The organism is Pseudoalteromonas sp. NZS11_1, from assembly GCF_015864275.1.
GTDB classification, from domain to species: domain Bacteria; phylum Pseudomonadota; class Gammaproteobacteria; order Enterobacterales; family Alteromonadaceae; genus Pseudoalteromonas; species Pseudoalteromonas arctica.
This window is the reverse complement of the sequence record NZ_JADYXK010000002.1, coordinates 1-115,343: the sequence shown is the minus strand read 5'-3', so window position 1 is coordinate 115,343 and position 115,343 is coordinate 1. Positions and strand designations below refer to the sequence as shown.

Genomic DNA, 115,343 nt, shown 5'->3' with positions numbered 1-115,343 from the left:
TGCAGTTTTCTTGAGCGACTGTATTCGCAAAGGGGTATAAGTTAACTACAACTATGTCGATAGCAGAAATGTTGTTATCTGCCATTACGCTTTCATCTTGTCCGCGACGGGCTAATATGCCGCCGTGAATTTTTGGGTGAAGAGTTTTTACGCGACCATCCATGATTTCAGGGTGGCCTGTGTGATCTGATACTTCAGTCACTTTTATGCCGTTATCAGCAAGTAGTTTACATGTACCGCCAGTTGATAATATATCAACGCCTTGCGCTTCTAGTGCGCGGGCAAATTCAACAATACCGGTTTTATCAGACACACTTAATAGTGCGCGACGAATGGGACGATGAGTATCCATTGTAGTTTGATTTCCTCAGTTAATGAGCTAGCTTAGAAGCGGGCATTTTAACTGATTACAACTCAAAAAACGACTTATAAAGCGCCGATGAGGGTGAGCATTTTGCAACACGGCTATTAAACTACGGGCATAAAAAAAGCACCCTAGGGTGCTTTTTTAATAATTAGCTGTGATAAATCACAGCCAGCATATTAGTTCATGCCGTATTTTTTAAGCTTTTTACGTAAAGTACCACGGTTGATACCTAGTAAAATCGCTGCACGAGTTTGGTTACCACGTGTATATGTCATCACTTCTTCAAGTAATGGCGCTTCTAGCTCTGAAAGAACAAGGTCGTAAACGTCTTGCACATCTTGACCGTTAAGCTGCTTTAAATAGTGGTGAACAGCTTTTTTTACTGCATCACGCAATGGCTGCGGTTTCTCGTGTGACTGAACATGAGGGTTAGTGATAAATGGAGAAGTCACGTTTTGTTCGAACATTATTAAGTCTCTTTCTTTCTTAGTTAGCTGCTAGTGTTTTAAAGTATTGCTCTAATGCGACGACCTGTGCTTGTGGGTTGTCGAGCGCATTAAATACTCGCCTAAACTGACCATCACTGTCATGGGTTTGCAAATACCAAGATACATGTTTGCGAGCAATTCGCGCTCCCATTGGCTCACCGTAAAACAGATGGAGGTTTGTTAAATGCTCCATTAAAATACTGCGCACCTCTGCAATAGCAGGCGGCTGTAAGTGTTCCCCAGTTCGCAAATAGTGGTCTATCTCCCTAAATATCCAAGGGCGACCTTGGGCGGCTCGGCCAATCATAATGGCATCTGCACCCGTATAGTCTAAAACCTGTTTTGCTTTTTCTGGTGATGTAATATCACCATTGGCAACAACAGGAATCGACACTGAACGTTTTATATCCCTAATCGTGGCGTACTCAGCATCACCTTTGTACATACATGCGCGCGTACGCCCATGTACAGCAAGTGATGCAATGCCATAACGTTCAGCTATTCTCGCAATCTCTACACCATTACGGTTATCCGGATCCCATCCTGTACGGATTTTAAGTGTCACAGGTATATCAACAGCATTAACGACTGCATCAATAATCTCTTCCACAAGTTCAGGAAACTGTAATAAGGCAGAGCCTGCGAGTTTCTTGTTCACTTTTTTTGCTGGGCACCCCATATTGATATCTATGATCTGTGCACCGTTAGCAACATTGAATTGTGCGGCCTGCGCCATAAGCTCAGGATCTGCTCCTGCAATTTGCACAGCGCGTATACCCGACTCACCGCTGTGATCCATACGATTCATCGACTTTTCCGTTTTCCAAACCTTAGGATTAGACGATAGCATTTCAGAAACAGCTAGCCCTGCGCCTAAACGACGGCAAAGTTGTCTAAATGGTCTGTCTGTAATGCCAGCCATTGGCGCGACAATTACATTATTCTCAAGTTGGTATTTACCGATACGCACTATATTCAATAGGCCTCTTTTCAAGGGGCGCTAAGTTTACGGTTTTTTTCACAAAAATCAAAGGCTATAAATTGAACAAAAGTAACTTTTTTTTGCCCTTTTCGTATTGACATTTGATAACCACATGACAAGTAGGTTAATTTGTTTGAAATTTATACAAGTTTTATTTTTTACACAATAATCAGAAAACTTTTAATATGTAAAAAAATAGTAAAGCCTGTTAAATACAGGCTTTACATGCAGGTTTTGAGTTAATGCTCTAAATTTGGTTATGCAGTTTATTACGCTTTTTTAGTGCCACTTACTCGAGTCCAATCACCTTCAACGGCAATATCATCTAGTTCAATAAACGGTGCATAAATATCAGCAACTGATTGTGCTTGTTCTTCTAAAATACCCGACATTGCAATCTTGCCGCCAGGCTTTAATAAACCTAAAATTACACTGTGCAATTCGCGAAGTGGCTGGGCTAATATATTTGCCACTACTATGTCGGCGGTAAACTCAGGTTGGTTTTCTGGAAGGTATACTTCGAGTTTGTCTGCAACGCCATTACGGTTAGCATTATCGAGGCTTGCCTCAAGCGCTTGAGGATCAATATCAATCCCAATCATGCGCTCTGCGCCTAGTTTTATAGCTGCAATACCTAAAATGCCTGAGCCACAACCAAAATCAACAACCGTTTTACCTGTTAGATCTTGGCTTTCTAACCACTTAAGACATAAGGCCGTTGTTGCATGTGTGCCCGTACCAAAAGCAAGGCCAGGGTCAAGCAGTACATTTACTGCATCAGGATCTGGAATGTCGCGCCAGCTTGGACAAATCCATAGCCTTTCACCAAATTGAATAGGGTGGAAGTTATCCATCCATTCACGTTCCCAGTCTTTATCCTCAAGCTGCTCTATTTTGTATACTAAATTGTCTTTTAGTTCATCATGGCGTTTCAATAACGCAACGACTTCATTCATATCGTGATTAGCTTCAAACAAGCCAATTACTGTTGTATCAGCCCAAAATACAACGGTGCCAATTTTGGGTTCGTAAATAGGGGTGTCTTTTGCGTCAATAAAGGTTACTGAAGCACTACCCGCTTCCATTAATAGGTCACTTACTGCATCTGCTGTTGCAGCATTGGCGTTAATACGAATTTGGATCCAAGCCATGATTATTTCCTTCAAATAGAAAAAAGGCCGCTATAGCGGCCTTTTTAGTTTATATAGTAGCGCTAAATTATTTAGCGTCTAAAAAGCTTTTCAGTAAATCTGAGCGAGAAGGGTGGCGTAATTTACGCAGCGCTTTCGCTTCTATTTGACGAATACGTTCACGTGTTACGTCAAACTGTTTACCTACTTCTTCTAAGGTGTGGTCGGTATTCATATCAATACCAAAACGCATACGTAGTACTTTAGCTTCACGGGCTGTTAGGCCTGCAAGTACATCGTTAGTTGCGCCACGAAGAGACTCCATTGTTGCCGAATCGATTGGCGAATCAATAGTTGTATCTTCGATAAAGTCACCTAAGTGAGAATCTTCATCATCACCGATTGGTGTTTCCATTGAAATTGGCTCTTTAGCAATCTTAAGTACCTTACGGATTTTATCCTCAGGCATCATCATGCGTTCTGCTAATTCTTCTGGATTTGGCTCACGACCCATTTCTTGTAACATTTGACGAGAAATACGGTTAAGTTTATTAATCGTTTCAATCATATGTACTGGAATACGGATTGTTCTTGCTTGGTCAGCAATAGAGCGAGTGATTGCTTGACGTATCCACCACGTAGCATAAGTAGAGAACTTATAACCACGGCGATATTCAAACTTATCAACTGCTTTCATCAGACCAATGTTACCTTCTTGAATTAAATCCAAGAATTGTAAGCCACGGTTTGTATATTTTTTAGCAATTGAGATTACAAGACGTAAGTTAGCTTCAACCATTTCTTTTTTCGCACGGCGTGCTTTCGCTTCACCAATGCTCATTCGACGGTTAATGTCTTTAATACGCTCAATGCTTAAACCTGTTGTTTGTTCAATAACAGATAGTTTATTAATGCTACGAATGATTTCTGGCTTAACTTCTTCAAGTTTAGCTGAATACTTTTCGTTACCTGAAATTTCTAAATCTACCCATGAAGCGTCAGTTTCGTTATTAGCAAAATGCTTAACGAATGTTTTCTTCGGTAATTTAGCAATTTGTACAGCTTGTTTCATGATTAGACGTTCTTGAACGCGAACACGATCCATCATTTCACGCATGTTATTTACCATGCGGTCAAACTGTTTAGGTATTAATTTAAAGGTTCTGAAAAGCTCACCAATTTCAAAAATGGCGGCTTGTGATTCAGGATGCGAACGACCTTTAGCTTCAAACGTATCACGTGCTTTATTGTATAAATCACGTAAATTTTCAAAATGAATGCGCGCTTCTTCAGGATCTGGCCCTGTGTCTACTTCTTCTTCATCTTCGTCATCGCTATCAGCATCATCTTTGTCATCTTTATCGTCATCAAGTTGCTTAGCACTTAATTCTGAACCGATATTAGTTGCTGAAATTGGCGCTGTATCTTCATTAGGATCGATAAATCCAACGATGATATCGCTTAAACGCATTTCTTCAGCTTCAAACTTATCCCACTGCTCTAGCAGGTAAGTGATTGCTTCAGGGTACTCTGCAACAGAAATCTGTACTTGGTTAATGCCTTCTTCGATACGTTTAGCGATTACAATTTCGCCTTCACGTGTAAGAAGTTCAACAGTACCCATTTCACGCATGTACATGCGAACCGGATCCGTTGTACGGCCGATTTCTTTTTCTACAGTCGCAAGGGCTGCAGCGGCAGCTTCAGCTGCGTCTTCGTCTGTCGTTGTTTCTTGCATCATTAATTCATCAGCATCTGGCGCGTTTTCGCTAACCTTGATACCCATATCATTAATCATGCTTATGATATCTTCTACTTGATCTGAGTCTATAATGTCTTGTGGAAGGTGATCATTTACTTCTGCAAAAGTTAAGTAGCCTTGCTCTTTACCTTTTTGAATCAGAAGTTTTAATTGTGACTGAGGAGTTGGATCCATAGAGATTGTTTCTTCCACTCTGATAAGTTGATACAACAGGCGCCATCATGTAGTTTGCATTAAAGCCAACTAGAATAATGTGACGCAGTGAATAGCACAGTATAACAGTTTAAATCAATTTTGACTAGCTGTTAGTGGCTTTTAACGCTGTCATTAACAAATGACACTCAAGTCTTTCGTCGCTACTAAGGCCTTGAGTCTTGTCCTTTATTAATAGGGTCTCGAGTCGATAATTTAAACACTGATCTTCAATAAACTTGAAAGTATTTTTAAAAACCGTCTCTAAACGCTCTTCATTTATGTCGTGTTGCCACGTTGCAAGCTTGATTAAGGGCTCGTAATCTTCAGTTCCTCTAAAAAATTCGAGTAGTTGCGCTGTGGTAATGCTTTCTTTTTCTAAAGCTTGCTCTTGTAAGCGTAATAATAGCCCTATACCAGCAATATTCATTTGTGCGAGTTCAGGCAAATATGGCACATTTTTAGCCAAATTAGGATGTTGAATTAAAATACCAATCGCTTGACGCATTGGTGTTATTTTAAACTTACGTTCAATCGAATGCTGTTGCTTTGGCGTTTTTAAACGGTTATTTAATTGCTCACGTGTTCTTCCGATTAAACGCCCTAACTGTTCAAGAATGTTTTCTTGATAAAATTCACTTGGGATTTTTTCAATGAGTGGAAGTGCTGCACTGAGTAATTTAGCTTTTCCTGAGTCGAGTGTTAAATCAACTTCTTGGCTTAATTTATTAAACAATACTTTGGTAAAGTCATCTGCTTGGCTTAGGCGCAATTCGAATTGCTCCTTACCTTCTTTTTGTACAAGAGAGTCAGGGTCTTCGCCATCGGGTAAAAAAGTAAATTGCAGTGCTTTACCGTCATTTAAATAAGGAAGTGCGTTTTCAAGCGCCCTCCAAGCTGCATCACGGCCAGCTCTGTCGCCATCGTAACAACAGATTACTTTATCTGTTGTTCTAAACAGCGTATGCATGTGCTCGCTTGTTGTTGCGGTACCTAGTGATGCAACGGCATATTCAATCCCTTGCTCGGCTAAGGCAACAACATCCATGTAACCTTCCACAACCATTACATGCTCAAGTTTTTTATGGGCTTGCTTTGCTTCATAAAGTCCGTAAAGCTCAAAGCCTTTATGAAAAATTCGGGTCTCCGGCGAGTTTAAATATTTTGGCCCTTGGTCGGCTTGCATTACACGCCCACCAAATGCAATAACGCGTCCGCGTTTATCGCGAATAGGGAACATTAATCGGTCGCGGAAAAAATCAAATTGTCTGCCTGGTGTTTTTTCTGAAGCTAGCTTTAATTCAACTAATTGCTCTTTTTGTTCTTTATTACGGCCAAGCTGAAGACATAATCCATCCCATTCGCTGGGGGCGTAGCCAATCATAAACTTTTTAACTGTTTCACCACTTAAACCACGGCCTTTTACATATTCAATAACGGCGGCAGAATTACTGTGGTGTTTTAATTGGTGCTGATAAAAGCGCGCAGTATGAAGCATTAAATCGTAATCAGAGCGCTTTTGTGCAGCAGTACGTTCTGGTGCTGAGTTTGTGCCTTGTTCTCGAGGTACTTCTAAGTTAAGCATGCTTGCTATTTCTTCAATAGCATCTACAAACTCAAGCTTTTCATACTCCATTACAAACGAAATTGCATTACCATTAGCGCCACAACCAAAGCAATGATAAAACTGTTTGTCTTGCGATACGGTAAATGAGGGCGATTTTTCGTTATGAAATGGGCAACAAGCTTGATAATCCTTACCTGCTTTTTTTAGACCTACTTTTGAGTCTATCAGGTCGACAATATCGGTTCTGGCAAGTAAATCGTCTATAAAGTTACGTGGGATCTTTCCAGCCATTAGTAAAATACAGTCCTGAAATAATAAGAAGAATAACGAATATGAAATTTACTTTTTTATACTTGCTTGATGCAAAATATAGTGTGCTTTAACTTACCAAAATGACAGCGAAATAAATAGGGAAGCTATAAAAAATTTCATTTTAAAGTAACCTAGTAGGTGTACTTTTTATTAAAGTTAAAAACAAAGAAACCGAGCGCAAGGCTCGGTTCACTTCAATCATACTTTAATGTATGTGGGAGTATTAGGCAGTTAATCGTTGCTTAATTAAACCAGAGATTTTGCCCATATCGGCACGACCTTCGGCTTTGCTTTTGATTATACCCATTACTTTACCCATGTCTTGCATACCTGCTGCGTTAGTATCAGCAATAGCCGCATCAATGAGAGCAATGATTTCTTCTTCACTCAATTTTTGAGGTAAGAAAGTTTCAAGTGCTACTATTTCATTTGCTTCAATATCAGCTAAATCATCACGCCCAGCATCTTTGTACTGAGTGTAAGAGTCACGACGTTGTTTAACAAGCTTCACTATAACGGAGGTAATACCTGCGTCGTCTAGTTCTATGCGCTCGTCAATTTCACGTTGCTTGATTGCAGCAAGTACCATACGAATAGGGTTAAGACGTTGTTTGTCTTTAGCTCTCATCGCATCTTTTTGCGCATCTTTTAGCGTTATTAAAAGGCTCATTTATACAAGACCTAATATATTAGTATAATTTAACGCGACGTGCGTTATCACGAGAAAGTTTTTTCATGTGACGTTTTACTGCAGCAGCTTTTTTACGCTTACGCTCAGCTGTTGGTTTTTCATAGTGCTCGCGACGACGAACTTCTGAAAGGATTCCTGCTTTTTCACATGAACGCTTGAAGCGACGAAGTGCTACGTCAAACGGTTCGTTCTCTCTTACTTTAATTACTGGCATTAAAAATTCACCTACCTAAATTATGAGCGTTGCTCAAGTTGATCAAACATTGATCAAGTGGTTCAAAAATGGTGCGGTATTGTAATCCGAAGCAACACCACATGTAAAGGACAATATTAACAGAAACGCATCATGTAAAACAGTATTAATTTGCTTGGCGCTGGTAGAGTTTGCAAAACACTTGGCCTGCCTTTTTTTCTTTAATTAACAACCAGTTGCTCGGGTTCTTGAAGGTGGTTAACTCTGTTTCTACTTCAACATAAATTAATGCATCATCGCTTAACCATTGGTTTTTTTCTAATAAATCGCAGGTTGTTTGCGCTAAATCTTTACGAAATGGTGGGTCAACAAATACAAGATTAAACGCTTCGTTTGTGTTTTTTTGCTCTAAAAAGGAGAGTGAATTAGTATGTTTAACGTATGCGTTGTCGAGCTTTAAAGTGCTAATGTTTTGTTCTAATTGCTTGGCAGCTGACGAGTCGAGCTCGATAAATGTGGCGTTTTTTGCAAATCGAGATAGCGCTTCAAATCCTAACCCACCAGAACCTGCAAAACAATCAAGTACATTTGTGTCACGCGTATCTTGCATTAGCCAATTAAATACAGTTTCTTTAATTCGATCGGTAGTAGGTCTTAAGCCTTCTACATTTTTAACAGGGAGTTTTCGGCCTCGAAATTGGCCACTAATCACTCTAATAAAGCCATCACTGGGCTTGTTAGTAGCTTTATTTTGCGTTGTTTTTTTTCTCATTTAGCTCACTAAAAAATGGTATATGGTATCTAGCTCAGATAATATTATGGGTGATTACGTGTAGCTTCATTTTTCAACCGTATTAAAAGTGTTACTATTGAACACTTACGTTTTGAATGGTTGTATTTATTAGCAACTATTGCTGGGCATTGCCAAGCTATTTCAAATTTTAGTTTATCAGATTTTTATAAGTGGTTATTAGCAAGTATGACAAAAAAAAGTAAATTCATGTCGTGGCTCGGTTTTGGCAAGTCAGATAAAAAAGAAGCAGAGCAAAAAGCAGCCGCTGATAAACAACAAGCATTAGCGCAAGAAGAAGCGCAGAAGCTAGAGCAAGAAAAGCTTGCGCAGCAGGCTGAAACTGAACGCTTACAAGCAGAAGCCGAAGCAGAGCGCTTAGAGCAGGAGCGTATTGCTGCTGAAAAAATTGAAGCTAAACGTTTAGAGCAAGAAACGCTAGCACAGGAGCAAGCTGAAGCTGAACGTTTAAAAGCAGAGGCCGAAACAGAGCGCTTAGAGCAGGAGCGTATTGCTTCTGAACAAATTGAAGCAAAACGTTTAGAGCAAGATCGTGCTGAAAACGCAGAAAAGATTGCAATTGAGCAGGCCAATGCTGAATTACTTGCAAAACAACAAGCTGATGCAGAAGCGCAAAGACAAGAATATGCACAACGTTTAGCCGATCAAGAAACGCAGATGCTGTTAGAGCAAGAGCGATTGGCTGCAGAAAAAGTAGAGGCTGAGCGACTAGATCAAATACGCCTTGAAAAAAAGGATGAAGCTGTAAAGGCTGAAAAGCTTGCAATAGAGCAAGCGAATGCTGAGTTATTAGCAAAAGAACAAGCAGATGCTGAAGCACAAAGACAAGAGCAAGCAAAACGTTTAGCAGAACAAGAAGCGCAAATGCGTTTAGAACAAGAACGCATTACTGCGGAAAAAGCAGAAAATGAACGTTTAGAGCAAGAGCGCATTGCTTTAGAAAAAGCAGAAAACGAACGTTTAGAGCAAGAGCGCATTACTGCTGAAAAAGTAGAAAATGAGCTTTTAGAGCAAGAACGTATTGCTGCTGAAAAAGCTCAGAACGAGCGCTTAGAGCAAGAACGCATTGCAGCTGAAAAAGCAGAAAATGAACGTTTAGAGCAAGAACGCATTGCGGCTGAAAAAGCAGAAAGCGAGCGTTTAGAGCAAGAGCGCATTGCTTTAGAAAAAGCAGAAAACGAGCGTTTAGAGCAAGAGCGCATTGCAGCGGAAAAAGCAGAAAACGAGCGTTTAGAGCAAGAACGCATTGCTGCTGAAAAAGCAGAAAATGAGCGTTTAGAACAAGAGCGCATTGCAGAAGAACTTGCAATTGAAGAAGCTAAAAAAGCAGAAAAGCCGAAAAAAGAAGGGTTTTTCTCTCGTCTTAAAAAGGGCTTGTTAAAAACTCGCGTTAATATAGGTTCTGGTTTTGCATCTATTTTTAGTGGTAAAACAATAGATGACGAATTATTTGAAGATCTTGAAACACAGCTGCTCACCGCCGATTTAGGCGTTGATACCACCATGAAGTTGATTGATAGCTTAACTGATGCTGCAAACCGTAAGCAGTTAAAAGATGGTGATGCGCTTTATGAGTTAATGAAACAAGAAATGGCGGCGATGCTAAAAACGGCTGAACAGCCTTTAGTAATTACCAAAGATAAAAAGCCATTTGTTATTTTAATGGTGGGCGTAAATGGCGTTGGTAAAACAACGACTATTGGTAAGATGGCTAAGCAATTTCAAAGCGAAGGTAAGTCGGTTATGCTGGCTGCTGGCGATACGTTTAGAGCGGCTGCTGTTGAGCAACTTCAGGTTTGGGGTGAACGTAACAGCATTCCTGTTATTGCACAGCATACGGGTGCAGATAGTGCATCGGTTGTTTTTGATGCATTCCAAGCTGCAAAAGCACGTAATATAGATGTGTTAATTGCAGATACAGCGGGTCGCTTGCAAAATAAAGATAACTTAATGCAGGAGCTTGAAAAAATAGCTCGTGTTATGAAAAAAATTGATCCTGATGCGCCGCACGAAGTGATGCTAACCATTGATGCTGGCACAGGTCAAAATGCAATTAGCCAAGTGAACTTATTTAATCAATGCGTTGGCTTAACTGGTATTACGCTTTCAAAACTTGATGGAACTGCAAAGGGTGGTGTTATTTTTGCGGTTGCAGATAAGTTTAATATTCCAATTCGTTACATTGGTGTTGGTGAAGGTATTGATGATTTACGCGCTTTTAAAAGCGATGACTTTATTGATGCGTTATTTAGCCAAGATGAGGACGACGTTTAATTTACCAAAAGAGGGAGCTTGCTCCCTTTTTAATTGCGAGGAATACCAATTTTATTAGTAAACTAATTGAATTGGCATAATAAAAAGATGATAAATTTTCAGCAAGTAAGTAAGACTTATCCAGGAGGGCACCGCGCCCTCGAAAAAGTTAATTTTCATGTTAAACCGGGTGAACTTGCCTTTTTAACCGGCCACAGTGGTGCGGGTAAAAGTACGTTGCTTAAGTTAATTAGCTTAATGGAACGTCCATCGGCAGGCAGTGTATTTATCAACGGTGTTGATTTAAATAAAGTAAACTCGCGTCAAATTCCTTATGCTCGCCGTGATATAGGTATTATTTTTCAAAACCACCGTTTACTAGAGCGCTATACCATTTTTGATAACGTGGCACTGCCTCTTATTATTGAGGGTACTCACCATAAGCAAATAGCTAAACGTGTTCATGGTGCGCTTGATAAAGTAGGCCTGATAGACAAAATAAAATGTCATCCGTCTATGCTCTCTGGAGGCGAGCAGCAACGTGTTGGTATTGCCAGAGCAATTGTAAACTCTCCGCCAATTCTGTTAGCCGATGAGCCTACAGGTAACCTAGACCCTGAGCTTTCAATGGAAATCCTAAAGCTGTTTGAGGACTTTAATAAACACGGCACCACTGTTCTTATAGCGACGCATGACTTAGGTTTGGTTGCACGTATGAAGTACCGCAGTCTAACCTTAAAAGATGGCCGCATGCTTCAAGATCCGCTCGCTGAGGGAGCACTATGAGTTTACTTTTTAAAAGTCGTCAAAATAGTAACGACAAGCAAAAAAAATCAGTATTAGCTGGCGGTTACTTTTTCATTATTAATATTTTTCGCCAAGGTGTTCATAGCTTAGGTGAAATGTGGCGTACGCCGCTTGCATCTATGATGACTATTGCTGTACTTGGTTTGAGCCTAACGTTACCTGCAACACTTTATCTCGTTGTTAAAAACGTACAGCAAGTAAGTAGTGGTTTTGAAGAAGCGAGTGAAATATCGTTGTTTGTAAAAGAAAGTATGAACGAGCAAGAAACGCAAACATTAGTAAAGCGTTTAGCACTTTATCCAGAAGTGGAAAGCGTTGAATTTATTTCAAAGCAAAAAGCACTAACAGAATTTAAAGACGTATCTGGCTTTGGGCAAGCTTTAGAGTATTTAGATAAAAACCCATTACCTGATGTGGTACTTGTTACTCCTACAAAACGTCATAGACACCCAAATGCCGCTAAAGTACTGCTAACTAAATTAGAAAGTGAACGTGAAGTTGATTTTGGTAAGCTCGATATAGCGTGGCTAGAGCGTTTAAATGCATTACTAGATTTACTGAAAGAAAGTGTAATAACCATCGCATTATTACTGCTTACCTCAGTGACGCTTATTATTGGTAACACCATCCGTTTGTCGATCATGGATAAAAAAGAAGAAATACAAGTAATGAAGCTAGTCGGCGCAACTAACACCTTTATACATGCCCCATTTTTGTGGACCGGTATTTGGTATGGTGTAATAGGTGGTTTATTTGCCTTTATATGCGTAGGACTAATGATGTGGTGGCTTTCAAGCGCTGTGAGCAGTGTCGCGGGGGTGTATCAAACAAGCTTTTCGTTAATTGGATTATCGCTTAATGAGCTCGGCTTTTTAGTGTTACTTGCAACAAGCTTAGGATTTGTAGGCTCGTACCTTTCTGTAAATCGATATATTAAAGAAATAGAACCCGATAAAGTATAAAAAATCCTGCAAACTATAAGTGAACCAACCCAGCTTGATATGCGTATCGTACCGAACTGGGTTGTACCTCCTTTTATTAAAACTGTCATATTTATGTACTATCCTCCCATGAAGTAATGAGTTGTAAATAAGGTGATGCAGCGAGGTTAACCTGCTGCAGCCCCTCAATTCATCACTTATTCAGTCGCTTGTAGTAGACTAAACACATACTAAAAACTGCTTGATTTATACTTTTAAAAAGTTTTAAATTGGGGTTAGCACTCTTAAAGAAAGAGTGCTAAGATAGTTTCAAATGTTTATCACCGAGGTGAAAAATGAGTAAAGATTTATACGCAATGGCACTTACAGTCGGACAACAAAGCGCAAGCATGGACGGTTACCTTCAAGCGGTAAGCACTATTCCTATGCTTAAAGTTGAACAAGAGCAAGAACTTGCTAAAAAACTTCAGGAAGAAGGCGATCTTAGTGCTGCCAAGCAACTCATTATGTCGCATTTACGCTTTGTAGCGCATATTGCTAAAGGCTACTCGGGATACGGCTTACCACAAGCTGACCTTATTCAAGAAGGTAATATAGGCCTGATGAAAGCGGTTAAGCGTTTCGACCCTACTGTGGGTGTGCGTTTAGTATCGTTTGCAGTGCATTGGATTAAAGCCGAAATTCACGAGTTTGTGCTTAAAAATTGGCGCATAGTTAAAGTTGCAACCACTAAAGCGCAACGTAAATTGTTTTTTAATCTTCGTAAAAATAAAAAGCGTTTAGGTTGGTTTAATCAAGCTGAGGTTAGTACCGTTGCTAGCGAGCTAGGTGTGAGTGAAAAAGAAGTACGTGAAATGGAATCGCGCATGAGCGGCCAAGACATGGGCTTTGACCTAACGGGCGACGATAACGACGACGCACCAACAAGTACGTACTCTCCAGTACAATATTTAACAGATGGCGCAGCTGATTTAGCTGACGACGTTGAACAAGAGCAGTGGAAAGAGCAAGCGCATACTCGTTTATTTAGCGCACTTAAAACACTAGACGAACGTTCACAAGATATTGTTAGCGCACGTTGGTTGTCGGATGATAAAGCGACTCTTCAAGAGCTTGCACAAAAGTACAGTGTATCTGCTGAACGTGTTCGCCAGCTTGAAAAAACAGCGATGAAAAAATTACAAAGTGCTATGAGCTAAACACAGTTCAAGCTGCAAAATTTAAAAAGCCCTGCATGAAAATGCGGGGCTTTTTGCTTTCGCGTAGGTTGGCTTGAGAGAAGCGAAACCCAACGATAAAATATCCAATTAAGTAATACCGATGCGCTGCATATTGAATGGTTATACCAATCCGCAATAATACTTAATCATTTTGCGGGGCTAAACGTGTCGCTACCTGCGTTAAAAAATTCTCATTTAGAACAACTAAATAGCGAATTTTTTGCCTAGCTATCAACACGTTTTTCCGCCCTCAAAATAGACCACTTAATTAAGCGAATTGGTATTAGTTTATCATTCGGATATAGCATTATTTAAAGCTTATATCATCTAGCACTAATCCCTTTCCCCTCAGCCTGCGCTAACTGAATGTATTTACGCTCAACCAGCTGCGAAACCGGCACGAGCTCAAAACCTTGCTTAGTTAGCTCGGGTAAGGCATGGCGTAAAAATTCGATTGTTTCTGGGTAGGGATGAGCAATTGCAATAGCGGAATTATGAGTGATGGCTAGTTGTTTTAATTCTTCAAGCCTTAGCTGCAGTTGTTCTGGTGTAGTTATATTGTCTAAGAACACTTGGCGACTAATATTGGCAACACCTAAAAAGTTAGCAGCATTTTGTGCTTGGCTTAAATCGGTTGTGCGGCTATCTAAAAAATATAAATGGCGCTTTTTAAGCACTTCCATTGTCCACTTCATAGCTTGGCTTTGCTGCGTAAGCGCTGAGCCCATGTGGTTATTAACGCCTTTAACTTGCGGTAAACTAGCGAGAGCGGTTCCTAGAGTTTGCTGAAGCTGCTCTTTATTCATATTTAAAGTAAGCGCGCCAGGTCCGAGTTCTTTACCGTTAAGTGCCTGCATAGGTACATGAAGTAATAGTTCTTTATTTGATTGACTAGCAAGCGTTGCAAAAATTTGCGAATAAGGAGTATGGGGCAAAATTGAATACGACAATTGCCCTGGTAAGGAAAGGAACTCTAAGTCCCGTTGATGATAGCCTATATCGTCTATCACTATTGCTATTTGTTTAGCGCTAATTGTTGCTGAGCTAAAACAAATAGCTAATATTAGCCATTTTGTTATTTTCACGTTTATAGTTTTTATTATCTTTTTAGCTTTGTTTAACAGCTTATACGAGCTATTGCATGCTGAGTAATTGTTTTGCTTTAACTAATTGTAAATCTGCTAAGTTACCAGTAAGTAATTGCGCGTTACTGTTAGTGTGTTCATTTTTTATTATAACGGCTTTATTACTTTGTGAAAGGTTTGTTTGATTAACCGCCACATCTGGGGTTATTCCTATTCCATCAATCGATTTACCTAGCGGCGTAAAGTATTTAGCTGTGGTGAGCTTTAATGCAGTGTTGCCATCACCTAGAGGAATGAGCGATTGTACAGAACCCTTCCCAAAAGATTGACTGCCAACAACGGTTGCTCGTTTATTATCTTTAAGTGCTGCTGCAAGTATTTCGGCTGCAGAGGCTGAATTTTCATTTATAAGCACAACAATGGGGGCATTTTTTAGAATGTCTCCACTCTTTGCATAAAATGCTTGGTTGGCATCGTAAAAACGTCCTTTAGTAGTCACTATAGTGCCACTTTGTAAAAATAGGTCTGATACCGCTACTGCGCTTTGTAATGTACCCCCTGGGTTATCTCGTAAATCAATTACTAAGCCTTTAAGTGGGTAACCAAAGTGGCTTTGCAGGGCAGCAACTTGCAGAGCAACCTCATGCAATGTGTGGTTAGAAAAATTATTGATAGCTATATAACCAGTACCAAAATCTAGAAGTTCGCTTGTTACGCTTTCGAGGTTTATTTGGCGGCGTGCTACATGAAACGTGAGTGGGTTTTTATTGTTATCACGACTTATAATTAGCTCTATATTTGAAAATTTACTGTCTCTTATTAGTGTTGCTACTTCATCGATTGTACGGTTTTGGGCTGCTTGGTTGTTTACACTTACAATAATATCGCTTGGCAAAATACCCGCTGCTTTTGCGGGGGAGTTATTAACCACATTAACAATAGTCATATTCTCGTCGATATTTTTAACCTCAATACCAATACCTGTGTAGCGGCCATTTGTGTTATCAAATAGTGAGGTTAGTTCGTGCTCATTTAAGTACTTAGAGTAAGAGTCGAGCTTTGAATATAAACGCTCAAATTGCTGGTTATTATATTTAATGTGGTGGCTATTTTGTAAGGTGAGATCTTCAACGTAGTAGGCATGAATGTTAAAGAGTATTTCGTCTATTTGTTGTCTTTTAAGATCTTTAATCGAGCTTGCTAGTACGTTACTAGAAAAAGCGATTAAGGTTAGTAATACAAGTAAATACAGACTTATATAAAAGCCTGTATTTTTTTGATCAATGGTAATTACTGCAGTTTTTTTAGTTGTCATCAGCTGCTCCAGAGCGGTGCAGCGATTAATTTAATTAAATGCGTTTGCACCATTTTACAGGATTTACTGCGCGTCCTTTGTGGCGTATTTCAAAGTATAGACCAGAACTAGCTTGTCCGCCGCTTTGGCCAACTAAAGCAAGTGTTTCGCCTTCGCGTACCATGTCGCCTACATCTCTTAGCAATGTTTGAGCGTGGCCATATAGGCTCATAAAGCCCTCACCATGATCTACAACAATTACCCAACCATAGCCTTTTAGCCAATCGGCAAATACAACTTGGCCGTTATGTACGCTATTAATATTAGTGCCTTCTTTTGCACCAATTAATACACCCTTCCAATCAATACCACCATGTTTACGTTGGCCAAAAGTGTGCTCTAACTTGCCTTTGCTCGGCCAGTCTAATTTACCTTTATTTTTATTTAGGCCCAGTAATTCAATTTTTTGTGTTTTTTCTTTTTCGAGCTCTTCAATCGTTGCTACCAAAGTTTGTTGGTTTTCTTTTAAATAATTTATTGAGCTTTTAGTGCTGTTGAGCTGAGCTTGTAAGTTTTTAAGATTTGCTTGGCGTTCACTTTGTGCATTAACTAAAGCGGTTTGGCGTCTTTTTTGCTCATCAAATAAAAGTTCTAGTTTTTCTTGTGTTTTAACAAGCTCTTTTTGGTTTTGTACTATTTGCTGTTGAAGGTCTTTTAGATCTTCGATTTGTTCAATACGAGCTTTATTTAAGTAGTTGTAATAACTAAGTGTGCGCTCAAATTTAGCAGTGTCTTCTTGGTTTAACAGCATTTTAGAATAGTCGTCGTCTCCAGCCATGTAGGCGCTTTTGAGCTGCGCGGCTAAAACTTTCTGAAATTGTGCATGCTTTTTATCGAGCTCATCGGCTTTATTTTGTAACTCTTTTTGCTGTGTTTTAGTTTCTTTTACTGATTGCTCAGCCATGTTAAGTGCTTTAGCATTTTTAGCTATATCGAGTTCATGGCTTTTGAGGTTTTTTTGTAGTGACGCTATTTTTTTTCTTTGCGCGTTATATTCAGCTTGGCTTTGCTCAAGTGCATTTTGAACTTCTGATAAGTCTTTTTTAGTACGATCCTCATTAGCAACTGCAGATGCAGTCACTAATGAAGTTAGTATTAAACCGCACTTAATTAACCGGTTAATACGTCTATTCATGTGTCATTTCAACATCATGATAGGCGTACCAGTCATTTCGCTTGGTTGCTCCATGCCCATTAAGTGAAGCATTGTAGGGGCTACATCGCTTAATGCTTTACCTTGCATAGGCTCTGCATCGCGACCAACATATATAAAATGTACCGGTTCACTAGTGTGGGCAGTATGCGCTTGGCCTGTTTTAAGATCAGCCATCTGCTCAGCATTACCATGATCGGCTGTTATTAGTGCTTCACCACCAAACTCTTCAAGTGCATCAACAACACGTCCGATACAGCTATCTACAGCTTCACAAGCTTTAACAGCAGCTTCAAATACACCAGAGTGACCAACCATATCGCCGTTAGGGTAGTTACAAATAATAGCATCGTATTTACCGCTTTTAATTGCTGCTACTAGCTTGTCGGTTAGCATTTCTGAGTTCATTTCAGGTTGTAAGTCGTAGGTTGCAACTTGCGGCGAAGGAATTAGCTCGCGTGTTTCGCCTTTAAATTCACTTTCGCGCCCGCCACTAAAGAAAAACGTAACGTGTGCGTACTTTTCGGTTTCTGAAATGCGAAGCTGTGTTTTGTTATTTTTTTCAAACCACTCACCAAGTACGTTTACTAACGGTGTTGAACCAAAGGCAATAGGTGCATCTATATCGGCTGCATACTCTGTCATCATTACAAATGCACTAAGCTCTGGCGTTCTTTTTCTTGCGAATCCATCAAAATCAGGCTCAACAAAAGCGCGAGTAATTTCGCGGGCTCTATCTGCTCTAAAGTTGGCAAAAATTAGAGTGTCGCCATCGTTTATTGAAGCAGGAGCGGCGCCTGTTGGTGTAATGGTTGTAGCGGCCACAAATTCGTCGTTTTCGTCGCGCTCGTACGCTGCATTAAGTGCCTCTACGCCGTTATCAAAATTAAAGTCACCTTCAGCTAATGCAATTACGTTGTACGCTTTTTCTACGCGGTTCCAACGGTTGTCTCTGTCCATTGCGTAGTAGCGGCCAATAAGTGACGCCAAACGACCGCATTTAAGTTCGCTAAATAACGCTTCAATACGTTCGATTGACGCTTTAGCACTACGTGGAGGTGTATCGCGGCCATCTAAAAAGCCATGAAAGTAAACTTCTTTAGCGCCACGTTTTGCAGCAAGTTTTATGCTAGCAACTATGTGGTCTTCATGGCTATGCACACCACCTGGGCTTAAAAGACCCATTATGTGAACTGCTTTTCCTGCACTTACCGCTTTATCTATGTTTTCAACTAAGGCTGGGGTTGAATCAAATTCGCCATCGTTAATTGCTTTAGTGATACGGGTAAAATCTTGATAAACAATGCGACCAGCACCTAAGTTCACATGGCCAACTTCTGAGTTACCCATTTGACCATCAGGAAGACCAACATCTAAACCCGAAGCTGATATTAATGTGTGTGGCCGTGTGGCCCATAAATTGTCTAATACCGGTGTGTTAGCTGCAAGAATAGCATTACTTTGCGTATCTTCGCGGTATCCCCAACCGTCTAAAATCATCAATACCAGTGGTTTTTTATGCTCTGTCATAATAGCTCCTGAAAATTAGTATCTGTTGATGGATACTGTGCACCTAAAAGGTTTATTAGCGTGGTTTTAGCATACCGTGTTTTTAAGCTAGGATCAGCATTGAAAACAAGATATTAAATTTTTTCACTTACTACTATATATGGGGGGCTTTATCGTTTTTTAAACTTCTCTAAGTGCTCCTAAACTCGCATTTTAGGTTGGTTTGGGTATACTTGCGTGGCTAAAGTACAAAATCCTTAAAATATTAGGGCGTGTTGCACTTTGGTGGTTGAATTTGCAGCAGTATGTTTGGTTTTTAGGCAAGGCAGAGCCTATGAAGTGTGGTTACTCCCCATAAATAGGCGATAACGTAGCATAAATACCAAACATACGCTGCCCGTTGGGTTCTTTCTAGGGACTATTACCTCTTTGTTGCTCGGTTTTTACTTAGCCCACTAGGTTACAAATCTCGCGCCGCGATTTAATCGCCCCTAGATTGAACAAATTTCAATCCACAAAGGCCAACACGCCCTAGGTTTAAAACATAATTTCATAGTGGAAGTAGAATGGATCAATATATTGAATTTATTACAAATCATCCCATTTTAAGCCTTGCTTGGGTTGGTATTGTTTTCCTTATTGTTAGTGGCTGGATAAAGAGTAAGCTTTCAGCTGTTCGTCAAATAAATCCTCAGCAGCTTACGTTACTTATTAACCGTGATGACGGTCAAGTAATCGATATACGTGCGCAAAAAGAGTTTAATGCAGGGCGTATTTCTGGTGCTGAGCACTTAAGCCCAGAGAATGCGAAAAAATCTGACTTTTCAAGCCTTGAAAAGTACAAGACTAAACCCATTATAGTTGTATGTACTACAGGTATGACTGCCCAAGGTACTGCAGCCGCTATGAGTAAAGCTGGTTTTGAACGAGTTTACTTATTAGCAGGTGGCATGGGTGCGTGGCAATCTGCCAGCTTACCAACTACAACAGGTCGCTAATCAGTTTAGCTAGGCCGATAGAGGATTTATTATGAGTAATGTTGTTTTATACACCAAGGCGTATTGTCCATTTTGTCAGCGTGCTCTTTCGCTTTTAAACAGCAAAGGCGTTGAATACACAAATTATGATATTGGTGTACAGCCTGAGTTACGCGATGAAATGATTGCCAAAGCAGGTGGTGCAAGCACAGTACCGCAAATTTTTATTAATGATGAACATATCGGTGGCTGCGACGACATGATGGCTATTGAAGCGCAAGGTAAACTTGACGCTAAGCTAAACGCTTAATTTAATTATAATAACGAACAAGTTAGGAATAACAATGAACGAAGAAAATCAAAACGTAGCAGCTGCACAAGACGGCGCACAATTTACTATTCAACGTATTTACACTAAAGATGTATCGTTTGAAACGCCAAACTCTCCGGCCATTTTTCAAAAAGAATGGACGCCAGAAGTTAAGCTAGACCTAGATACACGCTCTAATAAACTAGACGAAGGTGTATTTGAAGTTGTTTTAGCGCTAACTGTAACCGCTTCTCTTGGTGAAGAAACTGCGTTCTTATGTGAAATTCAACAAGCAGGTATTTTTACTATTGCTGAAGTTGAAGAAGTGCAACTTGCGCACATGCTAGGTGCATTTTGTCCTAACGTGTTGTTCCCATATGCACGTGAAGCTGTTTCAAACCTTGTTAACCGTGGTACTTTCCCACAGCTTAACCTTGCGCCAGTTAATTTTGATGCGTTATTTGCACAATACATGCAACAACGTACTGCGCAAGCTGACCAGGCTTCAGCAGACGCATAACTTATGAGTACAGCAACCACAGCTGTTACTGTATTAGGGGCGGGGTCTTACGGCACCGCCCTTGCTATTTGTTTAGCCCGAAATGGTCACCACGTGACACTTTGGGGAAGAAATAGCGACGACGTTGCCACGCTTGCAGCTGAGCGGAAAAATCAACGTTACTTACCTGATGCTCCTTTTCCAGATACTCTTACTCTTGAAGCTAACTTACAACATGCCGTTGCTAGCAGCGCTATTGTACTTGTTGTTGTGCCAAGCCATGCTTTTGGCGACACACTTGCGCAGATTAAACCTGCATTGCAAGAAGGCGCTAAAGTTGCTTGGGCCACAAAAGGCCTTGAGCCTAATACAGGCCGTTTATTACAAGAAGTTGCTTTGCAAGAATTAGGTGATGACATTCCACTTGCGGTACTTTCTGGTCCTACGTTTGCAAAAGAAATGGCGATGGGTTCACCTACAGCTATTTCTGTGTCTTCTACGTCGCCTGAATTTGCTCAGCAGCTTGCTGATTTACTTCATTGTGGTCGCTCATTCCGTGTGTATAACAATGATGATTTTATTGGTATACAGCTCGGTGGTGCGGTTAAGAATGTAATTGCCATTGGTGCCGGTATTTCGGACGGTGTTGGTTTTGGCGCTAATGCGCGTACCGCACTTATCACCCGAGGCCTTGCAGAGCTTACTCGTTTAGGTTGCGCTCTTGGCGCTAAGCCAGAAACCTTCATGGGGATGGCAGGCCTTGGCGATTTAATACTAACGTGTACAGATAACCAATCACGTAATCGTCGATTTGGTTTAGCGTTAGGTAAAGGCGAAAGCGTGGATGCTGCTATTGAGTCAATTGGTCAAGTAGTGGAAGGCTTTAGAAATACCAAAGAAGTGTATTTATTAGCGCAGCGTAGCGGTGTAGAAATGCCGATTACCGAGCAAATTTATAAAGTGCTTTATGAAAATAAAGATATGAAAGAAGCTGCAATGGCGCTATTAGGCCGAGAGCAACGTTCTGAATAATTTTATAAGCGTTTATAAAACTAAAAAACCGACGTTATGTCGGTTTTTTGTTGTTTAGCTCAAAGCTATTTACTGCGCGTTAGGAAAACCCAACTGGCGCCACGACTCGTAGACAAACACAGCTACTGCGTTTGATAAGTTCATGCTGCGGCTATTGGCTTGCATAGGAATACGTACACGCTGCTCTTTTGGCAGTGCTTGGATCATATCGTCAGGCAGGCCGCGAGTTTCTGGGCCAAATACCAAGCAGTCACCCGCTTCGTAACTTGCTTCATGGTGAAACTGACTACCTTTGGTTGTACATGCATATATTTTTTTTGGTTTACATTTTTCAAGGTAATCTTCAAATGAGGCATGGCGTTGAACATGACTAAATTCATGATAATCAAGTCCTGCACGTTTCACGCGCTTATCGTCCCACTCAAAACCTAGCGGCTCAATTAAATGTAATGCATAGCCGGTATTGGCACATAGGCGAATAATATTACCAGTGTTAGGCGGTATTTCAGGTTGGTATAAAACAATATCCAGCATAATGAGCCTTATAAAATAATCTGTAGTTTGACGAAGGGCAGTATACACGAAACCTTTTAAAAAAATGATATACTCACACTATTGAGTACTCCTAATTATCGGATTAAAACGTGCATAACCGTAGCTACGAATTTTGGGTTAAAACTTCAAGCATTGTTACCATGGTAATGGTTAGTTTAATGATTGGCGCAAAAACATGGGCATGGCTGGCTTCTGGCTCGGCCTCAATGCTTGGCTCGTTAACTGATTCGTTAATGGATATAACAGCCACCGCCATGAGTTTTTTAGTGTTAGGCTATGCACTGCGCCCAGCAGATGATGACCATAGGTTTGGGCACGGAAAAGCTGAAGCACTTGCAGGACTTGGACAAGCTGCGTTTATTGCAGGCTCAGGTTGCCTACTTGCTTTTCATGGTATTGAGCGATTATTTAACCCTATACAGTTAAGCCATTCTTTATTAGGTGTGTGGGTAAGTATTTTTGCTATTGCGTGTACGCTGGTCATTGTATTTGTACAAAACAAGGTGGTTAAGTATACCGATTCAATTGCTATAAAAGCCGACTCAGTACATTACAAAGGCGATTTAATATTAAATGCCGCTGTGCTATTAGCTATTTTGTTAGCTTATTATGGTGTGTTGTATGCCGATCCTGTTTTTGCGATAGGTGTAGCGGGTTACTTACTTTATAACAGCTGGGATATTGCTCGCGATAGTGCCGATCATTTAATGGATAAAGAACTGCCAGATGATGAAAAGCAAAGCATATTTGATATAGCCAGAGCCCATGCAGATGTACATGGTGTGCATGATATTCGTACTCGCCAAGGCGGAAAAGTTAAGTTTATCCAAATGCACCTAGAGCTTGATGATCATTTAAGTTTGATTCGCGCACATAATGTGGCTGATGAAGTAGAGGCAATGCTTAGCGAACGCTTTGAGTCTGAGGTAGATATACTGATCCACCTCGACCCTTTGTCGGTACTTGTTAAGCCGTCACCGACTCACAAAACTGATACAAGCTCTTAAGTAATGGCTGGCGTATTTCATCACGTTCAAAAAACAGCTCGTGTTTAGCGCCTTCAAAGCTTTTAAGTACAGTGTTTACGTGCCTGTTTGCTAATTTATATTGGGCATTGTTATCAACCACTTCGTCGTTTTGCGCACTGGCAATATAAAGTGGAATAGTCACGCTCAAGTTATCCACAGAAGTTATAAATGCAAACGTCGCATTTAGCCAGCCGTAAGTAACACCGCCGAGCTGTAGTAATGGCTCTTCTTGATATGTTTGCCTAAATAGCTCGTAACGCACTGGGCTGCTGGTTAATACATTTGTAGCAAACTCATCGGGTATGTAATCGGTTTGCCCTAGTGCGTAATTGTCTTTTTGACCCAAAAGGGTCGCGGTACTGGCTATTAATTTAGCTAAAGGTTTTGGTGTGTTTTTTGTGTAAATATCAAGCATAGGCGCTGATAAAAACGCACCACTAAAATTGTGTTCAAAATGCGCAAGGTAATCAAAAGCAATAGCGCCGCCCATTGAATGACTCACTAACACCTTTTTACCTTGCCAATGAGTATCCACTATTTGTGTATTAAATAAGTTTAGGTCTGCGCTGTAATCTTTAAATTGATTAACATGGCCTTTGTGCTTATTTAGTAGGTGGCGATAAGAGCGGCCTTGTCCTTGGTGATCGGCTATGAATATGGCAAAATTATTGTTATACAGCTCCCATAACAACTCTTTATATTTATCTAACCCTTCAAGGCGCCCAGAGCTTATTACAATGGCATTTTTGGCTTTATCTGGTATGGCATAAGCATAAAATAATTGCCCGTTAGGTGTATCTAAATAAGCTTTAATTAGCGTGTTTTTATAAAAGTTATTAATTGTTATTTGATTACTCTTAAGCTCACGCTCACTACTATAAAACATGCTTTACTCTTTTATTAATGGCAAGGTTATATTAGCACACAAGCCACCTAGTTCTTTATTTGATAATACTAAACTGCCGCCATGCGCAGTAATAGCATTTTTAGCAATCGCAAGACCTAAACCCGTGCCACCACTTACGCGATCCCGCGCATCTGACTGTCTAAAAAAGGGCTCGCAAAGCTTGCTCAGTTGATCATCTGGCACACCAGAGCCATCGTCACATATTTCTATATAAATGGCATCAGCATGCTTTAGAGTAATACTAATCGTATTATTTGCGTATTTAATGGCGTTGCGAAGTAGGTTTTCAAGCGCACTGGCAATAAGGCCTTCGTCGCAATTAATATTTACGTCTACAGCGCCCATTATATTTAGCTGCTTATTATTTTGTTTTGCTTCAAACTGCGCATCGTTAATAACGTGATCTACAATTATTTGTAATGATTGCTTTTGCAGTGAAAGTGCTTGGCTTTTTGCTTCTAAGCGAGAAACTTGCAGCACGTCGGCAATCATCTTATCGAGTTGGTTTGCTTCTTTTTCTATGCGTAATAAATACGATTGGCTAGCGTCGTTAGCTTGCATTTGTGCAAGCCCGGTAGCCATTTTTAAACGTGTAAGAGGCGATCGTAACTCATGTGATATGTCGGCTAACAAGCGTTTTTGTGAACTAATTAAAAGCTCTAACTGATTAGCCATGCTGTTAAAATCTCGCCCTAGTATTCCTAGCTCATCTTTTCGGTTTACAGAAATGTCGGCTCTTGCGCTTAGGTTACCCGATGATAGTTTAATTGCCGCTTTTTTAAGGCTATTTATAGGGGCTATTAAATTACGGCTAAATACAAAGCTTAAAATAAGAGATGCAACAATTGCGATGACTATTTTCATCCAATTAGGCATAAGCTTAAAGCGCATTATTAGCGGGGGTTGATGGTTAATATCTATTTCATAAAGATAAAAGCTTCCTTCAGGCACGTTAATATTAACAGGGCCAAAGGCTTGATATTTTTCAGTGAAAATAATTTGCGGTGACATATTTTGAGTAAAGTTTAACAAACTTAAGTCGATGCTCTCTGGCACTTCTTTATTACTTAGGGAGTCCTCGCTTTGGGCTGCGCTTAAATATAAAAGTTTTCGCTTTGATAGGCGAGGGTGTACTAATACTTCGCTTAGGCTGCGTTTATGTTTAACTGCAGAGCGCTCAATGCTTTTAGCGGTATATATCAGATTTTTTTTCATCGGCCCATAAAGTGGCTCGTTAGATACCGCATTAATAGCGGTAATATTACTTAAAAATATAAGCGCTGCTACGGTGCCGATTATAGTTAACCAAAACCAAATAAATATTTTAAAAAACAGGTAGTGCCCAGGGTGCTTTAACCAAGCAAAGTAAGTGCTTTTATTCGCCTTGGATAAAGACATAACCTGTACCTCGCATTGTTTTAATTCGCTCGCCTGGAATATGCTCCGCAATTTTTTTACGGATATTACTTACATGCATATCGATAGAGCGATCAAAAGAAGCTAAACGCCTGCCTAACACTTCTTCGCTAATTTGCTCTTTACTAACAACTTCGCCTGCATTTTTACACAATAGCGTGAGTATTTCGTACTCTGTACCGGTAAGGGTTAGTGTAGAGCTTTCTATTGAGGCCTCTCGCGCTGCAAGGTTAACAGTAATACCATTAACGAGTAACTTACTCGTTGTAGCTGCATTTAAGCTATTAATGTGCTCTATACGGCGTGTTATCGCTTTTACGCGGGCTAGTAATTCACGATGATTAAAAGGCTTTGGAATATAATCGTCAGCGCCTAGCTCTAAACCAAAAATACGGTCAAAGTCTTCACCTTTTGCAGTAAGCATTATTACAGGGGTGAGCTTTGTTTGCCTAAGTTGTTTGAGTACTTCAAAACCATCAAGCGTTGGTAGCATTACATCTAGCAATATAAGGGCGTAGTCGTTTGCTTGTGCTAGTTTAAGGCCCTGCTCACCGTCGTGTACACTTTGTATTTCAAAACCTTGGGCAGTTAAATATTCACTTAATAGCTCACAAAGGCCCGTATCGTCATCAATCATTAATAGTTTCATTTACAAACCCTTAGAGTTGTTTATAGCGTTATTTTACCCGCTAAATAGTGCAAAGGTGAATCTTTACACAACCTTTACACTGCTTTGCGTTACTTTGCGTTGAGTTAGGTATAGTTAACTCACTGGCTTAGCAGCCACAATCGCTCAACCAACCAATTCAATATTAAGGTAATGATTATGACTAAAGTAAACACACTATCAAAATTAGTACTTATTTGTGGCTTAGCAACAGCAACTCTTGGCGCTGGTAGCGTATTAGCTAAAGGCGACGGGCATAAGCAAGGCCATTCTCAAGCTCGTTTTTTACTTTCTGATCGCGGCGTTGAAAAATTAAGCCTAACAGATGAACAGCAAACTAAGCTAAAAGCTATTTTTGAAGCACAAAAAACACAAATGAAAGCATTGCGCGGCGACGATAAAGAAGCCCGTAAAGCAATGCGTGAAGCGCACAAAGCAAAAATGGATGCGTTACTTTCGGCGGCAACATTTGACGAAAATGCAGCTAAAGAGCTATTAAACGAACGCCGCGAAAAAGGTGAGCAATTTGGTTTAATTAAACTAAAAACGCAGCACCAAGTAATGCAAGTTCTTAACGCTGAGCAAAAAGAGAAGTTTGCTAAAATGCAAAAGCGTATGAATAAAAAGCATCGTAAGCAAAAAGACTAATCGTTCAATTATATTGAACACTAAAAAGCCAGCATCGCGCTGGCTTTTGTGCTTTTAAATGAAAAATTCAGCGTTTACTTAAAAAAGTCATCTTCATTTTTAGCCAGCATAGCTTCAATATCTTCAATCATGTCTTGGCTAAACTCTTCTGCTGAGGTGATTGGCGCAGAAATTTTATTATTTTCAAACGACCATTCACCCAAATCAATTAGCTGACAGCGCTTGGAGCAAAAAGGGCGAAATGGGCTTTGCTCTGACCATTCAACTTTAGTTTTGCAGGTCGGGCAGTTTACAACAGTAGGCATAATTTACTCTTTACAATCTTTTTCTGCATTTTACATTACTTAGATATGAGTCTCTAGGTATAAGTAAGGCTCTGAGTTTAGTGTTCAGAACCTTCTCACTTTTACTATGGACCTTTAAAAATTAGTCACGCGATTAATTTCAGCAAGGGATGTAAGGCCATCGGCTGCTTTGCGTAAACCTGATAAACGTAAATTATTAAATCCGGCTTTAAGTGATACGTCAGCTATTTCAAGCGAGTTACCACCGCGCATAATAATTTGGGCTATTTCAGGAGTAATTTGCATTACTTCGTAAATACCCACTCGGCCTTTATAACCATCGGTACAGCTATCACACCCTTTAGGTGTATATAATGTCATTTCTTCAATTTGCTCTGAACTAAACCCCTGGCGAGTCAGTTCTTCACTCGGAAGTTGTTCCGGCGTTTTACACTTGGGGCACAAACGACGTGCTAAGCGTTGGGCTATGATTAAGCTGATCGAACTTGCTACGTTATAAGCCGGCACACCCATATTTAATAAACGGGTGATTGTTTCCGGTGCTGAGTTTGTATGCAATGTTGATAAAACCAAGTGACCTGTTTGCGCCGCTTTTATTGATATTTCTGCGGTTTCTAAGTCACGTATTTCACCTACCATAACTACATCAGGATCTTGACGTAAAAATGCACGCAATGCGTTGGCAAAAGTCATATCGGCTTTAATATTAATTTGTACTTGGTTTACACCTTCAAGGTTAATCTCAACCGGATCTTCCGCAGTACTAATATTACGCTCAGGCTGGTTTAATATATTTAAACCTGTGTATAGCGATACTGTTTTACCAGAACCCGTTGGCCCTGTTACCAATATCATCCCTTGAGGCTGGGCAAGCGCATCCATATAGAGCTTTTTCTGCTCAGGCTCATAGCCTAATACATCAATGCCTAACATAGCGCTTGATGAATCAAGGATACGCATTACTATTTTTTCGCCCCACAAGGTAGGCATGGTACTTACACGAAAGTCGATACTTTTGCGTTCAGTAATTTTTAGTTTTATACGACCATCTTGTGGTTTACGTTTTTCGGCAATATCGAGTCTCGACATAACCTTAATACGCGCAGAAAGCTTGGTTGCTAATGTATTGGGTGGGCTTGCCACTTCATGCAAAATGCCATCAATACGAAAGCGAATACGGTACTTGTGCTCATACGGTTCAAAGTGTAAATCAGAGGCGCCTTTTTTAATGGCATCCATTAAAATTTTGTTGATGTAAACGATGATAGGCGCATCATCTTTATCGTCATCTTGTGGAGCTGTATCTCTTTGGCTTTCTGAGTCTAAATCAGCAAATTCTTGAAACTCGTCATCAGTTAAATTTAAGCTGCCAGTGGCATCTAGCAACTGCTCAATTTTGTTATCGAGTTGAATATAATCAACAACAACAATTTCGCATGAGAGACCGGTACTAAACTCAAAGTTTTCGAATGCGCCGTAATCTGTTGGGTCTGATGCGGCTATATAAACTTTTCGATCTTTTTGAACAAGCGGCAAAATGTGATGTTTTCGTATGAGTTTTTCTTTTACAAGATCGGCCGGGATTTTTGTTGGGTCAAAGTCTTTTAAGTCAAAATAGGGTACGCGAAACAAATCGATACATTGTTCAGCTAAATCATTACTATCGATTTTTCCACATTTAGAAATAAGCTCAGCTGTTGAGGCAAATTCATTTTGTTTGTTTTTAACCGTGTCGGCATCAATGCGGCCGAGGGTTATAAATTTTCTCAATAACGGTGAGTTAATATTCATTGCGCACCTGTTTTATTCCTTCAATAGTAAGCAATTTATCAGAAAAAAGAAGGTGATTACATCACCTTTCATTCTTTGTTGTGATTTTACTAACTAAAATACGAGTTTGTGTGAGTTAGGACAGTGTTAATGTGAGTTAGTTTTGTTGTGTAATGCATATTGTAGGTACTTTTTATGAAGATCAACAAGTTCTATATGCACTAGGTTTAAACTTCGGTCATTATTTAAAATATCATCCGCTTTTTGCTGCTTATCGGCACGTGACATTTGCGATGCAATAATACTTTTAACTTGCTCAATACTTGTGCTGTCGCGTTTTGCTGTACGTGCTATTTGTACAGAGGTTGGTATATCAATAAGTAAGGTATGGTCGCAATATTTATCAAGGTTGTTTTCAAACAATAAAGGCGCTACTAAAACAACATAAGGGCTAGTTGCATTATTTAAATCGTTTAGTATTTTTATCCGTATAAGAGGGTGCAGTAAAGCATTAAGCCATTCTTTGTCATTGTTGTTAGTAAATATTTTTGCACGCAGCGCTGCTCTATTTAATGTGCCATCAGGCAATAAAATATGTTCACCAAAGCGGGCTGTAATCGCTTTTAGTCCTTTGCTATTTGGGAGTACTACTTCGCGCGCAATTATATCGGCATCAACAATTGTAATACCAAGATCTTCAAACATATTGCTTACGGCCGTTTTACCACAGCCAATACCACCTGTTAAACCTAATACCCAGCTGTTTACTTTAGCTATTTGTTTACTCATTTTAATAACCAATTAAATTAAAATAAGCGCCTTGAATTTGGTTGCCCCAAAGCATTGTAATCCAGCCAGCTATCGCTAAATAAGGCCCAAATGGAATCGGCGTTGCTTTGTCTTTACCTTGTATGCTTAACAGTGCAATACCGATAATGGCACCTACTACGCTCGAAAGCAGAATAATTGTAAGCAATGACTGCCAACCAAGAAGCGCCCCAAATACGGCAAGCAATTTGAAATCGCCATAGCCCATGCCTTCTTTACCGGTTAATAACTTAAATAGCCAAAACACACTCCATAAGCTTAAATATCCACAAACCGCACCAATAATGGCATCGGTTGGTGTAATTGTGTAACCCATTACCGAGGCAATAAGTGCAAGCCATACAAGCGGAAGTGTAAGTTGATCTGGCAGTAACATATGGTCAATATCAATAAAGGTTAGTGCTACCAATATCCACGTTACAAAAATATATAAAAGGGCTTGCTCGGTCGCACCAAAACTATAGGCAACAACTAAACTTAATAGGGCAGTAATTAGCTCTACAGCAGGGTATCGAGCCGAAATAGGATTACTGCAACTTGCGCATTTACCTTTAAGTGCTAACCAACTAATAATAGGAATATTCTGCCAAGGTTTAATGGCAGTTTTACATTTAGGGCAGGTAGAATTGGGTTTTACTAAGTTAAAAGGCTCATTGTTATTGGCTTGTTTAGATTTATTAGCTGTAAGCTCATCATCTAGCAATATACGGCATTCGCTTTGCCACTCACGTTGCATCATCAACGGTAAGCGATAAATAACCACATTTAAAAAGCTACCAATACATAAACTAATTAAGCCAACTGTGGTTAAATAAAACCATAGTTGGCTCTGCATTACTTCAATAATACTTTGCATTTTTTTACCTAAAACTAAAAATTTTTAATAATACCAATTAACAGCGCGATGTAAAATCGCGACTACGCGGTTTATGTCATGGTACCGTAGCAGCGGGTTTACCCCGCGACTGTTACCATTATTGCGCGATGTAAAATCGTAATTAAAAACGCGATATAAAATCGCGACTACGAGGTTTATACCACGGTAGCTTAGCAGCGGGTTTACCCCGCGACGGTTGCTATTACTGCGCGATTGTTACAATTATTGCGCGATGTAAAATCGCGACTACGTGTGTTTTTAAATAGGTGTTTATATTTTTAAAGGTATTAAATAACTGAGCCCAATTGGAAAATAGGTAAGTACATCGCAACAATCAAGCCACCAACAAGTACACCGAGTACAGCCATAATAAGTGGCTCAAGTAGGCTTGAAAGGCCGTCTACTGCATCATCAACTTCTTGCTCGTAAATAGTTGCAACTTTCGCAAGCATGCCATCTAATGAGCCTGACTCCTCACCAATCGCGACCATTTGTATTACCATATCAGGGAATATTTTTGAGTTGCGCATTGCCCAGTTCATCTGATTACCAGAGCTTACTTCTACTTTTATATCTAAAATGGCATAACGGTAAACGGCATTACCTGAAGCGCCTGCAGCAGAATCAAGTGCATCAACCAGCGGTACACCGGCAGCAAAAGTGGTCGAAAGAGTTCGTGCATAGCGAGCAACTGCTGCTTTATTTAAAATCATGCCTATGACCGGAAGTTTAAGTATAGCTCGGTCGGTTGCATCTCTTAGTTTTAAGCTTCTTAATTTAGCTTCTTTAAACGCGTATCCAAAAGCAAGCATCCCAATAAGAATCATCCACCAATATGCTTGCATAAAGTTAGATATACCAATTACGAATAATGTAAAAGCGGGAAGTTCAGCGCCAAAGCCTGCAAAAATATCTTGAAACTGGGGTACTACAAATATTAATAATATTGAGGTAACAATACCTGCAATAACTAATACCGAAATAGGGTAGAACATTGCCTTTTTAATTTTTGACTTTAATGCTTCGGACTTTTCTTTATAAATAGCGACACGATCAAATATTCTATCAAGCGCACCTGATTGTTCGCCCGATGCAACTAAATCGCAATATAAATCATCAAAATAGCGGGGATGCTTTCTAAGCGCTGTAGATAATGGTTGACCCGCTTTTACTTCATCAGCAATAGTCCCCATTAGTTTCCTAATGCTTTTATTAGTCGAACCAGTACCAATCATTTCAATTGATTGTATTAGCGGAACGCCCGCCATCAACATAGTTGCTATTTGGCGAGTAACGAGAGCTATATCTTTTGGCGTTATTTTTTGAACACTTTGAATGCCAAATAATGGTTTTGCTTTACGCTTTACTTTTGAAGGTGTTATACCTTGTTTACGAAGTTGAGCCTTTACTAATGCAATACTATTACCTGTAAGCTCGCCTTCAAGTTTCTTCCCTCGTGCACTTACACCGACCCACTGAAAAGTATCGAGGCCTTTATCTTGTTGTTTCTTAGCCATAAATAGAATACCAGAATAGTAATAAGCAGTTAGCTATAAGTTAACACACCCAAAAAAAATATTATCTATATTTTGCCTAAAAAAAAGACGCTCATATGAGCGTCTTTTAATTTTATATGATATTAGCTATCAGATGGCGGTGTTACAGCCGTTGTAGCTGTTGGACATGTTTTAGGAGCTAAAGTTGGATCATCAAGCTCTGATGCTTGACAAGACCAAGCGCCAGCATCAGTTCTTGTCCAAGTTAGTGTTGCACCTTCAATTTGTGTTGGAGCGTTAACAACGACACACACGATATTATCTTCCCCAGGCGTAATTGTGCAATTTTGAGTTGGTGATGTTAAACCCATTTGCGTTAGGGTTGGTGTTGTATCACCATTATTTTTTGCTATCTCAAAACCAGTTCTACCAGATGAGATTTCAGCTAAGGCTGCTGTTAATTTCGAAGTCGATTGGTATTTAGAGTACGCTGGTAAAGCGATTGCAGCAAGAATACCGATGATTGCTACTACAATCATTAATTCAATTAGGGTGAAACCCTGTTGTTTTTGAGTCTTTGTTTTCATGTTTCCTCTCCTAAAGGATAGATTTTTGTAAGTTAAATCACTTAAGCGGCAAAATGCCTCACTTAATTTAACCGATTTACTTTACAGTTTTACTTAAAATTAATTTTATTACACTTTAGCTTTAGAGTATGAAACACAAAAGCCGTATGTGAATTCATTATGTTTAGTACTAACTATAAAAGTTTACTAAGTGCACTACATGTTGTAGCAACAAATAGTATAGGCATAAAGTAAGTAGTTTAGTTGCTTTAGTTTTTAATTATGTCTTTAAAAACTAAAGGTACTAGTTATTTATGACTGCTTTTTAAAATAAAATAGTACAACAGAATTAGTCTACCATTTTATTTTAGTATTTAGCACGTATCTTCTTATAAAAAAGCGATTTTATTTAACAAAATGTTACAAAGTAAGCCTTTCGGGTTATTTAATGCTTTTTTACTTAACTTGTCAATCGATTAGCGGTATTAATTGGTAGTTGTTGCTTTAAAATTGTTCAAAACGCATCGATAAATCGATTGATTGTAAGTTTTTTGTTAACGCTCCGCTTGATATAAAATCGACGCCGGCTTGTGAATAAGTTTTGAGCGTTTCTAGGGTCATATTGCCTGAAACCTCTAGTTTTGCACGTTTGTTGGTCAAAATTACAGCTTGTTTAATTTGCTCTACGCTAAAGTTGTCGAGCATAATTATGTCGGCACCAGCCTCAATCGCTTGCTTAAGTTCAGGGAGTGATTCTACTTCTACTTCAACAGGTTTGTTTGGGTGGTTTTGTTTAGCTTGAGCTACGGCTTTGTTTATTGTGCCACAAGCCGCTATATGATTTTCTTTAATTAAAAAAGCGTCAAATAATCCAATACGATGGTTTGCACCCCCGCCACATTTTACTGCGTATTTTTGAAGAGCGCGCAGACCAGGTATGGTTTTGCGTGTATCGAGTAGTTGCGTTGTTGTACCACTTAATTCTTTTACATAATGTTCTGTAGTAGTGGCTGTACCCGATAACGTTTGCACAAAGTTAAGTGCAGTACGCTCGGCAGTTAATATTGAACGAGCCGAGCCAATAGCGGTAAATAATGTGCTGTTTGCTTTAACTGCGTCGCCATCATTAATGAGTACATTAACCTTAACGCTTGGGTCTACCTGTTTGAATACTTCAAGGATGATGTCTTTTCCACAAAAAATGCAGTCTTCGCGGGTGATTACTTTTGCGTTGGCTTGCTCGCTCTGAGGGATAAGCTGCGCGGTAATATCGCCTTCTTGAGCTGTTTGATAATTTAGATCTTCGTCGAGTGCAAGAGTGACTAGTTGAGTAATGAGGGAGTGCGAAATAGACATAGGATGCTCATAAGCGTTAATAAATTAAGCAAATTTTACTATGTTTATAAAAGAAAGAGAAGCGATTGCCTTTTCGCCAATATAAAGATAAGCGCTTGTAGTAAATTCGCACCTACGTGTGGGTTTGAATTATTTGTAGGTGAGGTTTTATACCTCGCTTGTTACTATCATTTTTTTAATAAATCCATTAGCATCAGTGCTATGTGTATCTTGATATTTATATAATAAACGTATCATGAAAATAGATTTAGACGGTGTTTTAAGTACGGTAGCGCAGCGGCCTTGTTCGCATTTTGATGAGCGCCCTGATGAGGCTGATATTTCTTTATTGGTGATTCACAATATATCATTGCCAGCAGGGCAGTTTGGTACACCTTTTGTTGATGAGTTATTTATGGGTAGCATTGATTGCAATGCTCATCCGAGTTTTAGTGACTTAAAGAATTTACGTGTATCGGCCCATTGCTTTGTAAAGCGCACCGGTGAGGTTATACAATACGTGCCTTTTGAAAAGCGCGCTTGGCATGCAGGGCAATCCGAGTTTGAGGGGGTACCTGCTTGTAATAACTTTAGCATTGGTATTGAGCTTGAAGGTACCGACACCACGCCATATTCTTTAGCGCAGTACAAAACATTAACTATTATTAGTAAATCTATAATGCAACGCTATCCAAAAATTACCCCTTCGCGTATTGTTGGGCATTGCGATATTGCCCCGGGACGTAAAACCGATCCTGGCAGTAGCTTTAATTGGCCATTGTTTTTTAATATGCTTGAACAACTAAGTTAAGAGAGTTATTCCCATGATTTTAGTTTCTATAATAATTGCATTAATACTAGAGCGCTTAGGGGCTCGGTCTAATTACTGGCAGATAAGCTATTACACAAATGGTTATTTAAATTGCTCTAATAAGCTACTAGGTGACAAAGGCTTATTTAGTTCTGCTCCGGGCTTTTTAATTTGGCTTTTGCTTCCGGTGATTGCGATGGCACTAATTTATTGTTTATCTGATTTTGTTTTGTGGCAGTTGGGCATTAATATCGCGGTGCTTTTGGTTTGCTTTGGTTGTGCTAAGCAGCGTGCTTTATATAAGTCGTATTTAAATGCGTTAACGCGAGATGACGGTACTGCTGCATCTTTATATGCGTTGCAAATAGGTCAAAAGCGTACTGATGATCAAGATGGTGGCGAAACCTTTGGGCAAACATTGGCGTGGGTAAACTTTAGATTTTACTGTGCGGTTATTTTTTGGTTCGTTGTTTTAGGCGCGCCAGGTGCGGTTTTATATGCACTGGTACGTACTTTAGCTGATTTAGTACGAGAAGATCATAAAGTAATATTTGCTAAGCGTTTTAAACTTATACATAAACTACTGTTTTGGCTCGACTGGTTACCTGCACGCATTACAAGCTTTGGTTATTTAGTAATAGGTAACTTTAATAAAGGCACAAGCTGTTGGCTACGTTACGTACTTAACTTTAAATCTCCAAACCGAGAAGTAGTAACATGTACTGCACTTGCTGCAGAGCAAGTTGAAAAGCGTTATTACGGCTGTACCTACGAAGCCACTTGTATGATTAAGCTTGTTAAGCGCAATGTATTATTTTACTTAGTACTCATAGCACTACTTACATTATTTGGTGGACTATCGTAGTCGCGATTTTACATCGCGCATTGTGTTTTTTTGTTGAGGGATTAGTTGCCAAATGTCGCGGGGTAAACCCGCTGCTACGATAGCGTAGTCGCGATTTTACGTCGTGCATTGTGTTTTTTGGTTTGGAGATTAGTTGCCAAATGTCGCGGGGTAAACCCGCTGCTACGATTGCGTAGTCGCGATTTTACATCGCGCATTGTGTTTTTTTGTTGAGGGATTAGTTGCCAAATGTCGCGGGGTAAACCCGCTGCTACGATAGCGTAGTCGCGATTTTACATCGCGCATTGTGTTTTTTTGTTGAGGGATTAGTTGCCAAATGTCGCGGGGTAAACCCGCTGCTACGATAGCGTAGTCGCGATTTTACGTCGCGCATTGTGTTTTTGGTTGGGAGATTAGTTGCCAAATGTCGCGGGGTAAACCCGCTGCTACGATTGCGTAGTCGCGATTTTATATCGCGCATGTGTTTTTCGGTTGGGAGATTGTTTGCACAATAATCGCGGGGTAAACCCGCTGCTACGATATCGCGCATTGTGTTTTTGGTTGGAGATTAGTTGTCTAATGTCGCGGGGTAAACCCGTTGCTACGATTGCATAGTCGCAATTTTATATCGCGCATTGTGTTTTTTGGTTAGGCGATTAGTTGCCAAATGTCACGGTGTAAAACCGCTGCTACGAGTTTAGATAAATACTATCCCAATATGGGTAGTCTGCAATATTTTCTATTAAATTTGCACGCAAAGGGTTTGCGACTATGTATCTAGCACAGCTATTTAAGTCTTCGGTATTTCTTATTAAGTGATCATAAAACCCTTTTTGCCAAAGCTTTTGTCTGCCAAATTGTCTATACACCGTGGCTGAGCGTCCTTTGAAGCTTCTAATTACCTCACTTAATGTTGCGCTATCGGATAATTGTAATAACCAATGAATATGGTTTGGCATTATCACGAAAGTATTTGATTTAATCAGTTGCTCTCTTTCTAATTTTCTCATTTCATTGATAATAGCTCTATTAATTATTAAGCTTGTGAGTAGGTTATTTCGCTCATGACAAACCAGTGTTATAGCATAATAGTGGTTTGCTTTTGATACTCTTCCCTTTCGTAATAAATATGAACGATGCATAACATACCTGTATTTTAGCAATCACAGACCCACGAATTTAAAGCATATGCAATTTTTATAAATTTGCGTAGTCGCGATTTTATATGGCGCATTGTGTTTCTCGGTTGGGAGATTAGTTGCTAAATGTCGCGGGATAAACCCGCTGCTACGATATTGTGTAGTCGCGATTTTATATCGCGCATTGTGTTTCTCGGTTGGGAGATTAGTTGCTAAATGTCGCGGGGCAAACCCGCTGCTACGATATTGCGTAGTCGCGATTTTACATCGCGCATTGTGTTTTACGTTTAGGTAATTGCTTGCACAATAGTCGCGGGATAAACCCGCTGCTACGATATTGCGTAGTCGCGATTTTATATCCCACATATGTTTTTCGGTTGGGAGGTTTTTTGCATAATAGTCGCGGTATAAACCCGCTGCTACGATATTGCGTAGTCGCGATTTTACATCGCGCATTGTGTTTTACGTTTTGGTAATTGTTTGCACAATAGTCGCGGGGTAAAACCGCTGCTACGATATTGCGTAGTCGCGATTTTATATCGCGCATCGTGTTTTTTTGGTTGGGAGATTAGTTGCCAAATGTCGCGGGGTAAACCCGCTGCTATGATATTGCGTGATCGAAATTTTATATCGCGCATTGTGTTTTACGTTTAGGTAATTACTTGCACAATAGTCGCGGGTTAAACCCGCTGCTACGATATTGCGTAGTCGCGATTTTACATCGCGCATTGTGTTTTACGTTTTGGTAATTGTTTGCACAATAGTCGCGGGGTAAACCCGCTGCTACGATATTGCGTAGTCGCGATTTTATATCGCGCATGTGTTTTACGTTTAGGTAATTACTTGCACAATAGTCGCGGGGTAAACCCGCTGCTACGATATTGCGTGGTCGAAATTTTATAGCGCGTATTATGTTTTATATTTAGTTGACTGATCGTGTGTAAATTGCAGCTATTTCTTTGGTACTTTTATCCTGTTATTAATTTCTTTAATAAATTCAACTAGAGTTAACACTCTATTTTTCTGGTCAGACCAATTGTTTTCATCCTATTAACGTTATAACAATTTTTGTAAATTGCGCATTGTTTAATCTTCGTTCAAAATGCGTTACGCTACTTTAATTGCTCAAATTACCTGTAAATTGACAGCTAATAAGGTTTTTGATACCGTATTGAAAATTTTTGGTATGACCAATTTACCTTTTGGGTAAATCATACTACTCAAAGCCCCGCTTTATGGGCTCTTGGTATTTATACAACGCGGACGTTGATTCATGTCTTTAAAGATCAAAGCAGCAAAGTTATCTGATGTTATTTTACAGCAACTCGAGAACATGATTCTTGAAGGCTCGTTAGCACCAGGTGAAAAGTTGCCACCAGAGCGTGAACTAGCAAAGCAATTTGAAGTGTCTCGCCCGTCACTGCGTGAGGCAATTCAAAAATTAGAAGCGAAAGGTTTAGTTACGCGTCGCCAAGGTGGCGGCACGTTTGTAAAAAATCAGCTCGAAGAAGGGCTTACTGATCCACTTTTTGATTTGATTAGTAAACACCCTGAGTCGCAGTTTGATTTACTTGAATTTCGTCATGCATTAGAAGGGATTGCTGCTTACTACGCGGCACTGCGCGGGACCAGCAACGATTTTAGCAAAGTGAAAGAAAGCTTTGATAAAATTGCCCTAGTTAATGATGATTTACAGCAAAAAGCAAAAGCAATTAATGCATTTCACTTTAGCGTGGCAGAAGCTTCGCATAATGTGGTGTTACTGCATTTAGTAAGAGGCATGAAAGCGCTGCTTGAGCAAAATGTATTGCAAAATTTAACTGTTTTATTAAAAAAGTCAGATATTAGCAGTCAATTAGCCCAACACAGGCGTTTATTAATGGATGCCGTTATTGACGGTAATCCAGAACAAGCCCGTTTAGCAAGTAATGCGCACTTAGCATTTATCGAAGAAGCACTACTTGAAGCAGGCAAAGAACATTCGCGAATTGAACGTAGTTTAAGACGCACTAAACAAAATTAAGTTAGTACATAACTACTTTGAACACACAAATTAAGTAGCTGTGATATTAAATTAACAATATTCGTATTTTAAACATAAGGAAACCTCCATATGTCTGAAGTCAATAAAATTGACGTAGACGCGCTAGAAACACAAGAGTGGTTACAAGCTCTTGAATCAGTTGTGCGCGAAGAAGGTGTTGAACGAGCTCAGTTTTTACTTGAGCAAGTATTAGAGCAAGCCCGTTTAGACGGCGTTGATATGCCAACGGGTATTACCACGAACTACGTTAATACTATTCCTGTAGATCAAGAACCTGCTTACCCGGGTGATGTAAATCTTGAGCGCCGTATTCGTTCAATTATACGTTGGAACGCGATTATGATCGTTCTACGTGCATCTAAAAAAGATCTCGACTTAGGCGGCCATATGGCGTCTTACCAATCATCTGCTGCATTTTATGAAGTGTGTTTTAACCACTTTTTTAAAGCACCAAATGATGTAGACGGTGGTGACTTAGTTTATTACCAAGGTCATATTTCTCCTGGTATTTATGCACGTGCATTTGTTGAAGGTCGTTTATCGGCTGCACAACTAGATAACTTCCGCCAAGAAGTTGATGGCGAAGGCTTACCATCGTACCCTCACCCTAAGTTAATGCCTGAATTTTGGCAGTTCCCTACGGTATCAATGGGCTTAGGTCCTATTTCGTCTATTTACCAAGCACGCTTCTTAAAATACTTAGATGGTCGTGGCTTAAAAGATACTAAAAACCAACGTGTATACGCGTTTTTAGGTGACGGTGAAATGGATGAGCCAGAATCACGCGGTGCAATCTCTTTTGCTGCACGTGAAAAACTAGATAACCTTTGTTACTTAGTTAACTGTAACTTACAGCGTTTAGACGGCCCAGTTATGGGTAACGGTAAAATTATTCAAGAGCTAGAAGGCTTGTTTAAAGGCGCTGGCTGGAACGTAATTAAACTAGTGTGGGGCAGCGGTTGGGATATTCTTCTAGCTAAAGACACAACGGGTAAATTACTACAGTTAATGAACGAAACTGTTGATGGCGATTACCAAACATATAAAGCTAAAGATGGCGCGTACGTACGCGAAAACTTCTTTGGTCGTTACCCAGAAACAGCTGCACTTGTTGCTGACATGACAGATGACGAAATTTTCGCGCTTAAGCGTGGTGGTCATGAGTCATCAAAATTATTTGCTGCATTTAAAAAAGCAGAAGACACTAAAGGCCGTCCAACTGTAATTCTTGCTAAAACTGTAAAAGGTTACGGCATGGGTGAAGCAGCTGAAGGTAAAAACATTGCGCACCAAGTGAAAAAAATGGACATGTCGCATGTTGCGCATTTACGTTCACGCCTTGGTCTTGACGATTTAGTATCTGAAGAGCAACTTGCAGAACTACCTTATTTAGAGCTTGAAGAAGGTTCACCTGAGTATAAATATCTACATGCTCGTCGTGATGAACTTAAAGGTTATACACCTAAGCGTATTCCACGTTTTAGTGAAAAACTTACGTTGCCAGAAGTAGACGCGTTTAAGCCGCTACTTGAAGAGCAAAAACGTGATATTTCTACCACTATGGGTTTTGTTCGTGCACTTAATATCTTATTAAAAGATAAAGGCATTGGTAAAAACATCGTACCAATTATTGCCGATGAAGCGCGTACATTTGGTATGGAAGGTTTATTCCGTCAAATTGGTATTTACAATCCGCATGGCCAAAACTATACACCACAGGATCGTGATATTGTTTCTTACTATAAAGAAACTGTATCAGGACAAGTGCTTCAAGAAGGTATTAATGAGTTAGGTGCAATGTCGTCATGGGTTGCTGCTGCAACTTCATACAGCACTAACGATTTACCAATGATCCCGTTCTACATTTACTACTCTATGTTTGGTTTCCAACGCGTTGGCGACATGGCATGGATGGCGGGCGACCAACAAGCACGTGGTTTCTTATTAGGTGCTACTGCGGGTCGTACAACGTTAAATGGTGAAGGCTTGCAACACGAAGATGGTCACAGTCATATTCTTGCAAACACGGTTCCTAACTGTATTTCATATGACCCAACTTACGCGTTTGAAGTAGCTGTTATTGTACAAGACGGTATTCGTCGTATGTACGGTGATGACCAAGAAAATATTTACTACTACCTAACGCTTATGAACGAAAACTACCATCAGCCAGCTATGCCAGAAGGCGCTGAAGAAGGTATTCGTAAGGGTATTTACAAGCTTGAAAGTTACGAAGGTAAAAAAGCCAACGTACAGCTATTAAGCTCAGGTACTATTATGACTGAAGTACGTAAAGCCGCTACGATTCTAAGCGAAGAGTATGGCATTGCGTCTGACGTGTTCTCTGTTACGTCTTTCAACGAATTAACGCGTGAAGGTCAAGATGTTGAACGTTTCAACATGCTTAACCCTGAAGGCGAGCAAAAAACAGCATTCATCACAAGCGTATTAAACGACTCTGTGACTGTTGCAGCAACGGATTACATGAAAAACTACGCAGAACAAGCGCGTTCATTCATTCCAAGCAGCAACTACAAAGTGTTAGGTACAGATGGTTACGGTCGTTCTGATAGCCGTGAAAACCTACGTCGTCACTTTGAAGTTAACGCGGGCTACGTTGTTGTTGCTACGTTATCTGAACTTGCTAAACGCGGTGAAGTTGAGAAGTCAGTAGTTGTTGAAGCACTTAAAAAGTTCAACATCGACACTAACAAACTTAACCCACTGTACGCATAAGAGGTTTGCAATGAGTATTGAAATTAAAGTACCAGATATTGGTGACGACGAAGTAGAAGTAACCGAAATATTAGTAAGCGTTGGCGACAAAGTAGATGTGGACCAATCATTACTGAATGTTGAAGGCGACAAAGCATCAATGGAAATACCTGCTTCGCAAGCGGGTACAGTGAAAGAGATTAAAGTAAACGTTGGCGACACCGTTACAACTGGCTCTTTAGTATTTTTGTTTGAAGGCGAGAGTGAAAGCACTGGTGAAGAAAAAGCATCAGCCGCTGCTCCAGCTAAATCTGAAGAGGCAGCACCTGCTGCTTCTACAGGTTCTTCAACTAAAGAAGTAACCGTACCAGATATTGGCGATGATGAAGTTGAAGTAACTGAAATCATGGTTGCTGTTGGCGACACCGTTTCAGAAGAGCAATCTATCTTAAACGTTGAAGGCGACAAGGCAGCAATGGAAGTTCCCGCTCCATTTGCCGGTATAGTTAAAGAAATTAAAGTCGCCGCTGGCGATACAGTTAAAACAGGCTCATTAGTGTTTGTTTTTGAAGTAGCAGGAAGTGAATCTGCAGCACCGGCTAAAGAGTCGGCTCCTGTAGAAGCGCCAGCAGCTAGCTCAACAGCAAACGCAGCACCAAGTACTAAAGAAGTGAATGTACCTGATATTGGTGGCGATGAAGTTGAAGTAACTGAAATTATGGTTGCAGTTGGCGATACGGTTGAAGAAGATCAATCAATCTTAAACGTTGAAGGCGACAAAGCTGCAATGGAAGTACCAGCTCCATTTGCAGGTACAGTTAAAGAAATTAAAGTAGCCGCTGGCGATAAAGTATCGACTGGCTCATTAATTTTTGTATTTGAAGTTGCAGGCAACGCGCCAGTAGCAGCACCTACACCAGCTGAAAAATCAGCACCTGCAGCTGCGGCTAAAACTGAGTCGGCACCGGCTCAAGCGGCACCAGCAAAAGCAAGTAATGAAAGCTTCACAGAAAACAGCGCGTATGCTCATGCATCACCTGTTGTTCGCCGTTTAGCGCGTGAGTTTGGTATTAACCTAGCTAATGTTAAAGGCACTGGTCGCAAAGCCCGTATAGTTAAAGAAGACGTGCAAAACTATGTTAAAAACTTAGTTAAGCAAGTTGAGTCTGGTCAATTGTCAGCAGGTAGTAATGCTGGTGGTAGCGAGCTTGGTCTTATTCCATGGCCTAAAGTTGATTTTGCTAAGTTTGGCGAAATTGAAGAGCAAAAGCTGTCTCGTATTCAAAAGCTATCAGGCAAAAACTTACACCGTAACTGGGTGCAAATCCCACATGTTACACAGTTTGACGAAGCAGATATCACAAGCCTTGAAGTATTCCGTAAAGAGCAAAATGTGCTTAGCGAGAAGAAAAAGCTGGGTGTTAAAATTACGCCGCTTGTGTTTGTAATGAAAGCAGCTGCAAAAGCACTTGCTGAATTTCCAAAATTCAACTCATCGCTTTCTGAGGACGGCGAAAGCTTAATCCTTAAAAAGTACATTAACATTGGTGTTGCAGTTGATACGCCAAACGGTTTAGTTGTACCAGTGTTTAAAGATGTTGATAAAAAAGGCATTATTGAACTATCACGCGAATTAATGGAAGTATCTGTTAAAGCACGTGACGGGAAGCTTACATCGTCTGATATGCAAGGTGGTTGTTTTACTATTTCTAGCCTTGGCGGTATTGGCGGTACGGCATTTACGCCGATTGTTAATGCACCAGAAGTGGCTATTTTAGGTGTGTCTAAATCTGAAATGAAACCTAAATGGAATGGCAAAGAGTTTGAACCAAAACTAATGGTTCCGCTGTCTATGTCATACGACCATAGGGTTATTGACGGAGCCTTAGCTGCACGCTTTACTGTGACTCTTGCAAGTTACATGAGCGATATTCGCCAATTGGTGATGTAATCGCTGGACAATGAATAGAATCAAATCCCAGCCAGTTGTTTTTAGCTGGGATTTTTACCATTTGCAATGATACAATCTTTGCACAAATTTGTGATCTGCTCTCACTTTCTGCCTTGCAGAAACATGGCAGTTAAACTTTAGGGCAGTGTCCCGTTCAAACAATTAAGGTAATAGCATGAGCAACGAATTAAAAACTCAAGTTGTTGTACTAGGCGGTGGTCCTGGTGGTTACTCTGCGGCATTCCGCGCTGCTGACTTGGGCTTAGAAGTTACATTGGTAGAATCTCGTGAAACATTAGGCGGCGTATGTCTTAATGTTGGTTGTATTCCTTCAAAAGCACTTTTACACGTAGCTAAAGTGATTGATGATGCAGCTGAAATGTCATCTCATGGTGTTACTTTTGGCGCACCAAAGATCGATCTTGACCAAGTTCGTACTTGGAAAGATTCTGTAGTTGGCCAGTTAACTGGTGGACTAGAGGGCATGGCTAAAATGCGTAAAGTGAAAGTTGTATCTGGTTACGGCAAATTCACTGGCAGCAATACTTTAGTAGTTGAAGGCGAGAAAGACTCTACAACTATCACGTTTGATAACGCGATTATTGCAGCAGGTTCTAAACCAGTTAACTTACCTTTCATCCCACAAGATGACCGTGTAATTGATTCAACTGGCGCGCTAGAGCTTAAAGATGTACCAGAAAAACTACTTGTACTTGGTGGTGGTATTATCGGTCTTGAAATGGGGACGGTTTACCGTGCACTAGGTTCTGCAATTGATGTTGTAGAATTTGCTGACCAATTAGTTCCAGCAGCTGATAAAGACATTATCAAAATTTACCAAAAATACGTAAGCAAAAAATTCAACGTAATGCTTTCAACTAAAGTTGTTGGTGTTGAAGCTAAAAAAGATGGCTTATACGTAACGTTTGAAGGTAAAAACGCACCAGCAGAACCTGTACGTTACGACAAAGTGCTTGTTGCAGTTGGCCGTACTCCAAACGGTAACTTACTTGATGCTGAAAAAGCGGGCGTAAACGTTGATGAGCGTGGCTTTATTAATGTTGATAAGCAATTACGTACTAACGTAAGCCATATTTTTGCAATTGGTGACTTAGTTGGCCAGCCTATGCTTGCGCATAAAGCGGTTCATGAAGGTCATGTTGCTGCAGAAGTTATTTCTGGTCAGAAGCATTTCTTCGACCCTAAATGTATTCCTTCGATTGCGTATACTGACCCAGAAATCGCTTGGGTAGGTGTTACTGAGAAAGAAGCAAAAGAGCAAGGCCTAAAAATTGAAACTGCGGTATTCCCGTGGGCAGCATCTGGCCGTGCTATTGCATCATCTCGTACTGAAGGTTCTACTAAACTTATTTTTGATAAAGAAAGTGGCCGTATAATCGGTGGTGCTATGATCGGTATTAACGCGGGCGAAATGCTTGGCGAAATCGGTTTAGGTATTGAAATGGGTGCTGATGGTGAAGACTTAGCGCTTACTATTCATGCTCACCCTACATTGAATGAATCAATCGGCCTTGCAGCTGAAATTTTTGAAGGTTCGATCACTGACTTACCAAACAAAAAAGCAGTTAAAAAGAAGTAATTTAACTTTTTAGCATTTGTTTGAAAAACCCAACTTCGGTTGGGTTTTTTTATGTCTGGTTTTTAATTTAAGAGATGTTGAATTAATTCAATGATACCAATCTGCTTATATATGGGGTCTATTTAACGTTAAGAAAATTACGCTAGAACTAGGCAAAAGTTTTTGTATCTAGTTGTTCTAAATAAAAAATTTTTAACGAAGTTATAGTGCAATTTAATTCGTTAAATTGATCAAAGATTTATGCAGGTTGGTATGGCTATAAATATAAGATTAAATAGCGATAAGTCGTTACAATGCGCGCTTAATTAATTGAAGGTAAATACAGTGAAAAACTCAGTTTTAGCATTACGCGCTCAACAAATAAGTGAATCCCGTCGAGAGTTTAATGCTCGAGGCGGTAAATTAGATCGCTGTGAGCAATGCTTAATAGCTAAGCACTACTGTATTTGTAAAGGTGTTGAGCATGCAGATTGTAAAGCAGCTGTGTGCTTATTAATGTATCACAATGAAAGTTTTAAACCTTCTAATACTGGGCGCTTAATTGCTGAAATAGTGCCAGATAACCACGCATTTAGATGGGATAGAACAGACCCAAACCCCGCTCTTTTAGCTTTGATAAGCGATTCACAATATCAGCCAATGGTAGTATTCCCTGCTGAAGATGTAGAAGAGGGCAGGGCCATTACCGAAATAAGTATTGAAGAGGGTAAAAAACCGCTATTTATATTTTTAGATGGTACCTGGCGTGAAGCTAAAAAAATGATTCGCAAAAGCCCATACTTAGATAACTTGCCTGTACTTTCTGTTACTGCTGATAAACTATCTGATTATCGATTACGTGTTGCCCCTCATGCGCATCAACTAGGCACTGCTGAAGTGGCTATTATGGTGCTAGCGCTTGCGGGAGAAATGGATGCATCTTCTAAATTAGAACAGCATTTTATTAAGTTTCGTGATGCGTATTTGCTTGGTAAGCGCAATAAAGGCCGACCGCTAGAAGAGTAGTTTTACGCAGTTAAGCGAAAGCTTGCTGCTCTTTTAAGTGAGCAAGTGCTTTATTTTGAATTGCTCTGAAGCCTTCCTCAGATGTTAATTGTAAAACCGTATTATATAATTGGCTTACGCTATTGTGAGCCTGAATAAACGAGGTGCAGTCCTCACCAATCATATCCTTAGCCTCTTCAACTCGCTTTAAAAAGTAACAGCTAATATCGGTTTTTCCCTTAAAGTGAGTAGTCGCAATAGCGTTTGCTATTCTATTAAGCTGATAACTAAATTCATCAGGTCGAGAACCCTCACCCCATTTACTAATAGAAATATCGCTTTCTAACTGGATAATTACGTTAAGTATGTTTTTAAACTCACTCATTGGCATATTTAAAAAGTTATAACCTTTGGGGCTAAATAAAGCTTTATACGGATTTTCGTTGGGAGTTTGGGCACTAAAAACACCAATTGGTTTTGCTGTACTTGCGTCTGATACTTTACATAAAAAGGTATTGCTTTGCGGCGTTTTAAAATTCATATCCATTGAGTATTTATGATCCTTGCATTACTTAGTTATCGGCGCAATTAATGAAAAACTTAGCGAAATTTAAAATATTAATAAAGTATTTGAAAGTATTAATATTGATTAACTGGGATGCAGTATTACCCTGCAAAAGTTAGTGGTAGTTGCTTAGAGCTTTACTAAACCCAAATTTTAGGCAAAGAAAAGCGCGCTCTATCTCTAGGCGCGCTTGCGGAATCTTCTAATTTTCTGCATCCTGCAATTGAACTTAATCAACTCCAATTTTTACTAATCCATGTTTATTACTATATTACTTTTTAGTTCTATGTAATGTAGACCATCCGGGCCTGTATCCTTAAATTCCTAAACATCCTGTAGGGTAAATACTATTACCAAATCCTTAATTACACTTCCTAGTGTATCCCTATTTTAACCAATCCCTTGTGTTGCCTTAAAAGGCCTGTCCATTTATTCCTTAAACATCCTGTTAAACAACTTAGCCGTGTTGTTATCCTTTTCGCATCTTCCTGACGCTGTCCTTTTTACAACATTGCGTTGTGATACTCATCCTGAGCCTGTCCTAAAATCCGTGTTGTCCTGGTAACCTAATCATTGGTTGGTTGAGTAAGCAGTCCATTTCCTTTTACTCAATAAGCGTCATTGCTTGGTTGATGCGTAAATTATAGTGCAATAGAGCAACTAAAATAGGGATAAAACTACGTTCAATTAGTATTTATGCAATAGTAATAATGTAAAAGTTCAATTAATACAGGTTGTTAGGTTATTTTTGTGTGTTTTTTATCTTGATTTTTACTCATTAGCTGTCACATCCGTGAGACATCTCTTACACTGCATTTCCTTTTTGGGCGTTATTTACATATTTACATTTATTTAAAGTGTGCACTTTTTGAATGAGCGCGGTAGAATTCGATGATAATAACAATTATTTAGGTGAAATAATGAAGACAGTATTTACACTTGTTTTAGGATTAGCAGCATCGGCACCAGCCTTTGCAAGTGACGTTGTTAATATCTATTCTTTTCGTCAGCCGTTTTTGATTCAGCCAATTTTAGAAGATTTTACAAAACAAACGGGAATAAAAACCAATGTTGTTTTTGCTAAAAAAGGGTTAATTGAGCGTGTTAAACGTGAAGGTAAACATAGTAAAGCCGATTTAGTATTAACCTCTAATTTTAGTGCGCTTATTCAATTAGAAGATTTAAAATTAACACAAACTATAAAAAGTGACAGTGTAAATAATAACGTGCCTGCAGCTTTTCGTGACGGTGATGGCCAATGGGTCGCGCTTACTAAGCGAGTTCGTAATGTGTATTCATCAAAAGAGCGAATTGGTGCGTTACCTAAGCTCACTTATGAAGATTTAGCAGATCCTAAATACAAAGGACAAATTTGTACGCGCTCTGGCAAACATCCATATAACTTAGGTTTAGTGGCTTCTATGATTGCACACCATGGTGAAGCGCAAACCAAAGAGTGGCTTGAAGGTGTTAAGGCTAATTTAGCACGTAAACCTCAAGGTAACGATCGTGCTCAAGTTAAAGCCGTTAAAGAAGGTTTATGTAACTTGGCATTAGGTAATAGTTACTACCTTGGTAAAATGCTAGAAGATAAAGAACAAAAAGGTTGGGCTGAGGCCGTAAATATTAACTTTCCGAATCAAACTAATCGTGGCTCACACATAAATGTTTCGGGTGCGGTTATTACCAAATATGCTAAAAACCCTGAAAATGCATTAAAGCTCATAGAATATATGACCGACAGCAAAGCACAAAACATGTATGCCTCATTAAATATGGAGTATCCAGTTAAGTCGGGTGTTGAACTATCAAGTTTGGTTGCGTCTTGGGGGAGTTTTAAAGAAGACAGCTTGCCACTTGATGAGATTAGTAAATATCGTCCGTTAGCGCTTAAGCTAATTGATGAGGTGAAGTTCGATCTTTAATGACTAATAAATTTAAGCTGTCTAAATGGCAGCTCTTTGCGTGGTCGACTGGCTTAATTCTATCGGCCCCGTTGTTTTTTCTTCTTTTTGAATCTCTACAAGGTAGCTCTGAGGTGTTTTCTCACCTGTGGGATACCGTGCTTTGGGATTACATAACCAATACCGTATTGCTTGTTTTAGGTGTTTGCGTCCTTAGCTGCGCCATAGCTTTGCCACTTGGATGGCTAACGGCTTACTGTAGTTTCCCGGGTAAAAAACAGTTTGAATGGGCACTTATGCTGCCCCTTGCTATGCCCACCTATATTATTGCCTATGTATACACTGATTTATTAGATTATGCGGGCCCGGTGCAAATAGCGCTGAGAGAATGGTTTGGTTGGCAATCGCCTAATGACTATTGGTTTTTTGATATACGTACATTACCCGGCGCCATCGTTATGATTGCCTTGGTGCTTTATCCGTATTTATTTTTGATTTTTAAAACGGCTCTTCGCGAGCAGTCATTCAAATTAGTACAAGCTAGCCAGTTAATGGGATTATCTCCTTGGCAAAGTTTCTTTAAAGTAAGCTTAGTACTCTCTCGTGGGGCTATTGTGGCGGCTCTTGCGCTTATAAGTATGGAAACCATGGCTGACTTTGCAACAGTGAGTTATTTTGCCGTAAGTACATTAACGACTGCCGTATACGATACGTGGTTTGGTTATTACTCACTTACAGCGGCAGCTAAAATATCGGGTGTGATGTTATTACTGTTATTTTTAGCATTAATGGCAGAGCGCTTTAGTCGTCGTAACCAAGCGGTATTTGAGCGCCAATCAAGTGTAAATAGCGAATCTCTCTATGTATTAAAAGGAAAGTCAGCTTGGCTCGCAACGGCATTTTGCAGCTTTATTTTATTTATCGCGTTTGTAATTCCTATTGCAGTACTTATAAATTACGCCATTACCTACTTTGATAAAGCATGGAATGTAGAGTTTTTTAGTTACGCTTGGCAAAGTTTAAAAGTGGCTGGGGTTGTAAGTGTTATAACCATTACATTGAGTGTTTTTGTGGTTTTTTATCAGCGTGTGGCAAAGCAAACGTATCCGCTTATTCCTGGGCGTTTAGCAAGCACAGGCTATGCGTTGCCTGGCACAGTACTCGCTATTGCGGTCTTGTTACCTCTTACATTGTTAGAGAACACCATCAACAAAGCGCTCGAGCCGTATAATTTAGATATTGGCTTACTGCTTACAGGTAGCATTCTTACTATTATTATTGCTTATATTGTTAGGTTTTACGCCATTGCACACGGAGCAATTGAGTCGAGTTTTTTACGTATTAGCCCATCACTTGATATGGCAAGCCAATCAATGGGTAAAAGCCAAGGACAAACACTGCGTTTAGTGCACCTACCTTTACTGCGAAGAGGATTGCTTACTGCTGCGTTATTGGTATTTATTGAGTGCATGAAAGAACTGCCGGCTGCGCTATTGCTCAGGCCGTTTAATTTTGAAAGCTTAGCTACTCATGTATTTCAGTATGTGAGTGACGAGCAGTTAGAGCTTGCTTCAATATCGGCTTTATTTATTGTTATTGTTGGGTTTATTCCTTTGTATTTTATTAATCGTTCTATGGAGCAGCGTAGTTAAATGAGTAGTTTAATTTTACAAGGCGTGAGCTATCACTATAACGGCACAAAGGTTATCCACAATTTAGATTTAACAGTAGGTAAAGATGAAATTGTTTGCCTACTCGGAGCGAGTGGGTGCGGCAAAACGACCACGTTAAAAGCGATTGCAGGTTTAATTGAAGCTAAGCAAGGGTCTATTTTTATAGACGGTAAATTAGTGAGTGATGAGCAATCGTTTGTCTCGCCTGAGCACCGTAACATCGGCATGATGTTTCAAGATTATGCATTGTTTCCGCATTTAACGGTAGCAAATAATATCGCATTCGGGCTTAGTAAAATGAGTAAAGCTCAAAAGCAGCAACGCGTTGATGAAATGCTTAAGCTGGTACATTTAATTGGCTGTGCCGAGAGGTTCCCGCATCAGTTATCGGGTGGTCAACAGCAGCGTGTAGCTATTGCTCGTGCATTAGCTTATAAGCCTAGTTTATTGCTACTTGATGAGCCCTTTTCAAATATCGACACACAAGTACGCTTTGAATTAATTGCCGATATACGTCGAATTATTAAGGCAACTCAAGTGTCTGCTGTGTTTGTTACACATTCAAAAGAAGAGGCGTTTGCGTTTTCAGATACACTTGCCATTATGCATCGCGGTAAAATTGAGCAACAAGGCACGCCCGAGCAGCTTTTTGCAGCTCCATGTTCAAAGGAGGTTGCAGAGTTTCTGGGTCAAGGCATATACTTGAGCGCAGAAGTATTAACAGCAACTGAATACAAAACACCATTTGGTTTAGTCGAATCTTATATTGAGAGTAAGCATGACGTAAGCGTAGGGCTTATATATGTGCGCCCTCATCAAATAGAATTAGTGGCAGATAACCAAAGTGACAAACTCAGCAAGCGAGCTACAATCATAAGTCGTCGCTTTATTGGTTCGGCGTATGTTTATTCACTTGTTATTGATAAACAAGAAATTGAAGTTGCTGCACAATATGGCCAGTCATTTGAAAATAATGAACAGGTTATAATAAAAATAAAACCTCACACGGTGAATTTTTTCGAATCTTAATTAATTTGTTATTCGCTGTGTTTTTATCTGTAAAACTAAGGAATAACAATGGCGCAAGCGCAATCAGGGATTTGTGCTGAAGCAAACTTACACGGTTTGCACTTATTTTTTAATGTGTTTGATGGTCAAGATGAATCACTTCGCGCAAAGTTAAAACAAGTAAGCGCTATTGAAGAAGAATTTAGCGATCAGTTCTCAGAATCAATGCTCTCTTGTATGGTTGCTATTGGTGCGCAATATTGGCCGCATATCCTCCCTGAATACATCCCAAGCGAATTACAGAGCTTTCCTAATATAAACCATAGCGATCATCAAATGAGCGTACAACCGTGCGATTTATTTGTGCAAATTCGCTCTGACCGTGAAGACGTTAATCATTTGTTTGCGCTGCAAATTTTAAAACTATTTGCCCCCGATGTTGAGCTGGTGGAGCAAATTCGTAATTTTCGCTTTTTAGATGGTCGTGATTTTAATGGTTTTATTTATGGTGGCGATACAGCTCATGGAAGAAAAAAGCGCGCTACGGCTTTAATTAGTAACCCTGGCAATTTTGAAGATCAGGGGAGTTATATTCATGTACAGCGCTATAAGCATGACTTAACTATGTGGCAGCACTTATCATTGAGCGAGCAAGAACAAATAATGGGACGTACGCGCCTTGATAACACGCTAATTACCCCTGCGATCGAAACCAGCCATGCTTCACGTAGCGAGCTAAAAGACGAAGACGGACAACCGCTATTATTAAATCAGAGCATGCCTTATGGCGATGTGTATGAGCAGGGAATGTTATCAATTACATGCTCTTGTACGGGCACCGCATTTGAAAAAGTACTTAATAGTCGTTTAGGGGAAGGGGATTGTTACGACCACTGGCTTGATTTTACTCAAGCCGATATGGGTTCTGCTTTCTTTGCGCCTTCAGTCGGGTTTTTAAAACAAATTTAGTTTGCTATTAAACCGTATCAAATAAAATGCGAACACGTTCAAGTGTTACATCTATTTCAGATATTTTAGCAGGAGCGATAAAAATAGTATCGTCGCCTGCAATTGTTCCTAGTACGCCATCTGCTTTACCTAATGAATCTAATAAACGAGCGATAAGCTGAGCGGCGCCTGGACTGGTACGAATAATGATCATCATTTCGTTGTGCATAATGTCGATTACTAATTGGCGTAATGGGCTTTTAGCCGTAGGTACACCCATTTCAGCAGGTAAGCAGTAAACCATTTCTTGTTTGGCGTTACGTGTGCGTACAGCACCAAATTTACTTAACATGCGCGATACTTTACTTTGGCTTATATTGTCAAAGCCTTGATCTTTTAATGCATCAACTATTTCGCCTTGAGAGCCAAAATTTTCTTCTTTTAATAGTGATTTAAATGCTTTTACCAGTGCTTCTTGTTTATCTTGTGGTTGCATAGTCTTTATTCGTTTTTGTTATTTATGCCGCAAATTCTACACAAAAATGAATAATTATGCAGCAGTTGTTTAGTTAACTTGCCAGTTTGATGCGTTAAATCACAAAAGTTTACGACTATGGTCGAAAATATACTTGAAATAGACAGGATAAATTTGTTTTTAGTCGCTAATTTCATTATCTTAAGAGCCACAAATGTTTCCTACCTCAAATTACGGAGAATTCCAATGAAAGTTGCTGTATTAGGTGCTGCAGGCGGTATCGGCCAAGCGTTGTCTTTATTATTAAAAACAGGCTTACCAGCTGGCTCTGAATTATCACTTTATGATGTTGCACCAGTAGTACCAGGTGTTGCGGTTGACCTTTCTCACATCCCAACAGATGTTAAAGTAGCAGGCTTTGGCGCAGACGAATTAAACAAAGCGCTTGAAGGCTCTGACATCGTTCTTATCCCAGCGGGTATGCCACGTAAACCAGGTATGGATCGTGCTGATTTATTTAATGTAAATGCTGGTATCATCAAAACTTTAGCTGAAGGCATTGTTGCTAGCTGTCCTAAAGCGTTAGTAGGTATTATTACTAACCCAGTAAATGGCACAGTTCCAATCGTTGCTGAAGTATTCAAAAAAGCAGGTACTTACGACGCTAAACGCGTATTCGGTATTACTACGCTTGACGTTATTCGTTCAGAAGCATTTGTTGCTGAACTTAAAGGCGTAGACGTAGCAACTGTAAAAGTACCAGTAATTGGTGGTCACTCAGGCACAACTATTCTTCCTCTACTTTCTCAAGTTGAAGGTGTTTCTTTCACAGATGAAGAAGTTGCTGCACTTACTCCACGTATCCAAAATGCGGGTACTGAAGTTGTAAATGCTAAAGCAGGCGGTGGTTCAGCTACGCTATCTATGGGTGCTGCTGCAGCTCGTTTTTGTATGTCTTTAGTTAAAGGCCTACAAGGTGAAGAAGTTGTAGATTACGCTTACGTTGCTGTTGAAAATGGCGATGCAGAGTACTTTGCACATCCAGTACGTTTAGGTAAAAACGGCGTAGAAGAAATTCTTTCTTACGGCGAACTAAGCGCATTTGAAACAAAAGCAAAAAATGACATGCTTGAAACACTGAAAAAAGACATCAAAGAAGGTGTTGATTTCATGGCGTAATAGCCAAAGTAGAATAACAAAAAAGCCTGCATTTGCAGGCTTTTTTATTGCTCAGAATTAATTTCACACTGTGTAACTAGTTAAAACTAGTGGTCGCGGTCAACCGCAATACGAGCAAGGCTTATGAGTGCTTGCTTATAGTCAGACTCAGCTAAAAAGTCTAAACACGCAATAGCTTTGTCAGCCTCAAGCTCTGCTTTTTGCATTGTAAATTCAAGCGCATTAGTTTGCTTTAGTGCCGATAGAATTTCTTCTAAATGCTCCATACCATTACTGTGCTCTATTGCATCACGAATAAGCTGCGTTTGCTGCTCGCTACCATGTTGCATAGCATAAATAAGTGGAAGCGTTGGTTTGCCTTCAGCTAAATCATCACCAATGTTTTTACCCAACTGCTCAGCATCTGCATTGTAATCGAGTACATCATCTACTAGCTGAAACGCAGTACCTAAATGCATACCATATAGGTTTAGTGCATCGAGAGTAGTTTGGTCTTGCTCAGTAATAATGGCAGCAAGGCCTGTCGCTGCTTCAAACAATTTAGCTGTTTTAGAGTAAATAACCTGCATATAACTGGCTTCGGTCGTATCTGGGTCGTTGCAGTTCATTAACTGCAATACTTCACCTTCAGCAATAATGTTTGTTGCATCGGCAAGTACTTGCATAACCTGCATTTTTCCAAGGCCAACCATAAGCTGAAATGAACGAGTGTAAATAAAGTCACCAACCAATACGCTAGCAGCATTACCAAATTCAGCATTTGCTGTAGGTGTGCCACGTCGTAAGTTTGATTCATCTACAACATCATCATGCAATAGCGTTGCTGTATGAATAAACTCAACAATTGTTGCAAGTGTTATGTGATCTTTACCCTGATAACCGAGCGCTTTGGCTGCTAAAATCGCGAGCATTGGACGAACGCGTTTGCCGCCACTGCTAACTATATATAAACCAAGCTGATTAACTAACGCCACATCTGAGCGCATTTGCGCATGTATAAGTTGATTGACGTCATTCATATCGCTTTCGATTAACGCCTGGATAGCTTTTATATCCATTGATCTCCGAGCCAATTTTTATGTGTGAACGGCGCAGATTGTACAACAAAAAATGGACTAGCTCGATATTTTGTGACGATTGATTGAAAAAACACTATTAAAGTACTTAATTTAGACTGAATTAGCCAAGATAACTGATTAATTGATAATCAATATATAGTTTATGGTGTGCTTAGATATTAAGCTGTGAGGGTCATATTTGAGTACATTAATTTATTTCGACTAAGAGTTAAAAAGCGCTTGGCAAAAGGGCTAATTAATATAAAATGGGGTAAATATTGAATTGCTCTCAAAGCAGCTACTTTTTATTCATTTTAATTACAAAATAGGCTTGCTAGTTATTTCGCGTTAGCGTAAACTTCGCGCCCTATCGAAGAATATTTTAGTTGCGCCGATTTGAGGGTGCACAGACGGAGTTAATTATGTACGCGGTTTTCCAAAGTGGTGGTAAACAGCATCGTGTGACTGAAGGTCAAACGATTCGTCTTGAAAAATTAGACGTTGAAACTGGTGTGGCAGTAGAATTTGATTCAGTACTTTTAGTTGCTGATGGTGAGAAAATCGAGATCGGTGTACCGTTCGTAAACGGTGGCAAGATAACAGCTGAGGTTGTTTCACATGGTCGCGGTGAGAAGATTAAGGTTGTTAAATTTAGACGCCGTAAGCATTCTCGTAAGCAAATGGGCCATCGTCAATGGTTCACTGAAGTTAAAATCACTAGCATTAGCGCTTAATTAGAGGTACTTAGAAATGGCACATAAAAAAGCAGCTGGTAGTACTCGTAACGGTCGCGATTCAGAAAGCAAACGCCTAGGTGTTAAGCGTTTTGGTGGCGAATCAGTTCTAGCGGGTAGCATCATTGTTCGTCAGCGTGGAACTCGTTTCCACCCTGGTACTAACGTAGGTATCGGTAAAGACCACACTATCTTCGCAAAAGCAGATGGTAAAGTTCAGTTTGAACAAAAAGGTCCTTTAAACCGTAAATACGTAACTATCGTAACTGAGTAATCAGTAAGGTAGTTAAAAACCCCGCCTTTGCGGGGTTTTTTGTTTTGTAGTCAGTCAAAATATATACCCAAGCCTGCATTTGTGTTGGCTTGGGTATATAATAGAGTTATTAAACAAGCCAATCCCTAAAGTGAGTAATCATGAAGTTTGTAGATGAAGTAGAAATTCGCGCAGAAGCTGGAGACGGTGGCAGCGGCATCGTGTCTTTCCGTCGTGAAAAATATGTTCCAGATGGTGGACCAGACGGCGGTGACGGTGGAGACGGTGGTAGTGTTTATCTACAAGCTGATGAAAACTTAAATACCCTAATTGATTATCAGTTTGAGCGCTTTCATAGAGCTGAACGTGGTACTAACGGTCGTAGCCGTAACTGTACAGGCCGAAAAGCCGATGACTTATTTGTTATGGTGCCTGTAGGCACGCGCATCATGGATGTTGATACCCAAGAGGGACTTGGCGACTTAACTCAAGATGGTCAACGAATTTTGGTTGCAAAAGGTGGTTTCCACGGCTTGGGGAATGCACGTTTTAAATCAAGTACTAACCGAGCACCTCGTCAAAAAACATTGGGCACACCCGGTGAAGTACGTAACTTAAAGTTAGAGTTACTATTATTAGCTGATGTGGGCTTGCTAGGATTACCAAATGCGGGTAAATCTACGTTTATCCGCAGTGTATCTGCAGCAAGACCAAAAGTAGCTGATTACCCATTTACGACGCTTATTCCTAATTTAGGTGTTGTACGTCCAGAAGCAAATAAATCATTTGTTATAGCCGATATTCCGGGTCTAATTGAAGGTGCATCTGATGGTGCAGGCCTAGGTATTCGCTTCTTGAAGCATTTAGAGCGTTGTCGTGTGTTATTGCACATTATTGATGTAATGCCGGTAGATGGTTCAAACCCTGTTGATAATGCATTCTCGATTATTAACGAGCTACACCAATACAGCCCTAAATTAGCTGAAAAACCACGCTGGTTAGTGTTTAATAAAATAGATTTATTACCAGAAGATGAAGCAAAAGCGCTATGCGAAGCGATTGCAGAAGAGCTGGGCGAAACTGAAAACATTTATCACATTTCAGCAATTAATAAACTTAATACTCAACCTTTAATCCACAACATAATGACACTACTTGATAGCATGCCTAAAGAGAAGTTTGTACAAGTTGAAGATGAAGAAGTTGAATTCAAGTGGGATACCTATCATGAAAAAGCCACTAAAGGCAAAGGCAATGATGATGATTGGGACGACTGGGATGAAGATGATTACGACGTAGAAGTTGTCTACGAGCGTTAATTAAATAGAATTTATTAAAAAGGAGCTTATGCTCCTTTTTCTTTATTTAAGAATAAAGTACTAGGTGTTTATTATGATAATTTCAATGATTGCAGCAATGGCAAATAACCGTGTAATTGGCCTAGATAATAAAATGCCATGGCATTTACCTGCGGATCTTCAGCATTTTAAAAAAGTAACTACGGGTAAACCTGTGATCATGGGTCGTAAAACTTTTGAGTCAATAGGCCGTCCTTTACCTGGGCGTCGTAATATTATTATTACTCGAAACAGCGAATATACTGCACAGGGTATTGAAGTGGTAACCACACCAGAGGCCGCACTAGAACTGGTTTGTGCTGTTGAAGAAGTAATGATTATTGGTGGCGGTAATATTTATGAGCAATTTTTACCAAAAGCAGAACGCTTGTATTTAACCTTTATTGATTTAGATATTAAAGGCGATACACAGTTTCCTGATTACAATAAAGTTGCTAATTGGGACGTGAAAGAAGAGCAAGAAAACCTTCCTGATGAAAAAAACAAATCTAGTTATAAATTCGTAACTTTGTATAAAGAACATTAACATTATTGCGTAATTTTTGATAGATTGATATAATATTTGATAGTCTATATAAGAACAAAGTATTATAAAGGGTTTGTCATGTTTAAATTACCAAAGCTAGTTGCACTTACTGCTGTTGTCGCTGTAAGTTCTTTTTCGTATACAGCACCTGCAAATGCTGAAGATCAATTAGCAGTATCTATTTGTGAATACATTGCGGCAGACGATAAAAACCGATTACGCAGCAAGCTTAAAAGCTCTCGTGTAAAAATTCGTAATATTTATGATGCAGTACAATGTAATGGTAATAACTTATTACGTCATGCTGTTGCTAGTAATGCAGTGGATACTGGTGAGTATATAGTTAAAAACTTATCAAAAAGTGCGTTAACAGATGGTGCTGATATTGCTTGGGCTGAAGGCAACTTTGCTAGCTCACCACTTATTGCAGTAATTAAAGATCGCGCTGGTCTTTAATTATAAAAAGGTTTTATAACTCTACCTTCAGTAAGGTATTGTTAAATATTGATTAGTCTGAAGTTGTTATTAATAACAATCTCAGGCTTTTTTATTTAGCTAATGTAATCTCACCCCCCCCAACAAAATCATTAATAAGTTCACTATTTACCTATCTATTTTATATTCCCAAAGTGTAGAGTCTTCACTTTAAAAGCAGCTTCAAATTTACTCCTTCAAAAGAGGTAACTTTATTCAGCTGGTATCTATTTTGTATCTGCTAGTTTATTTACAAACTTAATCACTAAGGATAGATATGAAAGCTGTAATTCCAGTAGCAGGCTTAGGGACGAGAATGCTCCCTATGACAAAAGCTATTCCAAAAGAAATGCTCCCTATAGTTGATAAACCTCTAATTCAATATATTGTCAGCGAATGTGTATCTGCCGGTATTAAAGATATTGTATTAGTTACACACAGCTCTAAAAATGCAATCGAAAACCATTTTGATACAAGTTACGAGCTAGAAGCTACTCTTGAAAAACGTGTTAAACGTGCTTTATTAGATGAGATTCGCTCTATTTGTCCGCCTGATGTCACCATTATGAGTGTACGCCAAGGTGAAGCTAAAGGGCTAGGGCATGCTATTCTGTGTGCTAAGCCAATAGTTGGTGACGATAACTTTGTAGTGCTCCTGCCAGATGTGATACTTGATGCTTATACAGCGGACCAAAAAACTGAAAACTTAGCGGCCATGATTAAACGCTTTAAAGAAACTCAAGCAAGTCAAATAATGCTTGAGCCAGTAGCTAAAGAAGACGTTAGTAAATATGGTATTGCTGATATAAACGGTGTTGAGTTAATGCCAGGTAAAAGTGCTGCAATTAAAGCAATGGTTGAAAAACCTGATGCAGATTTAGCACCTTCAAATCTTGCTGTTGTAGGGCGATATGTACTGAGTAAGAATATTTGGCCTCTACTCGCAAAAACGTCTGTAGGTGCTGGCGGTGAAATACAACTTACAGATTCTATTGACGCATTAATGGCACAAGAAACTGTTGAAGCATTCCATATGAGTGGTCGCTCTCACGATTGCGGAGATAAGTTAGGCTATTTAAAAGCAATTGTAGAGTACAGCATGCGGGATAAAAAGTTAGGTAATGACTTTTCTCGCTTTATAAATGATTTGAATTTACCTTAACTACAGAGCAATAAATTTTATGAAAACTATAGAAGCTAAAATAGTTTTCATAAAATGTAGTGAACTCGGTCTATAAACCTTTGCTAGACTACTCTGGGTTACTAAGTTAGTTACACTTTACCTACACTGTAATAGGTTACGTAGTATGATTGTTACTTATTCTGTATTGATCTTTTAAAGGAACCACCATGATTGAGCAAGGCCAAGAATTACCATCGGTTACGTTAACGCAATTAACTGACGACGGTATGCAATCTCTTACAAATAAAGAGTTGTTTGAAGGTAAAAAAGTCGTGTTATTTGCAGTGCCAGGTGCATTTACACCAACGTGTTCAAATGCACACTTACCTGAATTTATTACTCTTGCTGATAAAATTAAAGCAAAAGGTGTTGATGCTATTTACTGTGTATCTGTTAATGACGCATTTGTTATGAAAGCATGGGGCGACTCGCAAAACGCGCAAGAAATTACAATGCTTGCCGATGGCGATGGAAGTTTCACTAAATCGTTAGGGCTTGATAAAGATACCGCTAGTTTTGGTGGTTTACGTTCAACGCGTTACGCTATGATTGTTGAAAATGCAGTAGTAACTGGTTTATTTGTAGAGCAAGACAAAGAGTTTGTTGTAAGCCGCGCAGAATCAGTACTAGAGAAGCTATAACAGTAATAAAGTGTAGGTTCTAGCTTTAATTAATCAGCTACTTACTATTTAAAAACCGATGTTGGAAACAACATCGGTTTTTTATTTACGGCTCAAACTTTAAATTACGGTTGGTATTGTCCGCTAAGTGTTAAACCAGAGAAAGTGCTATAAGCGTTAACGCTCAAGTGCCAAGTACCTGCTTGTGGATTGGTAAATGTACATGTTTCTGCGTTGCCATTTTTATAAGGGCGACAATCGTACGTAGTGGTTGTTGGTTGGCTGCCATATTTTACAAATAAGTCTGCATCGCCACTTCCACCCGACGTTGTTACTGTAAACGTACTCATTCCTGCAGGTACATCTAACGTGTAATGTTTCCACTGACCAGTATTGGCTGTCACATCGCTTATAGTGCCGCCGCCAGCTTGTGGAGTGCCTGTACCGCCACCAGACGATGAACCACCAGTAATATTACCTACCAAGCTCACAGCTGAATACGCAGAGTAGCCGTTAAGCATTACGTGGTAAGTGCCTGCTGTAGGGTTATCAATAGAGCACTCTTCGCTATTACCGCCTTTATAAGGGCGACAGTCATAGGTAGTAGTTGTAGGTTTACTGCCCGCACGTACGTATAAATCAGCATCACCAGTACCACCACTCATAGTGAATGTTACGTTAGTTGCACCGCTTGGTACTGTCATCGTGTAAAATGCTTGTGCATTTGCAGCCCCACTTAAACCTGTTTTAGCTTCACCATTAATCAGCTCGCTATCACCGCCTGTAGGCGGAGTGATGCCGCCACTTGCTGCTGCAACAGCTGCGGCTGCATCAACAATACCCGTACCACAGCTAGTACATGTAGCAGGGAACGAACGGGTTGTTGATTTTAAAATACTTTCTATTTCGTCAGGCGTTGCATCTGGTTTTGCTTGCTTAATAAGTGCCGCAACACCTGCTACGTGAGGCGCAGCCATTGATGTACCTTGCGAATAACCGTAACTGTCGCTTGAAGGTGTAGACGAACCTGAGTTATAAGTTGATAGAACACCTTCTGAGTCGTTTGCAAAGCTTTGCGCCCCACCCGGTGCTGCAACATCAATATTGCTACCGTAGTTTGAGTAATAAGCTCGACCGCCATTACGACCTACTGATGCTACGTTTACTACACCATTACAGTTACCTGGATTGTAGTTTGCTGAGTTATCGTTATCGTTACCTGCAGCAATAACTACCACAGTGCCGTTACTACGCGCGGTGTTAATTGCATTTTGAGTTGTCGAGCTACATGAACCGCTGCCACCTAAACTCATATTTATTACATCTGCAGGGTTTGAGTTAGCAGGAATGCCTGAAACACTTCCGCCAGATGCCCAAATAATACCATCTGCAATATCAGAGGTTAAACCACCACACTTACCTAGTACACGAACAGGCACTACTTTTGCGTTATAAGCTACGCCTGCAACACCTTCACCGTTATTGGTTACCGCAGCAACTGTGCCGGCTACGTGCGTGCCGTGCCAGCTAGAGTTTTGTGCACCGTTAGTGCCACATTCATTCGCAGCAACTGCATCACCAGGATCACGTGCATCGCTATCGCGACCACCGCCATCGTTAGCTACCGATAGGTTAGAGATCATATCGTAACCCGGTAAAATGTTAGCATTTAAATCGGCATGTGGGCGGTAACCCGTATCTAGTACAGCTACAACGACACCGCTACCCGTTGCGGTATCCCATGCGGTCGGTAAGTTTAAACCACCGGCTTGCTCGTAGTAGTGCCATTGGTCATCAAAACGTGGATCGTTAGGAGTTGAAAACGGCTTTAACATTTGATCCACTTCAATGTATTCCACATTGCCAGAATCAACCATTTCTTGCATAAACTCTTGGGCCTCTGCCGCACTTAATTTTTTATCAGCACGCATTACGTGATGGTTATTAAGTGCCATTGCACGAACGTATTTTGCTTTTACTTTGCCTTTTTTAGAAGCGAAGTTTTTAACAAAGCTTTGTGCGCGCTTTTTCATGCTGGCTGGGCTTGCGTCTGCAGTTGAGAGGCTCGCCATTTCGTTATTATTTTTATATTTAATAATGAACTGAGTTTCGAAACCGCCTTGGCTTTGTAGTTTAGCCGACGTTTCAGCCATTGAACTTGAAACTGATTGAGCCATGCCAGATGTTGCAGCAAAAAGCGTACTAACTGTAATTGCAATTGCGCATCTTTTAAAAGTTTTACTTGTTGTCATAATTATCCCTAGATTTTTATTTATTATTTCGTGATGTAAGATCACGATGCGGCAACAAAAGTAAATGATCTGTTAACTGGGTTAAAATATCAATTTATTATGTACCTCTTTCATTTAGTTATAACTCAGGTTTTTAGCGGTTTACTCGTTGTTTAGTATTTGTCATATAAATTAAAAATAAGTATAAAGGATTGATTTGTTGTGCGGGTAATTATTCCCGACTTATTACTGATGCGTTTTTGTTGTGTTATTGCTAATAATTTAAATGCTACGTTGTTAGCTATCAAACTTTGCTATAATCGGAAAAATTTTTTAGTAGGGTAAAATAATGAGTCAAGTAGATGTAATTGTAATAGGTGCGGGAGCAGCAGGATTAATGTGTGCAGCGCAAGCTGGATACCGTGGCCGAAGCGTTACAGTACTTGATATGGGGAAAAAACCAGGTCGTAAAATTTTAATAAGTGGTGGTGGGCGTTGCAATTTTACAAATGAAAATGCAACCCCGGATAACTACTTATGCACAAACTCTCATTTTGTTAAATCATGCTTAAGTCGTTATACACAGCATGACTTTATTGAGCTGGTGGACAGACATGGCTTGGCGTATCACCATAAAACACTAGGCCAGCTTTTTTGCGATAACAATGCACAAGACATTGTTGATATATTACTGACCGAATGTGAGTGGGCCGGAGTAAATATAAAGCTACGCAGTGAAGTGATCAGCGTATCAAAAACCGAAACCGGCTATAGCGTTACCACAGAGCAAGAAACATTAAGCTGTGAGTCGTTAGTTATTGCATCGGGTGGCTTAACCATGCCAAAACTAGGGGCTACACCAATAGGCTATAAAATTGCAGAGCAGTATGGCTTAAGCGTGTTACCAACCATGGCAGCACTTGTACCATTTACTTTGCATCAGCATGATAAAGAGCGTTTTGAAGGGCTCTCGGGAATTAGTATCCCTTGTGAAGTTTCAAGCGAAGACGGCACCGTATTTAAAGAAAATATCCTCTTTACTCACCGAGGGTTATCGGGCCCTGCAATATTGCAAATAAGCTCATTTTGGCGAGCAGGGCAGGCTGTCACTATAAACCTGCTACCTGAAATTGATTTAAGGCAACAACTTGCTGATTGGCGTGAAACACAAGCCCAAAAGTCGTTAAAAAACAGCCTTTCGACTATTTTACCTAAACGCTTTATAGAAATACTGCATGAAAGCAAAGCGATACCAGATTGTAATATTAATCAGCTTACACATGCCCAAATAGATGAGTTAGTTAATTACATTCATGCGTGGCAAATTAAACCCAATGGCACAGAAGGTTATAGAACAGCAGAAGTAACATTGGGCGGTGTAGATACCGACGAGTTGAGCTCAAAAACCTTTGAAGCTAAAAAAGCTAAAGGCTTATATTTTATAGGTGAAGTAACCGATGTAACGGGTTGGTTAGGGGGCTACAATTTCCAGTATGCTTGGAGCTGTGGATTTGCTTGTGGGCAGTACGCTTAAGTTTAGGCTATAGACCCATTTAAGTAAGTTGATTGAGCGATAACGGTTGAATCGTTATCGCTAACACATACTTTATTGCGTCCATTATTTTTAGCCTTATATAGCGCTGTATCAGCCCGCTCCAATAGTTTTAGCACTGTATCGTCTTTTTGTATCGTTGCTAACCCAATACTTATAGTAAATGCTATATTTGTAATGGTGTTTTCGGCAATATATTTTCTCAGGTCATCAGCTTTTTTAGCGCTATCATTTAAAGAGGTGTTCGATAAAATAATAGTGAATTCTTCTCCACCCCATCGCGCAATAAGTGCATCATTTCCCATACGAATTTTTAATATTTTAGAAAATTCAGTGAGTACGTTATCGCCAACTAAATGCCCGTAGGTATCGTTTATATTCTTGAAGTGGTCTATATCGCAAATAAGTAAGCAATGCGGGGTTTTAAAAACGTCGTTTTTAGCAATTAACTGTGATAATTCAAAATCAAACTTTTGCCTGTTATAAAGCCCAGTTAACTTATCGGTTTCTGCTAAGTGTTGAATTTCTAGGTTACGGATAGATAGTCGGGTGTATGCCGAAAACCGTGTTTTTTCGTAAAATCTAAAAATCAAAATATGAGCAAGACCTACTTCAATAAGATTAAATAAAGAGCCTAAGCCAATTGTTACAGTTTGCTGTTGTTGTAAGTACACAAGATACGCACAAATAGCAAAAGCGACTGCACTAAATATACTCCCCCAATTTCTGCCAACTAAAAAAAATGTGAATGGCGGAATAAGCGTGGCCCAAAATAAAGAGTGGGCATGGCCACCAACTGAAATCACAAACATCATTATTAAGCTAACGACCATAAGGGTAACAGCCCACGCTGCTGCATTTACGTTGGCTGTTTTATTAAACCAAGTATAAATACCTAACGATATCGTAAGTCCTAATGCATCAATTAAAGCAATGTCATAGCTTTCAAAATAAAAAAGATTGAGGAGTGTTAAAACTAAAAAGTAACATGTGGTTATTAGTAAAGAGTGGGCTATTAAGCGAGTACGCCAAAAATCCTTATGGTCTTTTGGGTATTGTGGAAACTCTTTGTACCAAAAACCTAGCATAATGAACGACTCTTTAACCTCTGAATTTAGTGATTATTACTTATATTAGGCTTTTATTATAGTTTTTTACTTTGATTAAAACGCTTATATACGGTGGTGTTTATAAAAGTTTAAAGAGCATTACAGCATTTTTCAAAGGTATGAAGGACTAGGTAGTGACTGATTACTTAAATGTAATATGCCTCGCCTTGATTTAATTGACGCAGAGCTCAACGTTATCGCTTACGTAGAGCTCTGAATAAATGTTATATCTATTCCTCTATAAATGCCTCGCCTTGTGTCATCCACTTTGCAGCTGGTTTGCCTTTTAAGTAATGATCAAAGTACTGCATCATACGCACTGAAAAATCGACCTGATTAGGAAACTTTTTCAAGTGGTGTGGTTCACCTTCGTATTGTAAAAATGTAGCGTCTTTTCCTGCACGGCGTAGCGCTAAATAATACTGTACGCTTTCATGCCAAGGTACTGCATCATCTTTGTCGCCAGACATTATTAAGATAGGCGTATTAACTTTGTCTGCAAAAAATACTGGTGAGTTTTCTATGTAAAGTTCTGGTGCTTCAAATAAGTTTTTGCCAATACGGCTTTGTCCTGTTTCGTATTGAAATTGACGAGCAAGGCCCGATTTTAAACGTATGCCACTGTAAGCACTTGTCATGTTTGATACTGGTGCGCCAGATACAACCGCTTTAAACATATCTGTTTGGGTTATCATAAACGCACTTTGATAACCTGCCCAAGAGTGACCTTGTAAGCCTATTTTATCTGGGTCGGCTATGCCTAAATCTATTAATTTTTGGGTGGCGTTTATCATGGTTTGCGTTGACGATTTACCCGGGTGACCTATTTCAAAACGAATATCAGGTAAAAATACCGCATAGCCATTTGAGGTAAACATAGGGAAATTAGGGCGATGGTTTAATTCCATTTTTGGAAAATCAAACATACGCTGGCTCATGTAACGATAAAAATACACAACCACAGGCACTTTATCGCCTTTTTTATAGCCCGCTGGTTTTATTAGTACGCCTTGTAAGTCTTCGCCATCAAAACCTTTATAGCTTATCAGCTCTGGCTTTTCGCCCCACGCAAAATTACTAATTTGTGGGTTTAGGGTGGTCACTTGTTTTGGTGAACTAAAGCTAAAATCTGTTTGGTAGTAATCAGGAAATTGGTTATAAGTTTGCGAGGTGAATAAATACTTGTCAGCCTTTTTGGCTTTTTTAACCATATCAAAGCGTTTATTACCGCTAAGCACCTTAGTTATTGTGTTAGTGGTTAAGTCGAGCTTTGCAACTTCGCTTTGTTTAATTTGTAAGTTAATAGCAGAGACAAGTAATGTATCGCCTTTTTTAAAGCCCACTTGGGGTTTATCAAGCTTAATAACACGGTACTGCGTATTGCTTTGCTTACCATTAGTTAGGCGTTTAGCAAGCTGCGTTTTTACGTCAAATGCCCAAATATCGTATTTACTATAAGCAAGCACTTGGCTGCTGTCGGTCATCCAACCAGCAAAACCATAACCAGGTTGAGTAGATGGGTAGTCGTGTTTATCATCAGCAAAGGTTGCCTGAATCGCTTTTGTAAGCGGTGTTACTTTATTATTTTTTAAATCTTTTAGCTGTATTTGGCTATCGCTAAAATAAGCTGCAAATTCACCATTTGGTGCAAGGCTTGGCCTAAACGAGTAGTTACTAATAATGGAAGTTTGTTTACCGGTGTTTATATTTACTGCAAAGTAATCAGCAAAAAAACCGCCGTACATTATTTTTTCTAGGTAGGGGATGTTAGATGAGCCAAGTAAAGACACATCTCGCTCAGGGTTTAGTGCAACCTCAGGCATATTAGTGGTACTTAGCTGTACCACTTTTTGCGAGTTAACGTGATATACCGCGCTGTAATGGCGGTTTTTATTAATTTCGTTCCATTGCTGTTCTTCACGCGGTTTTATTTGCGCATCGTTGTTGTGCCATACATCTAAACCTTTGTGTTCACGAATGGTGTCAAAATCGTATAGTGAGGCTTCGTCGGTATATTCTTTGGCTTTTACTTTAGCTGCTAATTTTGGATGGTTTTCAAAATATAAGCGCTCGCCATTTTCTGACCATTTAAGGGATGCTGTTTTACCTAGGGTCCATGTTTTATCAGGTGAGGCTATTGTTGAAAGTTTATCGTTTTTATATAGCTGTAAACTGTAGCTTCGACGGCGCGTGTCATCATTTACATAGTTACCTAATGTAAACGCTGCAATATTGTCAGTTGGGTGCCATGCTATTTTATTTGCGATTGCGCCCGGTTCATCAATTAATACGCTGCTATTAAAGTCACTTAGCTCAATTAACGCTATTTGGTTGTTATTACCATCGCTGTAACTTTGACTCACTAATAGCTGGCTGTTGGCTGAGTTAATCGCGTAGCTAAATACGTTTTCTATTGTATGGGTGCGTTTATCAGATAAATTTACGATAACAAGCGCATAGCTCTTATCTTTTTTATCGGGCGTGATAGCGTTGTCTACTTCGTTTTTAGCGCTATCGGTTTTATCTTCTACTTTTGCGTCATCGTCTTTTTTATTTAAACGATAAGCAAGCCACATACCGTCATCAGATACCGTGTAATCTTTTACATCAGCAAAGTTTTGTTGGGCACCTGATTGCGTGTTTACGAGTACCAGATTGTTTTTAAGTGTGTCTTTTTTTTTGGTTATTTCTTTTTCAAGTAAGGTAGGCACTTGTGTAAAAGCGACCCAGTTAGCGGCTTTATTAATATGAGGCTTAGTGCCGCGCTCTACTTCTGCGATGAGAGTATTGCTTTGTAGTGAGTAAACTTGGCCAGTTGCATTTCCACGATACGGCGTTGCACTAAAAGTGAGTACTTGACCATTGTCAGATAGTTGCGTGCTTTTAGCTGATTTAAAACTAAAAACGTCTTTAAATTGTAGCGATTCTTTGGCGTGTATGCCGGTGCTAGTTAAGCTGGCAACGAGTGCCGTGCTTAATAAGGTGAGTTTTGTTTTCATTATTGATTCTCGTATTATGACATTGTTTCATTGTAACGAGTTTGGTTCATAATTCGAGCGGATCAGTTAAATGGCAGCTACATACGACAAAACGACCCGTAGGTCGTTTTTTGGTATTTAATTTATTAATTTAGCAGTAATTACAGCCAAATTTTTTGTAGCTCAAGCCATTGTTTTTCAAATTGAACACTTGGCTTTGCTTTAAAGTCGCTACGTACAAACTGATTCATTTTGCCTTCAACGTAGGCAAGTAAAAAGTTTGCAAGTGTAAGCTCATCACTTTGAAAGTTTTTACCTTCACGTAATTTACGCTCACGAAGTACTTGTTTAAACTGAGTTTCTAATTTTTCAAACAGACTTTGTACCCGCTCGCGTAAACGTTCCTGCTCACCTTGTAATGCGTCGCCAGTTAAAATACGAGTAATGCCTGGATTTTTTTCAGCAAAGGTTAGAAGTAATAATAGAATGTTATAAATGCGCGTTTGGCTTTCTTTTTCGTTTTCAATAATAATATTTATACGAGATAAAAGGGTATCTTCAATAAACTCAATTAAGCCCTCAAACATACGCGCTTTGCTCGGAAAATGACGGTATAGCGCGGCTTCAGACACACCCACCTCAGCAGCTAGTTTTGCTGTGGTGATACGTTGTCCTAAATTAGTTTCTAACATTTGTGCGAGTGCTTGCAGTATTTGCTCTTTGCGATTACTTCTTTTTGTCGCAGGCATGAACATTCCTTTTTATTAGTTATTCTTAGTGGCGCAGTTAAGAACCCTAGTCATTTTTTGTTCAAATGATTGGCGTATGTTAATGTTTTATTCAGTTTGTTTCCAGCCTTTTTATAGATGTTTAGCCAGCTGTTCGATCACCTTGCGAGCTATTTCTATTTTACTTGTTGTTGGTAATTCTAGTTGTTCATTATGCCAGTACAGTGTTAAAGCATTATGATCGGAATTAAACCCTAAGCCACTTTTTGATACGTCATTAGCGCAAATCATATCTAGATTTTTATTTTGTAGTTTACCTTTAGCATAGCTTTCTACATTTTGAGTTTCGGCGGCAAATCCAACCGTATAGGGGCGGTTTTGTGTAAGGTTGGCAATAGCTGCAATTACGTCAGGGTTTTTAGTTAAAGTAAGGGTGAGTTCGTCGCCTTGCTTTTTCATTTTTTGAGTCGCAATGTTTGCAGCTCGATAATCCGCAACAGCAGCGCAACCTATAAAAGCATCTGATTGTGGTGCATAGGTAAGTGACTCAGTTAATAGCTCCTCAGCGCTTTCTATATTGATAAGGTTTACGCCAGTAGGGGCTTTTATAGTGACTGGACCCGAAATTAAATTAACCTTAGCACCGAGTTGCAAAGCGGCTTCTGCCAGTGCATAACCCATTTTTCCAGAGCTGTGATTTGATATAAAACGTACCGGGTCGAGAGGCTCACGCGTTGGGCCTGCTGTTATTGTAATTGTTTTTCCTGCAAGTAATTGCGGTTGCTCTTTTGCTATACATAGCGCAACTAGCTCATGTGGCTCTAACATGCGTCCAGCGCCTATATCGCCGCAGGCTTGCTCACCTTTACCTGGGCCCCAAATAAGTACGTTACGTGCCTTTAATGTGGCTAAATTAGCTTGTGTTGCTGCGTGTGCATACATTTGCTGGTTCATGGCTGGTGCAACTGCGACTTTTGCAGGCGTTGCTAGCAGTAACGTCGTTAGTAGGTCGTCAGCAATGCCGGCTGCCATTTTAGCAATAATATTACAGGTAGCAGGAGCAACTAAAATTAAGTCAGCCCATTTTGCAAATTCAATATGCCCCATTGAAGCTTCAGCAGAAGGGTCTAGTAATGAGTCAGAGACTGTTTCTCCACTAACGGCTTGCATGGTCAGTGGTGTAATAAAGTGTTTAGCTGATTCAGTCATAACTACTTTTACTTCACAACCAGAGTCTTTTAATCGCCTAACGAGTTCTGCACATTTATAAGCTGCAATACCGCCGGTAATACCTAGTACAATTTTTTTGTTTGTTAAGTTAGTCATGGATGTTCATCAGTTTTTATTAAATATTGGGCTTAAAATAACAAATCTTTACCCATACAGCGAAGTTTTTTAATTCGAAATAACAGGCTAAATTTCAAATTTGCATTACATTTATAAGACACTTTCGCCTCTCAAGGATGAATAATGCAACTTACGTCACTACCAAACTCACTTCGACCTCGTGAAAAGCTCATAGCAAAGGGGGCTAAGGCGCTGACTGACGCAGAGCTTCTTGCCATATTTTTACGAACAGGGTTACCGGGAATGAATGTAATTGAGTTGGCTCAGCATTTATTAAACGAGAATAAAACACTTCATAATTTGTTTAATGCCAGCATTGAGGAGTTTTGCTCTCAAAAGGGGTTAGGGACCGCTAAGTATGTTCAGCTACAAGCTGTGTTAGAGCTAAGCCAACGTTATATGCAGGAGCGTTGCCAACGAGACGCCGTGTTTAATTCGCCAAACTCAGTTTACGATTACCTAACAATTCAAATGCGAGGTTTGCAACAAGAAGTATTTATGGTGTTATACCTAGATAGCCAAAATAGATTAGTAAAAGATGAAATACTTTTTTATGGCACAATTAATTCTGCCAGCGTTTATCCGCGTGAAGTGGTAAAGGCTGCCCTTAAAAATAATGCAGCCGCTGTTATTTTTGCGCATAATCATCCAAGTGGTATTGCAGAACCGAGCCAAGCAGACAAACTTATTACTAATAAATTGCAGCAAGCACTGCAATTGGTCGACATAAGTGTGCTCGATCACATCATTGTTGGTGGAGAAACGTGTGTTTCGTTTGCCGAGCGAGGCCTGATTTAGCTTTGTTAGATACAGAAGTGTATTAAAAATGAGCTGTTTAACGTGTTTTGGCAAATTAGTTTAATTTAAATGCAGTTTTTACTTTCCCTAAGGGCATTCGATCTTTATAATTAGCCGCTATCAAATTTACATATATGAGCTGATTGGATAGATCAGTGTTTGATCTTTGCCTGTAAAAGCTGTATAAAGAGCGCCCTTCGATTTATCTCTAGGGCGGAAATACACGGCCTTAGATTAAATTAAGCTCGAGCGAAGTTATTGGAGATATATAGACATGTCTAAAGTATGTCAAGTTACAGGTAAGCGTCCTGCGGTTGGTAATCACCGTTCACACGCGAGAAACGCGACTAGACGTCGTTTCCTACCTAACCTACAAACACACCGTTTTTGGGTTGAAAGTGAAAAACGTTTTGTAACATTACGCACTACTACTAAAGGTATGCGTATTATCGATAAAAAAGGCATCGACACGGTTCTTACAGAAATCCGTGCTCGCGGCGTTAAAGTTTAAGGATCTGAATCATGCGCGATAAAATCCGTTTAGTTTCAACTGCCGGTACTGGTTTTTTCTACACTACTGACAAAAACAAACGTAACATGCCTGAGAAGATGGAAATCAAAAAGTTTGATCCAAAGATTCGTAAACATGTTCTTTTTAAAGAAGCTAAAATTAAGTAATTTTAGTTCTTTTAGAATTTAAAAACCCAGCTTAGGCTGGGTTTTTTGTTTTTAAAAATATGATTAGTGAATTGATATAAAAAAACCTCGTTGGCATAACCAACAAGGCTTTTAAATCAATAAATGAAAACACAATTAGATTTTTGTGAATGCATCTTGTAGTGGTGGTACTACTTGCTTTTTACGGCTCAGTACACCATCTAACCATACTTTATCATCCTCTGGTTTTACACCGTAAGCCTGCTCAACTAAGTTTGCATCGTCAGATACAATTAGCATTTCTGAGCCTTCTTTCATTATATCGGTAAGCAGTAAAAATACAGAGTGGCGATTACCCTCAACTTTTAGCTTAGCAATATCGGCTGCAAGGTCTGCTTTAATATCGTCAAAAACAGCAAGGTCGATTACTTCTAGTTGGCCAATGCCTACTAGGTTACCGTTCATGTTGAAATCTTTAAAGTCACGCATTACTAAATCACGTGCTGGTGTGTCTTCTACCGCAGATTTAACACGGAACATATCCATACCCAGTTCTTTAAAATCTTCTACGCCTGCAATTTCAGCTAGCGCTTCAACACATTTAATATCGGCAGTGGTACATGTTGGTGATTTAAATATGACTGTGTCGCTTAAAATTGCACACATCATAATACCCGCGATGTCTTTAGGGATTTCTACGCTGTAGAAGTCGTACATCATTTTAATAATGGTGTTTGAACAACCAACAGGACGAATCCAACATTCAAGCGGGGTAGATGATGTTAAGTCACCTAATTTGTGGTGATCTACCACGCCAACAACGCGAGCTTGGTCGATATCATCGGGTGCTTGTGTTTTTTCTGTGTGATCTACAATATACACATCTTCACCCGCGTAGCTTAATTTAAGCTCTGGTGCTTCGAAGCCAAATTTATCAAGGATAAATTGAGTTTCAGGTGAAATTTCACCAAGACGAGTTGGAATTGCAGGCTCATCGATTTGGTTTTTTAAATAAGCCAGTGCAATTGCACCACAAATAGAATCTGAATCTGGGATTTTATGGCCCACTACATACATAGACATTGACGGAACTCCTTTAAATTTGCCGATATTCTAACAAAGTCTGCGGCCTTTAACATATAGACAGCGCAATTAAGTTTTAGTTACACTTTAAAATCTTGAATTTACTAGGTGTATTAATATGCGACTGGGCCGTAAAGGTTGGAACAACGTTATAATATTTTCGATGTTGATTATGATCTTCTTCTTAAATGGCTGGCATAAGCAACTTTTGGGAGGGGAGGATAAACCAACATTACAAGCCGTACTCCCCCAGCAAAGTTTTGTACTGACACTGCAATTTGTTGATCAAAAAATTGAGCGAATAGGAACAAGCTGGCGTACAACCCCACTACAAAAAGACATACCACTTGTGTGGCAAGCATCTGAGCAGCAGCTTAGTGATTTAATTAACCAATGGCAAAGCGCGCAATTAATGGGTGTTAACGAATCTGTTGTTTTTAATCCTAATGCACCTTTATATGTTGCTACATTTGAGCTGGCTGGCGAGAGTTTACCTTGGGTTTATTTGCTCTACAAAGGCGATGGGCAATATTACTTACTCGAAAAGAGTAGCCAACGAATACTCGCACTCGATTTAAAAACTGTACAGCAGTTGTTTCCTAGTTTTGATTTTTCACAAAGTGAGTCTAATTAATGCCTGAATTACCAGAGGTAGAAGTGAGCCGAATGGGCATCACTCCCCACGTACAAAACCAAGTTGTTACAAAGGTAAATATTTACAATGCCAGTATGCGCTGGCCAGTGCCAGATGACGTGTATCAACTTGAAGGACTAATTGTTACTAGTATTGAACGACGAGCTAAATACTTACTTTTACACTGTGAACTTGGGAGCACTATTTTACATTTGGGTATGTCAGGTAATTTACGTGTTGTAGATAAAAGTGAGCCGCTTAAAAAGCATGACCACGTAGAGTTTATTTTTGGTAACGGTAAAGCACTGCGCTTAAACGATCCTCGTCGCTTTGGTTGCTGCTTATGGCAAGAGCCAGGTGAAGTGCATAAGCTACTCTCTAAGCTTGGTCCTGAGCCGCTTACCGATGACTTTTTTGCTAAACGCGTGTACGAACAGTCGCGCAATAAAAAAGTACCCGTAAAGCAATTTATTATGGATAACGCAGTGGTGGTTGGTGTTGGTAATATTTACGCGAATGAATCGTTATTTAAAGCGGGTATACATCCAAAGCGAGAAGCGGGAAAAGTATCGCTCAAACGTTATCAAGCACTTATCCCTATTATAAAAGACACGCTTGCTGCGGCCATTATGCAAGGTGGTACAACGCTTAAAGACTTTGCACAAAGTGATGGTAAGCCCGGGTATTTTGCTCAAGAGTTATTAGTATATGGGCGCAAAGGCAAGCCATGTATGACGTGTGAAAACGAATTGGAAGAAATTAGATTGGGGCAGCGCAGTACTATTTTTTGCTCAAATTGCCAAAAGTAGTTATCTAGGGCGTGTTGACCTTTCGTGATTGATTTTGCAGCAGACTGTTTGGTATTTAGGCAAGGCAGAGCCTATGTAGTGTGGTTATTCCCCATAAATTGGCGATAACGCAGCATAAATGCCAAACATGCGCTGCCCTTTGGGTTCTTTCTAGGGGCGATTAACTCTTTGTTGCTCGATTTTTACTTAGCCCGCTAGGTTACAAGCCTCGCGCCGCGATTAAATCGCCCCTAGATTGAACAAATTTCAATCCACAAAGATCAACACGCCCTAGTTATTTGAATTTTATCGATTCTAAATTTAATGATATTTAAGGGCCAGCTTTAAAAGCTGGCCCTTTATTTTAAAGCTCGAACGGTGCTACACCGACCGCTTTCATTTTATATCCTACCTGCGCTATTTCGCCCGACCATGTTTCAGTACTTATTATTCCAGTTACAACAATTGCGTCGTATAGGCTATCTATTGGTACTCCACCTTTAATTGTTACATGGACTATTTGATTTGGCGGTGGCGGTGGTACGTGTATACAGGCGCCAAAATAAGGAACGAGTAAAAACTCGGTAATTACTTCGCTATCGCCCTCAAGTGGCACAACAAAACCAGGCAAACTCACCGATTGGCCATCAAGTGCCTTTACCACTGGAGCATCTAAATCGGGTTGCACCCAGTTTTGATCACTACCTTCGTGATTAGCTTGTGCTTGAGTGTCTATTTGCACGTGGTTTTTAGGGATTAAGTCTTCCCAAAAAATTTCTTTTGGTGGATTAGCATAACTCGCTACGCTTATAAATAATAAGCCAATAGCAGCAATGTACTGAAAAGCTGTTTTAAAAAATGTCATAAAATCCCTAAAAATTATGCTTTTATACTCATACCATCGCTGAGTGAATAAAAATAAGCGCGAGTAGCGGGTATTAAGCCAATAATAAAACCGGCTGCCATAATAACGCCGATTAAGCCCAGTTCATAGTAAGAGAGTATTGTGATATTTACGCTTATACCGGCATGGCTTTGTAAGTAACCGCCGGCTGAAAAAATAGCTAAATAGTAAAGCACACTACCTGCTAGGCAACCAAGTAAAGTGGTTAGTAGTGACTCAATACTTATAAGTGTAAATAAATGCCAAGGCCGAGCGCCTACCGAACGTAATATAGCAAGTTCGCGACGACGCTGACTTAAATTTGCAAGCAATGTCGTTAGCATGCCAAGTAGGCTTACTAACACGACAACAGCTGAGAATAGCAAAAGTATTTTTTCTACTATGGCGAGCATTTCCCATAACTCTTTAAGTGTTACGGTTGGCATAATCCCAAGCAGGGCTTCTGGCTTATATTGATTTATATTGCGCCTAATTTGTAGTGTGTACAAAGGCGAATTAAATCCCATTAAAAATGCTGTAATTTGTTTTGGATGCCCAACTAGGTCGTTATGTTCGTCATGCTCATGCTCATGCTCATGCTCATGCTTAAGGCTCGCTTTACCGCCGTGAATTAAATCGATTGCAGCCAAAGGAATATGCAGCGTTTTATCAACAGGCGTGCCAGTAGGGTTTAAAATACCAACGACTTTAAATGGGTTATCGTCATGATGATGAAAGCTGGTATTACCCATACCGTGCGATATAACAATAGAGTCGTTAAGTTTATAACCTAATTTATTTGCAACTTCACTACCTAGCACCACTTCGTTAATTGCAGCAAAAGGGTGGCCTTTGTTAAAGGTTAAATTTTGTTTTTTTGCAAAGCGATAATGGCTAAAGTAATCAAGTGTTGTGCCTAGTACCGCTTGGCCTTTATGGCTGTCGCCTAGGCTTATAGGTATGCTCCATTTTACGCCTCGCTGACTTGTTATGTATTCATAACTTTTCCAGCTTACGCCGTTATTAGTATGGCCAATTCTAAATACTGACGAAAGCAGCAACTGTATGTCGCCGGTACGTGCACCAACAATTAAATCAGTGCCCGAAATGGTATTACTAAAACTACTTTTAGCATCAATTCGTACACGCTCAATACTTAAAAGTAGCATTACACTAATTGCGATAGTAAATAATGTAAGCAGTACACTTGCGCGGCGGTTTAATAAGCTTTTGTAAGCAAGTTTAGCGAGAATCATACTTGTTCCTGCAAGCTTATAAGGTCAATGGAGCGGTCAAATAATGGCTTTAGTGTTTCATCGTGGCTCACAAATACCAGCGTACTATTAGATAACTTTGCTTGTTCAAACAGTAGCTTTATAAAGCTCTCACGGTTATTTGTATCGAGTGCAGAGGTGGGCTCATCAGCAATTATTAATTCAGGGCTGCCTATAAATGCGCGAGCTGCAGCAACGCGCTGTTGCTGTCCAATACTCAATGTCGCTACATCTTTATGGTGATACTGCGCAGTAAGGCCTAAAGCATTTAATAACCGCATCGCTTCTTTTTGTAAGGCAGAGTTTTTATTTGATGATTGCTTTAATATTTTTTGTTTTCGACTTTTTGAAAACTCACACCCAAGCGTTATATTTTCAATAGGAGTTAAATAAGGAAGCAGGTTAAAGTTTTGAAAAATGTAGCCAATGTGATCCGCTCTAAAAACATCACGGGTAGTATTGCTTAATGTAGTTAGGTTTTGGTCTAAAATTGATACCTCACCGCTGGTGGCTGTATTAATACCAGCAAGAATCGCTAACAATGTCGATTTACCTGAGCCACTAGGACCGTGTAAAAAAATATGCTCACCTTTTTCTATAACTAACTCTTTTATGTTGAGCGTGGGTGAGCTATCGCTTTTATGCCACTTAAAAGTTACGTTTTTTAGGTTGATCATTATCTTGTTACCAACCCCAGTAGTTTAGATCTTTGCGCATTTTTAGCTGTCTTATTATATTTAGTGGCTTGGGTTTTAGTTTATCGTTACTTTGTAAAAATTCATTAGCTGCATTCAATACGCGCTGGCTAGATTGACCATCGGTATATGGATGAAGTCCCTGGCAATAGCTTTCAATATTTTGCATTAAATCACTAGGTTTAGTAAGCGCATGTTCAATAGCGGCTTCTAATTCATCAGCGTCGGTAATATCAAGTAAATGAGGAAGTGGTTTTTGATTACAAAATGTGACTACCGGTTTACGCAGTAGTAAAAACATTAAAAGAACTGACGATGTATCGCACAGCATAACATCGGCAGCTTGCAGTAACGGCAAGACGTTATCGGTTTCAATAAATGTTAGACTTTCGTTACTCAGCGCTTTGTATTTATTAACCCATTCAGCAGGCATTTTAGGATGAAATTGCATCAAAATACGCCACTTACCTTGTTCACTAAAATGTTTTATTTGCTCATATAATTTAGGAGCAAGTGACAGCTTTCGTGAGAAAGTAGAGCATACAAGTAAAGTAGGGCGAGAGTCGTCACTTACATAAGGATTATTTGAAGTATTACTAAAAAGTGGATCGAGCGTTGGCCAGCCAGTTTCAGTTACTTTAAAGAAACCATGCTGCTTAGCTAGCTCTTTAAATCGGGTTGTTGTATTTGGACCTTGCGTACAATATAAATCGTAACAACCACGAATGTTAAAGTGATCCTCTTGCCCTTTCCGATTTAATTTTCCTGAATTGAACCCGTGGAATACAGCCACTTTTTTACCAGGAATAAAATTAGGAATTATATTGCCCGGTATAAATGTAATGTTTGGAGCCCAGCTTTTAACATCTTTTATGGTATGTAAACGCTGCTCGTTTGTGGTTAAAAAGTCGGGGTTTACTTCGTTACCCGCTAAAAACCAGCGCACTTCGCCACCATTAGCTAGTACTGCAGCCTGAATAGGCCTCAAGATAGCGTACGAATAATTTTGAGAGATATACATCAAGTATTTTTTATTTTTAGTGGCAGTTAAGTAGTTCAAGCTATCTCCTCAGGCTGGTTGGCACATTAAGTTTACCCCATTGCGACTCGCTTATAAATATATGCCTTTATTTGTTTTAAGCATCCGATTGAGCTTTGAGGTTGGCTAGATTATTATACAATCCATATAACCCCATACCATACTTTGCTCAAAGAGCATCCCTAACCCCGGAGATAGCATGACTAGCTATAAAGTTTTAGACGTAAACGATGATTTACCCATTCGTACCAAAGGTGAAGTACACAGCGGTAAAGTTCGTTCAGTTTATTGGTTAACTGATGAAGACAGCGCACGATTAATTAAAGACAAAGGCTACCAAGTACCGACAGGTACTAAGCTTGCGATTATGGTTATTTCAGACCGAATTTCTGCATTTGATTGCATTTGGCAAGGCGAAAATGGTTTAAATGGCGTACCAGGTAAAGGTATAGCGTTAAACTCAGTGGCAGCCCATTGGTTTAAGTTATTTGATAAAGCAGGCCTTGCGGGTAATCATATTGTTGATATTCCGCATCCGTATGTGTGGATTGTACGCAAAGCCAGTACCGTAAAAGTAGAGGCAATTGCTCGCCAATATATTACGGGTAGCATGTGGCGCGATTACGCCAAAGGCATACGTAACTTTTGTGGTATTGACTTGCCAGAGGATTTAAAAGCGAACCAAAAGCTTGATAACGTTTTAATTACGCCATCAACAAAAGGTATTATTGAAGGCGTTGCTGATATTCCGCCAGTTGATGATGTAAATATTACTCGCGCTAACATTACTAATAACTTAGATGTATTTAACTTTAAATCGGCAGATGACGTAACCAAATACGAAAAACTGTTAGTTGAAGGTTTTAAATTAATTAGTGATGAGCTAGCGAAGCTTAACCAAATTTTTGTAGATACAAAATTTGAGTTTGGTTATGTAGAGGATTTAAATGGCGCGCAACAGCTTATATATATTGATGAAGTAGGCACGCCTGATTCGTCACGTATTTGGGATGAAGCAGCATACAAAAATGGTAAAATTGTTGAAAATTCTAAAGAAGGTTTTCGCCAATTACTTATTAATAATGTGCCAGAGAGCGACGTATTATTAAATAAAGATCGCATGAGTGAGCGTGAGCAATTAGCAAAAGATTATATTTTACCAGAATCAGTAATGCTTGAAGTGTCAAATACCTATGTTGGCATAGCGAGCAAAATTGTAGGTAAAGATATTGTGATCCCAGAGAATCCTCGCCAAGAAGTAATTACTATTTTAGATAACGATTACGGATTAATCGTTAAATAGCAGCACTTAAGTGCTAACAAAGCCAGTAACTAAGTCTTTATTTTTAGTTACTGGGCTATAATTCTTGCAATTAGTGCTCGTCTCTAATTAACTTAACCTAACATTAATATTTAGGTGTTGTTATGTTTGAACGGGCATTTCAAAAGTTTGCTAAAAGTCATTACTTTTTAGCTATAGGTTTGTTTTTTAGTCAGTTTGCTTTAAGTGCGAATATTGAATTAGTAATAGAAGATCAACACGGCCAAAAGTTATCAGGTGCAGTGGTTGAGCTTAATATTGCTGACAAACAAGCCTCACCATCAAATTTGCCCATTGCTATAATGGATCAAGTCCATAAGCAGTTTTTACCCGAATTATTAGTTGTACAACAGGGTCAAAAAGTTAACTTTCCTAACAGCGATAATATTCGCCATCATGTTTATTCTTTTTCACAAGCTAAGCCTTTTCAACTAAGATTATATTCAGGGCAACCAAAAGAGCCCATTACGTTTGAGCAACAGGGGGTTGTTGTTTTAGGGTGTAATATTCATGACTCTATGGTTGGCTATATCTATGTAGCGAGTAGTGAATCCGTATATAAAACAGATAAAAAAGGCTATGTAAGCTTGCCTATTAATATACTGCCTGCACAAGTGAGTGTGTGGCACCCTTTACAAACAGCGCCATTGGAGAATAAAAAAATGATAACAATTAATTCTCAAAAACAGTTACAGATAACAGTAAACACATCGACCCCAGCACCTAGAAATACCTTTGGTAGTAAGTTTAAGGCTGGTAATGACTAATAGTTTACGAAATCGCATAACCATTTTATGTGTTGGCTTAGTGTTATTAACCACTATGGTCAGCTTGTTTAGTTTTTGGTGGTCTACGAGTAAGTTTCAAGAAGAAAAAGTAAATCAAGACATTACCGTAGCGCAAAATGTTTATAAGCAATATTTAAAATCAAAAGAAAGCCTACTACTAACTGCTGCGAAAGTACTCACCTCCGACTTTGGTTTTAAGCAAGCTGTAGCAACGCGAGATGCCGGGACAATAAGCAGTGTGTTGTTTAATCATAGTCAGCGTATTGATGCCGAATTAATGCTGCTACTTGATTTATCGGGTAGGCTTATTTCCGCCAATACTGACGAAGACGCTTTTGCACATAACTTAAAGCCGTTAATGGAAGAGCTTTTAAGTGCGCCAGAAGAGTCTAGTTTTGTGGTGCTTAATAACGAGCTTTACCAAATTATTTTATTACCCGTAAGAGCGCCACGTACAGTGGCCTATAGTTTGGTGGGCTTTAAAATTGATGACAATGTAGCCCATGAACTAAAAAGCTTAACAGGCATGGATGTGAGCTTTATAGGTAGCGCTGACGATATTGTTATTAGTTCATTAGCTAATCGCCCTGAGCAATTTGAACCTGTTAGCTATTTTAGTACCGTAACCACTTCGCGTTTTTTTGGTGAGTATTTGGTGTATCGTAACCGAGATATAGATTTACCGTCGTTGTTGACCCATCCTATAATTATTTTACTGAGCGCCGATTTAACACAAAGTTATAGTGACTTCGAAAAACTTCTTTTTACACTTATTATTTTAGCTATTTTAACTATGTTTGTAGGTGTTATTACGAGCAGCATATTTGCAAATAATTTAACTACGCCACTTACTCAACTAGCTGTAATAGCAAGGCAATTTGCACAAGGTAATTATGCTTTTGAATTTAAAGGGCGAAGGCAAAGTACCGAAATAGACACGCTAGTCGCAGCGTTTGATAGCATGGGTAATGATATTAATCAGCGCGAGCAACAAATTAGCTTTCAAGCCAGACACGACTCCTTAACAGGCTTTTATAACCGCTCAGCCATGCTTGAGGTGCTTGATGATGAGTTAGATTCATCAGCCGAGTACACGCTCGTTGCAATAGACATAAAGGGTCTTCGCCATATAAACGATAAGCTCGGTCCGCGCATTGGTGATGACTGCCTAAAGGCGGTTGCTTGCAGAATAAGTGAGTTTTCGGATGAGTTAGGGGGCTTTCATGCTCGTATTGGCGGGGATGAGTTTTTAACTGTGTTTCCGACTGCGGCAGCGCGCGAACACAAAAGCGGTATTGTTGGCTTAATGGCACAATTACAAGCGTGCTACACCATTCAAAAACTAAAAATTAACTTACGCTTTAGTGCGGGCATTGTGCAGTATCCTACGCAAGGAATTGCAAGTGATGACTTAATGCGCCGCGTGCTAATTGCTGTTGAAAGTGCTGCAAACACACAAGAGAGCATACATTATTATCAAAATGGTGAAGACGAGGCGCACTTAGAGCGCTTAATAATGCTTGATGAATTAAAGCAGGCAATTAGTGATGATGATGGTCAGCTATTTATGACCTATCAGCCAAAATTACACATGAAAACGCAAAAAATAGATAAAGTTGAGTCGCTTATTCGCTGGCAGCGAAAAGATGGTAGTTGGGTTAATCCTGAACTGTTTATTGACTTAGCTGAGCAGTCGGGCCTTATTGTTGAGCTTACAGGGTGGGTTGTTAATACGGTTGTAGCACAAGTAGCGGATTGGCAGTCTAAAAATATAAACTTACAGGCTGCAATAAATGTATCTGCGCAAGATATAGCATTTCCGGGCTTTCATGCTGCATTAGTTCGTACGCTTAAAAAGTACAAAGTAGATCCTAAGCTGATTACTATTGAGCTTACTGAGCGCGATATGATCGAAAACGAAGAAAAAGGTATTAAAGCGCTCGAAAACCTAAAGGCAATTGGCGTTAAAATATCATTAGATGATTATGGTGTAGGGCAAACATCACTTGGTCGATTAAAAATGTTACCGATTGATGAGCTTAAGCTAGATAAGTGCTTTATCCTAAAACTTGATGAATCGCAAAAAGATCAATTTATAGTGCAATCATCAATTACGTTGGGGCATCAGCTAGGTTTCTCGGTTGTAGCTGAGGGGGTTGAAACACTTGGCTCATTAAATTTACTTAGAGGTATGCAGTGTGACCATGCACAAGGCTATTACTTAAGTAGGCCTTTAAAAGCAGAACTATTAGAAGAATGGCTGGAGGAATACTATGAAAAAAATTAAATACTTATTAGCAAGTTTGTTTTTAATAATTAGTGTACCGAGCATTGCAAGCAATGGAAAACTGCTAGCTACGCCGGGAGTTTCTCAAATTGAAGGCAGTGGCGGCGGCGGTATTGTACCGTGGGCACAACTTGCTGGGTACGCAAGTGATGATGAATTTTCGGTAAATGGCTTTTGTAGCCGCGCAGATGTAACCGACTACACACTTGACGTATGTGGTGCACAACTTAATTTATTTAATCGCGTTGAGCTCAGTTATGCCCAACAGCGCTTTGATGTACCAGCACTTGATGCTGAAATAGAGCAATCAATTACAGGTGCTAAAATACGTTTATATGGCGATATTGTTTACAGTGATTGGCCACAGCTTAGCTTAGGTATTCAGCATAAATCACTGGATGATGGCAGTATTGCAACACTTGTAGGCGCAGGAGATACCAGCGGCACTGACTACTACCTCGCTGCTAGTAAGTTACATTTGGGGGCTATTGCTGGTTATAACTGGTTTTGGAACGTAACCACACGATACAGCGAAGCTAATCAACTTGGTTTGCTTGGCTACGGTGGAGAAAATGGTAGTGGTAAAGTGCTATTTGAAGGCAGCACAGCTATATTTTTTAGTCGTGAAGTAGCCGTAGGTGTTGAGTATCGTCAAAAATCAAATAACTTAAACTTAGGCGAACAAGATTGGAAAGACTTATTTGTAGCATGGATGCCTAATAAGCACGTAAGTGTGACAGCGGCTTACCTTGATTTAGGAAGCATTGCAGGGGCTGACGATCAAACAGGTTGGTATTTATCGGTAACAGGGTATTGGTAATGAAAAGCGTTGGTATTTTTATAGTATGCGTAGGATTGCTTTGTAGTTGTGCTAGCTCAACACAATTATCGCTTTATCAAAAGCTCGATGGTAAAGCGGGGATAGGCAGAATTGTTGATAGCTTTATCTATCAAATAGGTAATGACGAGCAGATAATTCATTACTTTGAACACAGCAATATAGCGTACTTTCGCCAAGGGTTTATTACTCATATGTGTATGTTAGTAGAAGGCCCATGTACATACGATGGCGACTCTATGGTAGCAATCCATACAGGTATGCATATTACAGAGAAAGACTTTAATCATGTGGTTGATTTACTTATAAATGCAATGAATGAGCAGAACATTAGCCATAGTTTGCAAAACGATATTCTCTCTAGAATGGCACCACTTCGTGGTGAAATTATAAAAATGTAGCCATAAAGGCTTTAAAGTAATTATTAAGTAAAGGGAACCTTGCTTTGATGTCATTGTCCACTTAGAATTATTTCATAAAAACAATAATTGGCAAATATAGCTTGTATGGCTTACCTATTTATCTCTCGCAAAAATGTACACGCAAAATACTATAGAAAAATAATCAAAAAATTGTCGATGGATTGCCAATTACATATCATGGGAGCCCCTAAGCTTTCTGCTGTTAAGTATTTAAAAGATGCGTTTCAAGTTAATTTTACTGATGTAGTTAACTCTCAGCTAAAACGCAAAAGAGCACGTAATGCTATCTGGAATAGTCCTATTATTACTGCTGTTTACAGTGCTGGGTTAGTTTTATTTGAACGATTACGATACGCTAAGTATTTAGCCTTATTAACCGAGACTAATCCTGACTGCATTGTTATTTGGAACGGCAATAAACTTCCAAATACGACCGTTGCTATGGCTGCAAAAGCATTAGGTGTTAAGCAGTTTTATTATGAAAATGGTTTACTACCCGGTACAAGCAGTTTAGACCCTAATGGTATTAACTATAATGCGTCGTTAAGCCGTGACCCTTCTTTTTACCTAAATTTTGACCCACAAAATAAGCTAAACTTTTGTGCGCCGGATTTAATTCCAAGAGCTGATCATAAAAAGCGCTGTGAATTTGAATGCGCCGATGTGCCAGAACGCTATATATTTGCGCCTTTTCAAGTACCTCACGATACTCAATTAGCTAGATTTTCTCCGTGGATAAACTCTATGGACATGTTTTACGACGAGGTGATTAAAGCGGTCAAAAGCTTAAACGATCCAAGTTTAAAAGTGGTTTTTAAAGAGCATCCGTCGTGGCATAAACATTACGCTCATCTTTATGAAAAAGATCCGATTGCAATTTTTGCTAATGGAAATCAAACAAGTGATTTGATTAAGTGCGCTGAAGCCGTATTAACGATTAATTCAACGGTCGGCTTAGAAGCATTGCTGCTCAATAAACGAGTTTTAACTCTTGGACAAGCCTGTTACAACATTGAGGGTTTGGTAAAGCATGCAAGCACTGCAGAGCAGCTAGCAGAGAATATGAACGAAGTAGTGCAGGGCTGGCAACCAAATACATTATTAAAGGATAAGTTTTTTAGCTTTATTGAACATGTATATTGTATTCCTGGCGTTTGGAAACACACTGAAGATAAACACATTAAAGCGATTGAAGCGCGTTTTACGGGTAATGACGAGTTTGCTAAGTATCATGGTGATAAGGAATCGTAGTGAAAAACCTAATTAGCTGTCAGCAATTACACGAGCAACTTAATAATCCTGCATTAGTGATATTTGATGCAGGTATGCTGCGCCCAGGTGTTTTGGGTACTTATTCGCCGCAAGCAATGCTGCCTAACGCTAAACGTTTTGACATAAAAAACGAATTGGCCGATAGATCAAATCCCTTACCAAGTATGGTATGCAGCGAGCAGCAGTTTACCCACATGATGCAAAATGCAGGTGTAAATAACGACTCGTTTATAGTTGTATACGAAGATGGCGGTTTATTTAGCGCAGCAAGAGCGTGGTGGATGTTTAAAGCTATGGGGCATCACAATGTTAAAGTACTCAGTGGTGGCCTTAAAAAGTGGTTAGAGAGCGATTACGCCACACAACAAGGTTATAGCAAAGCGTCAGGTAAAGGTGATTTTACGGCAAACTATAACTCTGCGTATTTTATTAATAGCCAACAAGTGGTTGACGCAATCGATGAGCCTAACATTGTGTTGCTAGATGCACGTGCTTATAAGCGTTTTACAGGCGAAGAAAGTGAACCCCGAAAAGGTATGCGTAGCGGGCATATCCCAAATAGTCGCTCGTTACCTTTTATGAATTTACTCAATAAAGGTGAAGCAAAACCACTTACTGAAATTAAAGCGATATTTAATGACGTGGTTGATGATGCGCAGCAGCTACAATTTAGCTGTGGCTCAGGTATTACAGCCTGTGTTTTAGCGTTATTTGCTAACGAGTGTGGTTACAGTAATTTAAGCGTTTATGATGGTTCGTGGAGTGAGTGGGGCGCAAGTGATTCATTGCCCATCGCCACGGGAGAAAAGTAGACGTGTTGGATATGTAAAGCTTGCTCACGTTAAAAGCGCAGCGTCTCTAAACCTCTTTGTGAATAACAGTATTTAAAAATATTACTCACAAGGAGAAGTGAAAGAGAAGAAAATGAGGAGGTAAAACTAATGCTTACTCTAAAAACGCAGCGCCTCTAAACCTCTTTGTGAATAACAGCATTTAAAATATTACTCACAAGGAGAAGTGAAAGAGATGAAAATGAGAAGATAAAAACCAGTGCTTACTCGTATTTGAATACTATTTTTATACAATCGCTTACTCTAAAAGCGCAGTGCCTCTAAACCTCTTTGTGAATAACAGTACTTAAAAATATTATTCACAAGGAGAAGTGAAAGAGAAGAAAATGAGAAGGTAAAAACCAATGTTTGCTCGTATTTGTATTAAATGGTTTTTATTTTCTAAAACCATAAGGGCAATTTTTACAACCATTTTTGCAGCACGAACCACGCTTTAAAAAAAACCACTTACTAAGTATCATGTAACCACTTTGCATGGTGTAGTCGAGCCCTTCAATTAAATTGTCGTTACCTCTAAATTGTTTTGCAAAGTCTATTTGGGTTTTAATAGGTTGTGTATAAACACCCTCTAAAAAAGTATTTATTCTATTAAGCGTGCACTTGCGGCATAAACAACTTGTTGCTGTGATATCAAGCGGTAAAATAGCCGGCAGCTCATTGCACCAACACGCTGATATATCGTCTACATTACACGTTAGAGTACTGTGGCATTGAGTGCAGTTAAGTTCAGTCATTATAATTCTTTTTAGTAACAGTGAGCCAAGAATAACAAATATTATGAATACACAAAAAGCATTAGCTGAATTTATTACATTTGGTGAGCAAAGGGACGAAGCTATATCGGTTATCGTTTCAAGCCCTGCTGATAGCAATAAAACTCATTATACTCTCTCAACCGAGGTTTTAATTGATGTTCTTAAGCGCTGTTTAAGTAACGAAATAGACTTAGATGATTTAGAGCTTTGGGCAAACGTAATTGAATCGCGAGATGACATTGATTGTGCAGAGCACGAAGGTTTTATTTATGCACTCAGTAATAGTGAGCAAATGGGGGAGCTTAACCATCAAAAGATTGAGCAAATAGTTGCGTTAGTAAAAATTTGATTTGTTTAAAAAGCGAGGTGTAAAACCTCACCTACAATATATGCAATCCTGTAGGTGCGAATTTACTTCGCGCTCATGTAACGTGGCTTTGGTGTTTAAAAAGCGAGGTGTAAAACCTCACCTACAAAAAAACCGCATTTCAATTGAATGCGGTTTTTTAAATTGAAGACAATCGTTTTAAGCGATTATTTATGATATCCCAAGCACGTTTCGACTTCGTTTTTAGAACCTAAAATAACGGCTACACGCTGGTGGATTGCATCAGGCTGAATATCCATAATACGCTCGGTACCGGTTGATGCGATACCGCCAGCTTGCTCTACTAACATAGCCATTGGATTTGCTTCGTAAAGTAGGCGTAATTTATTTGGCTTTTTAGGATCTTTGGTGTCGGTAGGGTAAGTAAATAAACCGCCACGGCTAAGCACGCGATGTACATCGCCCACCATTGCTGCAATCCAGCGCATATTAAAGTTTTTAGCGCGCGGGCCTGTATCGCCTGCTAGCAAATCATCGATGTAGTTTTGCATAGCTGGTTGCCAATGGCGTTGGTTAGACGTATTAATGGCAAATTCGTTTGTATCAGCAGGGATTTCGGCAAAATCTTGTGTAAGTAAAAAGCTGCCTTGTGTTTTATCAAGGGTAAACATGCGCGTGCCTTTACCTGTAGTCAGCGCAAGCATTGTTGATGGCCCGTAAAGTACGTAACCTGCAGCAACTTGCTTATGGCCGGGCTGCATGAAAATGCTTTCGTCAGCGGCGTCTGAGCCTTCAGGCGCTTCCATAATAGAAAATATGGTACCGACAAGCGAGTTAATATCGGTATTTGACGAGCCATCTAATGGATCAAATGCCACTATAAATTTAGCGTCTGGGTTACCTGCTACTGTGTAGTCTTCTTCTTCAGAGGCGATTGCTTTAACCGTACCTGATTCCAGTAAAATATCTTTTAACAGCTGATTAGATAATACATCGAGCTTTTTTTGAGTTTCACCTTGAATGTTTTCATCAAGGGTTGAGCCTAATACGCCAGAAAGCGCGCCTTGACCAACGCGAAATGAAATCTCTTTACATGCCGCTAAAATTGTTCGAATTAATGATAAAAGTTCTCTTGAACAACCATCTTCAAGTAATACTGGGGGGAGTCTACGCATTCTATTTTCCTGATAACGTGTTAAAACCAATCATAATGTGAGAGAGATTAGCTTAGAGCGCTGAAATTCGTCTTAAATAACTGTATTGTTTAAATAGCACCCTATAATGGGACCACCTAATCGTACTTAAAACACAAATAACAAAGATAAGATTATGAAAAAAATACCACTACTAAGTTACATATTCTTTACTGTGCTGTGCTCTATCATAACTCAAGCGCACGCAGCAATTAAGTCAATTGATGAATTTACTACGCAAATGAATCATTTTCCGGGCTATTATTCGTTTTTTTACGATACCCAAAACGGGAAAGTATATTTAAAAGTTGATAAGTTTGAACAGCAATTTTTACTGCAGCAAAGCTTGCCTTACGGTATTGGCTCTAACGACATAGGCCTTGATAGAGGTCAGCTTGGTAATACTCACCTTGTGCAGTTTGAGCGTTTTGGCGACAAAGTAATGTTACGCGCTGTAAATACTTACTATCGTGCCAACACAAGTAACAAGGCCGAACAGCAAAGTATTAAAGAAGCGTTTGCATCAAGTATACTTGCTGGTTTTAAAGTAGTCGCAGAAGATAAAGTCACAGCACTTATTGATTACACGCCTTACTTATTAAGTGATGTACACGGCGTAAGCCGGACGCTTGCTGCACGAAAGCAAGGCAACTTTAGCCTTGATGAATCACGTAGTGCCGTTTATATGAATCGCTCAAAAGCATTTGTAAAAAACACCGAGCTTGAAGCTGTACTTACATTTAAAGGCACAAAACCAGGTGAATTTGTTCGCCAAGTAAGTGCTGACCCTTATGCGCTTACTGTTCATATGCATCATTCACTTATTCAATTACCAGATGATAACTACACGCCGCGCAAGTTTAATCCGCAATCAGGTTTTTGGAGTATAGAACATAAAGATTACGCAGCGCCGCTTGGTGAGTCACTGTACGTGCGTTATATACCGCGCCATCGTTTAACTAAAAAGGACTCAAGTTTACCTATTAGTGAGCCTGTTAAACCAATTGTTTATTACCTTGATCCTGGCGTTCCAGAGCCCGTTAAAAGCGCTTTGCTTGAAGGTGGAAAGTGGTGGAACGACGCATTTACGGCGGCAGGATATAAAAATGCATTTATAGTAAAAGTGCTGCCAAGTAGCGCCGACCCTATGGATATTCGTTACAACGTCATTCAATGGGTACACCGTGCAACGCGTGGTTGGTCATACGGTAGTTCGGTAATCGACCCACGTACAGGTGAAATACTTAAAGGGCACGTAACACTTGGCTCATTGCGTGTTCGCCAAGATATTTTAATAGCCGAAGCACTCGCTGCTCCTTATTTAAAAGGCAATGAAGTTGCTAAAAACTTGCAAGCAATGGCGCTTGATCGTATTCGCCAATTAAGCGCACATGAAATTGGCCACACGTTAGGTATTTCTCATAACTTTGCAGCATCGGTAGGGGATAGATCCTCAGTAATGGATTACCCACATCCGCTACTTAGTTTTAATGAACAAGGTAAGCTTGATGTAACGCGCGGCTATGCAACAGGCATGGGCGTGTGGGATACCCAAGTAATTAAATATGGCTATAGCGATTTTACTAACCAAGATGAAAGCGCAGAACTTGCTGCTATTTTAAAAGAGAACAAAGCCAAAGGCCTTGAGTTTATATCAGATAGTGATGCTCGTGCTAAAGGTGGCGCACATCCAACAGCTCATCTATGGGATAACGGCACTAATCCTTCTCAGGAGCTTTTACGAGTACTCGACGTACGTAAAAAAGCGCTTTCGCAGTTTGGTATTAATAATATTAAAACGGGCGATTCATTATCGCAATTAGAGGAAAAACTAGTTCCGCTTTATCTGTTTCACCGTTTTCAGGTTGAGGCTGCGGTTAAGCTTATAGCCGGTGTTGATTATGAATACGAAACACGCGGTGACTCACCCGTAAAAGGCGCACAAGTCGTTAATAAAAAAACACAGCAAGAAGCAGTAAACGCTATTTTTGCAACGCTTAAGCCAAGTAACTTATTACTTCCTGAATCTGTGTTATCGCTAATTCCGCCAAAAGCATATGGCGAGTCTAAATCGCGCGAGAGCATAGTTGGGCGCACAGGGTTAACGCTCGATGCAATGGCATTACCCGAGGTTGCAGTGCAGCACAGCTTGTCGCTTTTATTAAATGCACAGCGTTTAAATCGCTTAGCGCAGCAACAAGCGCGTAGTAATGACTTTTATAGTTTAGATGAGTTACTTGAGGAGCTATATAGCCAAGTGTTTAACGTGTCATCACCTAATACAATGACAGGTAAAATCACTCAGCGCGTGCAATTTTTAACAGCAAAAGCTATGGCTGATTTAGTAGCAAGCGATAGTGCAAGCCCTGAAGTGCAAGCGCAGTTACGTTACTACTTAGTTAAGTTGAGTGAAGACTTTAACCAAAACTCAATGCTGAGCCATACAAGTACTGGCGAGAGTGCGTTTAAGCAATATTTAGCTGAGCAAGTAAATCAGTTTTTAATTAAAGGGCAATGGCCAAATAACTTTAAAGTACTGCCAATCCCACCGGGCTCACCAATTTAGAATAAAAAGTAGAAGCGCTTATTTTAAATCAATCATTTAATCAATCATAAAGCAAAACACCGAGTATGTTCATACTCGGTGTTATTTGATTATAAAAACGAATACGTGCTCTAAGACTTTATTTGCACTAAATCGTAATCGGCCATACCCGGTACTATTGCCTGTAAGCGAGATTCGGTTACATCGAGTGCATTTAAACATTCGCAATACTCAGAAGCCTTAAGCTCTAATTGATGTGCCTTTTTTTGTAGCGATTTATCAATTTCTCTTGAGATAATATCCATGCGTTGCCCCATGTCGTTAATGCGATCTTCTATATTACCTTCACGCGATTTAAACGCATCTCCGAGTGATACCAAAATAGCACCTAACGATCCATGCACTGCAGAGTGAATTTGCTGGCTGATCTCTTTAGTAAAAAAATCATCTATTTGCGAAAGTGATTGAGGGGCTATAAAAAAGAAGTCATCGCCGCGCTTAAACTTATCCATTAGCGCGCGCTCTACATACTTTAGTTGTGTTTTAAGTACTTCAGGTTCTTTGTCTGACATACCTTCAACTACGTGTTCAATAGCGCTTAAACCTAAGTTAACACCATCGGTAGCCAGATTTACTAATTCGGGGACTGTGTGGCGAATACCATTACTAAACTGTTCGAGTACTTTGCTTTCGTCATCGCTTAAATCAACCCAATAACCGCGAATAAATAGTTGGTTATTGTTATTAATTTGTACACGAGTCTGGCCTTTATCTAATATGCGAATTGCATCGTCAGTAATAATTAAACCATGACGTAATTCAACATCGCATTGGGCTTGAGCAAAGACACTGCTGCTTGAGAGCGCTATGGACAACGCCAATATCGAACGAGATAGAAACGCCATAAACACCTCAAAAAGACTAAAATGGAAGGCGAGTAGGTTAACAAAAAAACAACTTTATGCAAGGGAAAATAAACCTATCAACTATCTCAAACAATAGCTGTATAGAGCGCAGCTTGAGTTTTTAGATACGGCTATGTTGAGTAAAATCAACAGTACAACAAAGGACTTAGTATAAAGCTAAAGAGGTAGTGTTAGCTCACATCTAAATAAGAACACGTAGTTTTAAAAATGAAGTTTAAAAAGATACAGCTATTTAGTTAATTAAGCTTTTAAGCTGACTCCAAATTTACTTTGGAGTCAGCTTAAAAGGCTAGCGGTTAAAAGCCAAAATCTCTAGTGTGAAACTACTATTAATCGAATTGCATCAAGTTGTAACTGCGTTTTTTCAATATACGTAGTTAGGTCGTTGCGTTGCTTATCGTAGAAGGTAATTTCTTCTTGGCGAATATTCGGGTTAATCTGCTTAAGGGCAACAAGTCGTTCTTGCTCTTCACTGAGTGACGTTTGCATTTTAACAAGCGACGCTGCACGAATAACTTCAAGTTTTTCTTGTGCCATATCTTTAGCGGTAGTAATCATAGGGTGAACAGCACTTTGCAATGCGCCCGCAAGTTTACTTGCTGTTTGGCGGCCAACGGCTGATAACTGCTGATTAAAGCCTTCAAATGCCACATTCTCACCTAAATTATTACCTGCTTTATCAAGCAATATACGAATTGGTGTAGGCGGTAAAAAGCGACCAACTTGTAATACTTTTGGTGCCATTGCTTCTGCAACAAAAATAAGCTCAACAAAAAAGGTACCAGGCGGTAACTTTTTGTTTTTAAGCAATGCAACCGATGCGCTACCAAAGTCGTCGTCACAAATCATATCCATGGTGCCTTGCACCATTGGGTGATCCCAACTAACAAAGTGCACGTCTTCTTGCGAAAGTGCCGTATCGCGATCAAAGGTAACGGTCATACCGTCTTCTTTAAGCGATGGGAATGATGGGTTTAACATATGCTCAGTTGGCTTTAAGATAATGGTATTTTCGCCTTTATCTTCTTGGCTTACGCCAAATGTGTCGAACACGTTGATCATGTAGCTTGGTAATTCAAACTGATTGTCAAGTTTTTCGATTTCAGCTACAAGTGAATCTGCAGCACCTTGACCCGATGAATGTAGCTCTAGTAAACGATCTCGTCCGCTTTCCATTTTTTTACGAAGTACTGCATTTTGCTGTGCTACTTGCTCAAGTAATGGATCGAGTTCGTCTTCATCGCAGTTATGCGCAGAAATATATTCAAGTAGGTCATCACGAAACTCTTTATAAAGCATTTGACCCGTTGACGAGGTAGATTCGAATGCGTCTAGACCTTCGTTGTACCAGCGTAGCAGTACTTCTTGAGCGGTATTTTCAAAATATGGCACATGAATGTTCACATCTTGTGTTTGACCTATACGGTCTAATCGACCAATACGCTGCTCTAGTAAATCTGGGTTCAATGGTAAATCAAACAATACTAAGTGATGTGAAAACTGGAAGTTACGACCTTCTGAGCCAATTTCTGAACACAGTAATATTTGTGCATTATCATACTCATCTGCAAAAAATGCAGCAGCGCGGTCACGTTCAATAATAGACATGCCTTCGTGGAATACCGATGCTTTAATTGCTTCGCGTTCACGCAGTATTTGCTCAAGACTGATAGCTGTTTCAGCTTTAGCACATATAAGTAGTACTTTTTCGCGCTTAAGCGTTTTAAGTGTTTCGATTAACCAATCTACACGTGGGTCAAATAAACCCCAGCTTGCGCTTTCACCTTCAAACTCTTGAAATATTTTTTCAGGGAAAAGTGCACGATGTGCGCTTAGTTCAGCATTTTGAATGCCACCCATGTTGCCTAGTACCGACATAGCGGTTTTATATTGTTTTGGCAGTGCCATTGGGTAAGCGTGTAATTTACGACTTGGGTAACCATCAATGCCGCTGCGGCTATTTCTGAATAATATACGACCTGTGCCGTGGCGATCGAGCAGCATGTTAAGTATTTCTTTACGTGTTGGTAAATCACCTTGCTGTGCTTTTTCAAGAATATCAGTAATATCGGTTTCTTTTAATAGCTCAATTAGCGTGGCTTTGGCTGTGTCGTCTAGCCCTTGCTCTTGCAGTAATTGATTTGCAGCTTCAGCAACGTCTTTATAATTTGCTTCTTCTTCTTTAAACACGTCGTAGTCGTAAAAACGGTCTGGATCGAGTAACTGTAAACGTGCAAAGTGACTGCTGTGACCAAGTTGATCAGGCGTTGCGGTAAGCAAAATAAGGCCCGGAATATCTTGGCTAAGCTCTGCCATACGTTGATACTCTGAGCTTGGCTTGCCGTTATTTATACTTAGGTGATGGGCTTCATCTATAACTAGTAAATCCCAATCAGCAAGCGTTGCTTGTTCAAACCAGCGTTTTTTCTTGGTTAAAAACTCAAGACTGGTAAGTACCAATTGCTCTGTATCAAACACGTTTGGAGAATCTGCAAACGCTTCGTCGCAGCGTTCTTCATCAAAAATAGAAAAATGTAAGTTAAAGCGGCGTAGCATTTCTACTAACCATTGGTGCTGTAGATTTTCTGGTACAACAATAAGTACGCGGCTCGCACGACCACTAATAATTTGTTGATGTAAAATCATACCTGCTTCAATTGTTTTACCAAGGCCTACTTCATCTGATAAAAGTACGCGTGGTGCAAAACGTTTACCCACTTCTTGGGCAATATAAAGCTGGTGCGGAATAAGATTAGCACGCTGACCAATTAAGCCCTTAATAGGCGATTGTTCACGTTCAAATTTATGTAACCACGTTTGGTAGCGAAGTGTATAGCGATCAAAACGATCGACTTGGCCCGCAAATAAACGATCTTGTGGTTTATTAAACTTAATAAAATGATCTAAAAAGGTTTCTTTAAGCTTGGCAGTTTCGCCGTTATCAACACGGGTGCCGTGATAACACAGTAACTCGCCTTGTACTTCAATAGACTCTACTTCTAATTCCCATTCTTCAACGCTTTTGATCACATCGCCAGGATTAAATGCCACACGGGTAACAGGTGCTTCTGCCGAAGAATAAACACGGCTCTCACCACTGGCAGGAAATAATATGCTGACCTGACGGCCTTCAATGGCAACAACGGTGCCTAATCCTAAATCTGACTCTGTATCACTGATCCAACGCTGACCTAAGGAAAAATTCATGTATGTCTCGTCTATGATGAAAAAGGCGGCTATGTTACCTGTAAGCTAACACCACTGCAAGGCGCTATTTGGCTCACTTTTAATTAATTTTGTAAGTGTTAATTATTACTATTAAAACAACTTGTTTATGACTCTTTTTTAGGTAAATCAAAACTAATTACAGTTTGTAATAAAACGGACTTTTATGACAAATAGACTAAACTTACATTATGCCTTGGCAATTAAGTATTGCAGGTTTAAGTTTTGCCCGTTTTACTTAGTTATTTTGGTATAGCATAAAAATCATAAAACGTAAGGAAAGTGCTATGGAAAAAGCTTCGAACCTTGAAAGTAAAATGTATGTGCTAGATACCAACGTACTACTTCACGAACCCCTCGCTTATTTGTCTTTTCAAGAACATGACGTTGTAATTCCGATGACGGTGCTTGAAGAACTCGACCACATAAAAGACAGAAAACACGACGTAAGTCGTGATGCGCGCGTCGCTATTCGTGGATTAGATGAAGTACTTAAAAATGCAACGCCTGAACAAATGCTACAAGGCGTGGCGCTGCCGAGTAACAAAAAGGCAAAAGCGAGTTCTGCTGGTACGCTTATTATTGTAAACGACCATTTATTTGCCGACTCCATTTCTGGTTTGCCGGGTAACGAAAACGACCATCGTATTATTAATTGCGCCGTGTATTTACAAAAGCAGCACAGTGATTCAAAAGTTATATTAGTAACAAAAGACATAAACATGCGTTTAAAGGCCAAAGGCGCAGGGCTTAAATATGTTGAGGATTACCGTACCGACCAACTTATTGACGATATCAGCTTACTCACTAGTGGTTATAAAAAAATTGAAGGTGATTTTTGGGACCATGTAGGGGAATGTAATACGCAGCAACACGGACGAGATACGTTTCATCATGTACCTAAAAACTTAATACCTGATGTATTTTGTAATGAATATTTACTTGATGGAGGGGATCAGTTTGCGGCGCGTGTTAAATCGTACGATAACGAGCACATAACGCTAAAAGATATTGGTGTTGAGCGTTTAATGCATCAACAAGCATGGGGCGTTAAGCCCAAAAATATTTATCAGGGAATGGCGCTTGATGCGCTGCTAGATACAAGTATTGAACTTGTTATTTTAACAGGACCAGCAGGGTGTGGTAAAACCTTGTTAGCACTTGCCAGCGCCCTTGAGATGGTCATCGAAAAAGGTATTTACGATAAAGTAATAGTAACTCGTAATACCCCAGAAATAGCAGAGTCCATTGGCTTTTTACCAGGCACTGAAGAGGAAAAAATGGCGCCGTGGCTTGCAGCCATTACCGATACGCTGGAGGTATTGCACAAAGGCGACGAAAATCCGATATCAAGCCGAAACTACATTATGGAGAAGGCTAATGTTCAGTTTAAATCGGTTAACTTTATGCGTGGGCGTAGTATTCAAAATGCGGTGGTAATTTTAGATGAGAGCCAAAATTTAACGGCATCTCAACTTAAAACGATTATTACCCGCTGCGGCGAAGGTACTAAATTAATTTGTACGGGTAACTTGGCGCAAATAGATAGTAACTATTTAACGCCAGTAACATCGGGCTTAACGTACATAGTAGAGCGCTTTAAAAACTTTGAAGGCAGCGCAACTATAAACCTCAACGGTGTTGTACGTAGTCGCTTAGCGTCATTTGCAGAAGAAAATTTATAACTTGCGCTTAACAAATTGGCTCGATAGTCTATCGATTGATTTTCGAGCCAAATGGCAGGCAGTACATTGAATTTTTTACCTCTGAAGCATTATTATCGTTCATTATTTATTGCGCTTTTAGTGCCATTGATTGTCGCTTTTTTACTGTGCTTGCACTTATATAATATAAAGCTTGAGCGGGCGGTTGAAAAACGCGAAGCCGATTTTACGAATGTTTCAGCACAGGTTACTCACGGGATGGAGTCGGTGAGTAATCTACTCACCACCATGTTTAGCTTATACGAACAAACGACCTATCCAAAAATAAACCAAAGCTTACTTGAGGGCATAAATCAATATGATGGTTACTATTACCGTCACTTTAGTGAGCAAGGCACTGAAATTGTAGGTAAGGGGGAGTTTGCGTTATCTACTAAGGCATTAATGCAGTGGCAGCAGGCAATTACATTAGGGCCTTCGTTTAATACAACGCTTGCATTAATGCAGTCGTTGTCTGCTGTAGCATATGTTGATAATAATGGTTTTGCTTATGTAAGCAGGCGAAACAAAAGCCAAAGTTTAATGCTTACTGAAATTCTAAATGGAAAATTTAAGCCAAAATTTTCACCAAACAAACTTACTTCAAGTCCCATTGTTAAAGTGAATGATAAATCGTATTTTGCTATTGGCCGACAACGAAGCACTGGCTCAGCCGATTACATTATTTTGATTTATGATGTTCAGGCAATTTCTGGGTGGTTAAAAAAGGTTTCACCGAACAGTGGTGAATACGTTTTTATGAACCAATCACATCAAGTTATCGCCAGCTCTAAACAGTTAATAGAGCAAGCAACAGCATTAAAAAATTATTGGCCTGATTTGGCCCAGCACCATAGTAAAAAAACAGTCTTAACTAGTGATAGTAATTACTTTATGCAGCCAATGGATGAGTTACCTATTCACGCAGCATTTTACGAGCACAAACCCCAACTAATAAGCCCAATTAAGTATGAAATACTATTAGAGTTTGCATTTTTAACGCTATTTTTAAGTATTATGTTTGGCGTGTTTTTTTGGTTAAGTCAGCGCATTTTTATTAAGCCAATGACTCACTTAATGTCGTACCTAGAGAGTAACGGTACACAGCAAGAAGTGCAGCTCGATTATAAAGTACCGCTGAGCTGGCAGCCTTGGTTTTCTAAAGTGAAGCGTGTATTTACTAAAAACAAACAGTTAGTTGATTCATTACAAAGTGCAAATAAAGCTCTGGACGACCAGGTTCAGTTGCAATCAGAAAAACTAAGCCGCAGTTACGAAGCAAAAGAGCGCCACTTGGCTTTGCTCAACACTATGCTAAACAGTGTGCCAGATCTTATTTATTTTAAAAATATTGATGGATCATTCTTAGGATGCAATAAAGCATTTGAGGCGTACATCGGTAAAGATCAAACTGCATTAGTCGGTAAATATGTAGATGATTTAGGTGATAACGATCAACAAATAAATGCGCTTGAAAAACAAGTATTACAAAATAGAAACAGTGTTGAACAGCGAATAGAAACCGATAAAAAAACGTACCAACTGACTATTGCACCTTTTTATAACGAGCACCAACATCTGTTGGGGACTATGGGTATTGGTCGCGATATTACCGAGCAGCAACAAGCATTATTGGCCTTAAAAGCATCAGAATCTAAATTTAGAAGTGCGATTGAATTTGCGGCTAACTGCGTGGTTTTACTCTCGCTTGAGCACACAATATTACAAGTAAATAAAGCGGCAAGAAAGCAGTTTTCTGAACAGCCAGTACTGGTTGGTGAGCAGTTAAAAGCATTGTTTGACGATACTCAATGGCAGCAAATAAAAAGCACTTTAGCGCAATTGCTAGATGACAAAAAACGCGTATACCACCTAACGCTTGCTCAAGGGCGCTTAACAAGTTGGTTGCAACTGAGTGTATCGCTTGTATGGGATGAAAACCGGGACCCAGCTTATTATGTTATTCACATTCAGGATGTGAGCGCATTAACTAAATCGAAACTAGATGCCGAACGAGCAACCCTTGCTAAAAGTCGCTTTATAGCCAATTTAAGTCATGAAATACGCACTCCTCTTAATGCTGTTTTAGGGCTGCTTGATATGCTTATTGAGCAAGGATTAACGCAAAAGCAATTACAACAAACGGATCAAGCTAAGCATGCAGCACAAAGCTTGTTGCTAATGCTCAATAGAATGCTTGATTTTGCACGCATAGAAAGTTCGCAAACCGATTTAAAACAAGCATCTTTTAGTATGGTTGAGCTGGTGGATATTTGTGAAAGTTTAACGGCTCCATTGTGCGAAGGAAAAGGTATTGAATTTGTTATTGATATTGACCCGTTAATAGCGCCTGATTTGATATGCGACAGTATTCGCTTACAGCAAATATTAGGTAATTTATTAACAAATGCTGTTAAGTTTACAAAAACAGGTTCTATCACTTTAAAAATGGAACTTATTGAAAGCGATAGCCTAGAGCAACAGCATATTTGCTTTAAAGTAATTGATACCGGTATGGGCATAGATGAAGCCGATCAGAGGCGTTTATTTGACGCCTTTACGCAAGGTGATGAGTCTTCAACACGTATACATCATGGTGTTGGGTTAGGTTTAGCGATTGTTAAACATGCGGTGTCATTAATGGGAGGGGAGATTGCTTTAAAGAGTAAAAAAGGTCATGGCTGTGAGTTTTACTTCAGCGTTAGTTTTTTGGTTGATACCACTAAAAATACGATGTTACCGACTAATACATTGGCTATTTTATCGGATCAAAGTAAAGAGCTTAAGCAAGTAACAAATGCTTATACAGAGCTTGCTAATATTAATTTAGATGAAGTACTCAAATACCCAATTAAGCTCTCTAATACTCAGCAAATAATAATCGATGCGGCCGATTTACCTGCACTTTTAAATGTTGAAGCAATTAATGATTCGTTATCAGCTAAAGAAACATCGGTAATTATTATTAATCATCAGCACACACTTAATTTACCAACAAGTGAGCATTTAGCTGCGCATCACGTTAAAGCCTCTGCATTGGGACAAAGGCTATTTAGCTTGAACTCTCAGCAACAGCCTAAAGCTAGTACCAATGCCGTAATATATAATACTGCTGAAACTAAAGTTGATATATCGGGTCTACTTGTATTAGCCATTGATGATAATCAACTTAATTTAGAAATAATTAGCAGTGTATTACGCCAAGCAAACGTAAGTGTTGTTACCGCTTTAAGCGCATCTATCGGCATGGAATTATTGCAAGTTTTAAAGCCTGACTTAATATTAATGGATGTGCAAATGCCGCAAATAGATGGCTGCCAAGCTACGGCTTTAATTCGTCAACAGTTTGACGCAAAGCAACTGCCTATTTTTGCTTTAACGGCTCATTGTGAACCCGCTGATATTGAACGTTCTTTAAAGTGCGGTATGAATAAGCATTTAACTAAACCAGTTGTTGCTAAGGTACTTATTGATGCAATTGCCGATTTAAACTTAGTTAAACCAAGCTTTTTTGAAAAATCATTCGCATTAACGCAGTTTAGTATGGATGAAAAGCTCCTCAATACAATGATTGGTAAATTTGCTAATTTATGCGAAACCCAGCTATTGCAAATAGAAGAAACAACCAATAAGGATGATTTGGTACGCTTAGTGCATAGTATAAAAGGTGTAGCAGGTAATTTAGGTTTTAGACGATTGTCTCACTGCGCTTTATTGTGTGAAAGAACACTTAAAACAACTAACAAGCCTGTTGAAATAACACTGAAAGAGCTTATTATGCAGTTAGAACAGGTAATTGTTTTTATAAAAGGGGTAGGGGCTAGGGATGTCGAAAAGAGCTAAAGTACTTATTGTAGATGATGATCCAATCAACAGATTAGTACTTGAAAAAACACTTAAAGTAGAACACGACGTATTCTTAGTTGAAAGTGGTGAAAAAGCACTGACCTTTGTAAAAACTGCGCAAGTTGATTTAATTATCCTTGATGTGATTATGCCAGGAATTGACGGCTATGAAGTGCTTGTGCAACTTAAAGAAAATCCGATAACTCAATCGATCCCCGTTATATTTATATCAGCTAATCGTAGCCATGACGACGAAGCTAAGGGCCTAGAGCTCGGTGCTATGGATTATATCACCAAGCCATTTAGCCCTTCTATTGTGCGTGTTAGGGTTCGTAACCAATTACTTATAAAGCAAAAAAATGATCTGCTAGAAATGTTAGCCTCAATCGACGGCTTAACTGAAATCCCAAATAGACGCTACTTAGACGAAAACTTAGCTCGTGAATGGCGCCGAAGTAAACGCAGTGGAACCCCGCTATCAGTGTTACTTATGGATATAGACCACTTTAAGCGTTACAACGATTGCTACGGACATCGTGCTGGCGATGAATGTTTAAAGGATGTTGCACAAGCACTCGCAGCTCAATGTGAACGTGGTAGTGACTTTATAGCTCGTTATGGTGGTGAAGAATTTGCAGCTGTATTACCTGGAATGAATAGGCATGAGGCTATGGAGTTTGCTAACAAATTACGCAATGCTGTAAATGCTTTGAATATAGAACATAAAGGCTCATTAAATGCAGACCACATCACTATTAGTATAGGTATCGCCACTACTCAAAGTGGTAAAGTGTATGCTGAGCAAGCGTTATTAGAAGAGGCCGATTTAGGCCTATATGCCGCTAAAGATGCAGGGCGAGATAGAATAGTTGCACTCTAAAAACTTAATATACAAAAACGCCAATATTCATATATTGGCATTTTTCGTATTAAACACTTTTTATACCAATTCGCTTAATTAAGTGATCTATTTTGAGAATGGAAAAACGTGTTGATAGCTAGGCAAAAAATTCGCTATTTAGTTGTTCTCGGCAATTGCTCCTGCATTGCTCTACCTTCTGCATCCATGCAGTCGTAAATGAGAGTTTTTTAACACAGGTAGCGACACGTTTAGCCCCGCAAAATGATTAAGTATTATTGCGGATTGGTATTATAGGTTACTGCGTGATCATACCTAAAGCGGTTTCACCAATGCCCACTAACTTATCATTTTTAAATACAAGTGGCGTACATTCATCTTTCGTTGTTTTAGAATCTGAATGCTTGCTATGAGTTACATAAAAAAGTACTTGGTATACATCGTCATCTTTTTTTAATAGCTCTGTGAAATTAGGCGTTTTTAATTGCGTCAAAACAGATTGGTAACTGCTATCCATTTTTAGCTCTGATATAACTTCACGATTATTTTTATGTTGTGCTTGCCAGCTAGATGAATTCTTACCAGCCCAATGAGTCTCAGCTTCACCATCTGATACGGCAATAACACAGCCTGTTAAAAATGGAGCGATTAAAGCGGCTGCTAAAAGTGATTTTTTCATTTTTATTTACCTTAATAAGATTTTTAATTGGTTATTAGCTGTATTAAAGCAAAGAGTAGACCATATTTATAAGTTGTTATTAATCAGTTTGTTAAGTGGGTTAAGCTGTTTTTATCTAATAAAATATTAAATGTATTAGTAAAAACAGCCATTTTTTAGCTTATTTGATTACTACAATAAAATCACTACACCAAGCGGTTGCGTGATTCGCCTTTATTAAATGCAGCAATATTTAAACTTACTTCATTAATTAAACGCACAATAGATTCGGTGCTTGCCCATGCTATATGTGGAGTAAGTAAAAGGTTATTACCTTTGTAATTAGCAAGTGGGTTTGAAAGCTCAGCAGGTTCTTTAGTTAGTACATCAACACCGGCTCCAGCAATTAGGTTTTGCTCAAGCGCTGTAGCTAAGTCGGATTCGTTAATAATTCCACCACGTGCTGTATTAATAATTATAGCACTTGGCTTCATCATTTTAAGCTCATTAAGTGCAATTAAATCACGTGTTTCATCTGTTAGAGGGCAGTGTACGCTGATTATATCGGCTGTTTTAATGACGTCTTCAAAAGGCGTACGACCGTCGCGACATTTAACACCTTTGCGCTCTGCAACAATAACATTTGCGCCAAATGCCTCAGCCACTTTAGCAACGCCTTTACCTAGCGTACCACCGCCTATAATGGCAAATGTTTTACCTTGTAAGTCGTTAAAGCTGTAATCGAGTATGCAAAACATTTCACTTTTTTGCCACGCGCCTTGCTGGCAATCCGCCTGATAGCGGTGGGTGTTACCCAGTAAGTTAGTAATTAAAGAAAACGTATGTTGAACAACAGAAGGTGTTGAATAGCCAGCTACATTAGTTACGGCAATACCAAATTCTTTAGCGGCTTCTAGATCAACATTATTAGTACCAGTTGCACTTACACAAATTAATTTAAGCTGTATAAGTTTGCTAATAGTGTCGCGATTTAAAACGGCTTTATTAGTGATTAATACATCAGCACCTTGGCAATGTTCAATAACTTGCTCTGGGCTAGTAAGTTCATAAGTCGTTAATTTACCAAGTTGTTCAATACCAGTAAGAGACGTTTTAGCTAACGTTGCGTTATCAAGAATAGTAATGTTCATTATGAGCCCTAAAATAAGTGGATCTGAAAGAGTTAAAATCGTAAAAAGATGCCTACGATCCATCAAAAATCTAAAATACGAGCTTAAGGTACTACGAAAGAAAGGCTTTGTTAATGGTATTACTACCAAATGATTAGAGGGCTTTGTATTAGTGGTCTGCCCACTAGCAGATTGAGAACATGGTATTTTGCTAGACTGATCAGATTTTTGCACTTTTGAGCAAGCTCATGGTCATAGAAGGTAATTAAACTCGGCTTTAAAGCAAGTTGCTAAAAATAAAATCGCTTTTTTGGTTATTTCGCATTTTAGATTGGCTGAGTTATAATCGGATATAGACATAAACGGTGCGCTTTGGCGTACCGTTTTTTAACATTGTAGATGTAGTAATGAGTGAATTAGAAGATAAATACGCAGATATACGCCCATACAACGACGACGAAGTTGCGGCGTCGCTTACACGTTTAATTAACGATGATGCGTTTATTGATGTAATAGCAAAGTATAATTTACCGCGCTTTTTATCGGCAGTGCCTTTTATTGCGCGTCCAATGGTAAGAAGTCAGTTACGCAAAAAATGGGGCAAAGTAAGCACCGTTGAAGATGTGCAAAATGAAGTGGCACAATACTTAGATAAACTAGTGAAGCGCACCACATCAAAAGTTACCTTTTCTGGGTTAGAACAGTTAGATGCTAACCAGGCCTATTTATTTATTTCAAACCACAGAGACATAGTGCTTGATCCTGCATTAGTTAACTGGGGTTTATACCAACATAAAATGAAAACAGTGCGTATTGCTATTGGCGATAATTTATTGCAAATACCTTACATTACTGAGCTTATGCGTCTAAATAAAAGCTTTATAGTTAAGCGCTCTGCTAAAGCACCAAAAGAGATGTTAAAAGCACTGACTCAATTATCGTCATACATTTACGATTCTGTGGTCGGTGGAAATTCTATTTGGATTGCGCAAAAAGAAGGGCGTGCAAAAGACGGTTTTGATCAAACTGATCCTGCGCTTTTAAAAATGCTGCAATTAAATGGGCGTAAACAAAAGAAAGAGTTTGGCGATTATATTAAAGAGTTAAAAATAGTGCCTGTTTCTATTTCTTATCAATATGAGCCGTGTGCAATTGCTAAAGCCAAAGAGCTTTACCACAAGCAACACCATGGTGAGTACGTTAAATCGGCTGGTGAAGATATTGCGAGCATTGTTGAAGGCTTTAGTACTGCTAAAGGGCACGTGCATTTAGCATTTGGGCAACCAATTGAATCTAAATGTGATAGTGCTGAAGAGCTTGCTAAAACAATTGATAGGCAAATTGTTGATTCGTTTTATTTACACCCAGGCAATTACATCGCTGGTGGTTGTAAAGATGCGGTAATAGACTCTCCTGATACAGCGACATTTGAACAACGTTTAGCTTGTGTACCTGAAGAGTTAAAACCATTAGTGCTAGCTATGTACGCTAAGCCATTTCACCGTAAAACAGAGATAAATACTAATAGCTGTGAACATTAATACTCACAGCTCAATGAAATTAAGCAGCAATTAAATTGCTGCTTTTTTTTTGCTCAAAAATAACGCTATACTAATACCTCCTCTTCAACTGGGCGGTACTTATGCATGCAACAAATTGAAATATTTGATATTCCAAGTCCTTGCAAGAGTATTTGCTTAGTTAATAACAGAGGGTATTGCAAAGGGTGTTATCGTAGTCGGGATGAACGCTTTTCGTGGAATACCTTAACTAACGACCAAAAAAAGAAGGTGCTTAGTTTGTGCCAGCAGCGCTACAAACGTTATCTTCAAAAAAAGCAGCAAAATGCAGTGCCAAGCACACAGGCGCAGCAGCAAGGGTTCGACTTTTAAAAGCTTAATCCATACTTGGCTCTTAGTGCGTACACAGTGCCATTGTTAGTTAAGTTAATTAATGACATTTTAAGCTTTTCTACCAAGTTTTCATTACGCTTATTTAAATAATGATAAAGCGGATAAGTATTCAGCACTTCTTTTACAAAGCAACCTTGAGGTGAAGGTAGCTCATTGTTTTGCATTATAAAGTTAATCATTAAAGCTCCCTGTACTTTTTTCTGAGCAAGCAAATTAAGTTGGGTATTCATGCTTTTAACTTTAATAATATTCCCTGCAAACTGTGTGCTTGCTAAATAATGTTCTTGGACAGGGTAGCCATCAACAATTGCGACGCTATCGAGCTGTTCTAAACTGCTAGGTAAACAGTTTTTATACAATACTAAGTCAAACTTAAAGAGCTCATAATCGACCCTAATTAAGTTTTCGTAATTTTTTTCAACGCTTGCATCTCTTCCTAACTGCCCATCAAGTACGCCATTATTTGCAGCTAGCAAAGCATTTTGGTGACTAAAATCGATTATATGTATTTTAAAACCGATATCTGCGTATGCTAACTTTAATAACTCTAAGGCATAATCAGCTTGTGGTGTACTTTGCGGACGATTAAAAGTGAGGTTGTATTGATGACTAAAACAAGAGGCACTAAAAAATAAATTTACCAATAATAACAAGATACTAAAATGTCTATTCATTATCAGTTCCAATTACTACAGAAATAAATAAAATAAGACGCGTATAATAACAAGGAGATTACCTCTTGCCCAGTTTCGGGGTTAATCAAATAATTTTAAAAGCGAATGAGGAAGTATTGTGAGTTTTAATTTATGCCTATTGCCACGTGAAGAAAAATACCAAATTCAGTTAGATTATGAAGCGTCTTTTTGGGCGTATCAAATTAAGCGAAATAAAAAAACGAGAGAGCAAGTTTATAATACAATCCATAGCCGTCCAATGGCTGAACAAATGGTTTTGAAGCAAAAATTTGAGCAGTATTTAGCGCTAATGCTTAGCTAAGTGTTGATATAAAAATGTATATAGTTGAGTTGCTGGATGGGCTAAAAGTTCCACTCGTTAATAAATTTTATAAAAAACATAATGTAAGAGGGCGGGCTAATAAACAAGATAAGGTATGGGTTACTTACTATAATAATGAAATAGTTGCAGCATGTAGGTTGCAAGATAAAACAGAGTTCTTATTTTTATCTACCGTGTTTGTTGCGCTGGAACATCGCGGTAAAGGTGTTGCTAAACAGCTATTATCAACACTCTTAAAGTCGCAAGATAAGGTGATTAATACCTTCGCATATAAAAACGTAGTTGATTTATATTGTGCTATTGGTTTTAACCAGGTGTTAACATATACTCTTGCTTTACAAGTACTTTTTGATACTTACAAACATCGAAATATAGTCGCTCTAGAGTACCCATAATAATAAATAATAATATGGAATAAGCATGAGTAAATGCGTTAATGGGATCATTAGTTGCTTTGTAGTTTTAATAACTATCCTAAGTTGCCAAGTAGGCGCACAAGTAAAACGTTTATCTCCAAGCGAAGGCTTATCGCAAAGCTACGTTAATACAATGCTTATCGACACTAATGGTTACCTTTGGCTTTCTACTGAGGCTGGGCTTAATCGTTATGATGGCTATCAAGTTATTCCAATAAACGGCCCTAATGGTGAATTAGAAGAAGCGATCATTGATCGTATTTACCAAGACCCTCAAGGGCACATTTGGATTGCCTCGTTACTTGCAGGCCTATTTAGGTACGACCCCGTAACAGATTCATATCAGCAATTCCTAGAAAAACCTACCAGTGAAGAAGAGATTATCAATCAGTCTGTGTTTAGTATGGTGGCCGTTGATAAAAAAACACTTTGGATTGGGCGAGGCCGCGATTTTGCAAAGCTTGATATCGCAACCGGAAAAATAACAACTATTTTTGAGCTGCCTGCTAAATATAAAAATACTCTTGTGAGAAAGCTGTTTGCTTACAATGGTTATATATTTATAGGTACAAGCCATGGCGCATACGTATTTGATATTGCCACAGAGCAAGTTAGACCCCTGCAGCATTTAAAAGGTGAAGCTGAGCATATTTACCAAAATAATGTTAAGTCTTTCGCATTAGGTGAAAATAAACAGTTGTTAGTAGGGGCGGTACAAGGCTTATACGAAGTTGATATTAGTAACTTATCAAAAATGTTTGAACGCCCAGATTTACCTTTTGAAAGCAAGGTAATACTAAGCGATTTAAATGTGTGGAGCATAGTAAACGAACACGGAACAATAGATTTAGCTACCGACAAAGGCTTGTTTAAATTTGATTTAAACACCGGGGAGATGATTAAAAACACTCGAATAGCCCAAAGTAAGTACACACTTGCCGATACCAGTATTATTGATATGGCAAAAGATAAATCGGGTGGTACGTGGGTTGCGACTAAAACCGACGGTGCGTTTTACTTATCTCATGACAGCTATCACTTTAATAATGTCGATGGCACTTTGCTCGGGGGGGATGGTTTATCGCATCACTCTATCTGGGGGATTACCGAATATAAAGACAAACTTTGGCTTGCAACGCATAACGGTATTACCGAGGTTGATTTAAAAACAAATATTGGTAAAGCTTATTTAAAAGATTACAAAGTCGACTTACTCACCACTGAGTTTACCGTATATGAAATAACGCCTTATAAAAATAATTTATGGCTTTATACAAATCGTGGTTTGTTTATTTTTGACCCTGTAACGCATCAAGTTAGCGAACCTAAAGTACATAACCCTGCTAATCAGGAGTTAATTACCGGTAGGGTACATGGCGTTACATTAATGCCAAATGGCGACCTATACTTTGTGCACTCAGATCATGGGGTATTTATATACAATATAGATTCTCAAGTAATAACGCGTTTGGGTGGCCAGTTTGATCAATTTGAACCCTTTTTAGCTCATGGTTTTTTACCTGCGCTGAGCAATAAACCAGATTCACCATTATTTTTTAATGCCGGTATTTTATACCAAGTAAACCCAAGTGATTTAGCACTTAAAATGATTTATAAAGTGCCAAAACAGCATGAAAACGTAGCCATTAGTGTGCTTTCTTACTTAATTGATAACAACAATATATTGTGGATATCACTTTCTAATTTCGGCTTAATAGGCCTTGACGCATCTACCTATCAATTAGTTCATACAATCGATTTAGAGAGGAATAAATTAGGCACTCTACTATACGATATGGTGCTAGATGATGATGGCATGATCTGGATGAGTAGCCATAAAGGCATTTGGCGATTAAACCCAGAAACACTTCATTTTCAGCAATTTTCTACATCAGAAGGGCTACTCTCTGCTGAGTTTAATAGCAACGCCATGGCACAGCTCAAAGATGGCCATATTGCGTATGGTAGCTTAAAAGGTTTTACTTATTTTCATCCAATGGAAAACCAAAACTATCAGTCGCTTATTGATCACGTAAATATTACGCGAGTTGATTTAATGTCACGAGATTTATCGCTTGATCTAAAACAACCGCTCAACGAGGTTGTGTTAAACCATGATGATATTGGGCTTGAAGTTGCATTTTCGGCCATGGCATTTAGTAATCAAGAACGCATCATTTATGAGTATCAACTCGATAACGGACAAAAAAGTTATACCCGAAATAACAACCGTGTATTGTTTCCAAAATTGAATCCAGGTAATTATCAATTAAAAGTTTGGGCTAAAGACCCCCTGACTGGCGAATATACCTCGCCTGCTATTTTAAAAATAAAAGTAAAGTATCCACTTTGGCGTGCACCTTATTTTATGGTGCTTTACGGCATGCTGTTTATTGGCTTTATTGCCATGTGGGTTATGCGCCGTAATAAAATTCAGCGTATTTTATTGGCAGCAAATAAAGAAAGTAAAGAAAGCGAAGCGCGTTTAAAACTAGCGCTTGAAGGCAGCGAATCGGGTGTTTGGGATTGGGAATCAAGCAATCCAAGTATTTACCAACCTCGCTTAGCGAGTGAGTTAGGCTACGAAAATGAAACCGTGAGCCTTGATGAATATTTATCTAAAATTCATCCGCAAGACAAACAGCTATTTCGCTTAGAGTGGCTTGAGTTTTTATCTACCGATAAAGGTTACTTTAATTGCACCTACCGCCTGCGCCATGCAAAAGGCTATTGGCGCTGGTATAAGGATTTTGGAAAAGTCGTTGAGTGGGATGATAAAACGCCACAAAAAGTAGCGGGTACCTACACAAATATGACCCGTGAGATGGTGTTTGAAGAACACGCTTTACTATTTACGGCAGCATTTGAGCAAACACGTGATTGGGTATTTATCCTCGATAAAAATTTAAATATTCGGGCTTCTAATAAATCACTGCAAACCGCCTTTAACTTCTCTGCTGAGTCGTTATCTAGTCGAGCATTAAATTTAGGTATATCGCGCAGCAATCGTTTTGATTATTTACGCATAATGCAAAAGCTATCTATTGGAGAGCACTTTTCGTGTGAAGACAGTGTAGTTTTAGCAAGTGGTGAGCCACGCCATGTACTTGTGAAAATAAGTGCAGTGGCCGATAACGAACAGCGCCTTAATAGCTATGTCGTTATTTTAACCGATATAAACGCACAAAAATCAGCCGAAAACGAGCTGCACTTATTGGCCAACTACGATGCCTTAACAGGGTTGCCAAATCGTACATTATTTAATGACCGCGTTGAACACGCCCTTGAGCAAGCAAAATTTCACGAATGTAAAGTTGCTTTATTACATATAAATATTAAGCGTTTTAAATACTTTAATGACTCTTTGGGGCATGCAGTTGCTGATGAGCTAATTAAAGAAGTTGCTGAGCGTTTAAAATGCTCCTTGCGTCCATCTGATAGTGTTGCTCGATTTGGTGGCGATGAATTTGTAGTACTGGTGGAAGATATTCAGCAAATCGAACAAGTACTCATTATATGCACTAAGTTGATGGATTGTGTGAATCAAAATATTACGATTAATGGCCAAGTTGTAAACGTTAATTTAAGTATTGGTGTGTCTATATCACCAGATGATGCACAGCAAGGCTCTGCGCTTTTAAAAGCTGCGAGCATAGCGTTATATCATGCAAAAGACTCTTTAGAGGGGCGTTATCAGTTTTATAAGCAAGAGATGAATCAGCATGTTCAAAGAGCGTTGCATCTTGAGTCTCAGCTAACTAAAGCGTATCAAGAAGAAGAATTTTGTAATTACTACCAGCCTATCATTAACGCTGAAAGTCAAAAAACAGAAGGCTTTGAAGTACTGCTGCGTTGGCCTGAAAATAAGCTTGTGCAAACTCAAGAGTTTTCGGTGGCAGCAGAAGGTATAGGCCTAATTACAAAAATTATGCTGCAGACTTTTGCGCGCGCTTTATTAGAGCTAAAAGAGTGGCGAAAAGCCTCACCTAGCCTGTATTTATCTATTAATTTATCGGCTCTTGATTTTGAGTTTAAAGACCTTGTTCCTGAAATTAAAAAAGCGTTAAGTAATTCAGGAGTATCGTCTGAGGCAATTGTTTTTGAAATAACCGAATCAATATTAATGCGTGATTCAAAAGAAGCGCTACACAGCATGGAACAACTTAAAAAGTTGGGCTGTAGATTGTATATGGATGATTTTGGTACGGGTTACGCATCGCTTACTTATTTAAAGCGTTTTCCTATTGATGTATTAAAAATAGATAGAAGCTTTGTACAAGACATAGGCATAGATTCTGACGATGAAGCTATTATTCAATCAATACTCGCGCTTGCGGATAGTTTAGGTAAAGAATGTGTAGCTGAAGGCGTAGAAAGCTCGCACCAACTCGCCTTTTTAAAGGCGCGAGGATGCATGCATTTTCAAGGGTACTTATTTAGTAAACCGGTACCTAATACCGAAGTACTCCCGCTTATTAATCGCAATTGGAGTGATATATTTAATTAATAATAGCAGTACTTATTTAAGGCCTTTTACCGCAGTGCCTGCAAAACAAATGGCTATTATGCTCATTCAACTGCGTTTTAATGGCCTTATTAGCTTCTAGTTTACTCAAGCCTAATTTATAGCGTAGTTCTTCTAGGTGTTCTTGTTGAGTATCATTAAGAGTGCCATCTTGAATTTGTTCATGTACGGCATCTTCAAAAAATTGGCGGCGTTTACGTATTTGTTCTGAAAAACTAGACGCCAGTAAACCGGTAGGTATTGCAACCATTCCCATGCTCAGTAGTGTAATAACCCCGCCGAAAAACTTACCCAATGGCGTTATAGGTACTACATCGCCATAACCAACGGTTGTTAGTGTTGCCATTGCCCACCACATAGCCGCAGGAATAGAGCCAAATTTATCGGGTTGTATGTCGTGCTCAATTAAGTAAATTCCGCATGAAGCTAAAATAAGCACGACGGCCATAATAAAAAAAGCAGCCATTAATGAACTACCTTCATCGTTAAAGGCTTTTAAAAGTAGCTGCATGGCGCGTGAGTAGCGAGTGAGTTTAAATACCCTTAATAGTCGGAGCACGCGTAAAAAACGTAAATCGAGAGGAAATAAAAACATCATTAAGCTTGGTAAAATCGCAATTAAATCAACAATTGCCAAAGGTGAGAAAAAATAGCGAAGCCGACGTTTGGTATGAGACCCTTCCATTGCTGCATATTGTGTTTTATCTACGCAAGCCCAAAGCCTGGCTAAGTACTCAATAGCAAAAATAGCGACCGAGACAATTTCTAAAACTAAGAATTCGTTGTAATACTGCTCTGCCACACTTGGGATTGATTCAATAACAATGGCTACAACGTTAATCATTATTAAGCTAATGAGCGCAATATCAAGAATATGTCCCGCTCGATGGTACTGGCCTGTGCCTTCAAACAGGCAAGCCATTTTTTGTCTTAAAGTGTGTGGTTCATTCATTATTTAAGTTTAAGTACCATGTTAATACTGCCTTCTTCAAAGTCGCGACTAATTTTAAAACCTAACTTACGGGCAAGCTCAATCATCCCTGTATTCTCTGGTAAGGTTATGCCTTCAATCGATTCCACACCTTGACGTTTACAGTGGTTAATTGCTGCACTCATTAGTATGCGACCAAGCCCTAAACCTTGGCAATCTGAGCGTACTACAATGGCAAACTCAGCATGCAGGTTATCGGGGTCCATAATGACGCGAGACACACCTAATGTGCGAGTTTTACCTTCAAAGCGTTGGCAAACAATAAACGCCATTTCACGGTCGTAATCAATTTGCGTCATTTTAGCGAGTTGATCGTGGTTAAATTGTGGTAGTTCGCCAAAAAAGCGTTTATATCTGTCTTCTTTATTAAGTGACTCGTCAAATGCTTTATGAGCTTGTTCATCTTCTGGCTTTATTGGTCTGAGCGTAGCTTGGGTGTTGTTTTTAAGTGTTACCACTTCAACAAGTTCTATAGGGTAGGGACGAATAGATAAGCGCTTACGATTGCTCTGAGTTTGATAACGGCTAAGTGTCATGGTGGCATCGAGTACTAAAAACTGTCCATTACTGGCAAGTATAGGATTAAGTTCCATTGAGCTTATGTCAGGTTGATCAATAACTAACTGAGAAATACGCGTTAGCAGTGCACACAAACGATACTTATCAACTTTTTCGGGTAATATGCGCTCCTTTAGTACGCCTTTATCGTGCGCTGCGGCAATTAAATACTTTGCTAAGTTCATATTTAGTGGAGGCAGAGCAACAGCGGCTTGCGCATATTCAAGGCCGGTTCCTGCTTCACCTAATAATATAACAGGACCAAAATTAGGCTCGGTTTTAATCGCAATTCGCAGCTCATTTGCGCCTGCTCGCGGCGCCATTTTTTGTAATGAAAACCCTTCAATAACAGCATCCGGATAAGTGTTTTTAATACGGATAAGCATTGCAAAAGCGGTTTGTTCAACCTCGTTGGCGTCGTTTAAGTTAAGCACCACACCACCTACTTCAGACTTTGAAGCAATACTTGGGCTAATAAGTTTTAACGCGACCGGAAAACCAAGTTCTATGGCTTGCTCTCTGGCTTCTGTTGGGGTGTAAGCCACCTCAGTTTGAATGCATGTAATACCATAGTGATTTAATACTTGGCTTGCCTGATGGGTAGGTAAGTAGCTTTGTCCGTCATCTAAAAACTCATTAATAAGCGCTTTAGCTGCTACTTTATTTATTTTTGCGTCATCTGTATTCGACTCAGGTGTTTGCGTTAAATGCTTTTGGTTACGGCGATACGTTACCAAGTGCATAAACGCGCCAACAGCACCCTCTGGTGTTCTATAAGTTGGTATTGCGTTGTTTGAGCACACTTTTCTGGCGGCGTAAGATGCGTCTTCACCCATAAAATTAGTTATAACGTAAGGGCGTGCCATTTTGGGTAATGTTTGTAAGGTTTCTACAATAATGTTGGCGTAGTCTTCGCTGGGCGCAAGCGCTGAGGGAGTATGGATAATCAGTAAGTTTTTAACTTCTTTTGCGTGCAGTAAAATTTCTAATGCTTGCTTATAACGCGCAGGTGCTGAGTCGCCAAAAATATCCACAGGGTTTGAGGTGGTTTCTGATTGCGGAATTACTTTATTTAGCGCATTTCGGGTTTCAGCGCTCAACTCGGCTAATTTACCGGAGCTTTGAATTAGCTCATCAACGGCCATAACACCCGGGCCGCCACCATTAGTTAAAATTGTTAGTTGCTCTACTTTTAATAATTTTGGATGCATGGCGAGTGTTTGTGTCGCTGCAAATAGCTCTCGTAAATCATTTACGCGCAGCATACCCGCTCGTTGAAATAACGCATCGTAAACAGCATCAGAGCTTTGCTTTCCGCCGGTGTGAATTTCGGCTGCAAGTGCGCCTGCACTTGTTTTACCTGTTTTAATCGCAATTACAGGTTTACTAAAGGCAGCAGCTCTTGCTGCTGATATAAAGCCACGAATATCTTCAATGTTATCAATGTAGAGTAAAATAGCTTTGGTTTTAGCATCACGACCTAAAAAGTCGAGTAGTTCATTAAAGTTTATATCAAGGCAATCACCTACCGATACAAAATATGAAAATCCAATTTCTTTGTTTTTAGCCCAATCTAAAATGGTTGAGCATACTGCTGCTGATTGCGATACAAATGCAATTTTACCTGGGCTTGCTACTGTATGTGAAAAGCTCGCATTTAAACCAATATGAGGGATCAGCAAGCCCAAACAATTGGGTCCAAGCAAAGTAACCAGCTTGGCTTGAGCGCATGCTTTAAGTGCGCTTTTTTGCTCTCCAGAAAGCCCATCTGCAATAACAATAGCCGTTTTACAGCCAAGCTCTCCAAGCTGCTCAATAATATCAATTAAGGTATTTTTGTTAGTACAAATAACAGCAAGGTCGGGTACTTTTGGTAAGTCAGCAATAGAGGGGTAAGCAAGTACGCCATGTACTGCGCTATGGCTTGGAGTAACGGGCATTATCGGCCCTTTAAAACCGCCTTGAAGTAAGTTGCGCATAACCACAAAACCAGCACGAGTTGATATATTAGAGGCACCAATAACGGCCACTGAGCTTGGGTTAAAAAACTGGGTAATGCGCTTAAGGCTCATGGTTTTTCCTAGGCTGATTAAATTTTGCGTTATTTATAGTCTCAATGTACCCTGTTTACTGTGTTATTTCGAGCGTCTAGATACTTATTATTGATATCAATCAAGGAGATTATTGTGAATAAAACCCCCGGTTTTTACATTGTTATAGCGGCTATTTGTTTAAGTATAGGCTTAATTAGCTTAGGGTTTATTTTAAAGAGCACAGCTCTCAGTGTAAAAGAGATGGAGCGTACTGTGCAGGTTAAGGGATTGGCCGAGCGAGAAGTTATAGCCGATACGGTAATTTGGCCTCTGCAATTTAGTGATGCCGACAATAATCTTGAAAAATTAGTCAGCCGAGTTGAGAAAAAAAATGATGCTGTAACTGCTTTCTTAAAACTCCATGGTTTTGACGACGATGAAATAACAATAGGCAGCCAGTCAGTTATTGATAAGCAAGCACGTGAATACAGTAATGAAAATCAGCAATTTAGATACATAGTGCGTTCAAATATTATTGTTTATTCTGATGCGCCAGATAAAGTGCAAAACGCGCTGAGTAAAGTAAGCCAGCTTGCTAAACAAGATATCGCGATAGTGCAAGACAGCTACGAAACAAAAGTTGAATACATTTTTACAGGCCTCAATGATGTAAAACCTGCGATGGTGCAAGAAGCAACTGAAAAAGCGCGTGAAGTCGCTAATAAATTTGCTAAAGACTCTAATTCAAAATTAGGCAAAATAAAAACAGCTCGCCAAGGGCAATTTAGTATCAGTAATCGAGATTCAAACACACCGCAAATAAAAAATATAAGAGTGGTAACCAGTGTTGAATATTATTTAAATGACTAGGGCCTGTTGACCTTTCAGGATTAAAATTTGTTCAATCTAGGGGCGATTTAATCGCGGCGTGAGGTTTGTAACCTAGCGGGCTAAGTAAAAACCGAGCAAAGCTTCCGCGTCCTGCTCACGCCCCTTACCTACATCCATGTCATAGGTAAGATCTTAAGAAATTGAGTTGAAGCTCAATTCATGATCAAATGGTTGTTA

The 115,343-nt window shown here is 39.4% G+C and carries 100 protein-coding genes (1 of these 100 running past the window's edge); 53 read left to right on the top strand and 47 right to left on the bottom strand.

What is annotated here, in order from left to right:
- The 9 genes from purH to rsmD all read right to left on the bottom strand — a co-directional run.
- Positions 1 to 352, bottom strand: partial view of a bifunctional phosphoribosylaminoimidazolecarboxamide formyltransferase/IMP cyclohydrolase gene (purH, locus tag I6F44_RS03175; RefSeq protein ID WP_007586526.1) — the 5' portion only. It extends 1,235 nt beyond the left edge of the window; 352 of the gene's 1,587 nt are visible here — the first part of the coding sequence; the start codon lies at positions 350 to 352; its stop codon lies off the left edge, out of view.
- 191 nt (positions 353 to 543) lie between these two features.
- Positions 544 to 834 carry a DNA-binding transcriptional regulator Fis gene (fis, locus tag I6F44_RS03170; protein WP_002957804.1) on the bottom strand — a complete coding sequence of 97 codons (291 nt, stop codon included), beginning with the start codon at positions 832 to 834 and terminating at the stop codon, positions 544 to 546.
- 19 nt (positions 835 to 853) lie between these two features.
- Positions 854 to 1,825 carry a tRNA dihydrouridine synthase DusB gene (gene dusB, locus I6F44_RS03165; protein ID WP_010553368.1) on the bottom strand — a complete coding sequence of 324 codons (972 nt, stop codon included), beginning with the start codon at positions 1,823 to 1,825 and terminating at the stop codon, positions 854 to 856.
- A 281-nt stretch (positions 1,826 to 2,106) separates the two neighbouring features.
- A complete protein-coding gene (gene prmA, locus I6F44_RS03160) occupies positions 2,107 to 2,988 on the bottom strand; it encodes a 50S ribosomal protein L11 methyltransferase (RefSeq protein ID WP_010553367.1) in 882 nt (293 codons plus the stop codon).
- A 67-nt stretch (positions 2,989 to 3,055) separates the two neighbouring features.
- Positions 3,056 to 4,903 (bottom strand): RNA polymerase sigma factor RpoD, encoded by a 1,848-nt coding sequence (gene rpoD / locus I6F44_RS03155; RefSeq protein ID WP_007586533.1) that lies wholly within the window; start codon positions 4,901 to 4,903, stop codon positions 3,056 to 3,058.
- 124 nt (positions 4,904 to 5,027) lie between these two features.
- On the bottom strand, positions 5,028 to 6,779 hold the full coding sequence (gene dnaG, locus I6F44_RS03150; RefSeq protein ID WP_007586534.1) for a DNA primase: 1,752 nt from the start codon (positions 6,777 to 6,779) through the stop codon (positions 5,028 to 5,030).
- A 244-nt stretch (positions 6,780 to 7,023) separates the two neighbouring features.
- Complete coding sequence (locus tag I6F44_RS03145; RefSeq protein ID WP_007586535.1) at positions 7,024 to 7,470, bottom strand: GatB/YqeY domain-containing protein; 447 nt, start codon at positions 7,468 to 7,470, stop codon at positions 7,024 to 7,026.
- A gap of 19 nt (positions 7,471 to 7,489) precedes the next feature.
- A complete protein-coding gene (gene rpsU / locus I6F44_RS03140) occupies positions 7,490 to 7,705 on the bottom strand; it encodes a 30S ribosomal protein S21 (protein WP_002957797.1) in 216 nt (71 codons plus the stop codon).
- Between the two features lie 145 nt (positions 7,706 to 7,850).
- Positions 7,851 to 8,456, bottom strand: a complete 606-nt coding sequence (rsmD, locus tag I6F44_RS03135) for a 16S rRNA (guanine(966)-N(2))-methyltransferase RsmD (protein ID WP_007586536.1) — start codon at positions 8,454 to 8,456, stop codon at positions 7,851 to 7,853.
- Positions 8,457 to 8,663: 207 nt separating this feature from the next.
- Between rsmD and ftsY the strand changes: the two genes are divergently transcribed.
- The 4 genes from ftsY to rpoH all read left to right on the top strand — a co-directional run bounded on the left by ftsY (position 8,664) and on the right by rpoH (position 13,695).
- Positions 8,664 to 10,769 carry a signal recognition particle-docking protein FtsY gene (gene ftsY, locus I6F44_RS03130; protein ID WP_197173288.1) on the top strand — a complete coding sequence of 702 codons (2,106 nt, stop codon included), beginning with the start codon at positions 8,664 to 8,666 and terminating at the stop codon, positions 10,767 to 10,769.
- Positions 10,770 to 10,856: 87 nt separating this feature from the next.
- Complete coding sequence (gene ftsE / locus I6F44_RS03125; RefSeq protein WP_007582842.1) at positions 10,857 to 11,534, top strand: cell division ATP-binding protein FtsE; 678 nt, start codon at positions 10,857 to 10,859, stop codon at positions 11,532 to 11,534.
- Positions 11,531 to 12,517 (top strand): permease-like cell division protein FtsX, encoded by a 987-nt coding sequence (ftsX, locus tag I6F44_RS03120; protein ID WP_007582840.1) that lies wholly within the window; start codon positions 11,531 to 11,533, stop codon positions 12,515 to 12,517. The genes ftsE and ftsX overlap by 4 nt, the downstream gene beginning before the upstream one ends.
- A gap of 314 nt (positions 12,518 to 12,831) precedes the next feature.
- Positions 12,832 to 13,695: an RNA polymerase sigma factor RpoH gene (gene rpoH / locus I6F44_RS03115; RefSeq protein ID WP_007582838.1), complete on the top strand. Its 864-nt coding sequence runs from the start codon at positions 12,832 to 12,834 to the stop codon at positions 13,693 to 13,695.
- Between the two features lie 344 nt (positions 13,696 to 14,039).
- Here rpoH and I6F44_RS03110 read toward each other — a convergent pair whose 3' ends face one another.
- The 4 genes from I6F44_RS03110 to gpmM are packed head-to-tail and all read right to left on the bottom strand — an operon-like array spanning position 14,040 to position 18,838.
- Entirely contained in the window at positions 14,040 to 14,801 is a 762-nt protein-coding gene (locus tag I6F44_RS03110) for a divergent polysaccharide deacetylase family protein (protein WP_197173287.1), read from the bottom strand.
- A gap of 49 nt (positions 14,802 to 14,850) precedes the next feature.
- Positions 14,851 to 16,116 carry a S41 family peptidase gene (locus tag I6F44_RS03105; protein ID WP_197173286.1) on the bottom strand — a complete coding sequence of 422 codons (1,266 nt, stop codon included), beginning with the start codon at positions 16,114 to 16,116 and terminating at the stop codon, positions 14,851 to 14,853.
- Positions 16,117 to 16,150: 34 nt separating this feature from the next.
- Positions 16,151 to 17,290, bottom strand: coding sequence for a murein hydrolase activator EnvC family protein (locus I6F44_RS03100; RefSeq protein WP_197173285.1), 1,140 nt, complete (start codon positions 17,288 to 17,290; stop codon positions 16,151 to 16,153).
- Between the two features lie 3 nt (positions 17,291 to 17,293).
- Positions 17,294 to 18,838, bottom strand: a complete 1,545-nt coding sequence (gene gpmM / locus I6F44_RS03095; RefSeq protein WP_007582830.1) for a 2,3-bisphosphoglycerate-independent phosphoglycerate mutase — start codon at positions 18,836 to 18,838, stop codon at positions 17,294 to 17,296.
- A gap of 545 nt (positions 18,839 to 19,383) precedes the next feature.
- Here gpmM and I6F44_RS03090 point away from each other — a divergent pair.
- The 4 genes from I6F44_RS03090 to gpsA are packed head-to-tail and all read left to right on the top strand — an operon-like array spanning position 19,384 to position 21,635.
- Positions 19,384 to 19,815 (top strand): rhodanese-like domain-containing protein, encoded by a 432-nt coding sequence (locus I6F44_RS03090; RefSeq protein WP_002957784.1) that lies wholly within the window; start codon positions 19,384 to 19,386, stop codon positions 19,813 to 19,815.
- A 31-nt stretch (positions 19,816 to 19,846) separates the two neighbouring features.
- Complete coding sequence (grxC, locus tag I6F44_RS03085) at positions 19,847 to 20,104, top strand: glutaredoxin 3 (RefSeq protein ID WP_002957783.1); 258 nt, start codon at positions 19,847 to 19,849, stop codon at positions 20,102 to 20,104.
- 34 nt (positions 20,105 to 20,138) lie between these two features.
- Positions 20,139 to 20,624 carry a protein-export chaperone SecB gene (gene secB, locus I6F44_RS03080; RefSeq protein WP_007582825.1) on the top strand — a complete coding sequence of 162 codons (486 nt, stop codon included), beginning with the start codon at positions 20,139 to 20,141 and terminating at the stop codon, positions 20,622 to 20,624.
- A 3-nt stretch (positions 20,625 to 20,627) separates the two neighbouring features.
- Positions 20,628 to 21,635, top strand: a complete 1,008-nt coding sequence (gene gpsA / locus I6F44_RS03075) for an NAD(P)H-dependent glycerol-3-phosphate dehydrogenase (protein ID WP_182193925.1) — start codon at positions 20,628 to 20,630, stop codon at positions 21,633 to 21,635.
- A gap of 69 nt (positions 21,636 to 21,704) precedes the next feature.
- Here gpsA and trmL read toward each other — a convergent pair whose 3' ends face one another.
- On the bottom strand, positions 21,705 to 22,169 hold the full coding sequence (trmL, locus tag I6F44_RS03070) for a tRNA (uridine(34)/cytosine(34)/5-carboxymethylaminomethyluridine(34)-2'-O)-methyltransferase TrmL (protein ID WP_007582820.1): 465 nt from the start codon (positions 22,167 to 22,169) through the stop codon (positions 21,705 to 21,707).
- Between the two features lie 161 nt (positions 22,170 to 22,330).
- On the opposite strand from trmL, the gene I6F44_RS03065 reads away from it, so the two are divergent.
- Complete coding sequence (locus I6F44_RS03065) at positions 22,331 to 23,197, top strand: cation diffusion facilitator family transporter (RefSeq protein ID WP_165735523.1); 867 nt, start codon at positions 22,331 to 22,333, stop codon at positions 23,195 to 23,197.
- Here the strand turns inward: I6F44_RS03065 and I6F44_RS03060 are convergent.
- Genes I6F44_RS03060 through I6F44_RS03050 form a run of 3 tightly spaced genes read right to left on the bottom strand, consistent with a single transcriptional unit; the run spans position 23,157 to position 26,190 of the window.
- Positions 23,157 to 24,104: an alpha/beta fold hydrolase gene (locus I6F44_RS03060; RefSeq protein WP_007586153.1), complete on the bottom strand. Its 948-nt coding sequence runs from the start codon at positions 24,102 to 24,104 to the stop codon at positions 23,157 to 23,159. The genes I6F44_RS03065 and I6F44_RS03060 overlap by 41 nt on opposite strands.
- A gap of 3 nt (positions 24,105 to 24,107) precedes the next feature.
- The gene (locus I6F44_RS03055; protein ID WP_197173284.1) at positions 24,108 to 25,523 is read right to left on the bottom strand and encodes an ATP-binding protein; all 1,416 of its coding nucleotides are present in this window, start codon (positions 25,521 to 25,523) and stop codon (positions 24,108 to 24,110) included.
- Positions 25,501 to 26,190 carry a response regulator gene (locus tag I6F44_RS03050; protein ID WP_165735455.1) on the bottom strand — a complete coding sequence of 230 codons (690 nt, stop codon included), beginning with the start codon at positions 26,188 to 26,190 and terminating at the stop codon, positions 25,501 to 25,503. Before I6F44_RS03050 ends, I6F44_RS03055 begins: the two co-directional genes overlap by 23 nt.
- A 177-nt stretch (positions 26,191 to 26,367) precedes the next feature.
- Between I6F44_RS03050 and I6F44_RS03045 the strand changes: the two genes are divergently transcribed.
- Positions 26,368 to 26,856, top strand: coding sequence for a periplasmic heavy metal sensor (locus I6F44_RS03045; RefSeq protein ID WP_076925027.1), 489 nt, complete (start codon positions 26,368 to 26,370; stop codon positions 26,854 to 26,856).
- Between the two features lie 74 nt (positions 26,857 to 26,930).
- On the opposite strand, the gene yacG is transcribed toward I6F44_RS03045, so the two are convergent.
- From yacG to nadC, 7 genes are all read right to left on the bottom strand, one after another.
- The gene (gene yacG, locus I6F44_RS03040; protein WP_076925028.1) at positions 26,931 to 27,161 is read right to left on the bottom strand and encodes a DNA gyrase inhibitor YacG; all 231 of its coding nucleotides are present in this window, start codon (positions 27,159 to 27,161) and stop codon (positions 26,931 to 26,933) included.
- A gap of 114 nt (positions 27,162 to 27,275) precedes the next feature.
- Positions 27,276 to 28,952, bottom strand: coding sequence for a type IV-A pilus assembly ATPase PilB (gene pilB / locus I6F44_RS03035; RefSeq protein WP_165735457.1), 1,677 nt, complete (start codon positions 28,950 to 28,952; stop codon positions 27,276 to 27,278).
- A 126-nt stretch (positions 28,953 to 29,078) separates the two neighbouring features.
- Positions 29,079 to 29,720 carry a dephospho-CoA kinase gene (gene coaE, locus I6F44_RS03030; protein WP_197173283.1) on the bottom strand — a complete coding sequence of 214 codons (642 nt, stop codon included), beginning with the start codon at positions 29,718 to 29,720 and terminating at the stop codon, positions 29,079 to 29,081.
- A 1-nt stretch (position 29,721) separates the two neighbouring features.
- A complete protein-coding gene (locus I6F44_RS03025; RefSeq protein ID WP_197173282.1) occupies positions 29,722 to 30,615 on the bottom strand; it encodes a prepilin peptidase in 894 nt (297 codons plus the stop codon).
- 308 nt (positions 30,616 to 30,923) lie between these two features.
- Complete coding sequence (locus tag I6F44_RS03020; RefSeq protein WP_197173281.1) at positions 30,924 to 32,153, bottom strand: type II secretion system F family protein; 1,230 nt, start codon at positions 32,151 to 32,153, stop codon at positions 30,924 to 30,926.
- A gap of 122 nt (positions 32,154 to 32,275) precedes the next feature.
- The gene (locus I6F44_RS03015; protein WP_197173280.1) at positions 32,276 to 32,719 is read right to left on the bottom strand and encodes a pilin; all 444 of its coding nucleotides are present in this window, start codon (positions 32,717 to 32,719) and stop codon (positions 32,276 to 32,278) included.
- 483 nt (positions 32,720 to 33,202) lie between these two features.
- A complete protein-coding gene (gene nadC, locus I6F44_RS03010) occupies positions 33,203 to 34,054 on the bottom strand; it encodes a carboxylating nicotinate-nucleotide diphosphorylase (protein WP_197173279.1) in 852 nt (283 codons plus the stop codon).
- Between the two features lie 235 nt (positions 34,055 to 34,289).
- Here nadC and ampD point away from each other — a divergent pair, with 235 nt between their 5' ends.
- Together ampD and ampE are read left to right on the top strand one after the other, a co-directional pair.
- On the top strand, positions 34,290 to 34,844 hold the full coding sequence (gene ampD / locus I6F44_RS03005; RefSeq protein ID WP_197173278.1) for a 1,6-anhydro-N-acetylmuramyl-L-alanine amidase AmpD: 555 nt from the start codon (positions 34,290 to 34,292) through the stop codon (positions 34,842 to 34,844).
- A 13-nt stretch (positions 34,845 to 34,857) separates the two neighbouring features.
- Entirely contained in the window at positions 34,858 to 35,709 is an 852-nt protein-coding gene (gene ampE, locus I6F44_RS03000; RefSeq protein ID WP_197173277.1) for a beta-lactamase regulator AmpE, read from the top strand.
- Positions 35,710 to 36,377: 668 nt separating this feature from the next.
- Here the strand turns inward: ampE and I6F44_RS02995 are convergent.
- A complete protein-coding gene (locus tag I6F44_RS02995) occupies positions 36,378 to 36,830 on the bottom strand; it encodes an REP-associated tyrosine transposase (protein ID WP_024604550.1) in 453 nt (150 codons plus the stop codon).
- Between the two features lie 1,270 nt (positions 36,831 to 38,100).
- Between I6F44_RS02995 and pdhR the strand changes: the two genes are divergently transcribed.
- From pdhR to I6F44_RS02970, 5 genes are all read left to right on the top strand, one after another.
- Positions 38,101 to 38,850, top strand: a complete 750-nt coding sequence (pdhR, locus tag I6F44_RS02990; protein WP_007586129.1) for a pyruvate dehydrogenase complex transcriptional repressor PdhR — start codon at positions 38,101 to 38,103, stop codon at positions 38,848 to 38,850.
- A 90-nt stretch (positions 38,851 to 38,940) separates the two neighbouring features.
- Positions 38,941 to 41,607, top strand: a complete 2,667-nt coding sequence (gene aceE, locus I6F44_RS02985; protein WP_010553346.1) for a pyruvate dehydrogenase (acetyl-transferring), homodimeric type — start codon at positions 38,941 to 38,943, stop codon at positions 41,605 to 41,607.
- 10 nt (positions 41,608 to 41,617) lie between these two features.
- Positions 41,618 to 43,537 (top strand): pyruvate dehydrogenase complex dihydrolipoyllysine-residue acetyltransferase, encoded by a 1,920-nt coding sequence (gene aceF, locus I6F44_RS02980; protein ID WP_197173276.1) that lies wholly within the window; start codon positions 41,618 to 41,620, stop codon positions 43,535 to 43,537.
- Between the two features lie 175 nt (positions 43,538 to 43,712).
- Positions 43,713 to 45,137 carry a dihydrolipoyl dehydrogenase gene (lpdA, locus tag I6F44_RS02975; RefSeq protein ID WP_007586124.1) on the top strand — a complete coding sequence of 475 codons (1,425 nt, stop codon included), beginning with the start codon at positions 43,713 to 43,715 and terminating at the stop codon, positions 45,135 to 45,137.
- 324 nt (positions 45,138 to 45,461) lie between these two features.
- A complete protein-coding gene (locus I6F44_RS02970) occupies positions 45,462 to 46,142 on the top strand; it encodes a tRNA-uridine aminocarboxypropyltransferase (RefSeq protein ID WP_024590630.1) in 681 nt (226 codons plus the stop codon).
- Between the two features lie 10 nt (positions 46,143 to 46,152).
- Here the strand turns inward: I6F44_RS02970 and I6F44_RS02965 are convergent, their stop codons facing one another.
- On the bottom strand, positions 46,153 to 46,668 hold the full coding sequence (locus tag I6F44_RS02965; RefSeq protein WP_024590631.1) for a hypothetical protein: 516 nt from the start codon (positions 46,666 to 46,668) through the stop codon (positions 46,153 to 46,155).
- A gap of 938 nt (positions 46,669 to 47,606) precedes the next feature.
- On the opposite strand from I6F44_RS02965, the gene I6F44_RS02960 reads away from it, so the two are divergent.
- The 4 genes from I6F44_RS02960 to I6F44_RS02945 are packed head-to-tail and all read left to right on the top strand — an operon-like array spanning position 47,607 to position 52,240.
- Complete coding sequence (locus tag I6F44_RS02960; protein WP_024590632.1) at positions 47,607 to 48,611, top strand: Fe(3+) ABC transporter substrate-binding protein; 1,005 nt, start codon at positions 47,607 to 47,609, stop codon at positions 48,609 to 48,611.
- Entirely contained in the window at positions 48,611 to 50,242 is a 1,632-nt protein-coding gene (locus tag I6F44_RS02955) for an ABC transporter permease (protein ID WP_197173275.1), read from the top strand. The genes I6F44_RS02960 and I6F44_RS02955 overlap by 1 nt, the downstream gene beginning before the upstream one ends.
- The gene (locus I6F44_RS02950) at positions 50,243 to 51,292 is read left to right on the top strand and encodes an ABC transporter ATP-binding protein (protein WP_197173274.1); all 1,050 of its coding nucleotides are present in this window, start codon (positions 50,243 to 50,245) and stop codon (positions 51,290 to 51,292) included. It begins immediately after the preceding gene.
- Positions 51,293 to 51,340: 48 nt separating this feature from the next.
- A complete protein-coding gene (locus tag I6F44_RS02945) occupies positions 51,341 to 52,240 on the top strand; it encodes a Dyp-type peroxidase (protein ID WP_024590635.1) in 900 nt (299 codons plus the stop codon).
- Between the two features lie 7 nt (positions 52,241 to 52,247).
- Here I6F44_RS02945 and argR read toward each other — a convergent pair whose 3' ends face one another.
- Entirely contained in the window at positions 52,248 to 52,715 is a 468-nt protein-coding gene (argR, locus tag I6F44_RS02940) for a transcriptional regulator ArgR (protein ID WP_002957753.1), read from the bottom strand.
- Positions 52,716 to 52,940: 225 nt separating this feature from the next.
- Between argR and mdh the strand changes: the two genes are divergently transcribed.
- Complete coding sequence (mdh, locus tag I6F44_RS02935) at positions 52,941 to 53,873, top strand: malate dehydrogenase (RefSeq protein WP_007586102.1); 933 nt, start codon at positions 52,941 to 52,943, stop codon at positions 53,871 to 53,873.
- Positions 53,874 to 53,959: 86 nt separating this feature from the next.
- Here the strand turns inward: mdh and ispB are convergent, their stop codons facing one another.
- Positions 53,960 to 54,931: an octaprenyl diphosphate synthase gene (gene ispB / locus I6F44_RS02930; protein ID WP_010553338.1), complete on the bottom strand. Its 972-nt coding sequence runs from the start codon at positions 54,929 to 54,931 to the stop codon at positions 53,960 to 53,962.
- A 422-nt stretch (positions 54,932 to 55,353) separates the two neighbouring features.
- On the opposite strand from ispB, the gene rplU reads away from it, so the two are divergent.
- From rplU to I6F44_RS02895, 7 genes are all read left to right on the top strand, one after another.
- Positions 55,354 to 55,665 (top strand): 50S ribosomal protein L21, encoded by a 312-nt coding sequence (gene rplU / locus I6F44_RS02925; protein WP_197173273.1) that lies wholly within the window; start codon positions 55,354 to 55,356, stop codon positions 55,663 to 55,665.
- Positions 55,666 to 55,681: 16 nt separating this feature from the next.
- Positions 55,682 to 55,939, top strand: a complete 258-nt coding sequence (rpmA, locus tag I6F44_RS02920; protein ID WP_002957747.1) for a 50S ribosomal protein L27 — start codon at positions 55,682 to 55,684, stop codon at positions 55,937 to 55,939.
- 140 nt (positions 55,940 to 56,079) lie between these two features.
- Positions 56,080 to 57,237, top strand: a complete 1,158-nt coding sequence (gene cgtA / locus I6F44_RS02915) for an Obg family GTPase CgtA (RefSeq protein WP_007586086.1) — start codon at positions 56,080 to 56,082, stop codon at positions 57,235 to 57,237.
- Between the two features lie 73 nt (positions 57,238 to 57,310).
- A complete protein-coding gene (folA, locus tag I6F44_RS02910; protein ID WP_024593608.1) occupies positions 57,311 to 57,802 on the top strand; it encodes a type 3 dihydrofolate reductase in 492 nt (163 codons plus the stop codon).
- Positions 57,803 to 57,880: 78 nt separating this feature from the next.
- Positions 57,881 to 58,258 carry a DUF3718 domain-containing protein gene (locus I6F44_RS02905; protein WP_007586082.1) on the top strand — a complete coding sequence of 126 codons (378 nt, stop codon included), beginning with the start codon at positions 57,881 to 57,883 and terminating at the stop codon, positions 58,256 to 58,258.
- 295 nt (positions 58,259 to 58,553) lie between these two features.
- The gene (gene galU / locus I6F44_RS02900; RefSeq protein ID WP_007586080.1) at positions 58,554 to 59,438 is read left to right on the top strand and encodes a UTP--glucose-1-phosphate uridylyltransferase GalU; all 885 of its coding nucleotides are present in this window, start codon (positions 58,554 to 58,556) and stop codon (positions 59,436 to 59,438) included.
- A gap of 188 nt (positions 59,439 to 59,626) precedes the next feature.
- On the top strand, positions 59,627 to 60,100 hold the full coding sequence (locus I6F44_RS02895; protein WP_007586078.1) for a peroxiredoxin: 474 nt from the start codon (positions 59,627 to 59,629) through the stop codon (positions 60,098 to 60,100).
- A 104-nt stretch (positions 60,101 to 60,204) separates the two neighbouring features.
- On the opposite strand, the gene I6F44_RS02890 is transcribed toward I6F44_RS02895, so the two are convergent.
- Positions 60,205 to 62,331 (bottom strand): S8 family peptidase, encoded by a 2,127-nt coding sequence (locus I6F44_RS02890; RefSeq protein ID WP_197173272.1) that lies wholly within the window; start codon positions 62,329 to 62,331, stop codon positions 60,205 to 60,207.
- A gap of 328 nt (positions 62,332 to 62,659) precedes the next feature.
- On the opposite strand from I6F44_RS02890, the gene I6F44_RS02885 reads away from it, so the two are divergent.
- Positions 62,660 to 63,844 (top strand): NAD(P)/FAD-dependent oxidoreductase, encoded by a 1,185-nt coding sequence (locus tag I6F44_RS02885; RefSeq protein WP_197173271.1) that lies wholly within the window; start codon positions 62,660 to 62,662, stop codon positions 63,842 to 63,844.
- Positions 63,845 to 63,846: 2 nt separating this feature from the next.
- On the opposite strand, the gene I6F44_RS02880 is transcribed toward I6F44_RS02885, so the two are convergent.
- The 4 genes from I6F44_RS02880 to coaBC all read right to left on the bottom strand — a co-directional run bounded on the left by I6F44_RS02880 (position 63,847) and on the right by coaBC (position 70,003).
- The gene (locus I6F44_RS02880) at positions 63,847 to 64,950 is read right to left on the bottom strand and encodes a GGDEF domain-containing protein (RefSeq protein WP_197111625.1); all 1,104 of its coding nucleotides are present in this window, start codon (positions 64,948 to 64,950) and stop codon (positions 63,847 to 63,849) included.
- A gap of 251 nt (positions 64,951 to 65,201) precedes the next feature.
- The gene (locus I6F44_RS02875; RefSeq protein WP_197173270.1) at positions 65,202 to 67,970 is read right to left on the bottom strand and encodes a S9 family peptidase; all 2,769 of its coding nucleotides are present in this window, start codon (positions 67,968 to 67,970) and stop codon (positions 65,202 to 65,204) included.
- A gap of 140 nt (positions 67,971 to 68,110) precedes the next feature.
- A complete protein-coding gene (gene slmA, locus I6F44_RS02870; RefSeq protein ID WP_007581932.1) occupies positions 68,111 to 68,698 on the bottom strand; it encodes a nucleoid occlusion factor SlmA in 588 nt (195 codons plus the stop codon).
- A 111-nt stretch (positions 68,699 to 68,809) separates the two neighbouring features.
- Positions 68,810 to 70,003: a bifunctional phosphopantothenoylcysteine decarboxylase/phosphopantothenate--cysteine ligase CoaBC gene (coaBC, locus tag I6F44_RS02865; RefSeq protein WP_165735476.1), complete on the bottom strand. Its 1,194-nt coding sequence runs from the start codon at positions 70,001 to 70,003 to the stop codon at positions 68,810 to 68,812.
- 144 nt (positions 70,004 to 70,147) lie between these two features.
- Between coaBC and radC the strand changes: the two genes are divergently transcribed.
- From radC to rpmG, 3 genes are all read left to right on the top strand, one after another.
- Entirely contained in the window at positions 70,148 to 70,822 is a 675-nt protein-coding gene (gene radC, locus I6F44_RS02860; protein ID WP_007581936.1) for a RadC family protein, read from the top strand.
- Between the two features lie 274 nt (positions 70,823 to 71,096).
- Positions 71,097 to 71,333 (top strand): 50S ribosomal protein L28, encoded by a 237-nt coding sequence (gene rpmB, locus I6F44_RS02855; protein ID WP_004335549.1) that lies wholly within the window; start codon positions 71,097 to 71,099, stop codon positions 71,331 to 71,333.
- 11 nt (positions 71,334 to 71,344) lie between these two features.
- Positions 71,345 to 71,500 (top strand): 50S ribosomal protein L33, encoded by a 156-nt coding sequence (gene rpmG, locus I6F44_RS02850; RefSeq protein WP_004335545.1) that lies wholly within the window; start codon positions 71,345 to 71,347, stop codon positions 71,498 to 71,500.
- A 135-nt stretch (positions 71,501 to 71,635) separates the two neighbouring features.
- On the opposite strand, the gene I6F44_RS02845 is transcribed toward rpmG, so the two are convergent.
- Positions 71,636 to 72,562, bottom strand: a complete 927-nt coding sequence (locus tag I6F44_RS02845) for a manganese-dependent inorganic pyrophosphatase (RefSeq protein WP_197173269.1) — start codon at positions 72,560 to 72,562, stop codon at positions 71,636 to 71,638.
- Between the two features lie 118 nt (positions 72,563 to 72,680).
- Between I6F44_RS02845 and I6F44_RS02840 the strand changes: the two genes are divergently transcribed.
- Positions 72,681 to 73,196, top strand: coding sequence for a hypothetical protein (locus I6F44_RS02840; RefSeq protein WP_197173268.1), 516 nt, complete (start codon positions 72,681 to 72,683; stop codon positions 73,194 to 73,196).
- On the top strand, positions 73,196 to 74,005 hold the full coding sequence (mutM, locus tag I6F44_RS02835) for a bifunctional DNA-formamidopyrimidine glycosylase/DNA-(apurinic or apyrimidinic site) lyase (protein WP_007581941.1): 810 nt from the start codon (positions 73,196 to 73,198) through the stop codon (positions 74,003 to 74,005). Before I6F44_RS02840 ends, mutM begins: the two co-directional genes overlap by 1 nt.
- Positions 74,006 to 74,348: 343 nt before the next feature.
- Here the strand turns inward: mutM and I6F44_RS02830 are convergent, their stop codons facing one another.
- Genes I6F44_RS02830 through I6F44_RS02815 form a run of 4 tightly spaced genes read right to left on the bottom strand, consistent with a single transcriptional unit; the run spans position 74,349 to position 77,896 of the window.
- Entirely contained in the window at positions 74,349 to 74,849 is a 501-nt protein-coding gene (locus I6F44_RS02830) for a DUF3299 domain-containing protein (protein ID WP_007581943.1), read from the bottom strand.
- A gap of 14 nt (positions 74,850 to 74,863) precedes the next feature.
- Complete coding sequence (locus tag I6F44_RS02825; RefSeq protein WP_197173267.1) at positions 74,864 to 76,123, bottom strand: ABC transporter permease; 1,260 nt, start codon at positions 76,121 to 76,123, stop codon at positions 74,864 to 74,866.
- A complete protein-coding gene (locus tag I6F44_RS02820; protein ID WP_024590649.1) occupies positions 76,120 to 76,818 on the bottom strand; it encodes an ABC transporter ATP-binding protein in 699 nt (232 codons plus the stop codon). Before I6F44_RS02820 ends, I6F44_RS02825 begins: the two co-directional genes overlap by 4 nt.
- 7 nt (positions 76,819 to 76,825) lie before the next feature.
- Entirely contained in the window at positions 76,826 to 77,896 is a 1,071-nt protein-coding gene (locus tag I6F44_RS02815) for a CDP-glycerol glycerophosphotransferase family protein (protein WP_197173266.1), read from the bottom strand.
- Positions 77,897 to 78,074: 178 nt separating this feature from the next.
- Between I6F44_RS02815 and I6F44_RS02810 the strand changes: the two genes are divergently transcribed.
- From I6F44_RS02810 to I6F44_RS02780, 7 genes are all read left to right on the top strand, one after another.
- The gene (locus tag I6F44_RS02810; RefSeq protein ID WP_197173265.1) at positions 78,075 to 79,178 is read left to right on the top strand and encodes a phosphoribosylaminoimidazolesuccinocarboxamide synthase; all 1,104 of its coding nucleotides are present in this window, start codon (positions 78,075 to 78,077) and stop codon (positions 79,176 to 79,178) included.
- 122 nt (positions 79,179 to 79,300) lie between these two features.
- Positions 79,301 to 79,963, top strand: a complete 663-nt coding sequence (locus tag I6F44_RS02805) for a methylamine utilization protein (RefSeq protein ID WP_197173264.1) — start codon at positions 79,301 to 79,303, stop codon at positions 79,961 to 79,963.
- Entirely contained in the window at positions 79,956 to 82,271 is a 2,316-nt protein-coding gene (locus I6F44_RS02800) for a bifunctional diguanylate cyclase/phosphodiesterase (RefSeq protein ID WP_121954788.1), read from the top strand. The genes I6F44_RS02805 and I6F44_RS02800 overlap by 8 nt, the downstream gene beginning before the upstream one ends.
- Positions 82,258 to 83,091, top strand: a complete 834-nt coding sequence (locus tag I6F44_RS02795; RefSeq protein WP_197173263.1) for a DUF3034 family protein — start codon at positions 82,258 to 82,260, stop codon at positions 83,089 to 83,091. The genes I6F44_RS02800 and I6F44_RS02795 overlap by 14 nt, the downstream gene beginning before the upstream one ends.
- A complete protein-coding gene (locus I6F44_RS02790) occupies positions 83,091 to 83,510 on the top strand; it encodes a group I truncated hemoglobin (protein WP_007581961.1) in 420 nt (139 codons plus the stop codon). The genes I6F44_RS02795 and I6F44_RS02790 overlap by 1 nt, the downstream gene beginning before the upstream one ends.
- 177 nt (positions 83,511 to 83,687) lie before the next feature.
- Positions 83,688 to 84,782: a capsular polysaccharide export protein, LipB/KpsS family gene (locus tag I6F44_RS02785; RefSeq protein WP_231612782.1), complete on the top strand. Its 1,095-nt coding sequence runs from the start codon at positions 83,688 to 83,690 to the stop codon at positions 84,780 to 84,782.
- Complete coding sequence (locus I6F44_RS02780; protein ID WP_197173261.1) at positions 84,782 to 85,615, top strand: sulfurtransferase; 834 nt, start codon at positions 84,782 to 84,784, stop codon at positions 85,613 to 85,615. The genes I6F44_RS02785 and I6F44_RS02780 overlap by 1 nt, the downstream gene beginning before the upstream one ends.
- Before the next feature lie 413 nt (positions 85,616 to 86,028).
- On the opposite strand, the gene I6F44_RS02775 is transcribed toward I6F44_RS02780, so the two are convergent.
- On the bottom strand, positions 86,029 to 86,388 hold the full coding sequence (locus tag I6F44_RS02775; protein WP_197173260.1) for a DUF5522 domain-containing protein: 360 nt from the start codon (positions 86,386 to 86,388) through the stop codon (positions 86,029 to 86,031).
- Positions 86,389 to 86,431: 43 nt separating this feature from the next.
- Here I6F44_RS02775 and I6F44_RS02770 point away from each other — a divergent pair, with 43 nt between their 5' ends.
- Positions 86,432 to 86,758 carry a hypothetical protein gene (locus I6F44_RS02770; RefSeq protein ID WP_169060639.1) on the top strand — a complete coding sequence of 109 codons (327 nt, stop codon included), beginning with the start codon at positions 86,432 to 86,434 and terminating at the stop codon, positions 86,756 to 86,758.
- A gap of 185 nt (positions 86,759 to 86,943) precedes the next feature.
- Here I6F44_RS02770 and I6F44_RS02765 read toward each other — a convergent pair whose 3' ends face one another.
- Positions 86,944 to 87,912, bottom strand: a complete 969-nt coding sequence (locus tag I6F44_RS02765; RefSeq protein WP_007376783.1) for a class 1 fructose-bisphosphatase — start codon at positions 87,910 to 87,912, stop codon at positions 86,944 to 86,946.
- 154 nt (positions 87,913 to 88,066) lie between these two features.
- Between I6F44_RS02765 and I6F44_RS02760 the strand changes: the two genes are divergently transcribed.
- A complete protein-coding gene (locus I6F44_RS02760; RefSeq protein ID WP_197173259.1) occupies positions 88,067 to 90,496 on the top strand; it encodes a zinc-dependent metalloprotease in 2,430 nt (809 codons plus the stop codon).
- Positions 90,497 to 90,606: 110 nt separating this feature from the next.
- Here I6F44_RS02760 and I6F44_RS02755 read toward each other — a convergent pair whose 3' ends face one another.
- Together I6F44_RS02755 and rapA are read right to left on the bottom strand one after the other, a co-directional pair.
- A complete protein-coding gene (locus I6F44_RS02755) occupies positions 90,607 to 91,380 on the bottom strand; it encodes a YggN family protein (protein ID WP_007581974.1) in 774 nt (257 codons plus the stop codon).
- Between the two features lie 333 nt (positions 91,381 to 91,713).
- A complete protein-coding gene (gene rapA / locus I6F44_RS02750; RefSeq protein WP_197173258.1) occupies positions 91,714 to 94,608 on the bottom strand; it encodes an RNA polymerase-associated protein RapA in 2,895 nt (964 codons plus the stop codon).
- A 305-nt stretch (positions 94,609 to 94,913) separates the two neighbouring features.
- Here rapA and I6F44_RS02745 point away from each other — a divergent pair, with 305 nt between their 5' ends.
- The 3 genes from I6F44_RS02745 to I6F44_RS02735 are packed head-to-tail and all read left to right on the top strand — an operon-like array spanning position 94,914 to position 101,055.
- The gene (locus I6F44_RS02745) at positions 94,914 to 96,311 is read left to right on the top strand and encodes a PhoH family protein (protein ID WP_024609043.1); all 1,398 of its coding nucleotides are present in this window, start codon (positions 94,914 to 94,916) and stop codon (positions 96,309 to 96,311) included.
- A gap of 51 nt (positions 96,312 to 96,362) precedes the next feature.
- Positions 96,363 to 100,172 carry a PAS domain-containing hybrid sensor histidine kinase/response regulator gene (locus tag I6F44_RS02740; protein ID WP_197173257.1) on the top strand — a complete coding sequence of 1,270 codons (3,810 nt, stop codon included), beginning with the start codon at positions 96,363 to 96,365 and terminating at the stop codon, positions 100,170 to 100,172.
- On the top strand, positions 100,156 to 101,055 hold the full coding sequence (locus I6F44_RS02735; RefSeq protein WP_007581985.1) for a diguanylate cyclase: 900 nt from the start codon (positions 100,156 to 100,158) through the stop codon (positions 101,053 to 101,055). The genes I6F44_RS02740 and I6F44_RS02735 overlap by 17 nt, the downstream gene beginning before the upstream one ends.
- Positions 101,056 to 101,332: 277 nt before the next feature.
- On the opposite strand, the gene I6F44_RS02730 is transcribed toward I6F44_RS02735, so the two are convergent.
- Positions 101,333 to 101,713 (bottom strand): DUF3192 domain-containing protein, encoded by a 381-nt coding sequence (locus I6F44_RS02730; RefSeq protein ID WP_007586943.1) that lies wholly within the window; start codon positions 101,711 to 101,713, stop codon positions 101,333 to 101,335.
- A gap of 185 nt (positions 101,714 to 101,898) precedes the next feature.
- Entirely contained in the window at positions 101,899 to 102,843 is a 945-nt protein-coding gene (locus tag I6F44_RS02725) for a D-2-hydroxyacid dehydrogenase (RefSeq protein WP_197173256.1), read from the bottom strand.
- Between the two features lie 386 nt (positions 102,844 to 103,229).
- Between I6F44_RS02725 and I6F44_RS02720 the strand changes: the two genes are divergently transcribed.
- On the top strand, positions 103,230 to 104,363 hold the full coding sequence (locus tag I6F44_RS02720; protein ID WP_024590668.1) for a 1-acyl-sn-glycerol-3-phosphate acyltransferase: 1,134 nt from the start codon (positions 103,230 to 103,232) through the stop codon (positions 104,361 to 104,363).
- Between the two features lie 105 nt (positions 104,364 to 104,468).
- Positions 104,469 to 104,714 (top strand): DUF1289 domain-containing protein, encoded by a 246-nt coding sequence (locus I6F44_RS02715; protein WP_007586940.1) that lies wholly within the window; start codon positions 104,469 to 104,471, stop codon positions 104,712 to 104,714.
- Here the strand turns inward: I6F44_RS02715 and I6F44_RS02710 are convergent.
- On the bottom strand, positions 104,711 to 105,409 hold the full coding sequence (locus tag I6F44_RS02710; RefSeq protein ID WP_165722137.1) for a substrate-binding periplasmic protein: 699 nt from the start codon (positions 105,407 to 105,409) through the stop codon (positions 104,711 to 104,713). The genes I6F44_RS02715 and I6F44_RS02710 overlap by 4 nt on opposite strands.
- A 118-nt stretch (positions 105,410 to 105,527) precedes the next feature.
- Between I6F44_RS02710 and I6F44_RS02705 the strand changes: the two genes are divergently transcribed.
- Genes I6F44_RS02705 through I6F44_RS02695 form a run of 3 tightly spaced genes read left to right on the top strand, consistent with a single transcriptional unit; the run spans position 105,528 to position 110,675 of the window.
- Entirely contained in the window at positions 105,528 to 105,731 is a 204-nt protein-coding gene (locus tag I6F44_RS02705) for a DUF3283 family protein (protein ID WP_002962585.1), read from the top strand.
- 14 nt (positions 105,732 to 105,745) lie between these two features.
- Entirely contained in the window at positions 105,746 to 106,147 is a 402-nt protein-coding gene (locus I6F44_RS02700) for a GNAT family N-acetyltransferase (protein WP_197151651.1), read from the top strand.
- Between the two features lie 25 nt (positions 106,148 to 106,172).
- Positions 106,173 to 110,675 carry an EAL domain-containing protein gene (locus I6F44_RS02695; RefSeq protein ID WP_197173255.1) on the top strand — a complete coding sequence of 1,501 codons (4,503 nt, stop codon included), beginning with the start codon at positions 106,173 to 106,175 and terminating at the stop codon, positions 110,673 to 110,675.
- A gap of 16 nt (positions 110,676 to 110,691) precedes the next feature.
- Here I6F44_RS02695 and I6F44_RS02690 read toward each other — a convergent pair whose 3' ends face one another.
- Together I6F44_RS02690 and I6F44_RS02685 are read right to left on the bottom strand one after the other, a co-directional pair.
- Positions 110,692 to 111,645: an ion transporter gene (locus I6F44_RS02690; protein ID WP_010553301.1), complete on the bottom strand. Its 954-nt coding sequence runs from the start codon at positions 111,643 to 111,645 to the stop codon at positions 110,692 to 110,694.
- Positions 111,645 to 114,314 (bottom strand): bifunctional acetate--CoA ligase family protein/GNAT family N-acetyltransferase, encoded by a 2,670-nt coding sequence (locus I6F44_RS02685; RefSeq protein ID WP_197118077.1) that lies wholly within the window; start codon positions 114,312 to 114,314, stop codon positions 111,645 to 111,647. Before I6F44_RS02685 ends, I6F44_RS02690 begins: the two co-directional genes overlap by 1 nt.
- Before the next feature lie 114 nt (positions 114,315 to 114,428).
- Here I6F44_RS02685 and I6F44_RS02680 point away from each other — a divergent pair, with 114 nt between their 5' ends.
- Positions 114,429 to 115,145 carry an SIMPL domain-containing protein gene (locus I6F44_RS02680; RefSeq protein WP_024590673.1) on the top strand — a complete coding sequence of 239 codons (717 nt, stop codon included), beginning with the start codon at positions 114,429 to 114,431 and terminating at the stop codon, positions 115,143 to 115,145.
- Positions 115,146 to 115,343 lie beyond the last annotated feature (198 nt).

Excerpts from the sequence above, each read along its gene's own strand:
- fis (WP_002957804.1), bottom strand. The coding sequence starts at position 834 with ATGTTCGAACAAAACGTGACTTCTCCATTTATCACTAACCCTCATGTT.
- prmA (WP_010553367.1), bottom strand. The coding sequence starts at position 2,988 with ATGGCTTGGATCCAAATTCGTATTAACGCCAATGCTGCAACAGCAGAT.
- rpoD (WP_007586533.1), bottom strand. The coding sequence starts at position 4,903 with ATGGATCCAACTCCTCAGTCACAATTAAAACTTCTGATTCAAAAAGGT.
- dnaG (WP_007586534.1), bottom strand. The coding sequence starts at position 6,779 with ATGGCTGGAAAGATCCCACGTAACTTTATAGACGATTTACTTGCCAGA.
- I6F44_RS03145 (WP_007586535.1), bottom strand. The coding sequence starts at position 7,470 with ATGAGCCTTTTAATAACGCTAAAAGATGCGCAAAAAGATGCGATGAGA.
- rpsU (WP_002957797.1), bottom strand. The coding sequence starts at position 7,705 with ATGCCAGTAATTAAAGTAAGAGAGAACGAACCGTTTGACGTAGCACTT.
- rsmD (WP_007586536.1), bottom strand. The coding sequence starts at position 8,456 with ATGAGAAAAAAAACAACGCAAAATAAAGCTACTAACAAGCCCAGTGAT.
- ftsY (WP_197173288.1), top strand. The coding sequence starts at position 8,664 with ATGACAAAAAAAAGTAAATTCATGTCGTGGCTCGGTTTTGGCAAGTCA.
- ftsE (WP_007582842.1), top strand. The coding sequence starts at position 10,857 with ATGATAAATTTTCAGCAAGTAAGTAAGACTTATCCAGGAGGGCACCGC.
- ftsX (WP_007582840.1), top strand. The coding sequence starts at position 11,531 with ATGAGTTTACTTTTTAAAAGTCGTCAAAATAGTAACGACAAGCAAAAA.
- rpoH (WP_007582838.1), top strand. The coding sequence starts at position 12,832 with ATGAGTAAAGATTTATACGCAATGGCACTTACAGTCGGACAACAAAGC.
- I6F44_RS03105 (WP_197173286.1), bottom strand. The coding sequence starts at position 16,116 with ATGACAACTAAAAAAACTGCAGTAATTACCATTGATCAAAAAAATACA.
- I6F44_RS03100 (WP_197173285.1), bottom strand. The coding sequence starts at position 17,290 with ATGAATAGACGTATTAACCGGTTAATTAAGTGCGGTTTAATACTAACT.
- gpmM (WP_007582830.1), bottom strand. The coding sequence starts at position 18,838 with ATGACAGAGCATAAAAAACCACTGGTATTGATGATTTTAGACGGTTGG.
- I6F44_RS03090 (WP_002957784.1), top strand. The coding sequence starts at position 19,384 with ATGGATCAATATATTGAATTTATTACAAATCATCCCATTTTAAGCCTT.
- grxC (WP_002957783.1), top strand. The coding sequence starts at position 19,847 with ATGAGTAATGTTGTTTTATACACCAAGGCGTATTGTCCATTTTGTCAG.
- secB (WP_007582825.1), top strand. The coding sequence starts at position 20,139 with ATGAACGAAGAAAATCAAAACGTAGCAGCTGCACAAGACGGCGCACAA.
- gpsA (WP_182193925.1), top strand. The coding sequence starts at position 20,628 with ATGAGTACAGCAACCACAGCTGTTACTGTATTAGGGGCGGGGTCTTAC.
- trmL (WP_007582820.1), bottom strand. The coding sequence starts at position 22,169 with ATGCTGGATATTGTTTTATACCAACCTGAAATACCGCCTAACACTGGT.
- I6F44_RS03065 (WP_165735523.1), top strand. The coding sequence starts at position 22,331 with ATGGTAATGGTTAGTTTAATGATTGGCGCAAAAACATGGGCATGGCTG.
- I6F44_RS03060 (WP_007586153.1), bottom strand. The coding sequence starts at position 24,104 with ATGTTTTATAGTAGTGAGCGTGAGCTTAAGAGTAATCAAATAACAATT.
- I6F44_RS03055 (WP_197173284.1), bottom strand. The coding sequence starts at position 25,523 with ATGTCTTTATCCAAGGCGAATAAAAGCACTTACTTTGCTTGGTTAAAG.
- I6F44_RS03050 (WP_165735455.1), bottom strand. The coding sequence starts at position 26,190 with ATGAAACTATTAATGATTGATGACGATACGGGCCTTTGTGAGCTATTA.
- I6F44_RS03045 (WP_076925027.1), top strand. The coding sequence starts at position 26,368 with ATGACTAAAGTAAACACACTATCAAAATTAGTACTTATTTGTGGCTTA.
- yacG (WP_076925028.1), bottom strand. The coding sequence starts at position 27,161 with ATGCCTACTGTTGTAAACTGCCCGACCTGCAAAACTAAAGTTGAATGG.
- pilB (WP_165735457.1), bottom strand. The coding sequence starts at position 28,952 with ATGAATATTAACTCACCGTTATTGAGAAAATTTATAACCCTCGGCCGC.
- coaE (WP_197173283.1), bottom strand. The coding sequence starts at position 29,720 with ATGAGTAAACAAATAGCTAAAGTAAACAGCTGGGTATTAGGTTTAACA.
- I6F44_RS03025 (WP_197173282.1), bottom strand. The coding sequence starts at position 30,615 with ATGCAAAGTATTATTGAAGTAATGCAGAGCCAACTATGGTTTTATTTA.
- I6F44_RS03020 (WP_197173281.1), bottom strand. The coding sequence starts at position 32,153 with ATGGCTAAGAAACAACAAGATAAAGGCCTCGATACTTTTCAGTGGGTC.
- I6F44_RS03015 (WP_197173280.1), bottom strand. The coding sequence starts at position 32,719 with ATGAAAACAAAGACTCAAAAACAACAGGGTTTCACCCTAATTGAATTA.
- nadC (WP_197173279.1), bottom strand. The coding sequence starts at position 34,054 with ATGTCTATTTCGCACTCCCTCATTACTCAACTAGTCACTCTTGCACTC.
- ampD (WP_197173278.1), top strand. The coding sequence starts at position 34,290 with ATGAAAATAGATTTAGACGGTGTTTTAAGTACGGTAGCGCAGCGGCCT.
- ampE (WP_197173277.1), top strand. The coding sequence starts at position 34,858 with ATGATTTTAGTTTCTATAATAATTGCATTAATACTAGAGCGCTTAGGG.
- I6F44_RS02995 (WP_024604550.1), bottom strand. The coding sequence starts at position 36,830 with ATGCATCGTTCATATTTATTACGAAAGGGAAGAGTATCAAAAGCAAAC.
- pdhR (WP_007586129.1), top strand. The coding sequence starts at position 38,101 with ATGTCTTTAAAGATCAAAGCAGCAAAGTTATCTGATGTTATTTTACAG.
- aceE (WP_010553346.1), top strand. The coding sequence starts at position 38,941 with ATGTCTGAAGTCAATAAAATTGACGTAGACGCGCTAGAAACACAAGAG.
- aceF (WP_197173276.1), top strand. The coding sequence starts at position 41,618 with ATGAGTATTGAAATTAAAGTACCAGATATTGGTGACGACGAAGTAGAA.
- lpdA (WP_007586124.1), top strand. The coding sequence starts at position 43,713 with ATGAGCAACGAATTAAAAACTCAAGTTGTTGTACTAGGCGGTGGTCCT.
- I6F44_RS02965 (WP_024590631.1), bottom strand. The coding sequence starts at position 46,668 with ATGGATATGAATTTTAAAACGCCGCAAAGCAATACCTTTTTATGTAAA.
- I6F44_RS02960 (WP_024590632.1), top strand. The coding sequence starts at position 47,607 with ATGAAGACAGTATTTACACTTGTTTTAGGATTAGCAGCATCGGCACCA.
- I6F44_RS02955 (WP_197173275.1), top strand. The coding sequence starts at position 48,611 with ATGACTAATAAATTTAAGCTGTCTAAATGGCAGCTCTTTGCGTGGTCG.
- I6F44_RS02950 (WP_197173274.1), top strand. The coding sequence starts at position 50,243 with ATGAGTAGTTTAATTTTACAAGGCGTGAGCTATCACTATAACGGCACA.
- I6F44_RS02945 (WP_024590635.1), top strand. The coding sequence starts at position 51,341 with ATGGCGCAAGCGCAATCAGGGATTTGTGCTGAAGCAAACTTACACGGT.
- argR (WP_002957753.1), bottom strand. The coding sequence starts at position 52,715 with ATGCAACCACAAGATAAACAAGAAGCACTGGTAAAAGCATTTAAATCA.
- mdh (WP_007586102.1), top strand. The coding sequence starts at position 52,941 with ATGAAAGTTGCTGTATTAGGTGCTGCAGGCGGTATCGGCCAAGCGTTG.
- ispB (WP_010553338.1), bottom strand. The coding sequence starts at position 54,931 with ATGGATATAAAAGCTATCCAGGCGTTAATCGAAAGCGATATGAATGAC.
- rplU (WP_197173273.1), top strand. The coding sequence starts at position 55,354 with ATGTACGCGGTTTTCCAAAGTGGTGGTAAACAGCATCGTGTGACTGAA.
- rpmA (WP_002957747.1), top strand. The coding sequence starts at position 55,682 with ATGGCACATAAAAAAGCAGCTGGTAGTACTCGTAACGGTCGCGATTCA.
- cgtA (WP_007586086.1), top strand. The coding sequence starts at position 56,080 with ATGAAGTTTGTAGATGAAGTAGAAATTCGCGCAGAAGCTGGAGACGGT.
- folA (WP_024593608.1), top strand. The coding sequence starts at position 57,311 with ATGATAATTTCAATGATTGCAGCAATGGCAAATAACCGTGTAATTGGC.
- I6F44_RS02905 (WP_007586082.1), top strand. The coding sequence starts at position 57,881 with ATGTTTAAATTACCAAAGCTAGTTGCACTTACTGCTGTTGTCGCTGTA.
- galU (WP_007586080.1), top strand. The coding sequence starts at position 58,554 with ATGAAAGCTGTAATTCCAGTAGCAGGCTTAGGGACGAGAATGCTCCCT.
- I6F44_RS02895 (WP_007586078.1), top strand. The coding sequence starts at position 59,627 with ATGATTGAGCAAGGCCAAGAATTACCATCGGTTACGTTAACGCAATTA.
- I6F44_RS02890 (WP_197173272.1), bottom strand. The coding sequence starts at position 62,331 with ATGACAACAAGTAAAACTTTTAAAAGATGCGCAATTGCAATTACAGTT.
- I6F44_RS02885 (WP_197173271.1), top strand. The coding sequence starts at position 62,660 with ATGAGTCAAGTAGATGTAATTGTAATAGGTGCGGGAGCAGCAGGATTA.
- I6F44_RS02880 (WP_197111625.1), bottom strand. The coding sequence starts at position 64,950 with ATGCTAGGTTTTTGGTACAAAGAGTTTCCACAATACCCAAAAGACCAT.
- I6F44_RS02875 (WP_197173270.1), bottom strand. The coding sequence starts at position 67,970 with ATGAAAACAAAACTCACCTTATTAAGCACGGCACTCGTTGCCAGCTTA.
- slmA (WP_007581932.1), bottom strand. The coding sequence starts at position 68,698 with ATGCCTGCGACAAAAAGAAGTAATCGCAAAGAGCAAATACTGCAAGCA.
- coaBC (WP_165735476.1), bottom strand. The coding sequence starts at position 70,003 with ATGACTAACTTAACAAACAAAAAAATTGTACTAGGTATTACCGGCGGT.
- radC (WP_007581936.1), top strand. The coding sequence starts at position 70,148 with ATGCAACTTACGTCACTACCAAACTCACTTCGACCTCGTGAAAAGCTC.
- rpmB (WP_004335549.1), top strand. The coding sequence starts at position 71,097 with ATGTCTAAAGTATGTCAAGTTACAGGTAAGCGTCCTGCGGTTGGTAAT.
- rpmG (WP_004335545.1), top strand. The coding sequence starts at position 71,345 with ATGCGCGATAAAATCCGTTTAGTTTCAACTGCCGGTACTGGTTTTTTC.
- I6F44_RS02845 (WP_197173269.1), bottom strand. The coding sequence starts at position 72,562 with ATGTCTATGTATGTAGTGGGCCATAAAATCCCAGATTCAGATTCTATT.
- I6F44_RS02840 (WP_197173268.1), top strand. The coding sequence starts at position 72,681 with ATGCGACTGGGCCGTAAAGGTTGGAACAACGTTATAATATTTTCGATG.
- mutM (WP_007581941.1), top strand. The coding sequence starts at position 73,196 with ATGCCTGAATTACCAGAGGTAGAAGTGAGCCGAATGGGCATCACTCCC.
- I6F44_RS02830 (WP_007581943.1), bottom strand. The coding sequence starts at position 74,849 with ATGACATTTTTTAAAACAGCTTTTCAGTACATTGCTGCTATTGGCTTA.
- I6F44_RS02825 (WP_197173267.1), bottom strand. The coding sequence starts at position 76,123 with ATGATTCTCGCTAAACTTGCTTACAAAAGCTTATTAAACCGCCGCGCA.
- I6F44_RS02820 (WP_024590649.1), bottom strand. The coding sequence starts at position 76,818 with ATGATCAACCTAAAAAACGTAACTTTTAAGTGGCATAAAAGCGATAGC.
- I6F44_RS02810 (WP_197173265.1), top strand. The coding sequence starts at position 78,075 with ATGACTAGCTATAAAGTTTTAGACGTAAACGATGATTTACCCATTCGT.
- I6F44_RS02805 (WP_197173264.1), top strand. The coding sequence starts at position 79,301 with ATGTTTGAACGGGCATTTCAAAAGTTTGCTAAAAGTCATTACTTTTTA.
- I6F44_RS02800 (WP_121954788.1), top strand. The coding sequence starts at position 79,956 with ATGACTAATAGTTTACGAAATCGCATAACCATTTTATGTGTTGGCTTA.
- I6F44_RS02795 (WP_197173263.1), top strand. The coding sequence starts at position 82,258 with ATGAAAAAAATTAAATACTTATTAGCAAGTTTGTTTTTAATAATTAGT.
- I6F44_RS02790 (WP_007581961.1), top strand. The coding sequence starts at position 83,091 with ATGAAAAGCGTTGGTATTTTTATAGTATGCGTAGGATTGCTTTGTAGT.
- I6F44_RS02785 (WP_231612782.1), top strand. The coding sequence starts at position 83,688 with ATGGATTGCCAATTACATATCATGGGAGCCCCTAAGCTTTCTGCTGTT.
- I6F44_RS02775 (WP_197173260.1), bottom strand. The coding sequence starts at position 86,388 with ATGACTGAACTTAACTGCACTCAATGCCACAGTACTCTAACGTGTAAT.
- I6F44_RS02770 (WP_169060639.1), top strand. The coding sequence starts at position 86,432 with ATGAATACACAAAAAGCATTAGCTGAATTTATTACATTTGGTGAGCAA.
- I6F44_RS02765 (WP_007376783.1), bottom strand. The coding sequence starts at position 87,912 with ATGCGTAGACTCCCCCCAGTATTACTTGAAGATGGTTGTTCAAGAGAA.
- I6F44_RS02760 (WP_197173259.1), top strand. The coding sequence starts at position 88,067 with ATGAAAAAAATACCACTACTAAGTTACATATTCTTTACTGTGCTGTGC.
- I6F44_RS02755 (WP_007581974.1), bottom strand. The coding sequence starts at position 91,380 with ATGGCGTTTCTATCTCGTTCGATATTGGCGTTGTCCATAGCGCTCTCA.
- rapA (WP_197173258.1), bottom strand. The coding sequence starts at position 94,608 with ATGAATTTTTCCTTAGGTCAGCGTTGGATCAGTGATACAGAGTCAGAT.
- I6F44_RS02745 (WP_024609043.1), top strand. The coding sequence starts at position 94,914 with ATGGAAAAAGCTTCGAACCTTGAAAGTAAAATGTATGTGCTAGATACC.
- I6F44_RS02740 (WP_197173257.1), top strand. The coding sequence starts at position 96,363 with ATGGCAGGCAGTACATTGAATTTTTTACCTCTGAAGCATTATTATCGT.
- I6F44_RS02735 (WP_007581985.1), top strand. The coding sequence starts at position 100,156 with ATGTCGAAAAGAGCTAAAGTACTTATTGTAGATGATGATCCAATCAAC.
- I6F44_RS02730 (WP_007586943.1), bottom strand. The coding sequence starts at position 101,713 with ATGAAAAAATCACTTTTAGCAGCCGCTTTAATCGCTCCATTTTTAACA.
- I6F44_RS02725 (WP_197173256.1), bottom strand. The coding sequence starts at position 102,843 with ATGAACATTACTATTCTTGATAACGCAACGTTAGCTAAAACGTCTCTT.
- I6F44_RS02720 (WP_024590668.1), top strand. The coding sequence starts at position 103,230 with ATGAGTGAATTAGAAGATAAATACGCAGATATACGCCCATACAACGAC.
- I6F44_RS02715 (WP_007586940.1), top strand. The coding sequence starts at position 104,469 with ATGCAACAAATTGAAATATTTGATATTCCAAGTCCTTGCAAGAGTATT.
- I6F44_RS02710 (WP_165722137.1), bottom strand. The coding sequence starts at position 105,409 with ATGAATAGACATTTTAGTATCTTGTTATTATTGGTAAATTTATTTTTT.
- I6F44_RS02700 (WP_197151651.1), top strand. The coding sequence starts at position 105,746 with ATGTATATAGTTGAGTTGCTGGATGGGCTAAAAGTTCCACTCGTTAAT.
- I6F44_RS02695 (WP_197173255.1), top strand. The coding sequence starts at position 106,173 with ATGAGTAAATGCGTTAATGGGATCATTAGTTGCTTTGTAGTTTTAATA.
- I6F44_RS02690 (WP_010553301.1), bottom strand. The coding sequence starts at position 111,645 with ATGAATGAACCACACACTTTAAGACAAAAAATGGCTTGCCTGTTTGAA.
- I6F44_RS02685 (WP_197118077.1), bottom strand. The coding sequence starts at position 114,314 with ATGAGCCTTAAGCGCATTACCCAGTTTTTTAACCCAAGCTCAGTGGCC.